Genomic DNA, 100,834 nt, shown 5'->3' with positions numbered 1-100,834 from the left:
GATTACCCCGTTATTCGGCGCCCTAGGTAAATCTATGCAAAACGAGAATTCCTCTGCCGATCGGCAGAAATTTACCTAGGGAGCCAACAACCACCGCCACTAAGTCGAGATCTGATGCCGCTCGAGCTCGCGCCAGCGAGAGGTTGATCTTGAGTTTACTAGATTAATCTAGTATTTTTACTAGACGCACCTAGCAAACTTGACCGCCCATGCCCATGCCCGTGCCAATGCCCATGCCAACCAACTACCAAAGATCCTTTGTTACTAACCTCTCGGGCCGTCTCAACGAGGCCGTACCGTTAATGCAGGTTGTGGTTGGCCCGCGGCAGGTGGGAAAAACGACGGGCATACAACAACTTATCGATCAGCAAACGACCCCAGCGCACTATGCAAGTGCCGATGATTTAATCGCAGGCGACGCCCAGTGGCTGCGCGAACAATGGCAGCACGCACGGCTCCTTGGCCCCAACGCGCTGCTCGCTATCGATGAGATCCAGAAAATCCCCAACTGGCCCGAGACCGTAAAAGCGCTCTGGGACGCCGAGGCCCGCCGTGCACCCGAGGAGCGCCTGCGGGTGGTCCTCCTTGGCTCAAGCGCAGTGCAGATTCAGGATGGCGTGACAGAAAGCCTTGCCGGGCGCTTTGAGTTAACGCGCCTCGGTCATTGGCGTTTTTGCGAGCTAAAGGCCGCCTTCGGCTATGACCTCGAGCGCTATCTTGCCTATGGGGGCTACCCGGGCGCCGTGGCCTTCGAGGGAAATCACGATCGCTGGTATGCGTATCTAAAAGACGCCATTGTAGAGACGGTGATTGGCAGGGATATTCTGCAGTTTCAGCGCGTCGGTAAGCCAGCGCTTTTTCGTCAGGCCTTTGAGATCCTCTGCCACTACCCCGCCCAAGAAATCAGCTACACCACGCTCCTTGGCCAGCTTCAGGACAGCGGCAATACCGACCTCATCAAACACTACATTTCCCTCTACGAGAGTGCGTTTATGTTTCATGCACTGGCCAAGTACTCAGCCAAGGCTTGGCGGAGCCGTAGTTCTAGTCCAAAAATGCTGCCCGCCTGCCCCGCGCTCTACACCATGCATCAAAGCCGCCAGATACTGGACGACCCCGAGCAGCGCGGCCGAGTCTTCGAGCTTGCCGTGGGCGCTGAGCTCGCTCAGCTGCCCGGCGCTCTTTACTATTGGCGCGAGGGCAAGGCCGAGGTGGATTTCGTCTATGCTCATCGCGACGCGCTTTACGCCATTGAGGTCAAATCTGGGCGGCGAAAATCCCGAAAGGGCCTCACCGCTTTTCTTGAACAAACCCCGAGCGCCATCCCCGTTATTCTCACCCCAGAGCATTTCAGCGTGTTCTCGGCTGACCCGGTGGCTTTTCTCGAGCGCATTGGTGGTTAGCAAGCGGGGGGGGGGGATTACCCCGTTATTCGGCGCCCTAGGTAAATCTATGCAAAACGAGAATTCCTCTGCCGATCGGCAGAAATTTACCTAGGGGGCCAAAAGTAATCCCGCCCCACCCTCGGGAACTTGGCAATGCACCAACATAAAGTTGAGTTTATCCCATCAATTCCGGCTTATTTGCCTTCAGCCAGTCAATAACTTTTTTTTGAAGGTAAGCGGCATGCTCGACCGCTTCAGCCGCAAGCTCATCTGTAACTGAGTCACCTGAGTAATCGATCAAGTTGCGCTGCTTGCGCAGGCTTTCAAAAAGAACCATCTTTTCGCTATCTAAGCCAATCGTCTGTGGCAATAACTGGATGAGCGTTCGGTGATGGCCCGACACACTAGTCAATGTCCGGTATCCATTGGCCTGCAATGCCGCATTGGCGAGCTGCATGGTCGCCTTATAAGCCATGTCAAAGCTGCCTTCGGATGTTATGCCACTGAGTCGCGCATTCGCCAAACTGCCATCGGCGGCAGAAAGTAAGCGAGTGGTTGTGTCTTTATCAGGGTCGATTCGATCCAGTGTGCGATTAACAAGGTTCTCTAATGTCATTGAGCCTCCTTGCCCAACTCGTCCAGTTTTGCGGCGCCGCCGAGGAGGAAAATTTTTGGACGTGACACGACATTCTCCAAAAATGCATCGCCTTTACCCAGCGAACCTCTCCAAGCGCTCGGCGTGTAGAGCTTTGGATTCACATCCCGGCCAAGCCCTTGCTCCAAGGGCGGCAACAACCGGGCGATGTCTTCAAACCGCAATGAGCCGATAATCATCAGGTCAACATCGCTGGCAACTGTTGCTCGATCCGAAGCCAGCGATCCAAAGATAAAGGCACACTGAATGCGGTCCTGTAGTGGCGCCAGCGCATGTCGCACAACATCGGCCAAGCCAAAGGTCTTGCGGGCGATGCTCGCGAGCTCCTCAAAAATCGGGCAAGTACGATTAGCTTGGAAGACCAACTGATTACCAACCTGCTCCCGGCTGAGAAAACCAAGGTCGGCCAAGGCATTCAACTCTTTTCCGACAGGCGGTGCCGAAAAGCCGGTCAAGCGGGCGACTTCTCTGACGTGATATCGCTGCTCTGGGTGTAGAAGCAGAAGTGCGAGGATTGCCTGTCGACAGCGCGGGAATAGTTGCATCTGGGTCATGGCCGCTTATCGTAACTGATTTTGTTACGATTGTAACAATATTTATTACGATTTAGCTAGGCGAGTGATGGGCCGATACAGTGACCAGCCGCCGCCCTTTAAAGGACGCATGCTCCCATTGAGTGTGCGATGAAGCAACGGACTTTCATAGGTTGACTGTGCATTTGGATTTTGTACGTCAATTGCCATGCGAATGGTTTTACTCAGAATTGATTTGTTATGGCTTTCCCGCGAAAATGTACGAAGTTTCCGTACGTTTGAGGTAAGCCATATGGACTCTGTTAGTGTAAACCGGTTCAGAGATAACCTAAAAGCCTTTGTAGAACAAGCAGTTAGCAATCATACCCCGCTGAAAGTAACTCGGCGCTCCGGCGAAGCGTTCGTGGTGATGAGCGCCGACGACTGGGAGCGGGAGCAAGAAACTCTGTATGTGCTTCAAAATAGCAGTCTGATGCGTCAATTGGCAGAGTCTGCCGCAACCCATACCCAGGGCGCCGGATATATCCCCAAGGAAGGGGAAATCAATGAGATCACTCGTCTTTGAAGGCAGCACTTGGGCGACTTTTGAGCAGCTTCGTGAAAAGGACAGGAAGCTGCATCAAGCTCTGTGCAGGCTGCTGAAAGAAATGCTCCGCGCCGACCCGGCAACAGGACTTGGGAAGCCCGAGCAACTAAAGCATAGCCTTTCAGGCTTTTGGTCCCGGCGAATATCCCAAAAAGACCGTGTGATTTATAAGTTTGACGATCACTATGTCTACATTTTTGCCATTGGGGGCCATTACGATCAAAGGCCATAACGTCCGCATACCTGCCAGCGAGGCCTGCCTGCTGCGCCTGAATCTATCCTCGCGTAAAAAGATGTTTAAAGATTCAACCACTGATCAGCTCTCTGAGTGATTCTGTTTCGGCGGTATCGATCATTTTTTTGGGTGGGGGGTTACCCCGTTATTCGGCGCCCTAGGTAAATCTATGCAAAACGAGAATTCCTCTGCCGATCGGCATAAATTTACCTAGGGCGCCAAAAGTAATACCACCCCACCCTCGGGAACGCGCCAGGGCTATGCAACGTGGTTGTCTTGCTTAGCGCTGTGCTTTAGCAAACTTTCTGCAGGAATTGAAAATGTCTCGTGCAGATCCTAGACGCTGAGCCCCTTCAGAGGAGTTAGTCTGGGCAGACATCAGGCCTTCAATCTCTTTTAAAAGTGATTCTGGCGCGCCCTTGAAACCACAAGGGGTTTTTTGTACGAAACCTGTGTTGCACGCTCTGCGATCTGCGTGATGCTGCCATCGACCACTTCACCACGCCGTACCTGCCTAATGAGCTCTACTTATCGCCTTGGTTATAAATGGGGGGATTACCATGCCACTTGTTATGGGGTGAAACATCCTGCATCCTTTACTTATATCTATCTCCGCGGGGTGTCAAATGACTGCGCTCGAACTCGAAACCCTCAGAAATGCCGCCATGACGCTCTCCGAAAAGGAGCGCGCCGCTTTAGCAAAAGATCTGGTGGCAAGCCTGGATGGCCCTGAAGATGAAGGTGTTGCAGAAGCGTGGGACCGTGAGATTCGCCGAAGAATCCAACAGATTGATTCAGGAGAAGTAGAGCTGCTCGACGCAAAGGAAGTTCTGTCCCGCGCCAGAGATCGAATTAGAGGCTGATAACTTTGATCGCGGATCATTAATCATGTCTAGTTATCCGCATAAAAAGCGGATTTTTCAACATGATTTTCTACACGCGTTTGCGGCGTGGGCAGAAAATAAATGCGTCCCCTTTTCAGCCGATCAAATCTAATCAAGAAATGGCTTCGAGCCCTTTTTTCTGAACCACGGTCAGTAGCCGAAGCGCAGGTCCACCCGGCTTTTTAACTCCACGCTCCCAGTCCGAAACAAGGTTTTTGGATACATTCAAATAGCGGGCAAATACCGGCTGCGAGATATGCTCGCGCACACGAATTGCCTTAATTTCATCCGGAGCAAAAACGTGCACGGGAGTCAGGCACGCATCGTCAAATTCACGCATCGTTTGCTTGTCGACCGCGCCGATGTCATGCAAGGCCTCCATCGTTTCGTGGATGGCGGCAAAGGCATCGCTGCGATATTTTTTAGCCATCTTTTTTCACCTCTTCAAATTGCCCGTTTTCAATCAACTGACGAATCTGGTCGTCTGATAATGCCAGTATCGCCTTGGCAGCCTTTTTGAACTGCTCTTGTTCATCCTCCCGGAGGTTGCCGAGATCACTCTTGGCCTTGCTCTCACCCGGGCGCGCCAATAGTGTTACCCAAGTGTTTTCATGGAAGAATACTGGGGGTACCAGTCTAGATCACTTGGTACTTAGTCGATGGCGCGACCACGCCAAAGATTCAACCGCTGGTCGGTTCTTAGAGTGAGTCTGCGTTGCCGGTATCGATCATTTTTTTGGGGGGGGGTTACCCCGTTATTCGGCGCCCTAGGTAAATCTATGCAAAACGAGAATTCCTCGGCCGATCGGCATAAATTTACCTAGGGGGCCAAAAGTAATACCACCCCACCCTCGGGAACTCGGCAATCACCGCAAAATCGGCAACCGCCTGGTGGGAGCGCAGCGAGGCGGCATTGTGGCGGCTGATGGTGGAGCGGGTTCGAAACCTAAATGACACGCTCAGCCGCAGACACACAATCAGCCTCGGCAAACCCTCACGCCTCTGGCGCCGGCTCCACCCCAACCTCCCGCTTCACCTTCGGCGCTGGGGGCACCCAGGCTTTGAGGTGCTGGCCGACCTGTTCGTAGAAGGTGGGGACGAGGGTCTCCAGTAGCTCAACGAATTTCTGTTTACCGACGAAGGCCCGGGGGTTGTCGTTGAGAGCAATGGGATCAGCCGAGCCGCTAAACCGCCTTGAATTCCAGCTTTTGCTTCAAGTCGTTGAATTGGGAAAACGGGATGATGCCTTCGTGCTGGAGGCGTCCCGCCACAATCCCCGAGTGCAATGACAGCTTCTCGGCGAAGGCAACGATCTCGCTGCGTGTTTTTAAGGCACTCAGCTCAGCGGCATGCTCTTGCGGAATCAAATAATCCGCGGCCCACTGGTTCGCCTCATGTTCCTCGTCACCCACTGATCGTCCGGAATTGGGGTCATCGAGATAGATCGATTCCTTTGCGCCGCGATCTTTTCCGTGTAACAGGATATGGGCGGCCTCATGAAAAAAAGTAAACCAGAATTTGTCGTTGGTTTTTCCACGCAGAGATAGCTGGATCAGGGGCTTGGTGGGGGCTAACCAACGCGCGACGCCGCTTACATGGCTACGCGGCACGGCTGGCACAAACACCAGATGCACACCTGCCTCCCCCAATAGCCGTCTCATCTCGCCGGAGAATTCATCGGGCGGCGAGCGAGTCAGCCCTCGCACCTCAGTTAGTGCCTTCTCGAACCGGCGGGCATTGTATTTGGGAAGATCCCCAAGCTTCTCGGCGTCATGCTCTCCCATGCGAAGCCAGGCAGAGACGGCTCCGATGGGGTATTCCACCCGCTGGCTTCTACGAAACGAGAGTTCCAGGTTCCCATACTGGCTACCCCATTCATCCGGCGTTGCCACTCGAAAAAACCGAAGCAGTTCATCAACAACCGCAGGCTTATTATTTTGTGTGAGCCGGCACTTTTTGAGTATGTCGTGATCCATCAGGAACTTCACAGGAAATTGGTCGAGCCAGCCCATCCATTCATTACAACGATTTTGCGCCTCGATACGGGCCTTGTGCTGCTGATAATTTGCTTCCAAATTTAGCCAGAACTCAACGCTACCACCCAACACGCGCTCAAGGCGTTGCGCTGCGTCGCGCGTAATCGTCGCATCGCCGTTAATGAGCAGGCTAAGGTGCTTTTCCGAGTAGCCAAGTCTTCCGGCCAGATCCCGCTGCTTCCAACCGGCCTCCTCCATAATCTCCGCAATGGTATCGCCCGGCAGAGCTACCCAATCTGGCTCAAGCGGTTTTGCCTCATTAATCATGGTAGTCACCTATCAATATGATCCTGATCTCTGTAACGCGAGCCCAATCAATCCCGCCATCCTCTTTGGTTGGGCAGATCTCGTGGGCAGGCTCGAACAAAGGCCGTCTGCCGCCGTCAAGGTCCACCGAATATTGGCCTGCGCGATCGCCTGTCAATGGATGTGGGTCGCCCGTAAGCAGATCGGTCACCGACACAGCGGCCTCAAGTTCACCTCGTCGGACTGCGAGCTTCTTCGTGCCCGCCTTCCCAAGATCTTTCATCGCTTGCGTCCTCTCTTCGAGAAGTTTGCGCAGCTTCCGGGTCTTGAAGTGAACCTTCACAAGAACAGAATTCTATAATTTTTAACCGAATAGGTAAAGTTTTTTATCGAAACAGCCTGCGCAGGCTGTTGCTTACTTAGTGACAGCTTCGTACTAGGCGGAATGGGCCATTGAAACCCTCGGTCAGCTCAAAGCTCGGGATTCCAAGAATCCCGTACCCGACTATCAGGTTACCGCTCAAGTCGCTCGACGCCGGTGATGGCGGGCATGTCCACAACCCCGGCAACGTCGCAAAGATCACGCCAGAACTCCTTCGCCACCCGGTTCAGGTCTTCCTGATCCACCAGCGTGTAGCGGGGGAAGCGCAGCGGAGTGCGCACTTTGCCTGGCGGGTTCGGCAAAGCACCGGGCATCTTGACGTCAAGGTGCAGATCAACCGCTGCCGGATTCACTTCCGACGTGCTGGAGCCGATGGTTGCAAATTCAACGTCAATCATCAGCTCTGCCCGCCCGGCACCCGCTGTTTCGCGAAGCATCGTCGCCAGCTCGACGGCGCCCAAGTAATCGCCAAGCAGGGGCCATGCGGAAACCACCGATTCGGAAGCTGCAGGAATTCTGACCACGTCAACGGTACCGCCCTCAAAGGTCGCGAACTGCGCCCGCCCAACGGTCGGGGACTCAACGGCCGCTATCATTCCCCGCAAACACGGCCGCCAGCCGCGAGATAGCGCTCGGTGGAATACTGTGTAAACTTCTGTCGGGGGAAGCGGCTCAGCGTGAATGCGCCAGCGTAGACCATTCGGGATCGGTTGCGCTGTCGAAACCGCTCTCAACTCTGGCACCCGATAAACAGCCCGGGCAGGCGTCACGGTGATGCGGTATCCCGCCGGCACCAGGCCATCATGCATGGGTAGCTCCCAGAACGCGGCACGACGCGCTTCAAGGCGCTGCTCGGCATCGTCCGCACGGCGGCGGGTTTCCAGCGTGTGTAGCTGGATATCACGCATATCCAAAGGCTTAGCTTCCTCGCCCCGCCGGACGGTCACGCGGAAACGCTGCTTGTCCTTCACGCCGTGGGGCGCTTCTGGGGAAGCAGGCACCCGAGCCACAATCACGCCGCCAATCTCATTATACGGCACCGCCGCTACTTCGAGCCCGACCGGGTAAGGGTCGATGATCGATGTGAAAGACCGGTGCAGGCTATTAGCCACTTTCTCCGCGTCCGGAATCGGCTCCACCCCAGTCGCTTGATTACCTTCTTCCTTAATGCCCAAGACCAGCACGCCACCATCCGCATTGGCGAATGCTACGACCTCGCTGGCCAAGTCCGAGGTCGCCTTTTGCCACGTATCGGCCTTCCCTGGTGGTTGCTCCTTGAACTCCGTGTATTGGTCTTCGGAGTCACCACGATGCACCAGCGCGTCGATGTCAGCCGGACCCAGCTCTGAAAGCGGCTTATTGAACAGCTCGTGCATGGTCAAATTTCCAGCTTGATACTGTAAGAGAAACGGCAAACGCAGCAGCTTGCCCACTCCCGATGTTTTTTCTTGCCGTTGAAAATTGATCCTTATGAGCCGTCATTTAGGCTGAAGTTTACGATTTATTTCTTCAATTATGCCGACTATTGTCTCGGGGTTATTTGGATATTTTTCGTCAAAAAAAGTAGGAACGATGTTTTTTAACAAGTCGTTTTTCCCAAAAATTTCCTCTATTAATCCCTTAAGAGATTCTACGTCGAGAGGTGCTTTTGTATCTTTATCTATAGCATGACCAGAGCACTTATTTCTAAACCTTAGCAAAGCTCTAACTCGATCGTTCGTAAAATATTTATTCAGACGCCCCCGCTCGGCTTCAGGAAGTATTCCTCCGTACCGGCATTTAACCTCATACAACTTGCAATGCGAAAGAATAACCTGCTCTATCAGGAGAGAAAATTGTATCCTCCAAAAGTCATGGCGTTGATCTACTGAGAGTGAGTGCAAAGGCTTTGTCTTTTTCAAATGAACCGCGATTGATATCAAGCTATGCAATGCCAAATAATTATCTTTCAGTCGACCCAAGCAAAGAAGAAGATCGCTTTTTTCCTCAATCTTTTTTTCCGATGACATATTACTATTTGACTCGAGCCATGAGCGCCCCCTTGAACCTTACATTACGCCTCGGCCAATTAGCGCGAGCAAAAAGCTTTCCATAACTACGCCTTCATCCACCTCTGATACCACATCTGAAACATCAGCAGTTTCCAGATCAACGGCGTGTAGTGGACGCGGTTCTGCCGAAAATCTTCAACGAGTTGAACAACAGCCCCGACGTTAAACAGGCCCGACTCGGCTAGGCACTCGGCGCTCAGGTGCTCATCAAGCAGATCGGAGAGATCCTCGCGCAGCCAGCGCAAAACGGGAATTGTAAAACCGCGTTTTGGACCCGCCATGATTTTTTCAGGCACGTACTGGTGCACATAATCCTTCAGGATCCGCTTCTGTCGACCACCATCGTATTTGTAGGAGATTGGCAGCCTTGCTGCGAATTCCGCGAGTCGATGATCAAGCAGCGGTTCACGCCCTTCGAGCGAGGCCGACATGGTCGCACGATCGACTTTTACCAAGATGTCATCGACTAGGTAGTTCGCATAATCCCAGGCGGCAGCCTCATCGAGCACATCGGTGCTGCGTGTCGTGCACAGACCATGCACCCGCTCGGCATCACAAAAGCCCATAAACAAGGCGCGGCGATAGTCCCTAGGGAGTTGGCGGGCAACCACATGAAGGCGCGCCGCCATCGTTCGATCATCCTCATGGAGCGCTGCCCCCAGCCCCTGCAACATCTGACGCTGCCGGATTTTGGTGGCCGGGAGAACACTAGCCGATGCCCTTAAAACGGCCGCGATAGGTCGCCGAGTTACAGATGGCAGTCTGCGCAGCTTCGCAATACGTCGACCCAGCTGCGCATAGCTCGTGTATCCATAAAATGTCTCGTCTCCGCCATCCGCAGACAGCGCAACCTTGACGTGCCCGGCCGCAAAGCGAGAAACGAGCGTAGTTGGTATCGCTGAGCTATCGGCAAAGGGCTCGTCATAGGTCTCCGGCAGATCAGGGATGATGGCTCGCGCATCGTGTTCGGTGCAGGTATACGCGTAATGCTCGGCGCCTAGATGCGCAGCAATCTGCTGGGCTTGCGGTAATTCGTTGTTGCCCGTCTCAAACCCAATTGTGAATGCCTTGATTGGGTGACTGGATGACTGCGCCAGACTTGCCAGCACGGCTGTGCTGTCATAGCCGCCACTGAGGAATAGGCCGACCGGCACATCAGCAACCATCCGATAACGACACGCTGAATCCAATAGTCCGCCGAGTTGCTCCAGCGCCCCTGGATAATCGATTGTTGACTGCTGCGCTTGATACTGAGCCTCAACCGACCAATAGCATTGTACTTCCCGAGACCCGGTCACGAGATCGATCGTCTCGTATGTGCCTGGCTGTAGCTTTTTGGCATCCCGGAAAATACATTGCCCCGAGGGGACATAGCCATAATCAAAGTAACGGGAGAAAGCGTCCTCGTCGATTTGCTTCTCAAAACCAGGATGAACATGGAGCGCTTTTAATTCCGATCCGAATATACAAAGGCCATTCTTTTGGTAGATGTAAATTGGTTTGACACCAGCGCGATCTCGGAAGAAGTGAATCTTTGCTGCATGCGTATCGACAACCACAAAAGCAAACATGCCGATCAGCCGCTTCACGCATGCTGGCCCCCACTGCGCAAAGGCGTGAAGCAGCACCTCAGTATCGGAATGCGTCTGAAACACATGGCCTAAAGCGGTGAGGGCGTCGCGTACCTCGGCATAATTATAAATCTCGCCGTTGTAAACGATCTGAAAACCGCCATAAGACATGGGCTGCGCTGATTCTGGGCGAATATCGATGATACTGAGGCGGCGGTGGCCCAACCCAATGCGGGCATTACCGACATCCCCCACCCAGACGCCTGAATCATCGGGGCCCCGATGCGTGAGCGTGTTGGCCATCACCGCGGCCAACGACTCATCACCGTGACCAGAAAAATCAATAAAACCTGCGAGTCCACACATCGCGTTAAGCGTCCATTATTTCGCCGAGCTCATCGGTGCTCATGAATTCCACCTGTGGCCAGCGCGTCTGCACCTCTTCAATAAAACGTGTCAGCACTAGCAGGCCCCGATCGCGGTTCTCGAAGTCAAGATTACCGATGTAATTCAGGCGATGACTGGAGACGATCGCTGGCGTGCGTGCCGCGAATGCGGCAGCCACCGCTTCGATCGCCTGAGTAAGGCAGGCAGATTCACTGCCTAGAGACAGGGATGGTTCCAAATCAACATTTCGCACGATGTAGCGCTGCCCATGAGCATTGCGCTCGCCCGTATAGTGGCGCCGGCGGAGGATGGGGAGTTGGGGATCATCATTAGGCACTCGTTGGACTCGGGTGCCTTGGAGGTAGTGAATGCCGGCTTTCGCCATCGCTGGCTCGAGTGCCGGGTGCCAGGTGTAGCAAGGCGCGATGAATGAGCGAGACGGCTTTCCCCAGAAGGCCTCGAACATGGCTTGAGCTTCATCGACACTACGGGCTAAGTCATGAAATGCCGGTTGCGGTGGCGCATAACCGAGTGCATCGAGGCAGTCTCGATGCCCACTGGTCTGGCCACCGGGGTGCACAGCGAACATGCGCTCCTCGAAGGCATCCTTAAATGAGGGAACATCGGCGCGCAGTGCCTCGAGCCACCGCGCCGCTCACCGTGGCTATCGGCAATGCAAGGGATCAGCCGAGCCGGCTCGCCCTTAAAACCATAAGGGGTTTTTTCAATGTGATTAGATACGCTCATGGGAACTCCTACTCCTTGGATGTCGTGTCCGAAACCTGTAGTGCACGCTCTGCAATCTGCGTGATGCTGCCATCGATCACTTCACCACGCCGTACCTGACCCACACGCTCGACTATTAGGGCCTTGATTTGGGCTAGTGCCTTACGCTGCTGCTTGGTCATGTCGATACCTGCCTAATGAGCTCTACTTATCGCCTTGGTTATAAATGGGGGGATACCCTCCTGTACTAATGGACTCGCTTCCAGTTTGAATAATCTGTCCCCCTGTAACCACAGCGGAGACATTCTGCGTAGCCGTAGATGTCAATCTCGGTTCCACCCTTGCTATTCGGCGTATCTGCTATTTTAGCAAGTCGCTCGCAATTGCAATTGCCACGGCACAGCATCTCCACGAGCCTATTCCTGGGAATACCTAAAGCGTACTTAGGAAGCTTTCTTCGTGACATGCGTAACAGCTCTTAATATGCTATTTAAACTATTAACCAAAACTGGACAGGAAACTTTAGTCAATTACGACGACGCCTGCCCGACCCCTCACAACCCCAACACCGGCCTCTCCCGCCCCACCCTCGGGAACTCGATCAGCAGGTAGTCATTCGGCAGCTCGGCAATCACCGTAAAGTCGGCGACCGCTTGGTGGGAGCGCAGCGAAGCGGCATTGTGGCGGCTGATGGTGGAGCGGGTGCGCAGGCCTGCCAGCGAGGCCTGCCAATAGAGGTACGCCACGATAAAGCGCCCAATCCCCTTGCCGGTATGCGCGGGCCCGACCAGCAAACCGATGAACGCGCTGCCCGTGGGCGCCAACTTCAGCAAAGGCATCGACTCCCCTCAAGATACCACCACAACCTTACCCTCAGGATCCTTCTCCCGCACACGCGCAACCAAAGACTCACGGCATATCCAAACGCGTTTTGCCGCCAGCTGCATCATCGGCCAATCGCTCAAAGAATCTGACCAAGCCTCGACATACTGGGCCGTAGCCCGTTGCTGATCAGCCCAGGCGTGAATAAACGGCACCTTGGCGGTGCCATAGCAGCCCTGCCCCTCAAGCTCTCCAGTGAACCGCCCCTGATGCGATCTGAAGCGAGTGCCAAGCACCTGCACGGGAAGATGGCTGATGGCATGCCGAACGGCGTCCTCCGCTGAGGCGGTTACCACCACGATAGTTTGCCCGGCAGCGTGTCGGTCCTTGACAAGCTCGAGCAACGTTTCCCGAATCAAAGGTGACACCACTGCCCTGTATCGCTGCAAAGCCGGCTCTGCCTGAGCATCGCTTAATCCGGCAAGCAGAAGCCCCACGCATCGATCTTTGGCCGTTTGCACCTGCTGCTCACGCCCACCCAAAGCCAACCTGATTAGCGGAGCCAAAACAAGAAATACCCGCCAAGGCCGTTGCCTGAGCAATGAAAAGACCAAAATCCGCGTGGTGTCGCGACGCGTCATGGTTCCATCAAAGTCGAGCAAAAGGACTTCCACTAGCCAATCATCCCTTTCTCAACAGGATTCAGACTGCGCCCCTTGACCACATTTTCGATGTAGACGCCGAGTTCGCCGAAAAACACCAAAGGATCATCCCAGAAGAAATCATCTAGGGCGTCGGCATTGGCCTGAAATAATGTGGTGTAGGCCGAACGGAGATCTCCAGAAACGAGCTGCCGAGCACCAACGGTCAAATCGCCCAAAAGCCAGCGACTTCGCCACGGGTGACGGACCACCGATTGCGCTTGATAGGCCCGTGCCGCCTCTTCACCCTCAGTCGCACAAAGCCAAGCCAAGTAGGGAAATTCAACCCCCGCACTGATGGGCAAAGCGATCGAGCCCCACATGCGCGGATTGACTTCAACAAACCAGAATCGTCCCGTGTCGGGGCAAACCTTCCACTCGCTCATGGCCAAGCCATGCCAGCCAATTTCATCGAAAATTCGTAAGGCTGCCGGCTCAATCATCGAGTTCATTACAGTCTCGCGAAGGGTGCTCGTACCGCCTGTCGCGATCTTCTCGCGCACTCTGCGATGGGTGAAAGAGGCCACTCGGCGTCCATGCCAGTAGAGCACCGAACACCCCCAGCCCTCTCCCGAAACATATTCCTCAACCTGCGGAAGACGATCCGGAGGCAAATCAAAATCTCGGATCAACTTGCGAACAGTATCCGCCGCCTCGATTGGCGACTGGGCATAAAAGACGCCCTTGGCACTGTTACCCGTACGCAGTTTGATCACGCAACGCTGCCAACCCAGCTCACTCAGCGTATCGGCTAATTCATTAACATCCGCATATTCAACACGAAGGGGCACAGGAACGCCGCAAGACTTTGCAAATTTATAGCTTCGAGCCTTGTCATTGAACAGGGCGCAATGCGCCGCATCTGGCAGCAGCGCATCTTGCCCCGGCGCTAACTGATCGCGATGCCGAGACAAAATCTCGGTTTCATTGTGAGAGGGCAGCACCAATCCAATGGATTGCGCACGACAGATAGAAGCCACATCCTCAACAAAACCCGCTTCATCTGTGTAGTGGGATCTATATCTTGAAAATCGCGATTTCCGCCGTGATGCTTGACACATACCCAAGCCACGAGAATCCGCAACATTCACTGGGATGCCATGGTTGGTGAGATTACCCAGGGCTGCGTAGGACGAACGGACCCAGGCATCAGTAATTAGTGTCGTGGTTAGCATCTGGATTATTGAGTGGCCTTACACCGAAACGCCATTTTTCCTGTTGTTCATAACCAAATTATTTATCAATCCATCATGCTTGGCCGCATGCAGACAAAACACATTCATCCTAAGCTGGGATGCACATTTCAACTCACGCATATGATCGTCAAACATCCGGTAATTCTGATTGACCAGGAAATCAAAACTCTCTTCCCTATTTGCCTGAACTTCAACCATCATCGCTGGTGAATATCTTTGAATCGTTTTCGCCGCTCCTTGCAGCACACCCCATTCATATCCTTCGACATCGACTTTTATAAAAGCAGGCCGACTCGTAAAATCAATTGAATCAACCGACTTAACCTGAACTTTGCGTTCCTTAACATCAACCTCTATATGAGCTTTGCTCTTGTTAGCCTTTAAACCCGAAAAATCTTTCACAAGACTATTATTCTGACCGGTCAGATTCTCTTCACAGAATGCCGCCTCACCATCACGCTCACCAACCGCTGCCTCAATCAATTCAACGGATGACAACATTCCTACTCCGCATTGAGAAATATTCTTCTTTATATATTTTAGGTTATTAGCACCAGGCTCAAAAACGATTACCCCCCCCCGAGGGCCTACGATATACGAATAAAAAATAGAGAAATACCCAATATGACCACCCACCTCAACTACTAAATCACCAGGCTTTATGATTTCCTTCATTAAGCATAGAGTCGATTTTTCTCTACTTTTCCCGTGGTACCAATACCCCTTATGCCGATAAGAAGTGAGAAAAACAGGGGCACCGGGGACCCAGTGGTGCATGATTGCAATATCCCTTGAAAATGCTTTTAAAAGCGGCATGACCAAACGACGAAGCCAATCTCAACGATGTAATTTCCCTAGCATTATTGATGCATCCAATACATAGTAATTCTCTTCTGTTTTTTACTACCGATTACTCTTTTCTGGCTACTGCGAAATAACCACCAGGAATTCGATCTTTTTGGCTCGAGAAATTAAACCAAAAATCGAGCCATTTGATCGGGTACAGTATCAGCGAGAAAAACGCTTTAGCCGGGATATAGAGGAAATCTATCGGACCAGAAATCAATATCGCAAAAAACTCCACGCTTATTCTGTAGTAACCGGTAGCGCTACCCACAGTTATATCCATTTGCTTTATCGAGAATCCAGCTCTTGTGAGAAATTCCTCAACACCTTCTTTTGTGAAGCGAATAAAGTCAGTAGGGCCTGGGTGATAACCAATTATGAATGGAACCTGAAAGTATATTACCCCCCCCTCCGTAGAACTCTAAAACATTCGTTAATGGCTTTATCAGGGTTCTGAATATGCTCGAAAGCTTCTTGGGTGATGATAAGATCTGCAGTTTCATCATCTAAGGGAATATTTTCCGCAGAGCCAACATAATCAACTGAAGGCCCCGCAACAATATCTAGATTCTTTACATTAGCGGCGATTCGGCCTTGACCTGACCCGATATTTAGAATGAATGAATCTTCTTTTTGGCTCTGCAAGGCATTATGCAGTGCTCTACGAACACTTGCTGATCGATTGTGGTCCGCATAGACCAGAGACACATAGAGACGTCTTAACTTAGAAATCATCATCATTTTCCTTCAATGTCGGGTATGTGCTGTTTTAATCGTCAGCAGGCCTGAGCTGAAATTGATCGATCACCTTTGAGGCATGAAGCTGCGCGAGCGCAGCACGGCCGTGAGATCGGCTCGGCCATACCCATGGGGATGAAAGTACGCCAAGTGTGACTCGGGCATGGCCTCGATAAACCTCTGCAGCGCGTCGAGGTCGTCAAGACCCAATGACCGCATGACTGCGCGCTGGCCTGCCGCTTCGCCCTGAATGGACGCTTCCGCCAAGGCCTCCGCACGCCGACGCGAGAACCGTAATACGGTCACCACTCGCCCGGCATAGGCAATCACAGGGAATATGCCGGGCAGGTGGGTTTTTATGAGATAGGCGAGGCGTTCGATCATGGGACTAATGCGTATGCTTGCGGCCGTTGTTGAGGTTTAGCGCGGCTGGCGGTGACTTCGAATGCGAGGCAACGGCGGTTTCACCCTCGCAAGCAAGTCAACGACCACTGTGGCGACGTCCTAGGGAGCCACCGCCGGCCCAACGGCCTGTGCTATCAACCGATAACGAGTGTCGTCTAGCATGGTTTCGCCCCTTACCGTTGCCCCAAGGTAGAGAATAGGACTAGGCTAAGCGAGGCGAAAGCACTAATCCGCAGAGTCGCCGCTAGCCACGTCCGGTTCTAGTCTGCCTGCACGCTCTAGAATGGCTAGCACCGATGCTCTATCGTCGTATAGATCTTCGAGGATACGCTGCGCGTAATGGTGAGCTGACTTAACATCGGGCTCCGGTATCTCACGCCATTCATCGTGAAGAACATCGTTTCCAAGCACCCGTATTTTTTCATGCGCAGCTTTCTGCCTTGAGGCTGTAATGATCCCATCACCTGCAGCGGCATCAATCTTGTCCGGCAGGTTTTTAAATCCTTTACCGTCGTAGCCATTGATCCTCATGGTTTTCTCCAGCACGGAGCGGAATAGACCCGCGGCGGCGCGATAACAGCCGTACCCTAAACAGGATTCGGCTTCCCGAAACTCCTTCAACAAAGCCTCGGGAAAAGATGCTGGCAAAGGTAGTTTTTCCCCAGACTCCGGCGTGAATGCCAGTAGCGAAGGGTGAGGGCCTGGATAGATTCCCCGAGGTCCAACATCAATAACACCAAGCGCACCGCTCCCACATCCCGCGCAGCGAAATAATCGATGGGAGATGACCGAAAGCTCGCCCCTCGGGCTCTGGACATGTCTAGCAACTGCACCGTACTCGACCCCTTCCCTGTTAGTCCATTCGAAGGACGACACAGCACCTTGGCACATTGGACATTTGGCGGTGACTGTTCCTTGTTCAGGGTTAAGTTGAGCCATCAGATTTCCCCCAAATTAAGCGCAGATCTTATCTTCAGACTGGTGTCGCAAGCATTAACCAACAGCTGTCTCCAACCACTCCACAAACCGCTCCCCCAATAAATCCCGATCAAACTCCCGCTTGGCGAGGGCCGAGGCATTCACGCCCATCTCCTGTAGGCGCCCGCGATTATCAGCCGCCGCTTCCAGAGCATCAGCAAACGCCGCAGGGTCATCCGGGGGCATGGCAAAACCACAGTCGTTGTCTTGGATTAGGCCGGCCAGCCAGCCGGGGTAGTTGTTGAGTACGGGTAGGCCGGTGGCGATGTAGTCGAAGAATTTGTTGGGCGAGGTGCCATAGTAGAAGGCGGGCACGTTGGCGAGGATTTGCATGCCGATATCCGCGGAGGCCAGCAAGCCTTTGAGGTGTTGTTTCGGGACGGGGTCGTGGAAGATGACTTTATCGAGGCCCTCTTGCGCGGCGCGCTGCTGCAGGTCTGGCTTTTTCATGCCATCACCGATAAGCAGGAGTTTAATGTCGGTGCGATTGCGGCGCTTGAGTTCTGCCGCGGCGTCCAGCACCGCATCCAGCCCGTTGGCCAGTCCATGCGCGCCGGTGAATACGGCGAGCAGGTCATCTGGGGCCACTTCATCAGGGCTCCAAGGGTCAACGTTATTCTGTAAAAATTCGATGTCACACCCGTTTGGGATTAACGTAATGCGATAGTGCGGAATACCGCGCGCAGCGATGCCGTCAACGATGCCTGGGGATAGGCCAATCAGACGGTCTGCCGAGCGGTAGCTGATCCACTCCAACAGGCCCATAGCCCAAAGTACTAACGGGTTAGTAATCACGCCCATGGCTTTAGGGAGCTCGGGCCAGAGGTCGCGCACTTCAAAAACAAAAGGCTTTCGACGCAGCCATTTGGCGAATATGCCGGGAATGCCGGCGGTTAACGGGGTTGTTGTGGCAAACACCACATCATAATCCCGGCGCAGCGCGATCCAGACGGATTTCAGGGCAAAGCGCAGGAAAGTTGCCGTTCGCCGCAAGAAGGAATGACGGTTCGAGTACGGCAGCTCCAGCTCGATAACGTAGATGCCGTCAACCACGCCCTCGCGGCGGCCGTGAATAAAATCACCCGTAACACCGGTATCGGCAGAGTGACTGCCTGAACCACATACCATCGTGACCTCATGCCCAGCTAAAATCAGCCGCTGCGCCATTTCATAAGAGCGAGTGCCGCCTGCGCCGCGCGGGGTTTTGAAGTATTGGTGGAAATACAGAACTTTCATATCACTGAAGGGCTGAAGCTGCGGCCAACAGGGTTTTAATGGTCCCCGGACCAGTCACTTCAACCTCGAGCACCGGGATGGGATTTTTATGGAGGTAATAACGCGATTCCCAGCCTTCTAACAACGCCATTCGCTCGATGGGCATGTCCGCGGTGATCCGTAAAAGGTATTCACTAGACTGCACTCCGTCTGTCATCAGCACCCAGTCGCCAGGAATCAAACGCCAGCGCAGCACGGCCTTTTCTCCAAACCCCGAGACTGCATCCCGAACGATTAAGCCCTCTTCGCCCAGCGAGACTTGCCGAAAATGCCTGGCGCTCTGCCAGTCGGTATAGGCCGCTTGGGCTGTCTGCGCCTCAGCGCCATCTAGGGCGCAATTCACTGCATCTGCCTTTAACCAGGCCCCGCGCAGAAATCGGCCGAGCACTGGCATTGGATCACGTCCGTCAAACTCAACCGTGTTGTGTGCTGCGGAGCCGGCAAAGTAGCGCCGCCAATGGTCTTCGGCGTTGTAGCTGTAGGAGCCACCATCGCGCAGCACGTTTCTCCCGTCATGCCAAAGGTCGACATGCAAGGCATCACAGTGACTGGGCCGAAATCGGTAGCGCGGATAGCGAAAGACTGCTCGCCATGGGCCGCTGCGCAACACCGCGTATCCACCGTCATCCAGTTGCACCGGGCCTGCGGGCGGAGACGGCTGCTCGCGCTCGGCCACGCCCAGCCACGCTAAGTGGTTCTGGTGCAATCCGGCCACTTCATAACCCCGCTCGTTGGCAAACAAGGCCAACGCAATTTGCACCGAGGGCCGATAGTCCCGGTAATCTGCATCGGTCAGCGGTAGTAGATTGGCGCCATCATTAGCGCCTAAGTTGGGGGCGTCGCCAGTATCTGGGTTGACCATGGCGTACAACCACCGCGCAGCCTTTACCGCACGCGCACGGTAGTCACTAGAAAATACCGGCAAGTCCAGCCACCGGCGCCAGCATTCCACTAGGCTCAAGGTATCGAGCATGAGCCGGTGATAATTGACTGAGTACTGGCTGAATGTACCGTCCTTGCCAACCAAGCGCTGAACGCGTTCCTCCAGATACCGACGCCCGACCGCCGCATGGCCGGCACCATCAGGCAGCCCATGCTGCGCCAGCCAATGCCCGCCGATATACAGCGCGGCTGCCTCGGAAGTGCCATGATTGTTGTCTTGCGCGCGAGCGTAGGCGAGGGTTGGGCGAATGCGCGCGAGGTGCGCTTCAACCAGCGCCAGCAGTGATGACAAGGACGACCGCTCCTGCCCGAGCAGCCGCGCTGCCACCGCCAGATGCATCACACGAATCGAGGCCTCTTGCGCGCATTTCCAGTTTGGGCCCTGATAGCAGGGGTTTTGCCCACACCAATCGGTTATCCACTGGTTGAGTCGATCCAGCGCACCGGCCTCGCCCGCAGCCGCCTGCTGGGCAAAGGCCAATACCCAATCAAACCGTGAGGCCTCCCAAACGGTCTTAATATCGCCAATGCCCGTATCAAAATCAGATAGCTGCCACCATGGGACATCCACGTTAGCCATACGCGCATCATTAAACGGATTGCGATGCCAGTCTGGCGCGGCGCCTGTTGCCTCTAAACTCGGCTCATACCAGCCGAAATACCGTGCATTTTCACGCCAATGAGCAGGCGGTGACAGCGCAGAAACCGCTGCTTTTGGTGGTGTAAAAAAAGGCCCCGGCTTGAGTACACGCCGCACCCGCTGCACAGGATGCACGCCAAGACGCAACCGCAATCGGTACCAGGCCACATCCCATACGTTGCGTAAGCCTAGGCGCCACAAGGTTTGCAAATAAAGTACTTTGCGGGGGCGCAAGTTCTTTTAGCCTAGCAACGTTTCCAAATGCCGCACGATCCGCTCGGCCGCCTTGCCATCCCAAAGTGGCGGCACGCTGCCGGTGTGCCACTTGCCGGCAAACAAACGATCTAGTGCTGGCGCAATGGCGGCGGGGTCGATGCCCAACAAGGCATTGGTGCCCTGCTCCACGGTCTCCGGGCGCTCGGTGGTGTCGCGCAGAGTCATGCAGGGGACGCCAAGAACGGTGGCTTCTTCGGTGATGCCGCCTGAGTCGGTAATCACCGCCTTGGCATGGCGGATCAGGTGAATGAACTCGAGATAGGGTTGTGGGTCTACGCGGTGCAGGTTAGCCGGTAGGTTACCAATGGCGTCAAGGTTGTGGGCGGTGCGCGGATGGACGGGAAAGATCACCGGCACCCCGTAGGCGTTGTCGCAGATGGCATGTACCAGCTCACCTAGACGCGCCGGGTCATCGACATTCGTCGGGCGATGCAGGGTCACTGCTAAGTATTCGCCATCCGCCAGGCCCAACTCAGTGTAAAACGACGCGAGGCGAAGCCGATCCAGGTTCGCAAGCAGGGTGTCGATCATGGTGTTGCCCACAAAAAAGATACGCTCATCGCCCACGCCCGCGGCGCGCAGGTGGGCATTGGCATGCTCGCTGGTAGTGAAGAAGTAATTGGTGATGGCGTCTGTCACCAGCCGATTGATCTCTTCGGGCATGGTCCAATCGCCTGAGCGGATCCCGCCCTCAACATGGGCCACCGGCACGCCGAGCTTTTGGGCGGCGATGGCACAGGCCATGGTGGAGGTCACATCACCGACCACCAGACACAGATCTGAGCGCTGCTCCAGCAGCAGTGCCTCGTAGCGCGTTATAATCGATGCGGTCTGCTCAGCCTGGGTACCGGAGCCGACCTCCAAATTCACATCCGGCTCAGGAATGCCAAGCTGCTCGAAAAAGGCGCCTGATAGCCGAGGATCATAATGCTGGCCGGTGTGGATTAGGCGGTAGTCCAGCGCGCTACCGGACTTTTGGCGTGCCTCAATCGCCCGAATGATCGGCGCGACCTTCATGAAGTTCGGACGCGCGCCGGCGATGATGTCGATGGTTTTCATTGGGCCAACTCGATGCTGACGCGGCTGACTTCAAAAATCTCCTCAACAGGAATGGGAGCGAGCCCACCAGACCGAACAGCCTCTAAAAAAGCCGCCGCACAGGCTTTCTGGCCCTTATCCTGCCGCCACAGGTTCATTTTCTTGAAGCCAGGCCAGCCAAAGCCGGTGAGCCTGCGGTAGTTATCCAACTGCAGCACGCGGCCTTGAGCAAACACCTCCAACCGTTCCTTGGGAAAGGCCTTGGCACCGTTGGCAAAGTAGTGAATGGTGCCGATAGAGCCATCGGCGAATTCTAAGTTGATCGTGACCGTATCCTGGGTTGCAGCATTCATTGCTGCGCGCCCCCACGCCACGATGGGGCTTGCCGCCAAAAAGCGCAGCAAGTCGATGAAATGACAACCCTCACCCACAATTCGGCCGCCACCCACCTCAAGATCCTGCGTCCAGTGATCAGCAGGGATAGCCCCCGCATTCACGGTCATAACGAAGGACTTGGGCCCGGTCACGCCGCCCAGCAAGCTTTTGATCTTAACCACCTGCGACGCAAAGCGGCGGTTAAACCCAACCATCAGCACATGCCGGCCATCTGTCTCCTGCTCAGCCCAAGCGGCCTCAATCTCCGCCAGTTCATCCAGCGTCAAACACAGCGGCTTTTCGCAGAACACATGCTTGCCCGCCGTCAGCGCCTGCATCACAAACCGGGCGTGGCTGTTGTGGCGCGTAGTAATGACCACGGCATCTGTGGTCTTGTCAGTAAACAACTGGTCGCTATCCGTGGTGGTCTCGGCGAAGCCATACTTGCGCCCCGCATGCACGCCACTGACCCCGCCGCTAGAGGCTACGCTATGTAAGCGCGCCCCCGCCGCCTTAAATGCAGGAATCAGCACCGCGGTTGCATAGTTACCCGCACCAATGAAACTCACCCGCGGCACAGGCCCCGACGCACTTTGGGAGTTGCTGATCGAAGCTTCCTCACCCGCAGACGTGTGATGCAAAGAAACCGTGCGATCGGTTGCCGTTAGTTCGACACCGGGATAACGCAATAAAATGCCTAACGAGGGTTCTGACCCCGCCACCACCTCATAGGCCTTCGGCGCGTCATCGATGTCAAAGCGATGGGAGATCAGCGGCGCCACATCCAGCCGCCCATCGGCCATCATGTCTAACACGGCTTCAAAGTTGCGCTGCTCGGTCCAGCGCACAAACCCCACCGGGTAATCAAAGCCTTTTTCTTCGTAGGCCGGGTCATAGCGCCCCGGGCCATAGGAACACGACACCTGAAAGCTCAGTTCCTTTTCATAGAAATCAGCCCGGGATAGTTCCAAGCCGGTCACCCCTACCAGCACAATGCGGCCCCGCTTACGACACATCTGCGCGGCTTGGTGCACGGGTTCGTTGCTCTTGGTGGCAGCGGTAATCAATACGGCATCCACACCCCGCCCGCGCGAGAACGCCATGGCAGCGGCCACCGGATCCTGCCCAGCCGATAGATCCACCACCCCCGCACCAAACTGCCGCGCCAAGGCAAGTTTCTCGACATCAAAATCCACACCGAGCACCCTGCAGCCTTGCGCACGGAGCAGTTGCACGGTCATCAAGCCAATCAAGCCCAGACCGGTGACGACTACCGTCTCACCCAGCGTGGGCTGCGCGAGACGGATGCCTTGCAGGCCGATGGCACCTAATACCGTGAAAGCGGCGGCTTCATCCGACACATCATCCGGAACCGACGCACATAGGTTCACCGGCACACTGACCACTTCAGCATGTCTGCCGTTACTGATCACCCGCTGGCCCAATTTATAGCCGGTCACACCCGCACCCACCGCTACCACGCGCCCGACATTGCAGTAACCCAAGGGCAGTGGCTGATCGAGCTTGTTGAACACGGCCTCGAGCGTCGGCTGCAGCCCATCGGTACGGATCTTGTCCAGCACCATCTTGACCTTATCCGGCTGCTGACGGGCTTTCTCCAACCACCCCGCTTTGCCAAACTCAACGAGCATGCGCTCAGTGCCGGTAGAGACCAGGGTTTGGGAGGTTTGGATCAACAAGGATCCACTCGAGACGCGAGGGACGGGGACCTCGGCGACTTCAGTGGCGCCGGTTTTAAGGGATTGGAGGATTTGTTTCAAAAAAAGACTCTCTTTGACTAATTGCCCTAGAAAGGCGCGGGCTTTTGAGATGTGTCAAGTATCGATGCTGACTTTTAAGGGAATTTTTCCAGCAGATGTCCGGAACGGTTTCTCAACACCGACGACCTCTATGTCAAGATTAAGATCTTCGAGATCCATATAATCCCGAAGACGATGATTGTTGATTTGTGAATCTGAAAGACTGCCCCGCATTGCCACGAACACCGTCAGTTCACCCGCTATTTTCTGCCGAACCTGCACATGAGTTGCGAAATCGAAAACCTTGTGATGCCGCCCGAAAATAAGACCCGTGAGAGAAATCCTATGTCCTGACTTGTCTGTTATGAAATCCCCAACCCGACCCTCTTTAATCCTAAAAGATCTCAACAAACCTTCCTCGTGATCGACTGGCTCAATCAAATCTCCGGTGTCATAACGAATAAAAGGACAGGCATAATTTCCATAACTGGTTGCAATAAGCCGCCAGGAGCTCAAGGCGTCATCCCATATGGCCTCTGCGAATCCATAAGTATGAAAGGGGTAGTAACTATATGGTTCATCGCGCTCCCAAGCCAAGACGCAACGCTCAGTGTGGCCATACCAAGAGACCGAGCCGACTTGGAAGATGTCCTCGATTGTTTGACGATAAAGAGGCGCTGGATACTCTGAACCCAAGAAGGCACCTTTTAAATCCCCCCTAAGCCTTCCAAGTAAGTCTGGGGCAAATTCTGCGAGCTGCAGACCAAACTCAGCGACAGCGCTAGGGTAACCATGCAGATAGGCGAGCCTTTTGTCCACAATCCATTTGCGTAAACCATCACAAACTTCATCAAAAGGTGCATAGATATTCACCACCAGCGAATGCCGTAGGCCATCGTAAGCAACAGGGTTAGTGCCCAGGTTTCGGCCCGAAATTACTAGCTTGAGATCATGAGCCCTGTAACCCAGCTTCTCCCAAACCCGATGCATATGCGCCCATTCATTCGGAATCAGCTTTGGGGTGATGTAGAAGCCAAGGGGGTTGCCACTGGTGCCCCCGGTGTTGGCGAGATACCGCCCTATAGCGGCCCGCGAACGGTCGCTAAGTGCCGTCTCACGAAGCATTTCCTTCGAAATGATTGGAAGCTTTTTGAGGTCTTCAAACCCATGGATATCCTCTAACTGGACATTCGCAGAAGCCCAAAGCTCCTTGTAAATTGGTATTGTGGCGGCAAGCACAAGACTAGTTTTCACTTTTTCAAAGATAAATCGCTTCTGCTGCTCCAGAGTTTTCTCTTCAAATATCCTTAGATCCCTCCTTTTTTGCGAATAACCAATTCCGATTCCTGGCCTCAAATCATACCGCCAATAGGCAAGTGCCTTACCAATCGGGTATGGTATTTCCTGCAGATTTTTCTTTATAAAAGGAAGGATTCCAGACACTACTATTAACCGTTTGGGCTTTTCGATTTCAGCCCTAATTTTGTTGATAAGCGAATGAGAAATTGTCGAAACGCCACCCAATTATCAAAAAATAAGTTCTTTAGTGAACTATCAGCAGACCGATAAATTGGTAGCGCTTTTCTCTTTACGCGATTTGCTTTAAACCAAGTCAAGTACTCCGTCGAAGACATGCCTTCAAACTCAGGCTTTAGCGAGAACCCGGGCGCATCAACCTCCTCCGCGAAGCAATATCTGATTGTGTCTGGCAGTTCAAACCTTACCTTGTGCACGATATTGCCCGCCGGACTGATCTCTAGGGCAATCTGCTCGAAGCTCTTTTCTGGGAACCGCAATTGGCCATCAAGGAATCGTCCATATGAAAAGGCCCAATTACCAAGACTGTAAGCAATTGTGTGCCCTCGATAGCATTCCACTGGTCCGACAACATGAGGATGGTGACCTATGATCGCGTGGACGCCCATGTCGATGAGCTCCATTGCTAGAGCACGATGGCCGGGCTGAGGGTACGGCTCAAACTCATAGTTCCAGTGAAATACGGCGATGAGTTTCTTTTGCGGATGCTGCTTCAGCGCCTTGTTTACCTGCTTGCGAACCGCATTACCTTCAAAGCGATTGACTCCGGGTTGCTCTGATGAAGCAGGTAGACACTGAATGACAGGCCAACCAAATCCAAGGCAGACGAAGTCTCCCTCAATAACAATGGACTCAGCATCAATTTGCGAACATCCGGCACCGCAGAATTGTAATTTCTTCTCAGCGAGATGCGTTTGAGTGATCGATATTCCATCTGGGATATCCGTAATGTGATTATTTCCAAGAAAAACTGGTCCCAATGTGAAATTTTTGAAGGAATCGAGGCTATTCACAGAATTACAAAGCCCACGGGCAGGGAGTTCATCTTGAGGTGATATTGCACCCTCAAGGTTCAGGCAAATTGGTTTGACCTGAAAATTATCTGGGAAACCAACATGCCTAAATCGATCGCCTGGGGCGATGGCGACATCTCCAATAAAAATCATTTACGGTCCCCTATGCGCCAGAAGCTGATTAAAGAGACGCCTGTTGCTATCAACAATCAACGTATCGGAAAGCTTCCGCCTTGCATAATCGGCTGTGGACTGGCGTAACGTCAGGTAGTCCGCACGTTCCATGGAGTTAACTCGAGTAATTGCATCCAAAAAACGATACTTCTTGTCCAAAGGCAAATCCCACCCCGCCCCATATCTCTCAAGATCACGCCATGGTGTCTGATCTGAAATTAATACGGGGGTGCCCTGAGTCAGCGCTTCGGCAATTGCATGCCCATAGTTCTCACCGCGAGTGGGGAGCACAAACAGATCGTAATTGGCGATCACTCTGCTTACCTTGCTGTGCGGAATCACCCCTTCGTAATTGACTTCTACGGATGCGGGTAGCTGCGCGATCAGAGTTTTGCAGTAACCCCAATGGTCCTCATCATCAACTACCCCATAAATATCTAACACAACGTCAAAATTGACTTCTTTCAGCACCCCCAACAAGAAATCCAAATTCTTCTTAGGCGAGATGCGCGACAGGAACACAAGCCTTAACGGTCCATCACCACGCGGCTTGTGCAACGCTGCCCCAAGTCCTGCTGGCTCGATAGCCGGCGGCAAATTCGGGGCAACAGAGATTTCCTCTGCCGGGACATCAAGTTCACGCTGTATATCGCTCACCTCAAACTCGCTAGAGGCTTGCCAATGCAAACCGCTATACAACCCCATCATTCTGGTGACGCGCATATACAGGCGTTTTTTCCGGGCTTTGAGGGCGATCGCACCCTGTGAAAACTCGCCACGCGGCGCAATCACACAAGGATTTCGCGGTGCGATGCCAAGACGGCGCGCCAGTAACGGCAAACCGGTGAAACCGAACGCGAAAAAACTGTTGAGATACAGAGCGTTGTGCGGCGTTTCACGAAGGAGTTTGGCAATACCGCGAAGATTGAGCGTTTTACCAGAGGCATAGAAAACCTGAGCCTTACCGACTGTGTTCCAGGCATCAATCTCGACACTGGAATACGGCTTAGTGTCTAAGGCATCCCGATCGCGCGTCACGATGCGGATGTCGAACTCATCGCCCAGATGATCAACGAAGTTGGCAATCGTCCGCACCGGTCCGCCGGAGCGATAGCCGGGGAGGTAGTAGGCCACGAAACAGAGGATAATCGGACGGCCATCTGTGGCCACCGTGCCACTGCGAGGCGTCTCAGCGCCTGCATCCGCGGGATAATTCACCATGAGACTGTGTTGGCCTCCCATGGAGGCATTGGACGATCACCGTCCCCTTGCGAGTGCCGATGTATCCTTAGTAGATAGTCAGCGCCGGCATCCGCCCCAAGGCATTGAGCCCATGTGGACAGGCGCGATCGTTCGCTCGCCGATAACCGGCCTCGTGCTGCCACCTGTTCAAGCTCACCTCGGAGGGCATCAACGTCCCCAGATGGGAATACACCGCCGATGCCGGCCGCCCGGGCTACGCCTGCACTTCCGCAAGCATCGCTGCGAACAGCGGGCGTGTCGGCCATAAACGCTCCCGGTACCTCGGCTTTCAAGTGCACTGGTCGGTGAGGATACGACACGGTCTGCGTTTGCACAGTGGCAGAGATTATGAACCGCTGCTTCAGGCGTTACCCTCGACCGTCGGCGTTGGCTTGACTCAACAACCGACGGCGTTCCAACCCGGCTGACGCTCCAAAAAGCGTGAATAGCGCGATCATGTGGAGATAGTTAGAGAAAACGTGATGCGTCAACGCCCATAGACTGAGTGCCAACGGAAACACCGCAGCAGCGATATGCCATTCCCAATTCCGTCCATTTGGCCCACCAGAACGTATGTACGCTCTCAATGCGCGGGACACGATCAAAAGCAGCCCAACCGCAAACGCTGCGACGCCGAGTATTCCGACCTCCCCTTGAATACTCAGCCACGAGTTCTCGCCACCCCCGCCGAAGCGGCCCATATAGGAATAGTAAATTTCACCACCAAACGGCTCGGCACCAAGGGAGAAGAACCCCAATCCTTCACCCAACAAAGGGTACGTCATGAATCCCGTACTCCAACCCGCCCCCTGCTCCGCTACACGCTCGAAGCCTCCCAGAAACCCACTGACCACTCGATCGACCACAGCCTCCAGAACGCGCGCGTTCGCCGCGGCAACCACACCAAATATCGCTGTCAGAAGGGTTCCTAGTCTCAGTGCTAGCCGCCCCCGTTTTTGAAGGAGCACTATCCCGAGGACCGCCAGAATGAGCAGCACAAAGGCCGCACGTTGTCCGGACAGTAGCACCGCAAAAAGCGCACAACCTGCCAGTAACAACACACCCAGATTATGACGGCGTCGGCTCAGTATAGGTAAGACAAAGATCAGCGCCAAGAAGAAGGTAAACTGCCCAAACCTGCCGGTGTGCATAAATATAGACGTCGGGCGGAAAAGCCAATCGAGCCCACCATATGGATCACCGCGCCCCCCACGCGGCAGACCTTCGATCTGATTAATCGGCGCGCTAACCCCAGCTTCTATCTGATAGACCGCCACCACGGTGATGATGACGAGCCATACCGATAACACGGCCCTCAACCGGCGCGAAGTATCAGGCACTCTGGAAAATGCCACCTCCGCTATGGCATAGACGGCTATCCCTAGCACCAGCGGCCTTAAGCCGACTGCCACAAGGATAATCGGATGACCTGACCCAAGGTGGCTCGCCACACCAAAGAAAACATAAATACCAAACGCGATAATAATGCGCTTATCCAACCGTATGCCGTACCCGACAATCACAACCAGAGCGGCCGTCAAGACGAACATGTCTGCGAGACCATAAGCAAGATCTGACCAGCCGAGAAACCGGCGAAGCACCTCTGCAATGAGGTGGGCGCTGATCGCCGAACTCAGCGCAAGGTTAGGTAGTGGACGTTTAAGCAATGAAGTAAATCTCTGATTACTCAATCCTAGACCTCATAGCCGTACCGCTGTTGGACTCCGCGAGTGACGCGGGCTTTAACACCGCATCGAACTGATCCTGCGTCGTCCAACCTGCGGGCTCGGCGTTGTTCTCCGCCACCAAATAGCGCTTGGCCGGTGCCGCTTTAGTCCACTGATAGTTGGCGAAAGTTGAAACGCTTTCTTCCTTGGCCGAGTCCGCTACTGTCCGGTTGTGCTGCGGAAGCAGCTTACACAGAACTGCTCGCTTGCGCTCCGTTGAGTACCCATTTAAAAACTCACCGAGCCTCTGCGTACGGATTTCAAGAACCATACATCCACCCCACGGGCAATTGGGAGGATGGTGGGCCGCATAGCGAAGGGCCAAAACCAAGCTGACCGACACCGAAAGGGCGTCTAAACATCTTCTGGAGCGCACAATGCGCTATATTTTTTCATATATTTTTCTGCTATTACATCTATCGAGAATGTATCGCGACCTCGGTTGTAAAGGTAGGTGCTGTACTTTTTCCTGAGATCCGGATTATTTGCAAGGAGCTGTATTTTTTCTGCCAAACAGGCCGGGTCGGAAGGCTGGCATAAAAACTGCTCACCATACGGCCCCACTAGCTTTTTAGCCGCGCCTACATCCGTAGCTATAACCGGTAAGCCGATCGAAACGGCTTCTAAGATCACATTTGACATACCCTCTTTCAGCGAGGGGAGCACAAGAACATCACTCTGTTTCATCTGTTCAAGCGGTATCGGGTGATAGCCCCCAAAGCTAACGCACTCGGATAAGCGAAGTTTGCGCGCCAACGATATAAGCTGAGATCTTAAAGGGCCGTCTCCCACAACATAAAGCGAAAACTCCACTCCAGAACCACGTAGCAATGCACAGGCGCGAAGAAGCTGGTCACACGCTTTTACAGAAACCAGTCGCCCCACAAACAATAAGCGAATATGGCGTCTGGAAATTAGTTCCAGAGCCTCCCCTATTTGAACTCCATTTTCTACATAGAAGACTTTTCTATCCGAAACGCCCCTATGCTGTAGCTTATTCTTAGTATCCTCCTCCAGCACTACGAAAAGATCAGTTATTAAAAACAACCCGCTCCAGACAAATCGCGAAAGCCGGTTGGTGGTGTCTAGCAGATGCTGATTTGGAAATTTGAAGACAACACGGTACCGAAGAAGAAAACCGCAAAGAACTACTAATTTACCTATATTACTAGGCGTATGAACATGCAATATGGAAAACGATTTCCGATTCCGCAATAAAACAATGGCAATCTTGATTGCGGCCATCCATCCTTTTTTCACTCGCTCAACGAATACACCTTCATGAAAATTTGACGCATAGGCGTTGTGTGCGTAAGACAAAGCCTTTACACGCACATTTTTACCCAATAGTGTCTTCGCTAGCAAGTGCGCCTGCTTCTCTTTACCTCCGATTACAGGCGGCGGGTAGGCAGCTTCAAACATTAAGATTGAGGGCTGATTCAACTTGGCCAAGACTTTAGATTTCCTTCAATATTTTATATTCACCACCGCTCGCTCATGGTTTCTATTTTCTTACTAATCGAATACTCAAGAAAACCTCATGCTGACCTATTGATCAAGCAATTTACCCAAATCTCCTGGAAGATTATGGGGACTTAAGTCTTCTTATCTGGGCAAGCTTACGGCTAAAGGGATTGACTTTATATATAATTTTCTGAATCACCCATATCGGATCTTTAAAAAGACACAAAGCCCACCGGTAAAAGAACCAGGAGCTATAAAATTTTTCTTTTTTTATTAGTCGGCTCCAAAAATGGGGGTTTGAATTGATTATTTTACTAATTTTTACGGCACTTCTCGCCTCAAGGAAGCCTTTTCTTACAAACATATCGACCTCCCGAACTAACTCTGACTGAAAGTCTTCCCGAGCGCATGCCATTTCGTAGTCAACATTCCTGGAAACGCTTGATTCAGTAACACGCATCGCTACTAGTTTCTTTGGGATATAGTAAACGTCACCTAAAATAGATGCGCGTAGAGGCAAAATTCGATCTTCCGTATGGTAGAACTCGGGAAAATCATGAGGTTCATGGAAGCACATCTTCCGATAAGAATACGTTGCCCCTGACCCAACGCCTCCGCCTCGAAAGGCAATTGTTTTTTTACGGATTTTTTTTAAAAAGTTTGCATGCCAAAATTTTTTTAACTCGGACTGATATCCATTTCCAAAGAGGACTGCGTCGCTAAAAACAGCATAAGCCGAACTCTTGGCCTCATATAGCTCTACATGTGCGGTCACCCTGTGGTGCATTGATATGTCATCGCCGGCCGCCATCACAATAATGTCGCCACGTGCAACGCTAGCTAACTCACGAACATGGCCACCAATATTTAGATTCCATGGATTCCTCCTCAACCGAACGACATGCGGCCCCTCATACGCCGCCGCCATCTCCTGCATGATCTCGTAGGTCCGGTCGGTGGAGCAGTCGTCCGAGAGGATGATCTCTAGCGGCTCGTAGGTCTGGGAGAAGGCGCCCTCGACGGCCTCGCGGATATATTGCTCCTGGTTGTAGGCGAAGAGAGCGAACGTAACGAGCGGGCGGTCGGTGGTCTCGGTCATTGGCGCGTTCCGATCGGCTGGAGGCGGGTGCGAGCGTCTGCGAGGTGTGTGTCCAGACGATCCGCTATATGGGCGGGCAAGCGTAGTTGCCGTGCGTCGCCAGGGCGCAGGCGGATACGGTCGAGTGTTGCAGCCGCGTAACGGTGCAGGGTTGTCCCCCTCAGGCCCATCCGATCGAGCAGCGAGCGGATTGGCCGTATCCCGCCGATCGATTTCAGTGAGACGGGCGGCAGGGTGCGTTTGTCTGGGCCGTTTTTAGCCCCGGCGTTGGCGCGGCCCAGTGTGAGGATCGCATCGGTGGGCGCGTCATGACCGAGCAAGCGGGACAGCGGGACTTGGCCTGCCGTGAGGTCGTGGAACTCGATCCCGCGGATATCGCGGAAGCCCGCTTGAATGAGGCTCTCATAGACGAAGGTGTAGTTGTAGCACCTCGCGCGTGGCCCGTGGCAGAAGCGCGCGAAGCTCAGTTTCTCAGTCAGCGGAAGGCCGTTGAAAAGTTCTTGATAGGGCGACGGTAAGCCTTCCGTCGGATCGCGCAGTGTCACAAGGACGACCGTCGGGATATCTGCGAGGACCGTCGCGAGCCGCCGCAGCTTCTCCGGGAAGGGGCAGCCCCGCTGTTCAACGAGGAACGTCTCTTTGGACAGGATCACGCCCCCCAAGACGTTCGACACATCGTCAAGGGCTGCGCGCACGTCGGGGTCATCGGCGGCAAGGCGCTCACAGCTCGCCTTATGCAGCGTCTGCGCGAGACTCCCGACATTGTGGTCGCGGGGCTGAAAGGTGCCACCGTAATGCAGTCCCCGCAGATTGGTTTCCTGAAGCGCGATCTGCAGCGATGTCGTCGCGGTCTTCGGCGGCCCGATGTGAAGATAGAGCTTTCCTGTGGTCACGCTATCGCTCCCCGCACTTGTTGGGCCGCCTCTGGGGAAAGATGCGGCCCCATTGGCAAGCTCAGGACCTCGCCTGCAAGCTTTTGCGCCAGGGGAAGGGCCTCAGGCGCAAGATGGAGATCGGCGTAGGCCGCCTGCATATGAGGCGGAATCGGGTAATGGATCAGCGTACCGACATCCTTCTCGGTGAGACGAGCCTGCAGGGCGTCGCGCTCGGGGCTACGCACCACATAGAGGTGCCAGACCGGCTCCGCCCACTCGGGCACCTGCGGCAAGGTCAGGCCGGTGTCGGCCAGTGAATCCATGTAGGCAGAAGCAAGGAGGCGACGACGCTCGGTCCAGTCGTTGAGATGCGCGAGCTTAACGCGCAGGATGGCCGCTTGCAGCGGATCAAGCCGGGAGTTCACGCCCCGTTCAACATTCACGTATTTGCGATCGGAGCCGTAATTTCCGAGCCGGCGAACGCGCGCAGCGATCTCTGGGTCGTCGGTGGTCACCGCGCCCGCGTCGCCCATCGCACCGAGGTTCTTGCCCGGGTAGAAGCTCCAGCAGACTGCATCGCCATGCGCCCCGATCCGCCGGCCCTTGTAACGCGCTCCGTGCGCCTGTGCCGCGTCCTCTACCACGCGCAAACCGTGCTTGCGCGCGACGGCTAGGATGGGATCCAGATCCGCTGGCTGCCCATAGAGATGCACGGGCATGATCACGCGCGTGGCGGGAGTAATCGCCTGCTCAATACGCGCCGGGTCGATGTTGTAGGTGCGCGCATCCGGCTCAACCGGCACGGGCGTCGCGCGGCACTGGCTGACGGCAAGCCAGGTGGCGATATAGGTATTGCTGGGCACAATCACCTCGTCGCCCGGCCCCACTCCCAGCGCGCGCAGCGCCAGATGCAGGGCATCCAAGCCATTGGCAACACCCACCGCATGCTTCGCCTCGCAATAAGCAACCCACTCGGCCTCGAAGGCCTCCACCTCCTCGCCCAAGATATAGCAGCCGCTATTCAGCACACGACCAGCGGCATCATCAATCTCGGGTTTGAGTTCGAGATAAGCAGCACGGAGATCGAGGAAAGGAATCATGAGTTTTTAGCTAAAGTTTAGAAACGAAGTTCAGAAACTCGGAATACTGCCGCTGTTTACTAAAATTTCGAAGCACTCGCGCCCTTGCCGTCTCAGCGAACGCTAACGCTTGATCAGGTTCGTAGATAAAGGATTTCATGATCCGGGATATATCGTCCACTGATGAGAACGACAAGTAATCCAAACCTTCTTCCAAACCCTCCGGATACACTCCCTTCGGCGAAATCAGCGGTGTCCCATTACCTATGGTTTCAAATACGCGCATGTTGCTATGAAATCTGATATTGAGATCCCCAAAGGTATTGAGGACGGCTTTGGTGTCGCGGATTGCTTCGTACAATCCGATGCCGTAAACGGACCCCGAAATCAGTGACCTGAGCTTCTTGTCCGGCCATTTGACAAGGAAAGGCAGCTCAATGCCCATTCGAGCAAGCCTCCCTCCGGGTCTATGATATTGCTTTGACACCCCAGCATAGCATTTGAAGTCATACCCATCGGATGCCGCGGCCTCCATTACGGCCCTTGCGAGCGCAGCGCGCCCGCCAAAAAGCGCGCCAAGTTGGCCATAGAGAATCAGGTCGTCCCGCCGGCTAGAAAAAGGGCGGAGTGTTCGTCTACCCCAATCAGAATCTATGCCCGGCTGAAGTTCGAGGGCATTATGACCGCGCCTTTTCCAGCTTTCCACGAAAGGCCGATGAAGCGAGACATATCCATCATAGGCCGGGTCAATGGGCGGGTCGGCTTCCTTGATGAATCCGTTCCAGGCAAGGATGAGGCCAGAAAAGCGGGATCGCAGCATAGCGGCAAACGAGGGCGACACAAAGCATGAGAAGTCATAGACTACGTCCGGCTGAATGTGGGCGATTTGTGCCAGCCGGATCTCGTCAAGGTTAGTAGTAGTGAGGCCGTGCTCTCGCGCCCAGGTATGTTGTAGGCGTTCATAGTTCCACACAGTAAAGAAGACGCGGTCGTCCGGTCTATCGGGTGGTGGCATCAGACGGTACACGGATGCATAGCCGTCGCGCAGAACCGCATCGTGGATTTCCTCAAAAGTAGAGTGATTCCCGATGCCCCAGCGGTTTTCAAACTGTGGAATATGAGGCGGATATTTGTGAATACATTGATATACCCTCACCGCCGGTGTATCCCTCTTACCGCCCGAGCGGTTTTATATGCAAACTGCCGTAACCCCCTTTTTGGTTCCTTCTTTCGACGCTTTCCCATTTCCTCCGACGTATTGCTTGGATTGTCAAACTCCGCAACCGCTGCGGCTAGGTCTCCTTCAGCACCTATCTCACTCCAAAACGAGGGGAAGTCATCCTGTGCCCGCTCAATCCAGAACTCCATCTTTCTCTCACGAGCTTCAAGAAACAATTTTATATTTTGATCTATTGTCTCAATATAATCTATGCATAAATCTAGCTCTTCATCTTCATTCAGCATAAGGATCCCGTTTCGGTAGGCGCGTGTAATTGATCCATCCCACCAATATCGCTTAGAGAAACTCTTAGCGACGGCCACTGGGTCCCGTCGAAGATGTACGAAAAATGAATCACGGTTGTAATTTCGATATAGCCAACCTAGCAGCCACGATAAGCGATTGTCAGCTTCGATATGGTGTAGGGGATAGTTGAACCGCTCTGCCCCAATCAGACGAGTCCTAGTCTCGTGGCCCGCTGAGTAGTTTTTTATATGGCGACAGGCTCGGATAAAGTTCTCGCTACCGCATCGTCCAGTACACAAAATGAAGATATTATTATATTTAGTCATCTACCGATATCCCGCTGAAATCTTCATAACTCCAAATGTAGTCTCGCTAATCGTAGCGCTGCGACGCGAGAACGATACAGACGTCGCCTTGACTGAATGTGTCGCTTCGTTATCCAGTTCGGACGATTAGTTTAAATTGCACCTAAATGCTGAAATACAGATATCAAGATCTTTTTCATCCCACTGCTTTTCGTCGGGAACAACGAACAAAGCTTGCCTCCCCAAGATTTCAACAGGAAGGAGAAATCGTTCGACGAATTTGTACTGCGGCCGATGTACGTAATCATCGAAAATTACTTTTGTTCCTGCTTCAGCATAGCGCAACACTGAAAGAAAACAGCACACGCGGAACCGCCCGTCTATGAGAACCAGGTCGGGTTTTTCTTTATGGCTCCATATCCAGTCTGTGTACTCCTTATAGGCATCAATTCGAGCTGCCCCTACAGGAATACCCCAAGCTATAACCTTACCAACATCAACCGACCGTGAATGGAGGCGGCTCGAGTCCTCAAAGCCACGAACCGCTTTCTCTAACCATTCCGTATCTGAATCGATACAATATACATTCGCCCTTGAGAACTTTAATGCGAATTGAGTCGACGCACCTGTACCATATTCACCGTAAACAGAGGAGTTTTGGATCAAGGCTTCGAAAAAATTTGGTTCATTGTCAAACAGATCCAGAGGGGGGGGATTTGATTTTTTTTGCGTCAACACGTTTTTTTTAAAAGGCTCCAAGAAGATTGGTGGCATGAATAACTTTGCAGCATTTTTTAATTTCAAGTTCGAGGCCCCTCTTTTGTCGCCTTTAAGAACGCGTCGTAATTCCTAATATAATCGGCCTCATGGTAAGGCTGCGAAGCAAGCACCATACAAACAGCGCCTTGACTGAAGGCATCTATTTCGCGCCAGATGAGGCGGTCGACATAGAGCCCGGTGCGTGGATCACGCAGCCAATGCTCACGGCGCTCGCGCCCGTCGTCAACGGTGATCCGGAAGCTGCCCGAGAGGGCAAAGATGACCTGCTCGAGGTCATAGTGCGCGTGCCCGCCGCGCTCTGAGTCAACCGGGACATTGTAAAGGTAATACACGCGACGAATCTGAAACGGCACATGATTGCCACCCTCGACGAAGGTCAGATCGCCCCGAGGATCACTGATCGCAGGCAGATCAATTAACTTGCAGTCTTCAATCGGCATGAAGTTTTTCTGGATATGGGAACCTATTAACCCGAGACAGAAACGTCATCGGGGAGAAACTTGCGATAACGCTTCCTTGACGATTGAATCGCCTCGAACGCCAACGTGTAAAAATAGTCGAGATCGGTCTCTGCGATACGCTGCGCCCCAAAACGCTCATGGAACTGCCACACAGACTGGTTAGCCTTGCGGACATCAAAATGAGCGGCAGTGAAGCCAAGATGATCGGTTCCATACGCGTAGACCATCAGCGCGGATTCAATCGCCGCTTGGACTGGGGCATGTTCCACAAGAACCCATGAACCCCAGCAAAAACTGCTGTCTCTGGCGTCGTACAAGCGAACGGTCCCGATGGATACCTGCTGGTACTCAATGATGAAGTAGGCTTGACCGTCTGCGTTGTTATATTCCTGCAGCCAAAGCCGCTGTTCAGTCAGATCTGGTGGGGTGGCACTGAGGTATCGCGACTTCTGTTCATCCGTGCGAAGAGACAGGATAAACGGAGCGTCTTCCACCGAAATGTCCCGGAATGAGAGCGTCTTACCCCGAACCTCCTTTGCTTTGTGAATGCGCGGCGACCTGTGTCTGGTCATCGGCCACCGTCCGCCGCACTATGCGCGCTGGATTGCCAACCACGGTCACACCGTTCGGCACGCAGCAAGTGACCACCGCACCTGCTCCTACCATCGCGCCCTCGCCGATCGTAAGCCCTGGCAGGATCACTGCCCCCCCCCCGATCGATGCGCGGGCTTTAACGCGCACCCCGAGGAAGCGCTCCGGGTACTGCTGACTGCGCGGATACCTGTCGTTGGTGAACGTGACGTTTGGCCCGATGAAAACGTCATCTTCAAGGCGGACACCGTCCCAGAGCTGGACGCCGGACTTTACCGTCACGCGGTCACCGACTACGACATCGCCTTCAATAAACACCTGCTCGCAGATATTGCAGTCGGCACCGATACGACTCCCACCAAGGATATGAGTAAAACCCCACACCCGGGTGTTCGCGCCGATCGTGGCGTCGGGCTCCACCCGTGCGTATTCGTCGATGAAGGCGGTTGGATCAATCATCGTTCAATGGGTATCCAGCGCGAGATCGGAGAGATACTGGCCGTAAGTCGTCTTCTCGAGCCTGCTGGCTCTCTCAGCCACAGCCGCCCGGCTTAGCCATTCGTTATGCAGTGCGATTTCTTCAAGACAGGCGATCTTGTAGCCCTGCCTCAGCTCAATGGTTTCGACGAAAGATGCCGCAGCCAGCAGCGATTCATGCGTCCCGGTGTCCAGCCAGGCAAAACCGCGACCCAGTGGTTCGGCGTTGAGGCATTGATCGTCCAGATACGCCTGCATGAGGCTGGTGATTTCAAGCTCGCCGCGATCGGAGGGCTCGACCTGCTTCGCCAGTTCCAATACCCGGTTATCGTAGAAGTAGAGTCCAGTAATGGCGTAATGACTGCGGGGCCTGAGGGGCTTTTCTTCGATAGACTTCACGCGCCTCTGCGCATCGAACTCCACCACGCCAAAGCGCTCCGGATCCTTCACCTGATACGCAAAGACCGTCGCCCCATGCTCTTGCTGGGCAGCGCGCCGGAGCATCGGCGTGAATCCCTGCCCGTAGAAGATGTTATCGCCAAGAACCAGGCAGACCCGATCATTGCCGATGAACTCCTCGCCAATAATGAAAGCCTGCGCCAGCCCGTCCGGGCTGGGCTGTACGGCATACTGCAACCGGATCCCGAACTGACTGCCATCCCCCAGAAGGTTCTGATACTGCGCCTGATCCTGCGGTGTAGTGATGATCAGGATATCCCGAATGCTTGCGAGCATGAGCACACTGATCGGGTAGTAGATCATTGGCTTGTCGTAGATCGGCAGGAGCTGCTTGGCGACACCCAGCGTGACCGGATGCAGGCGCGTGCCAGCGCCGCCGGCAAGGACAATGCCTTTGATACCCCGACTTTCGATCATTTTAGTTCGCGTCAAAGCGCCTGCGACGCCACCAGCCGCCCAAATTTCGAATCTTCCCGATCCCGCAGTCGCGCAAACGGGCCATCTTCCACCAGGCGCCCCTGGTCAAACACGTACACATGGTCAACATTGCGGATGGTTGAGAGGCGGTGGGCGATGATGACCACCGTGATCTCGCCCTTGAGCGCATCGATGCTTTGCTGGATGTGGCGTTCGGAGTCGGTATCTAGCGCGCTGGTGGCTTCATCGAGGATGAGCAGGTTGGGCTTGCGGAATAGCTCTCGGGCAATAAACAGTCGCTGGCGCTGCCCGCCCGATAGCCGAATGCCGCGGTCACCCACCACGGTGTGATAGCCCGCGGGCAGGGTCTCGATGTGGTGGTGGATGTGGGCGCGCTTGGCGGCCTCGCGAATGCGGGCCATGAGCGCCTCGTCTTTGGCCGGGTTGCCCGCCCACATGCAGATGTTATTGGCAATGGTGTCATCAAAGACCACGGTTTCTTGGCTCACGTAGCCGATTTGTGCGCGCCAGCTATTCAATGTGATTTCGTCACCCGGCACGCCATCAATCAGCACACGGCCGGATTGAGGCTTAAGCATCAGGGTGAGCAGGTCGACTAGGGTCGATTTACCCGCGCCCGATTCACCCACAAAGGCCACGGAGGTGCGGGCGGGGATGGTGAGCGATACCTGAACAATTACATCACCCACGGCTTTATCGTAGGCAAAAGACACATTCTCTAGGGTAATGCCTAGGCTAAGCGCCGCTGCAGGGGTATCGGCATCGGGCTCTGCCTGCTCAGCCTGGTCAGCAAACTCTTGATGCACCAGCTCCACGGCACCAATGTTGTTTAGCGTGTTTTGCCAAGCGCCTTGAGTCATAAAAATCGAGTTCATGGCCCGGTAAAACAGCACAATGGAAACCATAATGGGCGCAAGCGACTGGCCTAAAAACACCACCTGCACCAGCACAATCACCATAATAAACACCACAATGACCGGCTCACGCACCGAGGTGGTAAATGCCTGCGCAATGCCTCGGCGAATTTCATAACCGGTAAGCCGGCCCACCGAGCTCATCACCGTTTTGCGCAACGGTGCGGTTTGCCCCGTGGCCACCAGATACTTAAAGCCCTGCAAAAACTGAATCAGCAGCTTGGTGAGATGCCCCTCTTCAGCCGCTGCCCGGCGCGACTGCGCGCGCACAAAGATGTTTAACGCCCGAAATAGCAACAGCAGCACCACACCCAGCACAATGGCCATCACCCCAAAGCGCCAAGCCACCAAAAACGCAAACGCGGTATAAATCAGCGCATCCACAACTTTGGCCACGAGGTTTGTGAGCTGCTGAAAAGACTGCAGCATCAGCCGAATCTGCTGATTAATCACATTGGTAAAATGCCCCGTGCTTTGAGACACATAATGCCGGTAGCGCATGTGGCTATATCGATCAAACAATCGCCCGCGCAGCTCTCGCAGCAACAACCCTTGCAAATAGGCCCGGTAACCATTGGCAAGAAACAACAATGCGCCCTTGGCAATAAACGCCGCGGTAATCAGTACTAGCAGCCACGTGGTCGACTCACCCAGCCCCACCGCCGAGAGCATAGACTGCACAAACGCCGCCACGCCCGTGGGCTCAGCACCGCCGCCATCCAGCCCGCCGAGCAGCGGCAACAGCATCAATATGCCCACCCCCTCAGCCACCACCGCAAACAGCGCCAGGCCAAAGATCAAATACATCCGCGCCCCCAGATACGTCTGGAACACACGCAGGTAGTGGGGAATGTCGAATAGGGGGTTACGGGTCATAGTAAGTGGGGGCGGAATTATTTATGCATGCCTAATGGCGGTTTTGGTGCGCCTACGGCGCTGGATTGCTCACTTCGTTCGCAATGACGGCGATGAAGTCATCGCGAGGTTTCGCAGAAACCGTGGCGATCCACTCAAACTTCAAATTCGATTCGGGGCAGTCCAGATTGGCGAATGATGGATTGCAGGGTGCCAATTTTGATTTCGGTGTGATTGGGTACTGGAACGGTCACTGTGGTGTGGTCGAGACGCAGTTGCATCACAATATGGCTACCACGCTGCCGAACTTCAACGAAACCATTTCGCGTAAGGATTGCGCAGACTTGCTTACCAGAGAAAACGCCGAGTTTACCCAACTGCAACCTCAAGTCGCGTGATGTAAACCTCGTCATGCAGGCGTTGTTGAATTTCCGCAGCAGATGCAGTTTCGAAAAACAATTCCACTGCCTCGCGCAGATTGGCCGAGGCTTCATTCACCGATGCGCCTTGGCTGGCTACATCGACGTCTGGGCACAAAGCAACATATCCGTCGCCTTCGCGCTCGATAATTGCGGTCAGTTGTCTATTCATAGCGGTGATGCCTCTGATTTAATCCTGATTGTAATGTAGCGCTTTTAATGATTTGCCGCCATCGCCCGAAACCGCTCATTGGCTTGCGTCAGTTTGTTGAAGGTCCCCTGCGCTCTCAACTCGCTCTTATCCAGCAGTTGGTTAACTACCGAAAGGATGGGTTTGCCCAGATCGGCGCTGTGGCGGCTGAGAAACCAGCTGTAGGGCTGGTGCAGATAGCCTTCCAGCAGGCGCTTGCCGATGCTGTATTCGCGCATCAGGGTAAAACGCAGTTGCGCTCGTGCTTGGTCAGCAGATCGAGAAGCTTTTTGGTCATAAATGGGGACGGATTTATTTGATGCGGCGCGGCAAAGAAAATAGATCTGTCCCCTTTTGGAACTAGGCGGCGAGTTGTGGCCGTGACGCATTCAACGCTAAGACCGCGTGTGCGGTTTCTTTCAGGCTCGCATGCAAGTCGTAACCGCCGCGTTGCTCGAGCCAGTCAATCACTTCGGCGAGATGCCAAATGGCAACACTGCCTTCATGCACGGGCAAGGGAAAACTATGCGGATGTGCCAGCATCAATTTACGCACCGCCTGGCGGCTGACGCCGATGATATCTGCGATGTCGGTGAGGCCGACAAAGTCTGGCGAAGCTTCAACCAGTCGCGCACTCGGCATGGCCTTTTGAATGTCTTGAATGGCGCTTTGCACGGCGGCTTTAGCGCTGGCGGCGTCGCGCGTGAATTCAAGCGCAAGGCGCCCGGGGCGGCCACTACCGATCAGCGCGTCATCACAACCTGCTTCGGCTAATTGTTCAATCAAGGCGTCGATGTCCTGCGTATCGGCACTGAGTTGATAGTTCAATCTGAAGTGATATTCCATCCTTCAATCCTCCGGCTGCCGCTTTTGATACAAGCAGTTGTCAACAACCCGGCGCAATGCGCGTGCGTGGTTAAATGTCGCCGACCTCGTCTTCCATCGACCGGCCATGGGTGGCTGCACGAACGCGCAAACGCTGCTTTAGTTGATCGTGGAGATTGCGAATGGTCATAAATGGGGGACGGGCTTATTTAATGCGGCACAGTGGGGAAAATAAATCTGTCCCCTTTTTAGAGGCGCCACTCTTCGACGGCTAGACCCGGGACTCGATGGAATTCACGCGCGTTGTTTGTCACAACCACCGTATCTTCTGACAGTGCGTGTGCTGCGATCATCAGATCCATATTGCCGATCGGTTGCCCTTGCTTCTCCAGCATGTAGCGCACCCTAGCGTGATGATGGGAAGCCTCAACAGGCCAAGGCCGCACTTCAAAGCCCGCGAGCCAGGCCTCAATAGCTGTTTGGAATCGAGGAGACCTGAGTTTTTCTGCTCCAAAGCGCAGTTCGGCCGCCACAATCGCAGAAATCCAAATTTTATTCGCGGATAACGCCGAGAATCGTTCAATCACGCTATCGGGACGCCTTCGCAGGATGTAACTGCAGATGTTGGTGTCCAGCGTCCGCAGCATGCCCTAGGACCAGTCTCGCTCCTGAGGCGGCTGATCGTCGCGTTCGACAAGAAAATCGTCGGGGAAGGCTTCGGTGTCTGCGTAAAATGCGCGAAGCCATTCACCCAGGTTCTGTGGGGTCTGCGTTTGCGGCTTGATCAGGTAAGCATCACCCACCTGCTCGATCAGCACTTCGCTGGCATCGATGCGCAACTTGGCGGGCCAGCGGATGGCTTGGCTGCGCCCACTCATGAATAGTTTGGCCGACATCGACATGGCTCTAGGCTCCCAGCACATTTTTGAATATTACATTGTAATATGACATGGTTGTCAAGCCCTTCATGGAACAGTGCCTCTGCCCTCGACCGAAGCCCGCAACTGCGCAATCTCCTGCTCTAGCGCTTCGTATTCCGCCTCTTTGCGGCGCAGAAATCGCCAAGTCAGGCGCGTTTTTTCTTCGATGCCCTTTGGCGTGAGCAGGTAGGCGTAGCGCAGCTTGCGATTGCTCTGCTGAAAATTCTGCAGCTTAATCAGGCCCTTCGCCCCCAGCGCCCGCAAACAATAATTGGCCTTGCCCAGGCTTACACCCAGCTCCCGCGCCAGCGCGCGCTGACTCATATTCGGATCCTCATGCAGCACGTTAAGCGCACGCCATTGCAGCTCTTCATGCCAACGGGCTTGGGTGTCTTTGAAGGGTTCCATATTGGGCTTTAGGCGGGGCTGGGCGGGCTTTGGCGGGCTTTGGGCACGCTACCGCCGGGAAAGCAGCCGCCTGTCGGGCAGTTAGCTACTCTCGTCAGTTCATACCTTGAACTACGAGACTAACTGGAATTAGGGAGTTTGTGGTCAAATCGGCGCAAGAGAATACATTGAAATTCAATGACATATGTTGGTGGGATTTGGGGCGGGGAGTAAGCCGATTCATTGCTGCCACCAACCGCTAAAGTTGATGTCGTGGAGGCGGCGGGCGCCGACTGACAGAAGTGGGATGATCAGCAACAGGCTGAACCACCAGAATTCGGCCCGCGTGGCGGTTCCCGAGAACTGGAAGCTGCGTTCAGGTTAGGCGCTGGAGGTGCGGAGTTCTGTGATGCAGTTAGCAGGTGGTGGTGTGGTTGGAAGGTGGTGGTGCGGTTGCACCGCGAATAAGGCGGAGTGGGTTACCGTTATTTCGCGCTGTAGGGAAATTTATGCGAAATGAGAATCGCTCTGCCGATCGGCAGAAATTTACCTAGGGGGCTAACAGGCATTATCCATCCCCCCCCCTCCTTTCTTCCTCCGGCGGGCGCGGAGCTAGAGGAGTGGGTACTACTATTCGTGCCCTAGGGAAATCTATGCGAAACGAGAATCCCACTGCCAGAAGGCTCACATGGCTGCAGGCCGTGTCAACGAGACCGCACCCGTTAAAATAACCTCAAGCAAGAGGCACAAGTTGCGTATGATTACGCTCGGTTAAAGCAAACTTCAAAAGCATGTCATCAGAAAAAATCAAACCGTCTGATGCGGGGGCGTGGCTGGCCAGTTTAGTTGCACAGCCGCCGCGAGCCGCACGCTTTATCGTTACCGTCTACGGAGATGCGGTTGTACCCCGCAGGGGTATTTTGTGGATGGGCACTTTAATTGAGATCGCTAATGCGGCGGGGTTGAGCGAGTCGCTCGTTCGTACCGCTGTCTCGCGGTTGGTGGCGGCAGGCCAGCTGATTGGTGAGCGGGTGGGCCGGCGCAGTTATTATCGGCTGACCGACCCCGCCCGGGTGGAATTTTCTGCTGCTGAATCTGTTTTGTTTTCAGGGCAGCCTGATGCCAAAGGCTGGGTGTTTTTTATGCCGGAGAACTCCAATCAACTTATGCCTGATGATTTTGCATTGATTGCTAAGGGGGTATATCTGGGGCCGGATAAGACCGGTCAGCGTTTTCCGCCCGGCTTGGTATTTCATAGCAGCACTGTTGAGGGGGCGGCAATGCTGCCGGGTTATGTCAGTCAGTATTGGGATCTGGCTAGCGTATCTGCTGCGTATGCGCGCGTGATTGATCGATTTGCCCCGCTGGCTGACATGATGGCCGCGGGCGTGAGCCTATCGCCGGAAGACAGCCTTATCGCACGCCTGCTGCTGGTAGACGATTTTCGAGCGGCTGTTTTGCAGGACCCACGCTTGCCGCCGAATGCCCTGCCAGCGGATTGGCCGCGCCAAGAGGCGACGGCACTATTTGCCTCACTCTATTTATCACTAACGCCACAAGCTGATTCACATATCGGAGCGATTTTTCGCGATGCCTCCGGTGTGCTGCCCGCATCGACGCCGCAAACGGTTCACCGCTTAGCCGCCCTAAAAGCATCACTAAAATAATAAGAAAAAATTTTGCGTGTGATGTTTTCTCGTGTATAACGAAATTTGTAACGGTCTAGAAGTGGAGAGCAGTGTAATGACGGATGCGTTCATCTGCGATGCGGTACGCACACCAATCGGGCGATACGGCGGGGCCCTTGCCTCGGTTCGCGCCGATGATTTAGGCGCGTTGCCGCTAAAGGCATTGATGGAGCGCAATCCGCAATTGGATTGGTCTAAAGTAGACGATCTGATTTATGGCTGCGCCAACCAGGCCGGCGAAGATAACCGAAATGTAGGCCGTATGGCGGTGCTACTGGCCGGAATGCCCACTATGGTGCCGGCAACAACAATTAATCGTCTTTGTGGCTCGGGCATGGATGCCGTTGGCATGGCGGCGCGTGCGATTAAGGCTGGAGACTGCGAACTGGTCATTGCCGGCGGTGTGGAGAGCATGAGCCGCGCGCCCTTTGTTATGCCCAAGGCAGAAAGCCCATATTCCCGGGCCAACGCTGTTTACGACACAACCATCGGCTGGCGTTTTCCCAACCCAAAACTACGCGAAGTTTACGGAACGCATTCGATGCCGGAAACGGCCGACAATGTGGCCGAAGATTATGACATTTCGCGTACTGACCAAGACGCATTTGCCGCCCGCAGCCAAGCCCGATGGGCCGCCGCACAACAGGCAGGCATCTTTAGTCAAGAAATCGTTCCCGTGCAGGTTCCGCAGCGCAAGGGCGACCCGCTGATCGTCGACACTGATGAGCATCCACGCCCCGGCACCACGGCCGAAAAACTCGCAGGTTTAAAAGGCGTCAACGGCCCTGATCTGACAGTCACGGCCGGCAATGCATCTGGTGTGAATGATGGGGCAGCCGCCCTGATTGTTGCCTCTGAGGCCGCTGCGCGTGCACAGGGGCTTACGCCGAAAGGCCGAGTAGTGGCCATGGCCGCCGCCGGCGTTGCACCACGAATTATGGGCGTCGGTCCAGCGCCCGCCGTGCGCAAGGTGCTAGAGCGCGCCGGCATGACGCTTGATCAGATGAACCTGATTGAACTGAATGAGGCATTTGCCGCTCAGGCCTTGGCCGTGCTGCGTGAGTTGGGCTTGCCTGACGATGCTGACCATGTAAACCCAAACGGTGGCGCCATTGCCATGGGGCACCCCTTGGGTATGAGCGGTGCACGATTGGTGACCACTGCGTTGTATCAGCTCCATCGGTCCGGTGGACGCTATGCGCTTTGCACCATGTGCATTGGGGTAGGCCAAGGAATTGCCATTATTATCGAACGCGTTTGAAGAGGAGATAACTAAGATGTATGCACAAATGATAAAAACAGACGCCAGTGACATCAAAAAACATCACGAACTAACCGCAGAAGAGCGCGCTTTTCAGGAGCGTGTGGATCGTGGGGAAAAAATTGAGCCTAAGGCATGGATGCCGGAGGGGTATCGCAAAACGCTGATCCGCCAAATCGGCCAGCACGCGCATTCCGAAATTGTCGGCCAACTGCCCGAGGGCAATTGGATTACGCGCGCACCCACGCTGGAGCGCAAGGCAATTCTGCTGGCAAAAGTACAGGATGAGGCCGGACATGGCCTGTATCTTTACTGCGCAGCCGAAACGCTGGGCGTGAGCCGTGACGAGCTGCTAGAAAAACTGCACAACGGCAAGATGAAATATTCATCGATCTTTAATTATCCAACACTTAACTGGGCCGATATGGGTGCCGTTGGCTGGCTGGTGGACGGTGCCGCGATCATGAATCAGGTGCCGCTGCAGCGCACCAGCTATGGCCCTTACAGCCGCGCGATGATTCGTATCTGTAAGGAAGAAAGTTTTCACCAGCGGCAGGGCTACGACATCATGATGAAGATGGCCCAAGGCACGCCCGAGCAAAAGGCGATGGCGCAGGATGCGCTGAACCGGTTCTGGTATCCGTCGCTCATGATGTTTGGCCCGTCAGACGCCGACTCAATCCATTCCGTCCAGTCGATGGCCTGGAAGATCAAGATGAACACCAATGACGAGTTGCGTCAGAAGTTCGTCGATCAAACGGTGCCGCAGGCCGACTATCTGGGCCTGACCATTCCTGACCCCGATCTGAAATGGAACGAGGAGAAAGGTTGTTACGACTTCTCGCAGCCAGACTGGTCGGAGTTCTTCGAGGTGATCGCGGGCAACGGCCCGTGTAACAAAGAGCGTTTGGGCGCGCGGGTCAAGGCATGGGAAGACGGTGCCTGGTTCCGGGATGCCCTAACTGCTCACGCCGAGAAGGCTGAGGCACGCCGCCGGGGCGAAACCGCCGCCGCGTAATGAGCCGTTGATAAATTCAGCTTTGCGACTTGCTCGCAAGGGAGGAGACTTATGTCTAGCGAATGGCCCCTTTGGGAAATTTTTATTCGTGGTCAGCACGGCCTTAATCATCGCCATGTTGGGAGCCTACATGCGCCCGATGCCGAAATGGCGATTAAAAACGCGCGCGATGTCTACACCCGTCGGAATGAGGGTGTGTCTATCTGGGTGGTGAAATCCGGCGAGATCACGGCGTCCAGCCCGTCTGATAAAGGGCCGCTGTTCGAGCCGTCAAACTCGAAGGTTTATCGGCATCCGACTTTCTACGATATTCCTGATGAAGTGGGGCATATGTGATGTCGTCGCTACCTAATATGAACCCCCCAAACATAGACACGCAGGCCGCGCTATTCGAGTTCCTGCTGCAGATGGGTGACAACACGCTGATCCTCGGCCATCGGGTTTCAGAATGGTGCGGTCACGCGCCTGTGCTGGAGGAAGACATCGCGCTGGCGAATACCGCGCTTGACCTGATCGGTCAGACGCAGCTTTGGCTGGGCCTTGCCGGTGAGATCGAGGGGCAGGGGCAGACTGCTGATAATCTTGCCTACCTGCGTGATGCCGCCCAGTTCCGCAATGTATTGCTGGTCGAGCGTCCAAATGGCGATTTTGGTAATACGATCATGCGCCAACTTCTATTCGACGCTTGGCACCATGAGATGCTAAAGGCGCTGCAAAACTCAGCAGAACCGCGCGTGGCCGAAATCGCCGCAAAGGCGTTAAAGGAAGTGTTCTATCAGTTTGAACGCTCGGCCGATCTCGTCATTCGAATGGGTGATGGTACGGAAGAAAGCCATCAGCGCATGCAGGCATCGCTCGATGACAACTGGCCCTATACGGGTGAGTTGTTCGTGGCGAGTGTGAGTGATATGGCTTTAGCCGAAGCGGGTATTGCCCCGGCTGCCGATAGCCTGAAAGCGGGCTGGGATGCGAGCGTGAATGACATTCTGGAACAGGCCACTCTCAAGCGCCCCGAGAGCGGCTATATGCATCAGGGCGGCAAGCGAGGCATTCATACCGAGCACCTCGGATTTATTCTAGCCGACATGCAGTTCCTACAGCGGGCCTATCCTGGCGCCACCTGGTAAGGAGGAAAGCTGATGCACGCAACAACTCTGCCCTCAACCGAGCAGGTCTGGCACTGGTTGTCTGAAGTGCCAGATCCGGAAATACCGGTTATCAGCCTGACTGATCTAGGCATCATTCGCGGTATTAGCTGGGATGACGACACGCTGGTTGTTACGGTCACCCCTACCTATTCGGGCTGCCCTGCAACCACGGTGATCAACTTCGACATCGAGAAAAAACTCCGCGATGAGGGGATCGAGAAACTGCGGTTGCAACGGCAACTCTCGCCGCCCTGGACAACGGATTGGATTAGCGCTGAGGGTCGGGAAAAGTTGCGCGATTACGGTATTGCCCCGCCAATCGATGGCACGGCTGCCAGCGGACGCCTGAAGTCTCGAGTAGAAAGAATGGCGGGCACATCCAAGTTGGCCATCGCCTGCCCCCATTGTGACTCATGCAATACCGAGCTGGTCAGCCAATTCGGCTCTACCCCCTGCAAGGCATCCTACCGCTGCAAGGACTGCCTCGAACCCTTTGACTATTTCAAATGCATCTGAGGATGCGGAGGTAACGCAGCATGGCACGTTTTCATCCTCTCGAAGTTACCGATGTCCGCCGCGAGACCCGCGATGCGGTTGTGGTTACCTTAAAGCCGCGCGCTGAAGACGCGGAGGCCTTCGATTTCACCCAGGGCCAGTACCTGACTTTTCGCCGCGATTTTGATGGCCAAGAACTGCGCCGATCCTATTCAATCTGTGCAGGCAAAGACGAGGGCGTACTGCGCGTTGGCATTAAGCGTGTTGATGGCGGCGCGTTTTCGACCTGGGCGAATGAGGAACTCAACCCCGGTGCAGTGTTGGATGCGATGCCGCCGATGGGCAAATTCTACACCTCGATTGAACCCGATGCAGACAAGCATTATCTCGGCTTTGCCGGCGGATCGGGCATCACACCGGTTTTGTCGATCATTAAAACCGTGCTAGCGCGAGAGCCAAAATCAAAATTCACCCTCGTCTATGCTAATCGACAAATCAATTCGATCATGTTCCGCGAAGAGCTGGAGGATTTGAAGAATCTGTATCTCGGGCGTTTCTCGGTGATTCATGTTCTTGAAACCGAGGGGCAGGAGATCGACCTGTTCACCGGCCGCATCGATGATGAAAAAATGAAGGGGCTGTTCGAGCGCTGGATCGATGCCGGATCGATCGACACCGCCTTTATTTGTGGCCCCGAACCGATGATGCTAACCATCGCCGCCTCGCTGCGAGACCATGGGCTCAGCGATGATCAGATTAAGTTTGAGCTGTTTGCGTCGGGCCAGCCGGGCCGCGCTAAGGCCCGGCCCGTCAGCAAGCAGACCCATGACACGGCCGAAACAACCGAGGCAACGGTAATGCTGGATGGCACAAGCCGTACTTTCCAGATGGAATCGCGCGATATGAGCGTCTTGGATGCCGCGCTCGCCAATGATCTGGACGCGCCCTACTCGTGCAAGGCTGGCGTGTGCTCTACCTGCCGCTGCAAGGTCTTGGAGGGCGAGGTCGAAATGGCAGTTAACCATGCGCTTGAAGATTATGAAGTACGCGCGGGCTATGCACTGAGCTGCCAGGCCATCCCGCTAACTGACAAAGTGGTTATCAGCTACGACGAATAATCAGCGGCGAAGGGAAAAGCCATGTCTGACACTATGAATATCGAAGATTATCTGGAGCAAGGGGGCGTACTGACCTCGCCGATGAATGTGCCGGCCCGCTACCGAGGTGAGTTACTACGGCTGATGGGATCGTTTGTTGACAGTGAGCTGGCCGGATCGGCTGGGTTTGCGGCCTCGATCAACTTTGCGCCAGGCATTAAGGAGCGCATCGCCGCCAGCCGGATCACGCTAGAAAAGGCTGATCATGCCGAGCGCGTGCTTAATGTGATGGGCAGTTTTGGCACCGACACGGCGCGCTATCAAAACCAGCATAACTGGGCCGCACGGGCCGAGCGTGATGCCGATATTGGCACCATTCGAACCGGTGGCGACATGCGCCTGTCCGTTTTTCACTATCCCATTACGGGCTGGGCGGATGCAGTGGTGATGAATGTGCTGATGGGCTTGGCCACCGGTGTGCAGATTACCGAATTGACGCGGCTTTCCTATGCGCCGCTTGCCGAGGTTTTTCGCGAAATTGCCCCGCGTGAAGCTCGCCATGCCGAGCTGGGGCTAGAGGGGCTGGAGCGTATCATGGCCAACAACGAGCAGCGTGAAGAGGCGCTAGAGTCCATCGCTTACTGGCGCCCTCGCGTTGCGGCAACTTTCGGCCATGCCGGATCACAGCGTTTTGAGACGCAAAAACGCCTCGGACTGCGGCATACCCCAAATGAGGATCTGCTGGCCGAATGGAATAACCAGCTCGACACAAGGCTTTCAACACTATGATGATATCGACCGGAGCGCCCCGCAAACTAGAAAGTTATGTTTGCGGGGAATGGACGCGTGGAACCGGAGACGGGGTCCCCCTGCTGAATGCCGCCACCGGCACCCCGGTTGCCTTGGTCGACTCAACCGGTATTGATTTTCGAGGGGCTTTAGCATGGGGCCGCGACCGTGGCGGTCGGGCCCTGCGTGCCATGTCGTTCCATGAGCGTGCGCTGATGCTCAAGGCAATGGGGCTGGCCCTGATGGAGATGAAAGAAGAGTTCTACGCCGAAAGCCTTGCCACCGGAGCCACGCGCGCTGATGCTTGGGTCGACATTGAGGGCGGCATCGGCACCTTGTTGGCCTTTGCCTCCAAGGCACGCCGTGAGTTACCCAACACCCGCGTTTTGGTGGATGGTGATGTCGAGCCGTTGTCAAAAGACGGCAGCTTCATCGGGCAGCATATCTTTACCCCACTGCAGGGCATTGCCATTCATATTAACGCGTTCAACTTTCCCTGCTGGGGCATGCTGGAGAAGATCGGGCCAAACCTGCTGGCCGGGGTGCCCTTTATTGTTAAACCTGCCTCACAGACGGCCTATCTGACCGAGTTGATGTGCCGCCGGATGATCGACTCCGGCATTTTGCCTGACGGCGCAATTCAACTAATCAGCGGCTCGGCGGGCGACATGCTCGACCATGTAACCGGCCAAGATGCTGTTACCTTTACCGGTTCGGCTTCAACAGGGCAAAAGCTGAAAACTCATCCGGCGGTTATCGAAAATGCAACACGCTTCACGATGGAGGCCGATAGCCTGAATGCTTCGGTGCTCGGCCCCGATGCCGCACCGGGCAGTGAGGAGTTTGATCTATTTGTTAAGGAAGTCGCACGCGAGATGACCGTCAAGGCGGGGCAGAAATGCACGGCAATTCGCCGCGTCATTGCGCCTCGCCAGCATGTCGATGCTTTAATTGCGGCGCTGTCTGCGCAGCTGGATAAAGCCACACTAGGTAACCCGGCTGATGAAGGCGTGCGCATGGGCCCCTTGGCTAGCCTGGATCAGCGCGATGAAGTGCGTGCACGCATTGCCGAATTACAGGCCGATGCCGAGATTGTGGCCGGTAATCCTGACGATGTGCGCATTGTATCGGGCGATGCCGAAAAAGGCGCTTTCCTCAACCCGGTGCTCATGCTCTGTAACTCGCCTTTCGCCGCGCAGGCTGTTCACGATGTCGAGGCCTTTGGCCCCGTCTCGACCCTTATGCCTTATGACACAATGGACGAGGCGGTTGAGCTTGCCCGGCGTGGCAAGGGGTCGCTATGCGCTTCGGTCTTCACAGATGACCCGTCGGTAGCCGAAGAGATGGTAATCGGCATGGCGCCGTTCCATGGCCGCGTGCTAATTGGTAATCGCCGCTCGGCAAAAACCTCAACCGGTCATGGTTCACCCCTAGCGCCGCTGGTGCATGGCGGGCCGGGCCGCGCCGGCGGGGGCGAGGAAATGGGCGGCATGCGTGGCGTTAAGCATTACATGCAGCGCACCGCTGTTCAGGGCGCGCCTCGCCTGCTCTCGGCGGTAACCGGCCGCTGGATCGAAGGCGCTGACTCGCAGCAAGGCACTCACCCATTCCGCAAATCGCTATCCGAGCTGCAGATTGGCGATCAGCTAGTCACAGCCAGTCGCCAGATAACGCAGGCTGATGTTGAGCATTTTGCCGAGTTCACTGGCGATACTTTTTATGCCCATATGGATAGCGCGGCGGCGTCGGCCAACCCCTTCTTTGATGATCGGGTAGCCCATGGCTACTTGGTTGCCTCTTTTGCCGCTGGTCTTTTTGTAGACCCGGCGCCCGGTCCGGTACTAGCCAATTACGGCGTCGATAACATGCGCTTTCTTACCCCGGTCTATTTCGGAGATACGCTACAAGTGCGCCTGACCTGCAAGGAGATTAACCCGCGCGCCACTGCCGACTATGGCGAGGTACGCTGGGATTGTCAGGTCACCAACCAAGACCATGCCGTGGTGGCGCAATATGATGTATTAACCATGGTGGCCAAAACTTGGGCTGAGACATGAGTCGTATTTACGCCTGGGATGGGATCGTGCCGGTTGTCGACCCAAGCGCTTTTGTACACCCGGAGGCCGTCATCATCGGCGATGTCATCGTCGGCCCAATGTGCTATGTCGGGCCGTGTGCAGTGCTGCGTGGCGATTTTGGCCGCATCATTCTTAAGGCAGGATCCAACGTGCAGGAGACCTGCGTTATACACTCCTTCCCCGAAAAGGATGTAATCATCGAGGAGGAGGGGCATATCGGCCATGGTGCCGTTCTGCATGGCTGTCATATCGGGCGTAACGCTATGATCGGCATGAATGCGGTGGTCATGGACGAGGCGGTGGTGGGTAACAACACGCTTGTCGGCGCCATGGCCTTTGTGAAGGCAGGCGCGCAAATCCCGCCCAACAGCATGGCGGTTGGTTCCCCGGCTAAGGTTGTGCGTGAGTTGACTGAAGACGAGATTGACTGGAAGCGCCGGGGCACCGGGATCTATCAGCAGCTAGCCAAAGAGTCTGGCGATAAACTACGCCCCGCTTCGCCGCTAAGCGCGCCTGAGGAAAATCGCCGTCGCGTTACGGCACCCGTCTACGACCCGCTGATCCTAGAGCGCACCCAACTCAGCGAATAGCGCTAACGCCGTCGAGCATCAGCGTGGTTACCATATCTGCGTACTCTTGACGGCTCAGCGGGCCAGAGTCTCTGAACCACATATAAAGCCAGTTCATAATGCCGAACAAGGACATGGTCACTGGCGTTAATAAAGGACGTTGCTTGCTATCCAGATCTGGGTTCAGATCACGCAGAATCGTCGCAAACCGACGCACAATCTGCCGCTCGATTGTGGTGAGCGCAGTCTTTTGATCGTTGTTCAAGCTTGATAAGGCATTTAACTGCATCGTGTGCTCAACATCGCTGCCCTGATAGCACTCCAGCACCGTGGCAATGAGCCGCGCCAACCGCTGCCGGGGCGGAAGGGCTGGATCGTCTGCCGCGACAATCGCCGCGTCTAGCTCTTCCAGATGCGTGTAGATAATGGCAAAGATCAACGCGTCTTTGCTGGGGTAATAGTGATAAAGCAGGGCTTTCGAGACATTTGCCTGACTCGCGATGAGCGACATAGAGGCCTTGCTCATACCCTGTTCGGCAAATACCGCAGCCGCGCTGTGCAGTATGCTTCGCTGCTTGTCTTCGAAATCGTCTGCTCTTACTCGCGCCATTATCTCTCAGTAACCAGTTAGTTAATTTGCTGGACGGTTGTCCACTACGCGCTGGGCCTTGCCTGCCGAGCGGGCAATAGCCTCGGGGTCCTGTACATCAATCCGTGCCGTAACCCCGACGACGGATTTAATGTGATGCGCGAGTTCCTTCGCTGACGCGGCGCGCGCCCCCTCGTCTGCCTGGGTGGGGGCACATTCAACGTGAACCGTCATGTTATCCATGCGCCCGTCTCGACCCAGCTCAATCTGAAAATGCGGCGTCAGCCCCTTGCATTTCAATATCTGCTCTTCGATTTGGGTTGGAAAGACATTCACTCCGCGCAGGATAATCATATCATCGCTGCGGCCGGTGATCTTCTCCATACGCCGCATTGTGCGGGCCGTACCTGGTAACAGACGGGTCAGATCGCGCGTGCGATAGCGCACCATCGGCAACCCTTCCTTAGTCAAGGTGGTGAAAACCAGCTCGCCCATCTCGCCATCGGGGAGAACTTCGCCCGTATTCGGGTCGATAATCTCAGGGTAGAAGTGGTCTTCCCAGATATGCAGGCCATCCTTGGTCTCAACACATTCCTGAGCAACGCCAGGGCCCATCACCTCAGACAGGCCGTAGATGTCGACGGCTTGCATGTTAAAGGCGTCTTCGATTTCCCGGCGCATCGCATTGGTCCAGGGTTCGGCGCCGAAAATGCCAACCTCAAGGGAAGATTCCCGTGGGTCGAGACCCTGACGGTGGAATTCGTCGAGGATCGAGAGCAGATAAGACGGCGTGACCATAATGATTCGCGGCTTAAAATCGTTAATCAGTGTCACCTGCCGCTCGGTCATTCCGCCTGAAATCGGAACGACAGTACAGCCCAGACGCTCGGCTCCGTAATGGGCGCCAAGCCCGCCGGTGAATAAACCGTAGCCATACGCGTTGTGCAGTATATCGCCGGGGCGCCCGCCAGCGGCACGAATTGAGCGTGCAATTAGGTTTGACCAGTGGTCAATATCATCGGCGGTATAGCCCACCACGGTTGGCTTGCCGGTGGTGCCAGATGACCCGTGGATGCGGACAAGTTTTGCCTGCGGCACCGCAAACATCCCGAATGGATAAGTGTCGCGCAAATCCTGCTTGGTTGTGAACGGAAATTTTGCGATATCTGCCAGCGTTTTCAGATCATCGGGATGGACATCATGCTCGATGAACCGCTTGCGATAGAAGGGCGAGTTCTCGAACGCGTGCTTAAGCGACCGCCTCATGCGGTGGAATTGTAACGCCTCAATTTCTTCTCGAGAGGCAATTTCGATCGGATCCAGATCCTGCTCGCGGGGTTTAAAGTCTTGCATTCTGTCCTCCTCCGAAAATAGCTGCACCGGTTATTTGTTTATTCAGGTATACGGGTGCTGGCGATCATGCGTGAATGACCGCGAAACTCGGCCACAGCCACGCCTTCTTGGTTGGTAACACGGATGTCGTAAATGCCGGATCGGCCGCGTCGTGAAACCTCAGTCGCGACGGCAGAAAGCTGGTCGCCAATATTGACCGGGTGCACAAAAGAGATCGAGCAATGCTGCGCGACTTCAACGGCATTGTAGCTGTTGCAGGCAAAGGCAAAGGCGCTGTCGGCCAGCGTAAAAATGTAGCCGCCATGGCAGGTGCCGTGCCCGTTCGACATGGCCTGAGTGACGGTCATAGACAGGGTTGCCTCGCCCGGGCCGACGTGATCCAGCTTCATGCCAAGGGCCTGGCTGGCCCCGTCGTCTCGCCACATGGCTTCCGCCGAGGCTTCGGCAAGTTCCTGTGGGGTCATCTCTGATACTTTTTTCATTGGCCTTTAAACTCCGGTGCGCGCTTTTCAAGGAAGGCAGCCACCCCTTCGGCATAATCGGCGCTGCGGCCGGCCATGCGCTGAAGATCGCGCTCCATATCAAGCTGCTCGTCTAGGCTATGCGTTGCAGCGGCCTGAATCAGGCGCTTAGTCAGGCCGAGCCCCAGCGTCGGCCCGGCAGCAAGGCGTGTGGCAAGGGCGGTTGCTTCTTCCATTAACGTATCATCGGGCAGCGCCTTCCAAATCATGCCCCATTCTGCCGCGGTTTGAGCACTGATCGGCTCGGCTGTCAGCGCAAGCGCTTTGGCCCGGGGCTCGCCCAGAATGCGTGCCAGGTTCCAGCTGCCGCCGGCATCGGGGATCAGGCCAATCTTAGAAAATGCCTGTATAAATCGTGCCGACTCGGCAGCTAAAACGATATCGCAGGCCAGCGCAATATTTGCGCCGGCGCCCGCGGCCACACCGTTAACCGCACAGATCACCGGCTTTTCAAGCGTGCGGATTAATCGCAGCGTGGGGTTGTAGAAGGTGTCCAGCGTATGGCCGAGATCAGGCGTCGGCCCGCCCTTGCGTGGGTCGCGATCGCCCAGATCCTGCCCGGCAGAAAAGCCCCGCCCAGCACCAGTTAGTAAAACAGCCCGAATCTCTGCATCTTCGTGCGCGCGCTCGACTTGGCTGCGCAGGGCAAGGTGCATTTCTTCATTAAAAGAGTTCAACTTATCCGGCCGGTTTAGCGTGAGGCGCAACACGCCCTGCTGTACCTCGTCCAGTACTGCTTTATCTCCGGTCATCCCAAATTCCTCCTCGTGCGGTTTTTTTTGACATTGCAAAAAAAATCTTGCATAAACCGACCGTTCGGTCAATCATAACCCAAACTAGGCAGGAGGGGTAGCTCTATGACGGTGCTTTTCGATACCCATCGTGGATTGCTCGAGGAGGCGCTGCGCGCTTTAGAGACACGCGGGTTCTGGACGCCGTTTCCCGAAGTCCCAAGCGGTAAGATTTACGGCGAGTCAGCGCGTGACGAGGGTCAGACGGCCTTCGATTCATCTATCGGCAACCCCTTCGAGCTTCCCGAGCACCCGGGTGCAAATTCCGTTGGCGCAGAGGCTTCGCCCTGGGGCTTTGATCTTGGAATCACCTATCCGGCAGCTGATGTCTCAGACCTGGTCGCAGCTTCGCAGGCCGCGGCGCCGGCTTGGGTAGAAGCGGGTCCAAAGGCGTGGGTAGGCGTGTGCCTCGAAATCCTAACGCGTTTGAACCGCATGAGTTTTCAGATGGGCCATGCCGTCATGCACACGTCCGGACAGGCATTTCCGATGGCCTTTCAGGCTGGCGGACCGCATGCACAAGATCGTGGGCTTGAGGCCGTTGCCATGGCCTGGTCCGAAATGGTCCGCGTGCCGGAGACAGCGATCTGGGAAAAGCCGCAGGGCAAGGGGTCGCCCCTTGTCCTTGAGAAGCACTGGCAGATCATGCCGCGCGGCCTTTCGCTGATTATCGGATGCAATACGTTTCCCAACTGGAATAGCTATCCGGGTCTCTTTGCAAGCCTTGCCACCGGCAACACGTTAATTGTGAAGCCACACCCCTCAGCGATTCTGCCACTAGCCCTAACGGTTCGCGTTGCGCGCGAGGTGCTAACCGAGGCAGGCTATCCTGCCGACACAGTGCTGTTGGCCCCGGATGCAACCGGCGCCGAAATCACGCAGAACCTGGTTCGCGACCCGGCCGTGCGCATCATTGATTACACCGGTTCAAATGTCTTCGGCGAATGGGTTCGGAGCCATGCTGGAGCGGATACACAGGTCTACACCGAAGAGACCGGCGTTAATAGTATCGTGATCGCCGCCACAGATGACTTTGCCGGCATGTGTGCAAATATCGCCTTTTCATTATCGCTTTACTCAGGGCAAATGTGCACCGCGCCGCAGAATATCTTTATTCCACGCGCCGGGATCGACACAGACGAGGGGCAGAAAAGTTTTGATGAGGTTGCGCAAGGCATCTCGGCTGCGGTCGACGCGCTGTTATCAGACCCAATGCGCGCCTCGGGTGTCTGCGGAACACTGGCTAACCCGGCAACGGCCGAGCGCGTGGCAAATGCCCATGCCCTTGGGCGGGTGATTCGCGAGAGCCATGCGCTGGATGAGGGGCGCAGTGCCAGCCCTCTGATTCTGGCGGTTGAAGCTGGCGAAACAGACGCCTTCGAAAATGAGTGTTTCGGCCCAATCTCGTTCATTGTTGCGGTCGACGATGCCAAGGCCGGTGTGGCTGTCGCCGCTGATCTCGCGCAGCACAAGGGCGCAATCACCGCAGCGCTGTATGACACTGATGAGGACCGAATATCGGATGCAGCCGCCGCCTTCGCGCGCGCTGGGGTGAACCTATCGATTAACCTGACCGGCAATATTTATGTAAATCAAAGCGCCGCTTTTAGTGACTTTCATGTTACGGGCGCAAACCCGGCCGGCAATGCCAGCCTGACAGATGCGGCCTTTGTTGCAAACCGTTTTCGGGTTGTGATGTGGCGTCGCCCACGCGCGGCTTGAAATTCGCTTGAATTGATATAAAAGCAATAGAGAGAGAGGAGAAAACCATGATAAACAAAACCCTGACAACCAAGGCCTTAACCGGCATCCTAGCCCTTGGGCTAGCCGGCACAACTATGGCCGAAATTCGTATCGGCTCCACGCTGTCTGAAACCGGACCCGCCTCGTTCCTCGGCGATCCAGAGGCCAAAACCCTACGCATGCTGGTAGACGAGGTTAATGCCGCTGGCGGCATTAATGGCGAGCAGATTGATCTGATCATGTATGACGATGCTGGCGACCCAAACCGAGCACGAACCTTTGCCACCCGCCTGATTGAGGACGACGAGGTTGTCGCGATTATTGGCGGTACCACCACCGGCACCACTCTAGCGATTATGCCGATGGTTGATGAGGCCGAGATCCCGTTTATTTCAATGGCCGGTGCGATTCAGATTATCGACCCGGTGCAGCCCTTTACCTTTAAAACGCCACATACCGATCGCATGGCTTGCGCTCGCATCTTTGATGACATGCAGGCTCGTGGCATCACAACGATCGGCATGATTTCGGGTACGGGCGGATTTGGCTCGTCGATGCGCGATCAGTGCCTAGACATCGTGGGCGACTACGGAATCGAGGTGGTTGCGGATGAGCGTTATGGAGGGCAGGACGCGGATATGACGCCACAGCTGACAAACATTCGTGGTAAAGACGGCATTCAAGCCATTCTGAACCCAGGGTTTGGTCAGGGGCCGGCTATCGTGACCCGCAACTACTCACAGCTGGGTATCGATCTGCCACTCTATCAGTCGCATGGCGTTGCCTCGCAGGGCTTTATCGATCTAGCCGGACCTGAAGCCGCCGAGGGTGTCCGCCTGCCGGGCACGGCTCTGCTGGTGGGTGATCAGCTAGACGATAATGATCCACAAAAGTCCGTTGTTTTGGACTACTCAGCAGCCTATGAGGCCGAGTACGGCATGCCGGTAACGACGTTCGGGGGCTATGCCCACGATGCCTTCCGCCTGCTCGTTGACGCTATCGAGCGTGCTGGTTCGACCGAATCGCAGGACATTCGCGATGCGATTGAAGCCACTGACGGGCTAGTTGGTACCACCGGTATCTACACCATGTCGCCAGAGGATCACCTCGGCCTCGATATCAGTGCGTTTCGGATGCTGGAAATCCGCGATGGCGGATGGATGCTAGCCGACTGATGCTTGTCGGCCGGGTGCACATTGCACCCGGCCCTTCCCGGAGCTGCTCCGGGTTGTTTCTTTGCGGAGTAGACCAACATGCCTGAGCTCATGCAATTTCTTTTTTCTGGCGTGACCGTCGGCGCAGTGTATGCGCTTGTCGCGTTAGGATTTACGATTATCTATAACGCTTCTGATGTCGTGAATTTCGCGCAGGGCGAATTTGCGATGCTGGGCGGAATGATTGCCGTTTTTGCCGTTTCGGCTGGTATGCCCCTACCACTAGCGGCAGTGGTGGCCATCATCGTGACTGGGTTGATCGGTATCGGCCTCAACAAACTGGCTATCGAACCTGCGCGGGGCGCACCGGTGGTTTCGCTCATCATTATTACGATCGGAGCGGCCATTTTCATTAAGGGCGCGACCAAGCTGATCTTCGATAAGCAGCTACACCGCTTACCGGCCTTTTCCGGAGACACCCCAATTCAGCTCATGGGGGCAACGATCCTGCCACAGAGCCTTTGGGTGATTGCCGGGGCAATCGGTGTATTCATCGGCCTGTGGCTGTTCTTTACGCGCACCCTGATCGGGCGTGCGGTATTAGCAACCTCAAACAATCGTCTAGCGGCGCAATTGGTGGGTATCAACATCAAGTGGGTGATGACGTTGGCCTTCAGTCTGTCTGCTGCCATCGGGGCTTTGGCAGGCGTTCTGATTACGCCGATCACGCTCACTAGCTATGACGTGGGTATCGCGCTGGCGCTGAAAGGCTTTGCCGCTGCGATGCTGGGCGGCATGGGCAACCCTAAGGGCGCGTTGGTTGGCGGTATTGTTTTAGGCCTACTCGAAGCAATGACCGCCGGCTACATCAGCTCTCAATATAAAGATGCGGCCGCATTTATCGTAATCCTCATGGTGCTGTTTTTCATGCCGCAGGGTCTTTTCGGTCTCAAATCAACGGATAGGGTGTAATCATGCGGATCAGTTCTAAACAGATCACCCTCCTGGTGCTACTGGCTCTGATCGCGGTGGCGCCCTTCTTCTTTCCTTCATCTTTTTACTACCGCGTCGGCGCGCTGGTTTTCATTAATGGGCTTGCGGTGGTGGGCATCGTGATTCTGACAGGCTATGCCGGTCAGATCAGCCTAGGGCACGCAGGTTTTGCCGGTATAGGCGCTTATGCCTGTGCGCTTGCGCCAGCGCATCTGGGCATCCATGTCGGCCTTGCCGCCATCCTCGGCGCTCTGATCTCGGCAGTTATCGCCTATTTGGTGGGGCGCCCGATTCTGCGTTTGCACGGGTATTATCTAGGTGTGGCGAGTTTGGGCTTTGGCATTCTAGTGGCGATGGTCCTGTCGAATGAAGGCCAGTTGACAGGCGGCCCCGACGGAATCGCGGTTAATGATTTGGGCCTTCGTAGCGTACTAAACGATATGGGGCTCAGCCTGACTAACTCTGAGTTTTGGTATGCCTTCAGCGGACTTACCCTGGTTGTAGGGGCATGGCTTGCGTTGAACCTGTACAACAGCCCTACCGGGCGCGCCTGGCGGGCCCTGCACGGCTCTGAGGTGGCAGCACGAACAGTAGGCGTCGACGTGGCGCGCCTGAAATTGCAGGCCTTTGTGATATCGGCTGTCTATGCCTCTATCGCGGGGTCTCTGCTGGCGCTGCAAAACCGCTTTATCACACCCGAAGTCGCAGGCTTCATGCACTCGATCGAGATGGTTACCATGGCCGTGCTTGGCGGCGTCGGATCTGTGCTCGGAGCCATCTTCGGCGCAATAATCTTAACGGTGCTGCCGCAGGCACTCACCGTCTTTGCCGAACACGAAATGATGGTGCTCGGCCTAGTGATGATGCTGGTGATGATCTTCATGCGCGAAGGCGTTGTTCCAACGCTTCTGCGCTTTTTTCGGGGGAGAGGAGAATGAGTCTTCTGTCAATCGAAGGGCTGAGCATCGAGTTTGGTGGCGTGCGTGCCGTCCACGATGTCAGCTTCAATCTGAAAGCGGGTGAGATCGTTTCGGTCATTGGGCCCAACGGGGCTGGCAAAACGACGCTATTTAATATGATTTCGGGCATCTATTTGCCCGGAAGCGGCAAGGTCATGCTCGATGGTGAAGATGTGACCGGTGTAGCCCCGCATCTGTTGGCCCGACGCGGCTTATCACGAACCTTTCAAAATCTGCAGATCTTTCAGCAGATGACCGTACTGGAAAACGCGATCGCCGGTTATCACTTGAAGGAAGGCGGGCATGTGCTGGCCGACATGTTGAACTTGCCCTCCTCCCGTAAGCGGGCTAAAGCCGCAACTGAGGGGGCGCATGCCTTGCTGGAGCGCGTTGGCTTATCGCGCGCTGCTGAGCAGGAGGCTGGCAATCTGTCTTACGGCGCACTCAAACGGCTAGAGATTGCCCGCGCATTGGCGCTGAGCCCGCGTGTTCTGCTGCTAGATGAACCCGCGGCAGGCTGTAATGCCGTGGAGACCGAGGAGATCGATAACCTGATCGCCGAGGTGGCAAGAGAGGGTGTCGCCATCCTTTTGGTAGAACATGACATGAAGCTAGTCATGCGGATCTCAAATCACCTCGTCGTGCTGGATCACGGCGAAAAAATTGCAGAGGGCGATCCGGCCACGGTCAGCCAAAATCCGGATGTTATCGCCGCTTATCTGGGAACCCAGGCCGAGGAGGAGGCGAGCCATGCTCACAGTTGAGGGACTCCGCTCGCGCTACGGGCGGATCGAGGTACTACACGGGATCGATCTGACCGTTACCTCAGGGGAGATCGTTACCGTAGTAGGAGCGAACGGCGCGGGTAAGACCACGCTTTTACGTTGCCTGTCTGGCGTGCAGCCAGTCACCGCTGGGTCGATCACATTTCGTGGTGAGGCTTTTACTTCGGTACCCGCGCATCGACGGTTAAAGCTAGGCCTTGCGCAGGCACCCGAGGGGCGGCAGATTTTCACCAATCTATCGGTTGAGGAAAACCTGCGCCTCGGGGCATTTTTATTTAACGACGAGCGCGTGCATCGTGACATGGAAAATGCGTTTAACATGTTCCCGATCCTTAAAGAAAAGCGCAATCAGGTGGCCGGCGGGCTTTCTGGCGGCCAGCAGCAGATGTTGGCCATTGCCCGGGCACTGATGGGTCGGCCTGCGTGTTTATTACTTGACGAGCCCAGCATGGGCCTTGCGCCGCTGCTGGTGCAGCAGATTTTCGATGTCATTCAGGGGTTGAAAGCACTCGACGTCACTGTTTTGCTGGTTGAACAAAACGCCTTTGGTGCGTTGTCAATCGCCGACCGGGGATACGTGATGGAAACGGGTCAGATCGTCATGGGAGGCCCGGCGGAAGATCTGATAGCCGATCCGCGCATTCGCGAAGCTTATCTAGGAATCTGACCATGCTTGTATCGATCGCTCATGAAGGCAACATTGCCGTCGTTACCATTGACAACTCGCCCGTCAATGCACTGAGCCAGGCCGTGCGCTACGGCCTCTGCGAGGCCATTGATGCGCTGGATGCCGATCCGAATGTTCAGGCGGTAGTGCTGATCTGCGCCGGGCGCACCTTCATCGCGGGCGCCGATGTGAACGAATTCGGGAAACCGCCTACACCGCCGTATCTGCCCGATGTCGTCTCACGCATCGAAACGGCGGCCAAGCCCTGGGTTGCCGCAATCCACGGCTCCGCTTTAGGCGGCGGCTTTGAAGTAGCGCTCGGCTGCCGCTTCCGTGTGGCGATGCCCGATGCGTCGGTTGGATTGCCGGAGGTAACCCTAGGAATCGTGCCCGGCGCCGGGGGCACGGTGCGCTTGCCCCGTTTGACGTCTGCGGAGCAGGCGGTGGCAATGGTCACATCCGGCAGGCCCATCAAGGCCCCGCGTGCACAGAGCCTGGGGGTGATCGATGCGGTGGTTAATGGCGATGATCTGCGGGCCGGCGCCGTGGCCTTCGCGGCCGAGGCTCTCACACGCCCGCTGCCTGAGCCGATTTGTAACCGGACTCCGGCGACCGTGTCTGATGAGTTTTGGTCTGAGCAGCAAGCCGCCGTGGCCAAATCAGCTAAGGGGGCGGCAGCACCGCTGCGGGCGCTGGCCTGTTTAAAACAGGCGGTCACAACAGATTTTGCCAGTGCGCTGGCGTTTGAGCGCGAGACCTTTTTACAGCTGCGCGGATCAGATGAGGCCACGGCCTTACGCCACGTGTTTTTTGCCGAACGCGCCGCTACGCGCCCGCCATCCATTAAAGGCGTAACGCCTCGGCCCATTGCAAAGGCTGCCGTGATCGGTGGCGGCATTATGGGCGCGGGTATCGCTGCAGCACTGCGAAATGCCGGTATGCCGGTGGTAATGGTTGAACGAGACGATGAAACCCTTGCTCTGGGTCTCAATAAACTGGGCGGGATTTTTGACGGCGCGGTCAAGCGTAACCGCCTAACGCCCGAGCAACGGGAAGAGCGCATGGCCGGTGTTACCGGAACCACAAATTATGCGGATTTAGCCGATGTGGATCTGGTGATAGAAGCTGTGTTTGAGGAGCTCTCCGTCAAGCAGGCCGTCTTTGAGCAGTTGGGTGCCGTGTGTCGTTCTGACGCTGTGCTGGCAACTAATACCTCCTATCTCGACCCGCGCGATATTGTTGTCGGTCTGCCCCATCCAGAACGGTTTATCGGCCTGCATTTCTTTAGCCCCGCCCATGTAATGAAGCTACTGGAAGTGGTGCCGACCCCTAACACTGCGCCCGAGGTGCTGGCAACGGGATTTGCCCTGGCCAAGCGGCTAGGCAAAATGCCCGTACAGGCGGGGATCTGCGATGGATTTATCGGCAACCGCATCCTGAAACGCTACCGCGCTGCCGCTGAGGATTTGGTTCGGAACGGCGTTGCAATTGCTGAGATAGATGCCGCGATGCGCGACTTCGGCATGGCGATGGGCCCTTTTGAGGCGCAGGACTTGGGCGGCTTAGACATCGCCTTTTTGCAGCGCGAGGGCGCGCGATCGCGCGGCGAGGATGTCGCGCCCACACTCGGTGACATTCTGGTTCGCGCTGGCCGCAAGGGACAAAAATCAGGCGGCGGGTGGTACGACTATGCTGCCGGCGACCGCAAGCCAAAGCCATCTGCGGCGGTCGAAGAACTGCTAGCTGGAGAAATCCACGCCGGATCCGGATCGCAAATAACCCGAGACGCGATTGCTCAGCGCTTGCTAGCCGAAATGGCTGAGGAGGGCGCCCTAATCCTCTCGGAAGGTATCGCAGCCCAGCCTGCCGACATTGATCTAGTCAAAATCCATGGCTATGGCTTCCCCCGCTGGCGCGGCGGCCCGATGTTCCATGCGATACAGCGGGGCGCAGAAGCCCTGGAGCAGGACCTCGGGCGGGCGCTATCGCCGGCGTTGAGTAAGGTTCTCGGTACTGCGGCCTAGCGGAGTGGGTTACCGTTATTTCGCCCCCTAGGTAAATCTATGCGAAACGAGAATCGCTCTGCCGATCGGCAGAAATTTACCTAGGGGACCAGAGGGCGTTACCCCATCGCTGCCTGCCCCCCCCTTCCTTCTTCCGGCGGGCGCGCGAACGGCGCCATTGCGATGGCCGCTACGCTACGAAAAACTCCGCATCAATTCGTCCGCAATTTCTTCGAGCTTGGCGGCGCCCGTGTCTTGGGTGCCGGAGGGGCCGAGGTATTCGAGGTAGAGCTTGAGCTTGGGCTCGGTGCCGCTGGGGCGCACGCTGACGTGGTAGGTGGCGGAGGTGTCAGGGTCGGCCAGGTCAAGCTGGATGAGGTTGGTGGTGGGCAGGGGGATAGGTTCGATGACTTGGCCATCGGGGCGGCGGCGTTCGGCGGCGGCGTAGTCGTGCAGCGCGGTCAGCGTGAGGCCGGCCAGGGCGCGGGGAGGGTTGCTGCGCAGGTCGTCGAGCTGGGTTTGCATGCGCTCGGTGGCGCCCGCGCCGCTCAGGCTGACACTCACCTGTTGGGTGATAGACAGGCCGTAACGCAGGTAGAGCGCCTGGAGGCGGTCGTAGAGGGTGTCGCCTTTGCTGTGGGTGTCTCGGATGAGGCGCACGAGCGCCACGATGGTGGCGATGCCGTCTTTGTCGTGCACGGCGCGCAGGGGGCAGAAGCCGATGGCGTCTTCGTAGGCAAACACAAAGCGCTCGCCGCGCGCTTCGCGTTGCAGGGCGCGGTGCCAGAGCCATTTAAAGCCGGTGAGGGTTTGTTCATGCCCTACGCCATAGGCCTCGGCAATGCGCGCAAGCAGCCGCGAGCTGACCACGGTGTTGAGAACGAAAAGCCGGTCGGGGGAAATTGTGGGTGTCTGGGATGGAGACGTGGGTGTCTCGGATGTGGCTTCGGCGGATGTGGCTTCGGCCAGTAAAAAGTCCGCCAGGAGCAGGCCGGTTTGGTCGCCCATTAGGGTCAGCCATTCGCCATTGGGCTGGGGGATGGCAACGGCAACGCGGTCGCCATCGGGGTCGTTGGCGAGCACGAGGTCAGCACCAATGGCTTTGGCTTTTTCGAGGGCTAAGTCAATCGCCCCGGGCTCTTCAGGGTTAGGAAAGCGCACGGTGGGGAAGTCGCCATCGGGCTGGGCTTGGGCCTCGATGGTGTGGACCTCGATGCTGTGGGTGTCTGCGTTGAGCGCTTTGAGCGCGCGCAGGGCGAGTTCGCCGGCCACGCCGTGCATGGCGGTGTAGACGATTTTTGTGGGTGTCTCGGATGGCGCCTGGCCCTCGGATGGCGTCGGAGCAGCCGCAGCTGGCGCAGCCGGGGCGCCGGCCAGGATCGCTTCGAGGTAGCGGGCTTTGAGGGCCTCGCCGTGAATGTGGGTGTCTTGGATGACATCCGGGCTGTCAGAAGTGTGGGTGTCTGGGATTTCCTCCGCCGGGATTTGGGTGCTGAGCGGCAGGGCTTTGAGGGCCTCGGCGATGCGGTGGTCGATGGGGGGCACAATTTGGACGCCGTCGGACCAGTAGAGTTTGTAGCCCAGGTATTCGGGCGGGTTGTGGCTGGCGGTCAAGACGATGGCGGCCGCGGCGTCTAGGTCAAGCGCGGCAAAGGCGACCAGCGGGGTGGGCGCGTAGTCATCGAAGACATGCACGGTCACGCCAGCGGCTTTGATCACGGCGGCGGCGGCCTCGGCCAGGGCTTTAGAGCCATGGCGGGCGTCGTAGCCAATGACCACGCCGCGCTGGCCGGCGTCGGGCACTTCGGCTCGTAGGACATCCACCATCACGGCGGTCACGCGCTGCACGAGCAGGGCGTTCATGTTGGCGGGCCCAGGGCCGGCGAGACCACGCAAACCGGCGGTGCCAAACTCCAGCGGCGCTTCGAAGCAGGCGCGGAGTTGCTTGAGAGTGTGGCCTAAAGTGTGGGTGTCTCGTTTGGCCTCCGCCGCCTCCGCGGCATCGATCAGGGCGCCGAGGGCGTCGCGAGTAACCGGATCGGGGTCGGCGCTTTGCCAGGCGCGGGCTTGATCAAGCAGGTGTTTATCGTCCATGAGGTGTATTCTCTCGATCATGAAAACGTTGTACTACGATGGGTCGTGTGGGATGTGCCGGCGTGAAATCAACCACTTGCGGCCGCGGCTGGCGCCCAAGGCCGAGCTGGTGGATATCAGTGCGCCTGATTTTGAGGCGCCGGCGGGCTACACGCGGGCGGCTATGGAAGAGCGCATCCACTTCTTTGACGGTCAGCAGATGCAAATCGGCTTTGCCGCCACGCTGGGCTATTGGCGGCTGGCCGGTTTCGGCTGGGTGACGGCGGTGCTCGGGCTGCCGGGGCTGTTTCATATTGGAGATTTCCTCTACAACCGCTGGGCGGCGTGGCGCATTCAGCGCCTACGCTGCTCTGTGCCGCGCTAACGCAGCCAGCGCGGCCTCATAATCCGGCTCTTGGCGAATCTCGGGAACGAGCTCGGTGTAGATCACTTTATTGTGGGTGTCTAGGATGACGATCGCTCGCGCGGTAATGCCGGCCATGGGGCCGTCTACCTGCAGTACGCCGTAGTCTTTGGCGAAGTGGCGGTTGCGCATCATCGAGAGCGACTCCACGTTATTAATGCCCTCGGTCTCGCAAAAACGCGACATCGCAAACGGCAAGTCTGCCGAAATATTTAGCACCACCGTGTTCTCTAGCGCCGTTGCCTGTTCGTTAAATTTGCGCAGAGACATCGCGCAAGTGGGGGTATCTAGGCTCGGCACGATGCTCAGTACTTTGTATTTGCCCTCGTAGGCGGCCAGCGACACATCGCTTAAGTCGGCGCGGGTTAGCACAAAGTCAGGCGCTTGGCTGCCAACGGCGGGCAGCTCGCCATTGAGGTGAACGAGCTCGCCGCGGCGGGTAACGGTGGTGGGTGATTTATTCATGGGTGTCTCGGATTCCTTGTAGTCTTCGTTCAGTCTTCGTTGGCTATCGCATCGGCGTAGTCGGCGGCATCGAGGAGCTCTTCTTGGGCGCCGGGGTTGGCGAGTTTCATGGTAAAAATCCAGCCTTCGCCGTAGGGGTCTGAGTTGATGAGCTCGGGCTCGTCGCTTAGGCGCTCGTTAACGCTGGTGATTTCGCCATCAAGCGGGGCGTAGATGTCGGAGGCGGCCTTCACCGACTCAACCACCGCGCAGGCGGCGCCCGCTTCGATGATGCCCTCGGTGGCGGGCAGTTCTACAAACACCAAATCGCCTAGTTCGGCTTGGGCATGATCGGTGATGCCCACGGTGATGTGGCCGTCGCCCTCGTCGCGCACCCATTCGTGGGTGTCTGCGTATTTGAGATCGGTGGGCATTTCGCTCATGCCTGTCCTCCTGTTGTCGCTTGTTTGAGTAAGAGCCGCCGGGCTGGTGGGAATAGGTCGAGTAGGGTCAGGCCGACATTTCGGACAGCCACCAATGGCAGAAACTGGTTAGAAAATATCCGAACTAGTCCGTCGGTGAAAGTGAACGTGCGCCGATAATCTGCGCGGCGCTCCTTTTCGTACTCGGCCAGGCGCTGGGGATTGTAGGGGTCGGGTGTGGGTGTCTTGGTTGTGGTTGTGGTTGTGGGTGTCTCGGTAATGCTAGCGAGGGACTCCGCCAGGGTTTTTGCCAGGGCGTCGACGTCGCGCAATGCGAGGTTTAAACCTTGGCCTGCCACTGGGTGCAGCGCATGGGCGGCGTTGCCGAGGATGACGGCGCGATCGGTCACAAACTGATCAGCCGTTACCGCAATCAGCGGGTAAACCTGGCGCTCACTCACCTCAAGCAGGCGGCCCAAGCGCCAGCCAAAGGCGGTTTGCAGTGCGGCGAGGAATTCGGTGGGTGTCCACTGAGTGGCCGCTTCCTCGGCCTTTTCAGGCGGCAGCGTCCACACCAACGATACCGCGCCATCTGCCGCCGGCAGCATCGCCAGCGGCCCATCAGGCGTGAAGCGCTCATAAGCCGTGCCGCGATGCGGCCGGCTCGTGCGCACATTGGCGATGACTGCGCTTTGGTTGTAGTGGCGCTCGGTGAGCCCAATACCCAGACACCCACGTGTTTTTGAACGCATGCCATCGGCCACAAGCAGCAACCGCGCCGTTAGCGTCTGCTCGCCAGCGGGCGAGGAAAGGCGGAGGCGGTAGCCGGAAGTGTGGGTGTCTTGGATGGCGTTTTCGTTGACTGAGGTGTGGGTGTCTTGGATGGGCTGAAGCTCTGCAATTTCTGCCGGGCGGAAAACGGTGGCTGTCCTTTCCATCGCCGGGCCCAGCACCGCACCGAGATGACGGTTGGAGACTACGTGCCCTAGGGCAGGCAGGCCTTCCTGCTCGGCGTTAAGGCGCGTGAAGCCGCCGTGGCCGCGGTCGGAAACGTGGATGTCCAAGATGAGCGCCGCGCCCGCTTCGATTTGTGACCACAGGCCTAAGCCCTCAAAGAACCGGCGCGAACTGGGGGCGAGGGCCGTTTGGCGGTCGTCGAAACTTGGGTGTCTGGTTTGCGCTTTGGCATCAGCTGGCTCGGTGGCTTCGATTACGGCCACTGAAAAGTGGCTGTCCCCGTAACCCTCGTTAGCAATCGCGGCCGCCAGGCTTGCGCCAACAAGACCGCCACCAACGATGACGATGTCAAATTCGGTGGGCGAAAGTGTGGGTGTCCGGGATTCATCAACTGAGGATTTCATTTCTACCTCCTCGCCATCGCAGCTTCGATGTCGGCGACGGTTTTGGGGGTGGCGGCGGTGAGGTTGTCGTGGCCGGTGCGGGTGACGATGCAGTTGTCTTCGATGCGCACGCCGATGCCGTGCCAGCGGGCATCACAGGGGCTGCCGGGCGGGATGTAGAGGCCAGGCTCAATGGTAAGCGCCATGCCGGGTTCAAGCTCGCGCCATTCACCGTCAACTTTGTAGTCACCGACATCGTGGACATCCATACCTAACCAGTGCCCGGTGCGGTGCATGAAGTAACGGCGGTAGTCGCCGGATTCTAAAACGGCCTCGACGGGGCCGCCGAACAGGCCAAGGTCGACGAGGCCTTCGGCTAGCACGGCCGTGGCGGCTTCGTGGGCGGCATTCCAATGGACGCCAGGACGCACGGCGTCGAGCGCGGCGGTTTGAGCGGCCAAAACAAGCTCATAAATGGCGCGCTGCTCCGCAGTAAATTGGCCGTTCACCGGCCAGGTGCGGGTGATATCTGCCGCGTAGCCGTTAAGCTCGATGCCGGCGTCAATCAAGACCAAGTCGCCATCATTCAACGGCGCACGGTTGGCGATGTAATGCAGTACGCAGGCGTTTGCCCCACCGCCAACGATGCTCGGATAAGCCGGCTCGCCCCCGTGGCGGCGAAAATCGTAGAGCAGTTCGGCCTCAATTTCGTATTCAAAAAGGCCCGGGCGTAAAACCTCCAGCACTCGCGAATGTGCAGCGGCCGTCACCTGCGCGGCTTCGCGCATCACAGCGATTTCTTCACGCGATTTGATCAGCCGCATTTCATGCAAAATATGCTCAAGCGAGACGTATTCCAGCGGCGCCTTCACCCCGGCGCGCGCACGCTGACGTAGGGCGTTGACCCAGCCAATAAGCCGTTGATCAAAGTCTGGGTTGGCGCCCATCGGGCAGTAGACTTTGTCGCGCCCTTCCATCAGGCCGGGCAAAATCTCGTCGATGTCGCTAATCGGAAACGCATCATCCGCGCCGTATTCGCTCACCGCATCGTCTTGGCCAATGGTTCGCCCTTCCCAAGCTTCCCGAGTGGGGTCGCGCTCACGGCAGAATAAAATGAACTCGCCCGCCTCGCGCTCGGGCACGATCACCGCCACGGCATCGGGCTCGGGAAAGCCGGTCAGGTAGAGGAAGTCGCTATCTTGGCGATACGGATGGTGGACGTCTCGATTGCGCGGGCGCTCTGGCGAAGCCGGTAAAACGGCGATGCCGCTTGCGCCGATTTCACGCATGAGTTGCTCACGCCGCGCCGCGTGCATGTCCGATATGCCGGTCATGCCGAGCCCTTGGTGTTGGAGGGCAGTGCCGTGTGCTCACGCAGTAATAAGGTGGCCGCGCGCAGGTACTCGACAAGCTCGGTGTAGGCGATCTCGCTATCTTCATCGGCGGGTGTGTCGGGGTCGAGCTGAGCGATTTGGCCGATATCGCTGATCGCCTCATTGGCCTCACGTGGCAGGCCCTCGACTTGGGCACCAACCTGATCATCGACTTGGCCACCGTCTTGCCCACCGGCCTGGCCGTTCGCAAGGCCGAGGCCGAACAAAAACCCCTCGCACCAGCGGGCCAGAGCGGTGGCGCGCTCATTAAGCTCCGCTTCATCGTCGGGAAGTAGCGGTGCGAATTCGAGAATATCGTTTTCAAGACGATCGTGGGTGTCTTGGTAAAGGCCTGCCAGCGTCTCAAGCGCTTCGCGGGCCGGCTCGCCTTTGGGGGACAGCCCCTCGAGCACCTGGGCAATCCACTGCGCCATATCGGGCGGGGTGGGGGCACAAAAAAGGCCGCAGAGCATGCCCTGCGCCTCGGCGGCCGTCACCGTGGCATCGATGTTTGCCAGGGCGCGGGCGACTTCGTCATGGAGTTCACTACCGTTCATCGTTAATATTCTACCATTCGTGGTATTCTCGGGGTGAGTTCATGGAGAGCGCCCAAGTGACTGATTCCGTTAACGAACAGATTGCGAAGCTAGAATCACAGGTGGATGTCTTGTTAAAGCATTGCGCCCGGCTGCGGGAGGAAAACCGCGTGCTGCTGGAGTCGCAGACGTCTTTAAATGCGGAACGCGCCGCGTTGATTGAGAAAAACGACGTGGCTCGCGCTCGCATTGAGGCGATGATCGGGCGGCTTAAGGCCCTGGAGCAGAACGCGTGAGTGAGCCGATCAAAGTCAATATCCTAGATCGTGATTTTATGGTGGCAGCGCCCGAAGAGGCGCATGAAAGCCTGCATGAATCAGCGCGTTTGTTAGATGCGCGCATGCGTGAGATTCGCAGCGCAGGTAAGATCGTGGGGATTGATCGCATCGCGATTATGGCGGCGCTCAACATCACCCATGAGATGTTGCAGGCCCAAGGCCAAGCAGCGGTTGCCGATGATGCCGACGAGCGGTTGCGTGCGCTGAATGAGCGGATTGGAAGTTTTCTGGACGAAGACCCCTCTTAGGGTGCATCCTGAGTGTGACCCTGCGGCGTTCGATGCCGGGCATTCAGCATTCTTGAGCCTACAAGCAGACGCCTCAGGAGATGGTTTGTGGTGATGACTGGTGTGCACGTCCGCTCTGCCAAAAGCTTAGCGGAAAGCCTAAAGCGTTACTCGCTATCTCCGACCTGAACCTCAGGGTTCAAGGGCGTTGCCCGAACGGCGTCGTGGGGTCCTTCATTCATGCCAACATCTAATGTTTCTAGTAAAAAAGCCTTACGCAGCGCACTGCGCCAAGCACGGCGTGCAATACCGCCGGCGCGCGCGCAAGCCGCCGCAAAGGCTGTCGCCGAGCGCGTATGTCGGCATAAAGCGTGGCGACGCGCCCGGCATGTGGCCATTTATCTCTCAGGCGATGGCGAACTCGATACGACACCGCTAATTGATGCTGCTCGTCAGGCCGGCAAGACCGTTTATCTGCCCGTTATTCGTCCGCCCCGAGGGCGTGCAGGGCGTCGAGCAGCCATCACTCGGGGGGTTTTGGTGTTTCGGCAACAGGGCACGGTGCTCAGGCGCGGCGCGCTATGGGTGCTGGAGCCGGTGCGCGGACAAACGCCGGTTCGCCCGTTGGCGCAGATTGATCTGATGGTGATGCCGCTGGTCGGCTTTGATGGTGCCGGTTATCGGCTAGGTATGGGCGGTGGATTTTATGACCGCACACTGGCGGGTCGCGGTCGCTTTCGCCGGCCTTATCGCATGGGCGTGGCGCATGCCTGCCAACGCGTGGCAGCTCTTCCTCACGACCCTTGGGATCAACGGTTAGATACCTGTGTCACAGATATTGCGACGGTTTGTTGGTAAACTAGGCCTTGTATTTGTGGTTAAACAGGTGATGGACGGATGGCCTACTGGTTAATGAAGTCGGAGCCGGATGTCTATGGCATTGACGATCTGGCCGCAGAACCCGATGGTACGGAACACTGGGATGGGATTCGCAATTATCAGGTGCGAAACATGTTCCGCGATCAGTTTGCCGTGGGTGATCAAGCCTTCTTTTATCACTCCAACACCAAAGTGCCTGGCATTGTCGGGGTGATGGAGGTGGTCAGCACCGCCTACCCCGATCACACGGCATTTGATCCCAAAAGTGGTTATTACGACCCTAAAAGTGACCCTGAAAATCCCCGCTGGCTGATGTTGGATGTGCGCTACGTGCGTCACACCGAGCGGGTGATTACCCTAGCTGAAATGAAGGCAGATCCAGCGCTATCTGAAATGCCGCTAGTGCGTCGCGGCAATCGGCTGTCTGTCATTCCCGTGAGCGAGGCCGAGTGGGCGCATATCCTTGAATTGGAGAAACGCCATGACTAGACATCACGGAAAATTAATCGCAGCCATCGAAGCAGTGCCGCTGACATTACTTGTTTGCCTCGGTCTGCTTTGGTGGGCAGGCTGGCCAGGCATTGCCTCTGGCGATGGTGGCAAACCACCTCTTTACTCCGTTAGCGTATCTAGTAGCGAGCAGCTTGAGGCGGTATTTGAGGCACGCGAGTACTTCTGGCCGAGTGACGAAGAAGTGCCTCCCATCACCGTTCGATCTTTACCAGCCGATTTGGAATCGATTGATCCAGAGCTTCGTAAGTCATTGTTCTTTAGGGCGATGCTGCCTGTGATTTTGGCAGAAAACACGCGGATTGAAGCGCAACGTCGTCAATTAATGATGGCCCTTGATAACAACATGCCAGAGGGTCGACGGCTTGTCCTAATTAGCCAGCTCGCCGAAGAATATGGTGTTGAGGGAGATCCGCTTGCACCAGAGACGTGGCAGGCGCTGCGGCAGCGCGTCAACTCCGTCCCCGTGGCGCTCGCTTTAGCGCAGGCCGCCAAGGAAAGCGGTTGGGGCACATCGCGATTTGCGCGTGAGGGCAACAACTTTTTTGGACAGTGGACTTGGGATTCCAGCATCGGCATAGCGCCGGAAGATCGCCCCGAAGATGCATCGCATTATGTCCGCGCATTTCAAAGCCCTCGCCAGTCAGTCCGCAGTTATATGCGCAATTTAAACAGCCACGATGCTTATCAGCGCTTTCGTATTTTGCGTGAACAAGCGCATCGACGGGGGGGCGCAATGTCGCCTATGGCAATGGCGGCTGGACTGAATCAGTATTCTGAGCGTGGCTATGACTACGTGCGAGAAATTCGCGACTTAATTATTGCTAATCGGCTCGTTGAACTCACAGCCGAGGTGGCATTAATTGAGCCGTCGGCAAGGCCTAGCCGCCGCGAGCTGGCGCTACGTTAAAGGCTGGCGCCGTGGGCCGTGGTCTGTTAGAGCGGCTTGAAGAGCAGCTTGGAGCCGCGCGAGGGCTCGTATCCGGCTTGACGACTTTCTGGCAGGTCGCTTAATTCGCCAGGTTCAAACCCCTGCTCTCTAAACCAATGCGCGGTACGCGTCGTCAGCACAAATAAGTTTTCGCAGCCTTGCGCTCGGGCCTTTTGCTCCAGCTGCTGCAGAAGTTTTTGTCCTCGTGCGCCGCGCTGATAATCGGGATGCACCGTCAGACAGGCCACTTCGGCAAGCTTGGAATCTGAGACCGGCTGCAGCGCGGCACAGGCCACCACGGTGCCCTCGCGCTCCATCACCATAAACTGATCAAGCTCGCTTTCGATGCGATCACGCGTACGCCGAATAAGCGTGCCGTCCGCCTCAAGCGGCTCAATCAACGCCAAAATCCCGCTAATATCCTCCGCCCTTGCCGCCCTGAGCTGCTCAAACGGTTGCGGCGTAATTAACGTACCGACTCCATCCCGCGTGAATAACTCACCCAGCAGCGCACCATCTTCTGCCCTTGGCACCAAATGCACCCTCGCCACGCCGCCGCGACAAGCCTGGACGGCGCGTTGGATGTGGGTGTCTTGGATGCGCGCCGCCTCCTCCACCGTCAGCTCGCTATGCTCCAGTGCCGGGCCTTCGTGCAAGAACAAGAGTTTGTCGGCCTGGAGGGCACGTGCAACTGAGACAGCCACGTCTTCGGCGTAGAGATTGAATTGCTCGCCGGTTGGTGAGACACCCACAGGACTCACCAACACAACCGCCCCGTCATCCAATCGCCCATGAATTGCCGCGGCATCGATGCGGCGGACCTCGCCGGTGTGAAGGTAGTCAACGCCATCGCAGACACCCAAGGGTCGAGCCGTCACAAAGTTCCCTGAGGCCGCCTGCAAGCGCAGCCCAGCCATCGGCGAGTTCGCCAGGCTCATAGAGAGCAGGGCTTCAAGCTCCAAGCGAACGCTACCAACGGCATCGCAAACGCAGGTTAAAGCGTGGGTGTCTGTTATGCGTAGGCCATTAACATAATCAATCGCCGCGCCACTTGCCGCTAGTCGCTGTTCGATTTGAGGGCGGGCGCCGGGGACGAGTACTAAGCGGACACCCAAGCCACTGAGCAAAGCCAAATCATGCACCAGCCCGCGAGAGGCGGGATCGAGCAGCGCTTCGCCGCCAAAGTGCACCACAAAGGTGCGGCCACGATGAGCATGAATGAACGGTGAGCTGTGGCGAAACCAGCGCACCAGGCGTGCGAGATCTTCCATTACAGATCGCTCCAGCTGCTGCGACGTCGCCAGCGAATACGGGTCATTAAGATGCCAATGAGCATGCCAGCTGCAATTACGGCCGCACCCGCAATGAACCAATCTTGGCGGGAACGATCGGCCATACGGACTACCTCTTGTCGCAAATCCTGCGCCTCACGCTCAAGATCGATGAGGTCTTTGCGCAACGCCTGATTTTCATCAGCAAGCTGCAAGCCCTCGGTCGCTTCTTGTAGCCGAAGCTGCATGCGATGGTTGTCCTGCTCAAGCCCTCGTGCGTGCTCGGTGAGCGCTTCCACCGTGCTTTCCAGCTCTTCTACGGTGGCCATTAGAGATTGATTTTGCTCAGATACCGTGGCCAAACGCTCGCTAGCCCGCTCAAGCCGTGTCACTGCTGCCGGCTGTTCTTGCAGATAAGCGCTACGCACCCATCCTTGCTGATTGCCCGCCTGCACCCGTGTCCACTCTGAGCCGCGCTCAAGGACTTGTAGTTCCGTGCCAGCGCTCAGCATACGTAGAATCCGATAGTCATTGCCCTGGCCAGAGCGAAGGGTAATTTCTAGGTTATCCGTCACATACGCCGCTGTCTGCGCCTGGGCCGTGCCGAAGCCGGCTGCTGCGCCAAGTCCAATCGCAAGTGATAGCACCAAAACCGGAGCCATCTTTGGCATCGTCTTCAATCTCCTAATAAAAACCGCAGTTTAGCCGAAGCGACGAATATGAGACACCCACAGTTTTTTCCATCACAATAATCGTATGCTTACTTATCCAAATATTGATCCCGTTGCGATTTCTCTCGGCCCGCTCGAGATTTATTGGTATGGGCTGATGTATGCAATCGGCTTTGGCCTGGCATGGTGGCTGGGGCGGCTTCGGGCACGTCAGCCTGGCAGTCCGCTGACGCCCGCACGCGTTGATGACCTGCTGCTTTATGGCGCCATCGGCGTCGTGGTTGGCGGGCGCATGGGTTATGCAATTTTCTATTCCGAGACACCCATACTTTCTGACCCCCTCGCGCTGCTACGCATTTGGGAGGGCGGTATGGCATTTCATGGCGGGTTGGTGGGTGTCATCGTTATGGCGTGGGTGTTCGCCCGTCGTCATAAGATTCGTCCTTTAGCGCTCGGGGATTTCATTGCGCCACTCATTCCGCCGGGGCTGGCAGCCGGGCGTTTAGGCAACTTTATTAATGGCGAGCTTTGGGGTGCGCCAACTTCAATGCCCTGGGGAATGGTTTTCCCGCCAATGGGGCCCGATCCGCGGCATGCCTCACAGCTCTATCAAATGGCCCTAGAAGGGCTGCTCCTATTCGCAGTGGTTTGGTGGTTTTCTAGTCGCCCAAGACCCGCGGGCAGCGTAACCGGCCTGTTTTTAGCTGGCTACGGCGTCGCCCGCTTTAGCGTAGAGTTTGTGCGTTTGCCAGACCCTCACATTGGTTATTTAGCGGGAGGCTGGCTAACCATGGGGCAGCTACTTTCGCTACCGATGATTTTAATTGGGGTTGGATTATTGTTCTGGAGCTACAAACGGGGCCACGAAAATCGCTAGGCCCCTAGGCGCGACCAGAAGGCAATACCGGACACCCACAACTAACTGACAAAAAGAGGATACGGCTGACTCATGCAACAGTACCTAGACCTGCTGCGCCATGTTCGCGATCATGGAGTTGAAAAAAGTGACCGTACGGGGACAGGCACCTTGTCCTGCTTTGGCTGGCAGATGCGCTTCGATTTGAATACCGGCTTTCCGGCGGTGACAACTAAAAAGCTGCATTTCCGCTCCATCATCCATGAGCTACTTTGGTTTTTGGCAGGCGAGAGCAATATCCGCTATCTGAAAGAAAATGGCGTCAGCATTTGGGATGAATGGGCCGATGAGAATGGTGAACTCGGCCCTATTTACGGTGTGCAATGGCGCTCTTGGCCTGCACCCAATGGCCAGCGCATCGACCAAATCGCCAAAGTGGTTGAGCAAATCCGTCAAACGCCGAACTCACGACGCCATCTGGTCACCGCCTGGAACCCCGGTGAGGTCGACAAAATGGGGCTGCCGCCCTGCCACATTTTATTCCAATTTTATGTCGCCGAGGGGCGCTTATCCTGTCAGCTTTATCAGCGTAGCGCAGACATATTTTTGGGTGTCCCGTTTAACATTGCCTCTTATGCGCTCCTCACCCACATGGTCGCTCAGGTAACCGGCCTAAAACCCGGCGAGTTCATTCACACCCTGGGCGATGCGCATTTATACCTGAACCATCTTGAACAAGCGGACACCCAACTATCCCGCAGCCCACTGCCTCTGCCACAGCTGCGACTCAACCCAGACACCCACGATTTGTTCGCCTTTCGATACGAAGACATCCACATCGACGGCTATCAATCGCACCCGCACATCCCAGCGCCGGTAGCGGTTTAAGGGTAAGGAGATGAGCATCATGCAAAACCGAGACACCCACATTATTTTGGTCGTGGCGATGGCCGAGAACCGCGTGATCGGGCGCAATAATGACTTGCCCTGGCGCTTGCCCGATGACATGCGACATTTCGTGGCGTTAACGCGGGGGAAGCCGATCGTGATGGGCCGTAAGAACTATGAATCGATCGGCCGGCCACTGCCGAATCGCACCAATATCGTGATGACCCGAGACACCCACTGGACAGCAGAAGGTTGTGTGGCTGTCCACGATGTCGAGGGCGCACTAGCAGCCGCCACGCAAGCAGCGAAGTCGACAGAGAAAAGTGTGGGTGTCTCGGATGAGTTACCCGAGATCGCGATCATCGGCGGCGCTGAGATTTATGCGGCCTTTTTGCCGATAGCAGATCGAATTGAGTTGACGCGGGTGCTCGCCATGGTGGAGGGCGATACGTTTTTTCCGCTATTTGAAGGGCCGGAGTGGGAATTGGCGTCGCAAACGCATCACCCGGCGGATGCCGAGCATGCGTATGACATGAATTTTGAGACATGGAGGCGGCGGCGCCCGCAATAAGCCAACGCCGCTAACAGCGATAATGATCTAGCGCTTCATTGCCTGGAAGAATTCGTCGTTGGTTTTGGTGTCTTTTAGCTTATCCAACAGGAATTCAATGGCGGCAAGCTCGTCCATCGGGTGGAGGAGTTTGCGTAAGATCCAAACTTTTTGCAGATCTTCTTGGCTCATTAGCAGCTCTTCGCGACGCGTGCCGGAGCGGTTGATGTTCATCGCCGGGTAAATCCGCTTTTCTGCAATGCGGCGGTCAAGATGGACTTCCATATTGCCGGTACCCTTGAATTCTTCGTAAATGACATCGTCCATGCGGGAGCCTGTTTCGACGAGCGCCGTGGCGATGATCGTAAGACTTCCACCTTCTTCGATGTTTCGCGCCGCGCCAAAAAAGCGCTTTGGCCGGTGCAGGGCGTTGGCATCCACACCACCGGTGAGAACCTTGCCGGAGCTCGGTACAACCGTGTTGTAGGCCCGCGCCAAACGCGTAATGGAATCGAGCATGATCACCACATCGCGCTTATGCTCAACAAGCCGCTTGGCTTTTTCGATGACCATTTCGGCAACCTGCACATGGCGGTTAGCGGGCTCGTCAAAGGTGGAGGAAACCACTTCGCCGCGAACCGTTCGCTGCATCTCGGTCACCTCTTCTGGCCGCTCATCGATGAGCAGCACGATGACGTATGCTTCGGGGTTGTTCGCCGTGATGGACTGCGCGATGTTCTGCAGCAACATCGTCTTACCTGCTTTAGGCGGCGAGACGATTAACGCCCGCTGTCCCTTACCAATAGGGGCAGACAAATCGATGACCCGCGCAGTCAGGTCTTCAGTTGACCCGTTGCCGCGTTCCAGTACCAGCCTTTCTTTAGGAAATAGCGGCGTGAGGTTTTCAAACAAAACCTTATGCTTGGCGGCTTCGGGCTTTTCGAAGTTGATCTCATCAACTTTAAGCAGCGCAAAGTACCGCTCGCCCTCTTTTGGCGGCCGGATCTTGCCCGAAATGGTGTCGCCGGTCCGCAAACTAAAGCGTCTAATTTGACTGGGGGAGACATAGATGTCGTCTGGCCCTGCCATATAAGAGCTGGTTGCGGAACGCAAAAAGCCAAAGCCGTCTTGCAAGATTTCTAGGACGCCGTCACCCCAAATATCTTCGCCTTTTTTGGCGTGAGCTTTTAGTAAAGCAAATATGACATCTTGTTTGCGCGATCGCGCCATGTTCTCGATGCCAAAGGACTGCGCGATTTCGACCAGCTCAGCGGCTGGCTTGTACTTAAGTTCGGTGAGATTCATTTTTTCTTCTGGCCGCCGCAGCGGGCGATAAATTTAAAGATTGCTGTCAATAAATGCCGAAAGCTGGGCTTTCGAGAGTGCACCGACCTTGGTGGCCTCAACTGCACCATTCTTGAACAACATGAGAGTTGGAATGCCCCGAATGCCGTATTTCGGTGGGGTTTCCGGATTTTCATCGATATTCAGCTTTGCCACTTTGAGCTTGCCGCTGTAGGTAGCAGCCATCTCGTCAAGGATTGGGGCGATCATTTTGCAAGGACCACACCATTCAGCCCAATAATCAACTAAAACAGGATGCTCGGATTTCAGTACCTCTGCCTCGAATTCAGCGTCAGAGACGTGGACGATTTGGTCGCTCACGAATAAACCTCCAGGGAATGCAAACAAATGAGGGCTCGGGTGGATAACCGCCCTTTGTGCCCGGCGATAATCTAATTGAGTTAAACAGAAGGGATGCGCTTTTAAGCACGATGGGACGGAGGTTAGCCGGAGCCCGCGAGCGTGTCAACTTTTCCTGACCATGCGATCATATCCAAAAGGAGTGAAGTTATGTCTACGCCCCCCAAGTTAGCCGAAGAAGTCCTCACAATCGCGCGCCAAGCCGGTGATGCGATCTTAGCAATTTACGAGGGCGACTTTGCCGTTGAGACCAAATCCGACCACTCACCACTGACCGCAGCGGATATGGCTGCGCATCGGCTAATTGCCTCTGAATTGGGATCTAAGATCGGATCTAACGGATCTGAGACACCCACAGTTTCCGAGGCAAGCTTGGCCGCCTTGCCGTTACTCTCTGAGGAAGGCGGATTGGCCGATTTCGACGTACGTAAAACCTGGGGCCGCTACTGGTTGGTGGATCCGCTTGATGGCACACGAGAATTTGTTAAGCGCAATGGCGAGTTCACAGTCAATATCGCTCTGATTTCGAATGGCCGTCCGGTTTTGGGCGTGGTGCATGCGCCGGTTTTGCGCCGGAGTTATGTGGGTGTCTTGGATGGAATCTCCGATGGCAAACCCGGGGCCTGGCGCATCGACGAGGTAAGTGGGCAGTCCAGTTACCAAGAAATTCGGACACGCACCGCTAGTGAGGCGGCGCTGACGTTGGCAGTCAGTCGCTCACATGGCAGCCCCGCGGTTCAGGCGCTTTTAGAGCAGCTCCCCGACGTTGATACCACTTCGATGGGCAGCTCGCTAAAGTTCTGCCTCGTTGCCGAGGGTGCAGCCGACGCATACCCGCGCTTCGGGCCAACCTCTGAATGGGATAGCGCTGCTGCTCAGGCCGTATTGGAAGCTGCTGGCGGCGCGGTGCAGCGCATGGATGGATCGCCGCTGACTTATAACCAAAAAGTGTCTGTCCTTAATCCAGACTTTATCGCCATCGGTGATCCAAATTGGCGCTGGGCCAATCTAACCGCCGACTTCCCGATCAATGAACGCTAGCTAGCGCTCGAGAACGTATGTACCGGGCGCTGCGGTAATCGGTGGGTGTCCGGCATCCGGTGCGCCCATCGCCGGCGGTTTAATTCGGGCGCCCGAGCGCTCGGCCAACCACGCCTGCCAGGGTAGCCACCAAGAACCTTTGTGGGTGTCTCGGTTTCGCAAAAACTCCTCGGGCGACTCGCTTTTATCGCTCGGATGGTAGTCATGCATTTGGTAGGTACGGTGTGGGTGTCTCGGATGAGTCACAATACCCGCATTGTGTCCGCCATCGGTGAGCAAAAAGGTGACTGGGGTGCGGGCGTGGCGGACGACTTTGTAGACGGATTCCCAGGGGGCGATGTGATCTTTTTTGGTGGCAACCGTAAAAATGGGGACGTCGATGTCGCCCAAAGCGACGGGGCGGCCGTCAATGTCGTAGCGCGCTTCGATGAGGTCATTTTCTAAGAAAAGCTCGCGAAGGTACTCGCTATGCATGCGGTAAGGCAGGCGCGTGGCATCCATATTCCAAGCCATAAGGTCAAATGGCTCATCGCGCTCACCTAAAAGGTAATGGCGCACCATGCGCGACCACACCAAGTCTTGGCTGCGCAGTAACTGAAAGGCAGCGGCCATTTGGTCACGACTTAAATAACCTCGCGCCCACATCACATCCTCAAGAAAGGCGACCTGAGCATCATCAATAAATAGGTCGAGCTCGCCTAGATCAGTGAAATCGGTCTGCGCGGCCAGTAGGGTCATGCTGGCAAGGCGGTCATCGCCATCGCGTGCCATGGCAGCAACGGCCAAGCTCAGCAGAGTGCCGCCGAGGCAATACCCCACTGCATGCACTTTTTGCTCAGGGACCACGGTATTGACCACTTTGAGGGCATCCATTACCCCCAAACGACGGTAGTCATCCATGCCGTAATCGCGTTCTGCAGGCCCAGGATTTTTCCAAGAAACCACAAAAACCGTATGGCCCTGACTAACGAGGTACTCAATCAGTGAACGCTCTGGTCGCAGATCTAGAATGTAGTACTTCATTATCCAGGCCGGCACGATCAGGACGGGTTCTGGATAAACTGTGTGGGTGTCCGGCGAATACTGAATCAGCTCTATAAGCGCATTGCGATAAATGACCTGGCCGGGGGTAACGGCAAGATCGCGCCCGACCTTGAAGTTTTCGCTTTCGGGAGTGTCGGATTGGCCGAGAAATTTGTGGGTGTCTTCGATGGCGTTCGTCGCGCCGTGCCACAGGTTCCAGCCACCACTTTCAATTGTGGCCTTCAAGACTTCAGGGTTGGTTGGCAAGAAGTTAGACGGCGAAAAAATGTCTAGCCACTGACGAACCATGAAGTTGACGACTTCTTCATGATGCGGCTCAACGCCGGAAACACCTGTTGTGGCCACATGCCACCACTGCTGCTGCAGCAAAAATGTCTGATGGAGCATGGAAAATGGCCATTGCTGCCACTCGGGGGCATCGAAGCGATGGTCCTGAGGCAATGGTTCGATGCAGCGTTGACTGGCTTCACCGGAGGCGCAGCGGCCAAGGTAGGCCGCTAATCGCAGCGACTTGCGCACTCCTTTGCGCATGAGCTCCGCTTGTCGGTTTGGACTGAGACCCAGGTGCATCGACCAGTCGGCAAAGGCAAGGGCCAAAGCCACTGGCGAAATACCGCCCGTGTAGCGCCCTATTTCAGCGCGTAATAGCCGATCAAAGGGGGTGTCTTCGTTAATTTCGTCCTTAAAAGCGTGCTCTAAACGGGTCATACGACCTCCTTTTAGCCTTCGCGCAACAATTGCATAGGTGAACTTCGATAGTAGCGCCTCGCGCCTAGCCCTCCAGCAACCCAAACGGTCAGTAATCCAACACCCGCACCAATCACGAGGGTCATCGGTCGCAGCGGATATTCAAGGCTGAACAAAACCTCTGCCACGACAAGGCCTGCGGTTGTGGCCGCCAGTCCGGCCAATGCGCCAGCAATAGCACCAACAAGCCAGAACTCCCAGCGCGCCATACGCCGGATGCGTGTTCCACTTGCGCCGAGCGCACGAAGCAGTGCACTTTCAAATCGCCGCTCTTCGCCGGTGATCTGTAACGCAGCCAATAGCACGAGGACGCCCGCTAATAACGTTAGTAAGGCCATCAACTCCACAACTCGAGAACCTTGGTCGATGATGGTGCGCACAATCCGAAGCACGCTACTGACATCGATAATGGTCACGCTTGGGTAGTTGCGTACTAGCGTATTCAACAAAGTGCCGCTGTTGTGGGTGTCTGCTAAGTGAAAGCTGGTTAGCCATGTTTGTGGGAACGGGTCAAAGGTGCCCGGTGAACCGAGCACGAAGAAATTGACGTTAAAGCTCTCCCAACGAACATCGCGCAAATTGGTCACTTCAGCGGTTACCTCCGCGCCCCCAGAGCCAAACGTCAACGTATCGCCAAGCTCAATACCCACCTCCTCGGCAAAACCCGTCTCGACAGATAGCTGAGGGCGATCGGAATCTGTGGGGGAATCTGTGGGTGTCTCGGATGAACCCTCGGATGAACCCTCGCCCCACCAGCGGCCGGCAACGACGCGGTTGTCATCGGCAAGTGTGGATGTCCAGGATAGGTTAAAGTCGCGTCGCGTCAGCCGCCGCGCCTGAGCGCTGTCGAAGTCATCGGCGGCGACCGACTCGCCGTTCATCGCAAGCAGGCGCGCGCGAACCATGGGATAAAAGACCGTGGAGATGTCCGCATCAGCCAGCGTTTGGCGCACGCCATCAACCTGCTCAGGCTGGATGTTAATTAGAAATTGGTTGGGCGCATCAGGCGGTATTTCGGCCTGCCAGGCCGTTAATAAATCGTTGCGCACAACAGCCAGCAAGAAAAGGCTCATCAGCCCGACACCGATTGCCACAATCTGAATGATGGCTGTCATCGGACGTCGCGTTAACCCCGTTAACCACAGCAGCCGGCCGGTGCCACCGCGGCGTGTTAGTGCTCTTACGCCAAAAACGACACCACTGGCCACGGCGGTCAGAACCAATAGTGTGACACCCACAGCGCCAAACACCGTGATGGCAACCAGCGGATCGCGCGCCTGCCAGCCCATTAGACCCAGAATGACAACGGCGGCAACAGCCAAAGGCAAACCCGCTCTAAGCAGGTTGTCACCCAAATCGCGGCGTAGCACGCGCATTGGAGGCACGTCTCGCAGACGTGAGAGAGTTGGCAGCGCAAAACCCAACAGGGCAACGCCCGCGGTCACCCAACCCGTGGCGAGTGGCCGCCAGCTCGGCGGTGGCAGGCGGGCACCGAGTAAGTCTGCAACCAGCGCTAACATCGCTACATGCAGCCCAAAGCCAATCGCAGCGCCGAATGCGCCAGCAAAGACACCCAACCAAAGCAGCTTGCCCACGAACAAACCTAAGATTCGCTGGCGACTTGCACCAATGGCTCGCATGACGGCCACGCTGGTGATTTGTCGCTCGGCGTAATGTCGCACGGTTAGTAAGACAGCCACACCAGCAACGATAACTGTCAGCAATGCCGCTAGCCCCAAAAAGCGCTTTGCTTGCTCGACAACCTCTGCAGCACCCTGGCGCTCATCGGTGGGTGTCTCAATTTCGATGTCATTCCCAAACTCCGCCACCAGCGCGCTCGTCAGGCCATCGAGGGCTTCGAGGGGACCAGCAAGGAGGAGTTTGTGGCGGACGCGGCTGCCCGGGCCAAGCAATTCGGTGGCCTCAAGGTCGGTTTGGTTAAACATGACGCGGGGGGCGAGGCTGGCAAAGCCATCGCCACGATCCGGCTCGAGGCTAATCACCGCCGCAACTTCGAATTCCAAGGCACCCAGGGAGATTGATTCGCCAACCGAGACACCCAAGAGTCCGAGCAAGCGAGATTCAACCCAGGCGGTCCCGGATTCGGGTATCGAATCTGGAATGATCTCTGGGTGTCCGGGTTCCGGCTTAATGCGCAGTTCGCCGCGCAAGGGGTAGGTCGAGTTCACCGCCTTGGCGGACACCAACCGGTTTTCGTCGCCCGCCAGTACTACCGTGGGGAATACCGCGATTTGGGCGGTACGCAAACCCGCTGTTTGGGCGCGTTCCACCCAGTCCGCGGGAATTGGCTGGGAGTACTCAACGGCTCGATCGGCCGCCAGCAGGTCTGCAGCGCGCAGCTCGGTGGCCGCGGAGACTCGCTCAGCAAGCCAGGCCACACCGGTGACGGCCGCCACGGCAATCACCACCGCCATCGCCAATAAGCGCAGCTCGCCACCGCGCCAATCGCGATACAGTAAACGCAGGGCCAACATTAGACGGCCTCCTCACGCAAAACGCCGTCGCGCAAATAACGAACGTGCTGACAGCGATCGGCCACTGATTGATCGTGGGTGACCAGGATGAGGGTTGTGCCATGTTGGCGGTTAAGATCGAACAGCAAATCAATGACTTGCTCGCCGGTTTTATGATCCAAGTTGCCAGTGGGCTCATCAGCAAACAACACGGCAGGGGCGGCAATAAAGGCCCGCGCCAGCGCCACGCGCTGCTGCTCACCGCCAGATAGCTGAGAGGGATAGTGGCGAACGCGCGCCGCCAGCCCCACCCGCTCGAGTGTTTCGCGAGCACGCGCGGCAGCCTGCGGCTGGCCCGCCAGCTCTAATGGCAACATGACGTTTTCTAAGGCAGTCAGCCCCGAGAGTAGGTGAAATGCCTGAAACACAAAGCCTACGCGGCCTTGGCGGCGGGCCGCGCGCTCGTCCTCATTCAGCGCGGTCAGATCTTCGCCCGACAGCAAAACCCGCCCTGCACTGGGCAAATCCAGCCCAGCCAACAAGCCAAGCAAGGTGGATTTGCCAGATCCAGATGTCCCCAAAATCGCCCATGAGTCCCCGGCATCAATGCTAAGATCAAGGTTTTCAAACAGGCTAATTGGGCCTTCGGCAGCGTCAAAGCGCATGCCCAGACCCTCGGCCTGCAAAATGGGCTGGCTATTGTTGGACTCTGGCATGCGATTAATCCTCTCAAATTTACGACGTCTACTACTTGTTGTTGGCCCGACCCTTGGGCTGCCCCTTGTTCTGAGCCTTGGGCTGATCATGGTTATACCCCCCGGGCTTGTCGCTCATGCCAGCACGGCTGACACCAGCACCCCCGAAGATGGCCCACGCGTAATGGTGCTGGGCGACAGCATTAGCGCGGCTTACAACATGCCCACCGAGGCAGGCTGGGTTGCGTTGCTCGACGATCGCCTTGCGTCTGTGGCAAACGGCGAGGCCATCAACGCCAGCATTAGCGGTGACACCACCGCCAGCGGCCGCACCCGCTTACCGGCCGCGATCGAGCGCCATCAGCCCGATATCGTCATCATCGCGCTCGGCGGCAACGATGGCCTTCGCGGCATTTCGTTATCCGAGTTGCGCAACAATCTGACCAGCATGATCGAAACCATCCGCGCAAGCGGCGCCGAACCGCTGCTCGCCGGCGTTCGCCTTCCCTCTAACTATGGCAGCGCCTTTGTTGATCGGTTCCTTGGCATCTTTGCCGAAGTGGCAGATGCCACCAATGCCGCCTTTGTTCCGATGATCCTTGCTGGCGTGGCCGAAGACCCCTCACTCATGCAAGACGACGGCATCCATCCCAACACCACCGCGCAACCCATTATTCTTGAGACAATCTGGAGCGTTCTAGCGCCGCTGGTGCATTCAGCCCCGCTAACGCCGGCGGCAGACTCACCGTCATCGTAATGGGTAAGTGATCGGAGATGGCGGTATCAACCACCTCCGCCGTCTCTACGGTCAGGCTGGGCGAGACCAAAATGTGATCAATATTGCGCGCTGGTCGCCAACTCGGATAGGTCAACATATCGTGCAGCGGCTCGCGTAAATCGGTTCGGGCACAGAGATGTTTGAGTTCGGGGCTGCGCGAGTGACAATTCAAATCGCCCATCACAATGACATGCTCAGCATCGATGATGTGCTCAGCGATATAGTCCAGCTGATCCAGCCGCGCGCGCTGACTTAAGGCAAGATGCAATAAGACAAGGACAAGCTCGTCTTCAGGGGGGCCAAAACGCAGCATTAACGCGCCACGTCCGGGAATGCGACCCGGCAGTCGATGCTCAACCACCTCGCGCGCTTTGATACGACTTAAAAAACCGTTGCTATGCTGTGCAAATCGCCCCAGCGGTCGGTTGGTTTGCGAATACCAATGCGGAAACTCCGCGGTACGGGCTAAAAACGCGGTTTGATCAACAAAACCACTGCGCAAGCTGCCGGCATCGAGTTCTTGTAAACCCACTAAATCGAATTGGCTGACCAAATCGGCGATGCGCCGCAAATTAGGCAGACGCCCAGCATCAGGAAAAACATGCCGCCAGCCACGCGTAAAGTACTGATGAAAATAGCGGGTATCGATACCCGCTTGAATGTTGTAACTCATCAGCCGCAGCCGCTCGGGCAGCGGTGGGGCGATCATTCGCTCTCCCGACTCACCAGCGACTCAGCCACCTCGAGCATACCGGCTTGCCCTCCCGCGGCGCGCACATCAATCAGATACTTGCCCGCCACCGCCACAGCCGGCGTGCCCGGCACACCATATTCGCCCACCAAACGGTTTGCCTGGTTAATTTGTGAGGTGACGCTGAACGAATTCATCGCATCAACCACATCCTGCTCGCTGACATCCGCAACACTCGCATAAAACTCGGCGACCGCCTCGGCATCAGAAAACTGACGGCCCTGCTGGTGGATGGCTTGGAACATTAAAGTGTGGGTGTCTTGGATGATCCCCAGCGCATCAGCAGCAAAATACGCCCGCGCCAAAACTTCCCAAGAATTACGGCCAAAGGTGACCGGGGTATGCACAACGGTGATTTGATCACCCATGCGCTCGGTCCATGCCCGAATCTGAGGCTCGAAATCGGCGCAATGTGGACAGGCATAGGAGAAGAACTCCCGCACTTCCACGCCATCGCCATCCGTCATCAATGGGGCGTCAAGGGTGCGATAGGCCTGCTCTTGGGCAACGGCGGTTGCCGAGGCGGTTATCAAGGCGATTGCCGAGAGGGCCATTACCGAGACACCCACAAAAAAACCTACAAAAAAAACACCGCTCAATCGGCGTCGTATCAAATTCATTGCTTAAAGCTCCCCGTACGAGTGGAGGCCGGATAGGAACATATTGACCCCTAAGAAGGCGAACGTCGTCACAAACAGCCCGACGATGGCCCACCAGGCCATGACCTTGCCACGCAGGCCTTTGGTAAAGCGCAAATGCAACCATGCCGCGTAGTTGAGCCATACAATGAGCGCCCAACTCTCTTTAGGATCCCAAGACCAGTAAGCGCCCCAGGCCTCCGCGGCCCACAACGCCCCGAGCACGGTTGCGACGGTGAAAAAGGCAAAACCCAGCGCAATGGCCCGGTAGCTGACATCGTCAATTTGCTTGAGGGTGGGCAGGCGCGCGGCCCATGGGCTGTCGTCTGCCACTCTAGCTCGGATTAAATACGCAACGCCCAGCATAGCGGCAATCGCAAAACAGCCATAGCCGACGAAATTGGTCGGAACATGGATTTTCATCCAATAGCTATTGAGCGCCGGCACCAGAGGTTCGATTTGATAGGCGCCACGGTCAAAGTGATACCACAACAAAAAGCCGACCGACGCAGAAATGATGAGCAGCACCCAAAAGCCCATCGTGCGCGTGCGATGCACGCCTTCGTAGTAAAGGTAAATAAGCGAGGTCATCACGGCGAACAGCACAAACACCTCGTAGAGGTTGCTTACCGGGATGTAGCCGATGCCACCCTCGTACAAATGGGTTTCATGCCAGCGCACCAACAAGCCAACCAGACCTGCGCCCGCCCCCGTCCAAGTCATTGCTGTGCCCACTTTGGAGGCAAACGCATTGCCGGTCAGCAGGCCGGCTCCATAGGCCACGGTGGCGGCAGGAAAGAGTGCGCTCATCCACATAATCGCCGACTGGCTCGATCCTAAATAGCGCAGGAAAAAATCCGCTTCGGCCGCCGCCAGCTCGGGATACCGCGAAATAGCAAAAAGGCTGACTAGGCAGACGGCACTCATGTATATCTTTGAGGCGGTCCAGTACCAACCCATCCACATCATCGTTATCCCGGTCATGATTGTGATGCCGACTTCGTAGTAATTCATCGCATCCCACAACACCGTCAAAGTCAGCACCGTGGCGACAACCATGATGGCTGCCCATAACCAGTCCTTCCAACTCAGGCGCTGAAGGTAAGACGGCTGCCGCATATCGCGGATAATTTGATCGCGAGAAACTGCCATGATGCTAATCCTTACTCGTTTGACTCACGGGGCCAAGATGTTGATCTACCGACCGTGTGAGTGATGCAAATTCTTCTTCAAACTGCTCGGGGCGACGCTGATTGACGCCACCCATCAAAACGTCTGTTGTCCCATCTGCCTTGGGAGTAATCATGGCCCAAACGCGACGATGTGACACGTAAAACAACAGGAAAATTCCAATAATTAACAGGGCCGAGCCGGTGTACACAATGCCTTTACCGGGCGAGCGGGTAATCATTAGGCCGGTTGCCTGTCGGTATTCAAAATGATCGAGCTGCAGAATAAGAGGCGCCCCGTACTCGGCCACACCAGACACCGCGTTCATCGCATCTTCAAAAAAGCGCCGGTCTGTATCTTCGATTTGCAAAGAGGCCGGTGTAACGCCACGACGATCGGCCAGCATCTCAAGGTAAATCTCAAATAGTGTCCGCTGCAGAACCGCTTGTGAGAACTCGCGCAACATCGGCGCATTCGCCGCCCCCTCGACGCGCGACTCTAAGTGCGCCTCAACCGCACCAAATCCGCCATTTAAGAGGTAGCGGATCATCTCATCAGCGGTGCGCGCTACTTGGCTCACAAGCTGTGGATTAGCGACGCCCATTTGCGTTAGCAAGGTATCTGCCGCCCGCTGCGAGGCCGCATCAACCCGATTGCGATCGTGTAAGGCCTGATGAAACTCCATAAAAAAGTCCATCGATGAGCGATCATCAACCGGGATGTGTAAATACCGAAACGGCTCGCCCTGATCTAGGCGCATGCCGTGCAGGTAATACCACTGGTCTTCTACCCGGACGGGCGCCATGTAGGTGTGGTAATAGCGCGCTTGGCCGGCCTCGTCACGCAATGTGTAGTTGAACGACGGGCCACTGTTCATAAATTCGTTGCGTGCACCGGTTCGGGTGACTGCGCGTGCGTCTGGCTGAATGTTTAACAATTGAAAATCGTCGAGCTCGAGCGTGCGTTCAACCGCACCCAGTTCAAGCTGCAAGTCCTCGAAAATACGCCCGGTGATGGGCACCTCAGTGCCTGTCCCATCAAGCAGACGGCCGGTGATTTCCATGCGCGTACCACCATCGCCAAAGCTGGCTTGATAAATCGTGTGGCCGCGATGCGTCAGCGGATGATTAACAGAAATCGTCTGACGGATGGGCTCATCTAGCTCTGGATCATGGAGCACAAGGTCGCTTTCGTAGGAGCTCGGCATACCGTTGGGGTAATGCTCGATGCGAAATTGCTCAACAAAAATCTCAAAGGGCAGCTCTTGGACCAAATACCCATCGCGCAGCTGCAAAAACACCACGCCGCTATTAGACCCTTCAGGAATGTTGACACTGCCTTGGAAAGCGCCTGTTTCTGGGGCTATCCAGCTTTCGCTTGGCACCCGAGACAGCGGCAGGTTTTCACGTTCAATGCGGACATCGCCCCGCATTTCCATTAGCTTGAGTGGCAAATTGCCATCTACCAGCCCACCGATCGCAATCACAACAACTGCCACATGGGTGAGGATGTAGCCCAAACGCATCGAGCGCCCCTGCATCCCACCAATAATGAGGCTATCGCCGCGCTGCTCGGTGCGAACCCGATAGCCATGACCCTGTAATGCGCCCATCGCAACGGCTGCTGCCGTGTCGGTATCTGCCTGAGCTTGCCAACGCTGGTGCTGACTTAAGGCTAGCAACGACTGCTCTCGAACGTGGGTACGATAGCGCGTGACTTCTCGCCACATTGCCGGCATGTGCCGTGATACACAAACGCCCGTAGAGAGAATCAGAAACCCGAGAATAAAAAGAAACCACGCCGCCGAATACACATCGTAGAGATTGAGCAGGCGGAAAACTTCAAACCAAAACGGCCCAAATTGAACGAGGTAGTCAATGTACGGCTGGTTCTGTGGCAGCACGGTGCCGATGACCGAGGCAATCGCGACGACGACCAACAGGCTAATGGCCAAATTCATCGAGCCAAGGAACTGCAACCAAATCGCACTAAGCCGTTTTTTACGACGGCTCTGTGCTTTAGCTGTGATCGACGCTGCGGTCTGAACCATGAGTGGCGGCCAGTTAGGTTACTTGATTACTGAATTCACCATAGTTGACCACAGCAAATCCGAAAAATTCTTGGCCTACATCAACCGGCGCTTACTCCGCGCCGGCTAGGTCGCGCGGATACAAGCCTCGTAAATAACTGGCAAGCGCTTGGATTTCTTCATCAGACAACTCTGCCGCGATTTCCGCCATGACAGACGCTTGCCCATAGCCAGCGCGCTCTCCACTGCGATAAAGCATCAACTGATCCATCGTGTAGGTCACTTTTTGACCGCTCAACCGCGGGTAACCGCTACCAGGGATGCCGGATCCTCCGGGGCCATGGCAGGCAACGCAAGCCGGCACGCCCCGCTCGGTAATGCCACCCATGTAGATATTACGGCCCAATTCGACCAGTTCTTCGTTTGCCTCGCCCACTTCCGGCTCAAGGCCTGCATAGTAAACGGCAAGATCCGCCATTGTTTGCTCATCTAATCCAGCGGCTTGCCCTAGCATTAGCGCATTGTTGCGCTCCCCGCTTTTATAGAAGGTAAGCTGCTCGTAGATATAGTCGGCATGTTGCCCAGCCAGGTTTGGCCATTCGTCATTGGAACTATTGCCAACAGGGCCATGACAGGCAATACAGGTGGCGGCAGCCTGTTCACCACGCGTAGGGTCTGCGTTTTCGAGCTGCGCAGCCACAGGGCCTGCGGTTAACAGAAGGGCGATGAGCGCAATCAGCGGCTTGAAGGTCATGATGGTCTTTACTCTCGAGTACAATCGCTGGAATTTATACCAATGGGCCCGCCGGGGGTCAATCGACTTAACGAACTTCTAGAGGATAACACTTTGTCCATTGACTATCGCCAAGCCCAGTTTTTGCTTTCTGCAGCTGAAATTGAGCAGCTTCCGCCAGACACGGGCCGCGAGGTTGCCTTTGCCGGTCGCTCCAACGCCGGCAAATCCAGCGCGCTCAACTGCATCACCGGCCAACGCCAGCTCGCCCGCGTCAGCAAAACGCCCGGCCGCACCCAGCAAATTAATGTTTTTCCTCTGCCGGAGAACGTGGGTGTCTCGGATAGACGCCTCATCGATTTGCCAGGATATGGTTACGCAAAGGCCCCCGCCAGCTTGCGAGCGCATTGGCAAAAAGTTCTACCGCAGTATTTAGAGTCGCGTCAGTCTTTGCAGGGTTTGGTTTTAATTATGGATGTCCGGCATCCGCTGGGGCCGCTCGATCAACAAATGCTGGAGTGGTGTGCGGCGGCAGACTTGGGTGTCCATGTTCTTTTGAGCAAAGCAGATAAGCTGCGACGCGGACCTGCCGGCAACGTGCTACAACACGTTCGCCCCGCCGTGAGTAAAATTTGTAACAAGGCGTCGATACAGCTTTTCTCGGCCGCCAATGGAGATGGGATTGATGCGGCGCGCCAACAATTAGACGTTTGGTTGGAATAATCGGTTGGGATAATCGGTTGGGATAATCGAGGCGTAAGAAATAAAAAACCCTGGGCAGCCTTGGGGTCGGCTACCCAGGGAGCTAGATTCGGCCTTGGGGGCAGGGCCGAACCCATTGGCCCGCTAGAAAGGGAGGGAATAGCGGGCCGCGCCGGGCATTGGCGCACTTACTATGACAACACTAAAGACAAAAGAGTTCACCCCTTTTCGTATAATTTTTAGTGAGCGGAGGCTTGATGCGCGGAATCTTAATGGGCGGCGTCCCAATTCTCCCCCATACCCACTTCAACCTCCAAGGGGACATCAAGGGTTGCCGCGTCTGTCATAAATGTCTGGATGCGCTCGGCGACTGCGGATGCGTGGGTGTCTTGGATTTCAAGAACGAGCTCATCATGCACCTGCATGACCATACGAGTTTCTGGTGATTCCGTTCGAATCCACTCATCGACTGCAATCATCGCGCGCTTGATGATATCGGCCGCGGTACCCTGCATCGGCGCATTGATGGCTGTCCGCTCTGCGTATTGCCGCCGCTGGTTATTACGGCTATGAATCTCGGGCAGATACAACCGCCGACCATAAACCGTCTCTACAAACCCTTGTTCATGCGCTAATTTTCGGGTTTTTTCCATAAAATCTTTGACACCGGGATAACGCTCAAAATACCGATCTACATAGGCTTGAGCCTCGCCACGCTCAATTCCCAATTGTCGGGCCAGACCCCAGGCCGACATTCCATAAATCAGCCCAAAATTAATTGCCTTAGCAGCGCGACGCTGATCAGCCGTAACGGCATCTGGTGTGCTACCGAAAACTTCTGCGGCAGTGGCGGCATGGATGTCTTGGTTTTGCGCAAAAGCGCTTTTCAGACTCTCATCGCCAGAAAGATGCGCCATGATGCGCAGTTCGACCTGCGAGTAATCGGCGGCTAATAGCAGACACCCATCGTTTGGGATGAATGCACGCCGTATCCGTCGACCCTCAGCACTTCGAATGGGGATGTTCTGAAGGTTTGGGTCGGAAGATGATAAGCGCCCCGTAGCGGCGACGGCCTGGTGATAGGAGGTGTGTACCCGTCCTGTTTTTGGGTTAATCAGGGTAGGCAGCTTCTCGGTATAAGTAGAACGCAGCTTGGAGACGCTTCGGTAATCAAGAATTAGCCGAGGTAAATCATGACCTTGCGCTGCCAGTTCTTCTAAAACGGATTCGGCCGTGGAAGGGGCTCCTTTGGGTGTCTTGGATAGGACTGGCAAGCCTTGTCGCTCATACAGAATTTCTTGGATTTGCTTGGGCGAGCCCAAATTAAATGGCCCACCAGCCATATCGTGAGCCGCTTGCTCGATCTCCTGCATTCTTTCTGCAAGCTCGCGACTTTGGACACCCAATAGTTCCGGGTCTACACGAACGCCGATGCGCTCTATGCGTGAGAGGACCGGTAGTAATGGGATCTCGATTTCCTGGTAAACCTTGCAGGGCTGGGGCTCGGACTGCAGCCGGGGCCATAAGTGCTCATGAAGCCTTAAAGTGATGTCGGCGTCTTCCGCGGCATATTCCACTGCTTGGGGCAAAGCAACCTGATCGAATGTAATTTGCTTAGCACCCTTGCCAGCTACGTCTTCGTAGCTTATTGGCTGATAATTTAGATATTTATTAGCCAGCGAATTCATGTCATGGCGGCTTGCCGTCGAGTCTAAGCAGTACGAAGCCAGCATCGTGTCATGGGCAACACCCCGAAGGCTGATGGTGTGGTTAGCCAAGACACTCATATCGTATTTCAGATTTTGCCCGACCTTCTTTTGGTTGGGATCTTCGAGTAGCGGTCTTAAGCGCTCAAGCGTTGTTTCTCGATCGAGTTGATCAGGTTGATCCGGACCGCGATGTGCAAGCGGAAGGTAGGCGGCTTCGCCGGGATTGACTGCAAACGAGACACCCACAATCTTTGCATCCATGTAATTCAAACTGTCTGTTTCTAAATCAAAAGCAAAGTATTCCGCAGCCTCCAATCGCTGTATCCACTCCTCCAGCTCCGCCTCTGTTTGGATACAGGTGTAATCACCACGTTGCGTAGTCGGTGTATCGCCCGCGGAATTGTGGGTGTCTGCGTTATGCCCCTCACTATTGCGCAGCTCGCGCAGCCAGCTGTTAAAACCAAGGTGCTGGTAGAGGTCGATGAGAGTGTGGGTGTCCGGGTTGCGCAGAATCAGCTCGTTCGGCTGTAAAGGCAGATCCAGCGAACAGTGGATGGTGGCAAGCTCACGCGAGAGGTCAAGCTCATCAATGTGGGATCGAAGGTTTTCGCCGACTTTGCCGCCAATAGCGGCGGCATTTTGCTTGATGCCGTCCAATGAACCATATTCATTCAGCCACTTAGCGGCGGTTTTAGGGCCAACCTTTGGCACCCCAGGAATATTGTCAGACGTATCGCCCACCAACGCGAGGTAGTCGATTATTCGCTCCGGCGGTACACCAAACTTGGCAATCACGCCCTCGCGATCAAGTCGCGTATTCGACATCGTATTCAACAAGGTGACAAAAGGCCCGACGAGCTGAGCCATATCCTTATCACCCGTGGAAATGATGACAGGCATATCCGCTTGGGTAGCTTGGACAGCCAAAGTACCGATCACGTCATCTGCCTCTACACCGGTGATTTCAATCAGTGGGAATCCCAGCGCTTCTACTAATTTTTTTAAAGGCTCGCGCTGCTGGGCGAGATCACTCGGCATCGATGGGCGATTAGCCTTGTATTCGGCATAAAGATCATCACGAAATGTGCGGCCTGGCGCATCGAAAACCACTGCAATTCGATCGGATTGGTGATCTTCAAGTAATCGGCGCAACATACTAACGACACCGTAGATCGCCCCCGTGGGCTCTCCGGTCGCATTGGTTAATGGGGGCAGGGCATGATAGGCCCGATAGAGATAGGACGAACCATCTACTAAAATTAAAGGCTTGGCCGAGTCAGTCATGAAATCCCCCTTAGTATGGTTGGTGCATGATAACCGGCGTTGGAAACTTAGAGAAAACTAAGAGGAAACTAAGACACCCATGGATTGTTGGATCAGAAAATGAATAAAACCAAGCTTTCATCGAGAGATGCTGATAAGTCGCTACTTACGCGTGAGTCTTGGAAGGTTTTTCAGATCATGGCGGAGTTTGTAGAGGGCTTCGAGCGACTGGCGCCCCTTAGGCCGTCTGTGAGTGTCTTTGGTTCGGCAAGAACGCCGCCCGACGATCCGTGCTATCAGGCAGCTGAAGAAACCTCGCGTCTGTTGTCCGACGCGGGGTTCGCCGTTGTGAGTGGCGGCGGGCCAGGCATTATGGAGGCGGCTAACAAAGGGGCAAGTGCGGGCAAATCGCCGAGTATTGGATTAAATATTGCTCTACCGCATGAGCAAGAACCAAATGAGTATCAAGACATCTCCCTGAAATTTCAGCACTTCTTTTCACGCAAGGTGATGTTTGTGAAGTATGCATCGGCCTATGTTGTCTTCCCAGGTGGCTTTGGCACCCTCGATGAGCTTGCAGAGATTTTAGCGCTGATCCAAACCGGTAAGTCGCGCAAAATCCCGGTCATTTTGTATGGACATGATTACTGGCGAGGGCTTGTGGATTGGTTGCAGCAAAAGATGGCTGCAGAGGGCCATATTAAGCCGTCCGATCTGTCGCTATTTGAAGTGCTTGATGAGCCACAGGCCATCGTTAATGCGATTTTTGATCACTACGAAAATCGCACCGTGGAGCCATCTGACGAAGAGCAGGAAATCCTCCTCGACTTATAATCGCCTAAAACATTAATCGCTTAAAGATGGGTCGCTTAAATACGCTCGAGTTTGGCGTAGGCGGCAACGAGCCATTTCGCGCCGGCATCATCAAAGTTGACTTGAATGCGCGCACTCGGCCCGCTGCCCTCACAATCTAATACGATACCTTCACCAAACCGGCTGTGCTGCACACGCTCACCAAGGCTAAATTCATTGGCCTCGCTTGCCCATGAATTTGCCATTGCCGAGGCGCCATTAGACACTGAAAAACGCGCTCTAACCTCTTCGATTAATTCAGGAGGTAGCTCGCGGATAAAACGAGACGGTATCCCTAAATCGTCACGACCATGCAGTCGACGTCGCTCCGCATGGGTCAAAATGAGCTGTTGCCGAGCCCGGGTGATGCCTACATAGGCGAGGCGACGTTCTTCTTCCAGGCGGCCCGGCTCTTCGGTGGACATTCGATGCGGGAACAGTCCTTCCTCCAACCCAACAATAAAAACAATAGGAAATTCAAGGCCTTTAGCCGAATGTAAGGTCATTAGCTGAACACAATCTTCCCACTCGCCGGCTTGTCCTTCGCCTGCCTCCAGCGCGGCATGCGATAAAAAGGCGGTGACGACGTCCATCCCTTCTTCAATCGTGGCATCTTGCTCAAAACTTCGCGCCGCGGTGATCAGTTCATCGAGGTTTTCGAGCCGGTCTTGCGCGCGTTCCGACTGATCTTTGGCCACATGTCCACGCAGTCCCGACTTCTGCAGCATTACCTCAAGCTGGTCAGGTAACGGTGCCGCTTCAATTTCAGCCGCTAGCTGCTCGATCAAATCGATAAAGCCACGCAAAGCGTTTGCGGCACGTGCTGGAAGCACTCCTGCTTGCTGCACCAAGCGCTGAGCAGCGGCCCATAGGCTGATCTCCTCGTTTCGCGCGGTCAGGCGAAGTGCCTCGATGGTCCGAGTGCCGATACCACGTGTCGGTGTGTTGATGATTCGCTCAAGTGCGGCGCTGTCGTCCCGATTTGAGATGAGGCGCAAGTAGGCTAATGCGTCCTTGATTTCAGCACGCTCGAAAAACCGCAAACCACCGTAAACCCGATAAGGAATTCGCCGAGCCAGCAAGGCTTCTTCAAATGTTCTTGACTGCGCATTGGAGCGGTAAAGGATCGCAAAATCACTGCGCGCGAGGCCCTGGTCCTCGGTCATTCGCAGCAATCGCTCAATCACAAATCGTGCTTCATCCTGCTCGTTAAACGCGGCGTAAACCGCGATTGGTTCGCCTTCGGCACCGTCTGTCCATAGTTTTTTACCCAGACGATCTGAGTTGCGCGAAATAAGTGCGTTTGCTGCCTCTAAGATATTGGATGTAGAGCGATAATTTTGCTCCAACCGCAAAACTTGTGTGTTGGCGTAGTCCTCGCGAAACCGTTGAAGGTTTTCAACGCGAGCACCGCGCCAGCCATAAATCGACTGATCATCATCGCCAACGATAAAGACATCTGCTTCAGGGCCCGCCAACAGCTTAAGCCATTGATATTGAATACCATTCGTATCCTGAAATTCATCAACTAGAACATGACGAAAGCGCCGTCGATAGTGGCTCAACAGCTCTAAGTGATTCTGCAATGTTTCTACGGTTCGCAGCATAAGCTCAGCAAAATCAACAACGCCTGCTATCTGGCAAGCCGATTCATAGGCTTTGTAAACCTGGGCCATCGGCCCCATGTAAGGGTCGCTAATATCTAAATCGTCCGGTCGCTCCCCCGCATCTTTCCTTGCGTTTATAAATCCTTGTAACTGCCTGACTGGCCATCGGTTTTCATCAACTTTCAGATCGCGCATCACGCGCTTTACCAGTCGCCGCTGATCTTCGCTATCAAGAATCTGAAAACTTTGCGGGAGCCCAGCCTCTTGCCAATGCATCCGCAGCAGCCGATGGCTAAGCCCATGGAAGGTGCCAACCCACATGCCAGAACTAGACAAATCGAGGAGGTGCTCAATTCGACCGCGCATTTCCGCCGCCGCTTTATTAGTAAAGGTGACCGCCAGCAGATTGAACGGCGTTGCCCCCTCCACACGCACCAGCCATGCTGCGCGATGCGTTAATACACGCGTTTTTCCACTGCCGGCTCCAGCTAGCACTAATGCCCTGCCGAGCGGGGCGGTCACAGCCTCACGTTGTGCGGCATTCAGCGGGTCGATAAGGTCAGATACATCCATCTAGGCAGTATATCAGTGAGCCCGGGCGCAGGTCCCGGGCACTGACGAACGGTTGGGGAGTCGGATCTGACGTCGGATCCGAGATGAGACGTCGGATCCGAGACACCCACTGTTTTATAAGGGCGCTAAGGCGTCAGGCAGTCAGCCAAACTCGTGCCCATCTCCTCGATCAGTGTGGGATAAAAATCAGGGCCCAACGGGATAGCTGAACCAAGCGGATCTATGACACCCATAGATGCAGCTGTCCCGTCTAGCACCGTTTCAACCATCGATTGGTTGAATTGGGGCTCTGCAAAAACACAAACAGCACCGCGCTCCGCGACAGTCTGCCGAATCTCCGCGATTCTTGCGGCGCCTGGCTCTCGTGCGTCACTCAGCGCGATTGACCCTGCCATATTCAAACCAAAGCGATATTCGAAATACTGATATGCGTCGTGGAAAACGATAAATGGCCGATCAGCAACGGGTGCCAGCGAGGCGTGGATGTCCGTGATTAGAGTATCTAACCGTGCCTGTCCTTGTTTAGCATTTTCTCGATACACCGCTGCATTCGCTGGATCAGCCGCAGCCAATATCTCGGCAATCAGACCAAGCCACACTTGTGCGTTTACCGGATCGAGCCATGCATGAGGATCCAGGCCGTCGTGGGCGTGTTCGTCATGACCGTGCTCACTGTGGGTGTCTTGGTTGTCGTCGTGTTCGTGGCCATGATCGCTGTGGGTGTCTTGGATATCATGATCATCGCCGTCGTCACGAAAGTTATGCAGTGTCAGGCCGTCGGCTCTAAGCAAACTCACGACTTGGGCTTCGCTTGAAAGATTGGCAAGCGCACGGTCCAGCCACGGGGTTAATTCGGAACCCACCCAAAAAACAATGTCAGCCTGTTCGAGGGCTGCGGCTTCAGACGGGCGAAGTGAATAACCGTGAGGAGATGCCCCAGGCCGAATCACATTGCTCGGCTCCGCTACACCCTGCATAACTTCTGCGACCAATGCATGCACTGGTGGGATGTCAGTAACCACATTGGGTGCTGCCTTACCCGTAATAGGTGCGAGTAGGCATCCAAACAGACTTGCGTAGATTAATTGGCTGATCCGCTTCATTATTTAAAGCCTCTGCTAGAGAATATAATGATTTGTAGGGCTTGCCATGATGGGCAAGCAGAGTTGAAATGTTATATCATAACGATTTCTCTCGGCAACCTATTTAATCGGGGAGCACCAACACTGTGAGCGGTCCATTAATTGAGGCAAAAGATGTATCGGTCAAGATAGGCGATCGCCGCATTCTTGATCACATCGAATTGGCAATCAATGCTAAGGAAATTGTCACCGTCGTTGGACCCAATGGATCTGGTAAATCGACACTTTTAAGAACACTTATCGGCGCAATCAAGCCAGATAAGGGCCAAATAAAGCGCCAGCATGGGCTAACGATTGGTTATGTTCCACAGAAGTTGCACATAGACCCAACACTGCCAATGACCGTTCGTCGATTCCTAAACTTGCCGCGTGCACACGATCAATCAACGATCGATTTAGCGCTCCAGCGTGCAGGAATACCAGGACGAGCAAACGACGCCATGACCGCACTATCAGGTGGGCAGTTTCAGCGAGCATTGATGGCGCGGGCATTACTCGATACACCTGACTTGCTGATGCTCGATGAGGCCGCGCAGGGTCTCGACCAAACCGGTGTGGCCGATTTTTACAAACAGATTGAAGATATCCGTAATCAACTCGGAT

At 55.7% G+C, this 100,834-nt stretch carries 107 protein-coding genes and 1 other RNA gene (1 of these 108 cut by a window edge); 36 read left to right on the top strand and 72 right to left on the bottom strand.

All coding sequences use genetic code 11. The annotated features are described in order from the left end of the window. Nucleotides 1-209: 209 nt before the first annotated feature. Nucleotides 210-1,403 (top strand): ATP-binding protein, encoded by a 1,194-nt coding sequence (locus tag GH984_RS07460; RefSeq protein ID WP_153719569.1) that lies wholly within the window; start codon nt 210-212, stop codon nt 1,401-1,403. 157 nt (nt 1,404-1,560) lie between these two features. On the opposite strand, the gene GH984_RS07455 is transcribed toward GH984_RS07460, so the two are convergent. Then, complete coding sequence (locus GH984_RS07455; protein WP_153719568.1) at nt 1,561-2,001, bottom strand: DNA-binding protein; 441 nt, start codon at nt 1,999-2,001, stop codon at nt 1,561-1,563. Next, nucleotides 1,998-2,594: a nucleotidyltransferase domain-containing protein gene (locus tag GH984_RS07450; RefSeq protein WP_153719567.1), complete on the bottom strand. Its 597-nt coding sequence runs from the start codon at nt 2,592-2,594 to the stop codon at nt 1,998-2,000. Before GH984_RS07450 ends, GH984_RS07455 begins: the two co-directional genes overlap by 4 nt. A gap of 271 nt (nt 2,595-2,865) precedes the next feature. Between GH984_RS07450 and GH984_RS07445 the strand changes: the two genes are divergently transcribed. From GH984_RS07445 to GH984_RS07435, 3 genes are all read left to right on the top strand, one after another. Beyond that, entirely contained in the window at nt 2,866-3,138 is a 273-nt protein-coding gene (locus GH984_RS07445) for a type II toxin-antitoxin system Phd/YefM family antitoxin (RefSeq protein WP_153719604.1), read from the top strand. Next, nucleotides 3,119-3,391 (top strand): Txe/YoeB family addiction module toxin, encoded by a 273-nt coding sequence (locus GH984_RS07440; RefSeq protein WP_153719566.1) that lies wholly within the window; start codon nt 3,119-3,121, stop codon nt 3,389-3,391. Before GH984_RS07445 ends, GH984_RS07440 begins: the two co-directional genes overlap by 20 nt. A 629-nt stretch (nt 3,392-4,020) precedes the next feature. Continuing rightward, nucleotides 4,021-4,257 (top strand): addiction module protein, encoded by a 237-nt coding sequence (locus GH984_RS07435; RefSeq protein WP_153719565.1) that lies wholly within the window; start codon nt 4,021-4,023, stop codon nt 4,255-4,257. A 133-nt stretch (nt 4,258-4,390) separates the two neighbouring features. Here GH984_RS07435 and GH984_RS07430 read toward each other — a convergent pair whose 3' ends face one another. The 45 genes from GH984_RS07430 to GH984_RS11085 all read right to left on the bottom strand — a co-directional run bounded on the left by GH984_RS07430 (nt 4,391) and on the right by GH984_RS11085 (nt 43,463). Further along, nucleotides 4,391-4,708: a helix-turn-helix domain-containing protein gene (locus tag GH984_RS07430; protein WP_153719564.1), complete on the bottom strand. Its 318-nt coding sequence runs from the start codon at nt 4,706-4,708 to the stop codon at nt 4,391-4,393. After that, nucleotides 4,701-4,868 carry a type II toxin-antitoxin system RelE/ParE family toxin gene (locus tag GH984_RS07425; RefSeq protein WP_172973201.1) on the bottom strand — a complete coding sequence of 56 codons (168 nt, stop codon included), beginning with the start codon at nt 4,866-4,868 and terminating at the stop codon, nt 4,701-4,703. Before GH984_RS07425 ends, GH984_RS07430 begins: the two co-directional genes overlap by 8 nt. Before the next feature lie 594 nt (nt 4,869-5,462). Further along, complete coding sequence (locus tag GH984_RS07420; protein ID WP_153719562.1) at nt 5,463-6,581, bottom strand: helix-turn-helix domain-containing protein; 1,119 nt, start codon at nt 6,579-6,581, stop codon at nt 5,463-5,465. A 492-nt stretch (nt 6,582-7,073) separates the two neighbouring features. Beyond that, complete coding sequence (locus GH984_RS07410) at nt 7,074-8,375, bottom strand: AlbA family DNA-binding domain-containing protein (protein WP_369691990.1); 1,302 nt, start codon at nt 8,373-8,375, stop codon at nt 7,074-7,076. Between the two features lie 45 nt (nt 8,376-8,420). Further along, nucleotides 8,421-8,951: a hypothetical protein gene (locus GH984_RS07405; RefSeq protein WP_153719560.1), complete on the bottom strand. Its 531-nt coding sequence runs from the start codon at nt 8,949-8,951 to the stop codon at nt 8,421-8,423. A gap of 86 nt (nt 8,952-9,037) precedes the next feature. Then, complete coding sequence (asnB, locus tag GH984_RS07400) at nt 9,038-10,930, bottom strand: asparagine synthase (glutamine-hydrolyzing) (protein ID WP_153719559.1); 1,893 nt, start codon at nt 10,928-10,930, stop codon at nt 9,038-9,040. 4 nt (nt 10,931-10,934) lie between these two features. Then, a complete protein-coding gene (locus tag GH984_RS07395; protein ID WP_153719558.1) occupies nt 10,935-11,540 on the bottom strand; it encodes a hypothetical protein in 606 nt (201 codons plus the stop codon). Nucleotides 11,541-11,706: 166 nt separating this feature from the next. Beyond that, complete coding sequence (locus tag GH984_RS07390; RefSeq protein ID WP_153719557.1) at nt 11,707-11,859, bottom strand: hypothetical protein; 153 nt, start codon at nt 11,857-11,859, stop codon at nt 11,707-11,709. A 372-nt stretch (nt 11,860-12,231) separates the two neighbouring features. Beyond that, nucleotides 12,232-12,516 (bottom strand): GNAT family N-acetyltransferase, encoded by a 285-nt coding sequence (locus GH984_RS07385; RefSeq protein ID WP_253939160.1) that lies wholly within the window; start codon nt 12,514-12,516, stop codon nt 12,232-12,234. A 9-nt stretch (nt 12,517-12,525) separates the two neighbouring features. After that, nucleotides 12,526-13,173: an HAD-IB family phosphatase gene (locus GH984_RS07380; protein ID WP_369691989.1), complete on the bottom strand. Its 648-nt coding sequence runs from the start codon at nt 13,171-13,173 to the stop codon at nt 12,526-12,528. Next, nucleotides 13,173-14,261 (bottom strand): carboxylate--amine ligase, encoded by a 1,089-nt coding sequence (locus GH984_RS07375; RefSeq protein WP_172973200.1) that lies wholly within the window; start codon nt 14,259-14,261, stop codon nt 13,173-13,175. The genes GH984_RS07380 and GH984_RS07375 overlap by 1 nt, the downstream gene beginning before the upstream one ends. 132 nt (nt 14,262-14,393) lie before the next feature. After that, nucleotides 14,394-15,212, bottom strand: coding sequence for an FkbM family methyltransferase (locus GH984_RS07370; protein WP_153719555.1), 819 nt, complete (start codon nt 15,210-15,212; stop codon nt 14,394-14,396). Nucleotides 15,213-15,641: 429 nt separating this feature from the next. Then, a complete protein-coding gene (locus GH984_RS07365; RefSeq protein ID WP_153719554.1) occupies nt 15,642-15,983 on the bottom strand; it encodes a class I SAM-dependent methyltransferase in 342 nt (113 codons plus the stop codon). 63 nt (nt 15,984-16,046) lie between these two features. Then, nucleotides 16,047-16,364, bottom strand: coding sequence for a hypothetical protein (locus GH984_RS07360; protein WP_153719553.1), 318 nt, complete (start codon nt 16,362-16,364; stop codon nt 16,047-16,049). Between the two features lie 246 nt (nt 16,365-16,610). After that, nucleotides 16,611-17,033: a DUF4145 domain-containing protein gene (locus tag GH984_RS10820; protein ID WP_216643638.1), complete on the bottom strand. Its 423-nt coding sequence runs from the start codon at nt 17,031-17,033 to the stop codon at nt 16,611-16,613. A 345-nt stretch (nt 17,034-17,378) separates the two neighbouring features. Beyond that, entirely contained in the window at nt 17,379-18,599 is a 1,221-nt protein-coding gene (locus GH984_RS07350; RefSeq protein ID WP_153719551.1) for a glycosyltransferase family 4 protein, read from the bottom strand. Between the two features lies 1 nt (nt 18,600). Next, a complete protein-coding gene (locus tag GH984_RS07345) occupies nt 18,601-20,454 on the bottom strand; it encodes a heparinase II/III family protein (protein ID WP_153719550.1) in 1,854 nt (617 codons plus the stop codon). A 6-nt stretch (nt 20,455-20,460) separates the two neighbouring features. Beyond that, nucleotides 20,461-21,555, bottom strand: coding sequence for a non-hydrolyzing UDP-N-acetylglucosamine 2-epimerase (gene wecB, locus GH984_RS07340; RefSeq protein ID WP_153719549.1), 1,095 nt, complete (start codon nt 21,553-21,555; stop codon nt 20,461-20,463). Continuing rightward, entirely contained in the window at nt 21,552-23,690 is a 2,139-nt protein-coding gene (locus tag GH984_RS07335; RefSeq protein WP_153719548.1) for a bi-domain-containing oxidoreductase, read from the bottom strand. The genes wecB and GH984_RS07335 overlap by 4 nt, the downstream gene beginning before the upstream one ends. A 54-nt stretch (nt 23,691-23,744) precedes the next feature. After that, on the bottom strand, nt 23,745-25,112 hold the full coding sequence (locus GH984_RS07330) for a phenylacetate--CoA ligase family protein (protein WP_172973199.1): 1,368 nt from the start codon (nt 25,110-25,112) through the stop codon (nt 23,745-23,747). 5 nt (nt 25,113-25,117) lie between these two features. Next, nucleotides 25,118-26,152: a CapA family protein gene (locus GH984_RS07325; RefSeq protein WP_153719546.1), complete on the bottom strand. Its 1,035-nt coding sequence runs from the start codon at nt 26,150-26,152 to the stop codon at nt 25,118-25,120. After that, entirely contained in the window at nt 26,153-27,394 is a 1,242-nt protein-coding gene (locus tag GH984_RS07320; protein WP_172973198.1) for a glycosyltransferase, read from the bottom strand. A gap of 389 nt (nt 27,395-27,783) precedes the next feature. Further along, entirely contained in the window at nt 27,784-29,106 is a 1,323-nt protein-coding gene (locus tag GH984_RS07315; RefSeq protein WP_172973197.1) for an O-antigen ligase family protein, read from the bottom strand. Further along, the gene (locus tag GH984_RS07310) at nt 29,099-29,413 is read right to left on the bottom strand and encodes a hypothetical protein (protein ID WP_153719543.1); all 315 of its coding nucleotides are present in this window, start codon (nt 29,411-29,413) and stop codon (nt 29,099-29,101) included. The genes GH984_RS07315 and GH984_RS07310 overlap by 8 nt, the downstream gene beginning before the upstream one ends. Before the next feature lie 83 nt (nt 29,414-29,496). Continuing rightward, entirely contained in the window at nt 29,497-30,594 is a 1,098-nt protein-coding gene (locus GH984_RS07305) for a glycosyltransferase family 4 protein (RefSeq protein ID WP_153719542.1), read from the bottom strand. A 133-nt stretch (nt 30,595-30,727) separates the two neighbouring features. Then, the gene (locus GH984_RS07300) at nt 30,728-31,705 is read right to left on the bottom strand and encodes a glycosyltransferase (RefSeq protein ID WP_153719541.1); all 978 of its coding nucleotides are present in this window, start codon (nt 31,703-31,705) and stop codon (nt 30,728-30,730) included. Beyond that, nucleotides 31,702-32,598, bottom strand: a complete 897-nt coding sequence (locus GH984_RS07295) for a hypothetical protein (RefSeq protein WP_153719540.1) — start codon at nt 32,596-32,598, stop codon at nt 31,702-31,704. Before GH984_RS07295 ends, GH984_RS07300 begins: the two co-directional genes overlap by 4 nt. Further along, entirely contained in the window at nt 32,595-33,680 is a 1,086-nt protein-coding gene (locus GH984_RS07290) for a DegT/DnrJ/EryC1/StrS family aminotransferase (protein ID WP_153719539.1), read from the bottom strand. Before GH984_RS07290 ends, GH984_RS07295 begins: the two co-directional genes overlap by 4 nt. A gap of 10 nt (nt 33,681-33,690) precedes the next feature. Next, nucleotides 33,691-34,815, bottom strand: coding sequence for a glycosyltransferase family protein (locus GH984_RS11090; RefSeq protein WP_153719538.1), 1,125 nt, complete (start codon nt 34,813-34,815; stop codon nt 33,691-33,693). Then, nucleotides 34,812-35,123: a hypothetical protein gene (locus tag GH984_RS10815; protein ID WP_216643637.1), complete on the bottom strand. Its 312-nt coding sequence runs from the start codon at nt 35,121-35,123 to the stop codon at nt 34,812-34,814. Before GH984_RS10815 ends, GH984_RS11090 begins: the two co-directional genes overlap by 4 nt. A gap of 453 nt (nt 35,124-35,576) precedes the next feature. Then, complete coding sequence (locus GH984_RS07275) at nt 35,577-36,233, bottom strand: hypothetical protein (protein WP_153719537.1); 657 nt, start codon at nt 36,231-36,233, stop codon at nt 35,577-35,579. Then, nucleotides 36,230-36,649: a sugar 3,4-ketoisomerase gene (locus GH984_RS07270; RefSeq protein WP_153719536.1), complete on the bottom strand. Its 420-nt coding sequence runs from the start codon at nt 36,647-36,649 to the stop codon at nt 36,230-36,232. The genes GH984_RS07275 and GH984_RS07270 overlap by 4 nt, the downstream gene beginning before the upstream one ends. 26 nt (nt 36,650-36,675) lie before the next feature. Then, complete coding sequence (locus GH984_RS07265) at nt 36,676-37,242, bottom strand: GNAT family N-acetyltransferase (protein WP_153719535.1); 567 nt, start codon at nt 37,240-37,242, stop codon at nt 36,676-36,678. Next, nucleotides 37,190-37,720, bottom strand: a complete 531-nt coding sequence (locus GH984_RS10990; protein WP_153719534.1) for an acyltransferase — start codon at nt 37,718-37,720, stop codon at nt 37,190-37,192. The genes GH984_RS07265 and GH984_RS10990 overlap by 53 nt, the downstream gene beginning before the upstream one ends. Nucleotides 37,721-37,723: 3 nt before the next feature. Then, complete coding sequence (gene rfbA / locus GH984_RS07255) at nt 37,724-38,614, bottom strand: glucose-1-phosphate thymidylyltransferase RfbA (protein WP_153719533.1); 891 nt, start codon at nt 38,612-38,614, stop codon at nt 37,724-37,726. A gap of 11 nt (nt 38,615-38,625) precedes the next feature. Then, a complete protein-coding gene (locus tag GH984_RS07250; RefSeq protein WP_153719532.1) occupies nt 38,626-40,425 on the bottom strand; it encodes an ABC transporter ATP-binding protein in 1,800 nt (599 codons plus the stop codon). 134 nt (nt 40,426-40,559) lie between these two features. Then, a complete protein-coding gene (locus GH984_RS07245; RefSeq protein WP_253939158.1) occupies nt 40,560-40,817 on the bottom strand; it encodes a type II toxin-antitoxin system HicA family toxin in 258 nt (85 codons plus the stop codon). Beyond that, the gene (locus GH984_RS07240; RefSeq protein ID WP_153719530.1) at nt 40,774-40,995 is read right to left on the bottom strand and encodes a type II toxin-antitoxin system HicB family antitoxin; all 222 of its coding nucleotides are present in this window, start codon (nt 40,993-40,995) and stop codon (nt 40,774-40,776) included. The genes GH984_RS07245 and GH984_RS07240 overlap by 44 nt, the downstream gene beginning before the upstream one ends. Nucleotides 40,996-41,039: 44 nt before the next feature. Then, nucleotides 41,040-41,402 (bottom strand): hypothetical protein, encoded by a 363-nt coding sequence (locus tag GH984_RS07235; RefSeq protein ID WP_153719529.1) that lies wholly within the window; start codon nt 41,400-41,402, stop codon nt 41,040-41,042. Continuing rightward, a complete protein-coding gene (locus tag GH984_RS07230; protein ID WP_153719528.1) occupies nt 41,374-41,859 on the bottom strand; it encodes a helix-turn-helix transcriptional regulator in 486 nt (161 codons plus the stop codon). Before GH984_RS07230 ends, GH984_RS07235 begins: the two co-directional genes overlap by 29 nt. 70 nt (nt 41,860-41,929) lie before the next feature. Next, nucleotides 41,930-42,028, bottom strand: coding sequence for a FitA-like ribbon-helix-helix domain-containing protein (locus GH984_RS11140; protein ID WP_439959284.1), 99 nt, complete (start codon nt 42,026-42,028; stop codon nt 41,930-41,932). A 58-nt stretch (nt 42,029-42,086) separates the two neighbouring features. Next, nucleotides 42,087-42,485, bottom strand: a complete 399-nt coding sequence (locus GH984_RS07220; protein WP_153719527.1) for a type II toxin-antitoxin system VapC family toxin — start codon at nt 42,483-42,485, stop codon at nt 42,087-42,089. 3 nt (nt 42,486-42,488) lie between these two features. Further along, a complete protein-coding gene (locus tag GH984_RS07215; protein ID WP_216643636.1) occupies nt 42,489-42,734 on the bottom strand; it encodes an antitoxin in 246 nt (81 codons plus the stop codon). Nucleotides 42,735-42,803: 69 nt separating this feature from the next. Beyond that, nucleotides 42,804-43,166: a MarR family EPS-associated transcriptional regulator gene (locus GH984_RS07210; protein WP_153719526.1), complete on the bottom strand. Its 363-nt coding sequence runs from the start codon at nt 43,164-43,166 to the stop codon at nt 42,804-42,806. A gap of 219 nt (nt 43,167-43,385) precedes the next feature. After that, nucleotides 43,386-43,463, bottom strand: a complete 78-nt coding sequence (locus GH984_RS11085; protein WP_369691993.1) for a DUF805 domain-containing protein — start codon at nt 43,461-43,463, stop codon at nt 43,386-43,388. Between the two features lie 473 nt (nt 43,464-43,936). Here GH984_RS11085 and GH984_RS07200 point away from each other — a divergent pair, with 473 nt between their 5' ends. The 10 genes from GH984_RS07200 to GH984_RS07155 all read left to right on the top strand — a co-directional run bounded on the left by GH984_RS07200 (nt 43,937) and on the right by GH984_RS07155 (nt 53,309). Next, the gene (locus GH984_RS07200; protein ID WP_153719525.1) at nt 43,937-44,812 is read left to right on the top strand and encodes a PaaX family transcriptional regulator C-terminal domain-containing protein; all 876 of its coding nucleotides are present in this window, start codon (nt 43,937-43,939) and stop codon (nt 44,810-44,812) included. Nucleotides 44,813-44,888: 76 nt separating this feature from the next. Continuing rightward, entirely contained in the window at nt 44,889-46,094 is a 1,206-nt protein-coding gene (gene pcaF / locus GH984_RS07195; protein WP_153719524.1) for a 3-oxoadipyl-CoA thiolase, read from the top strand. A gap of 16 nt (nt 46,095-46,110) precedes the next feature. Continuing rightward, on the top strand, nt 46,111-47,112 hold the full coding sequence (gene paaA, locus GH984_RS07190; RefSeq protein WP_153719523.1) for a 1,2-phenylacetyl-CoA epoxidase subunit PaaA: 1,002 nt from the start codon (nt 46,111-46,113) through the stop codon (nt 47,110-47,112). 51 nt (nt 47,113-47,163) lie between these two features. Continuing rightward, nucleotides 47,164-47,448 (top strand): 1,2-phenylacetyl-CoA epoxidase subunit PaaB, encoded by a 285-nt coding sequence (gene paaB, locus GH984_RS07185; RefSeq protein ID WP_153719522.1) that lies wholly within the window; start codon nt 47,164-47,166, stop codon nt 47,446-47,448. 17 nt (nt 47,449-47,465) lie between these two features. Continuing rightward, complete coding sequence (paaC, locus tag GH984_RS07180; RefSeq protein ID WP_216643635.1) at nt 47,466-48,239, top strand: 1,2-phenylacetyl-CoA epoxidase subunit PaaC; 774 nt, start codon at nt 47,466-47,468, stop codon at nt 48,237-48,239. A 12-nt stretch (nt 48,240-48,251) separates the two neighbouring features. After that, nucleotides 48,252-48,776 carry a 1,2-phenylacetyl-CoA epoxidase subunit PaaD gene (paaD, locus tag GH984_RS07175; protein ID WP_153719520.1) on the top strand — a complete coding sequence of 175 codons (525 nt, stop codon included), beginning with the start codon at nt 48,252-48,254 and terminating at the stop codon, nt 48,774-48,776. A gap of 20 nt (nt 48,777-48,796) precedes the next feature. Beyond that, the gene (gene paaE / locus GH984_RS07170) at nt 48,797-49,873 is read left to right on the top strand and encodes a 1,2-phenylacetyl-CoA epoxidase subunit PaaE (protein WP_153719519.1); all 1,077 of its coding nucleotides are present in this window, start codon (nt 48,797-48,799) and stop codon (nt 49,871-49,873) included. A gap of 21 nt (nt 49,874-49,894) precedes the next feature. Further along, a complete protein-coding gene (locus GH984_RS07165) occupies nt 49,895-50,641 on the top strand; it encodes a Phenylacetic acid catabolic protein (protein WP_153719518.1) in 747 nt (248 codons plus the stop codon). After that, on the top strand, nt 50,638-52,698 hold the full coding sequence (paaZ, locus tag GH984_RS07160; RefSeq protein WP_153719517.1) for a phenylacetic acid degradation bifunctional protein PaaZ: 2,061 nt from the start codon (nt 50,638-50,640) through the stop codon (nt 52,696-52,698). The genes GH984_RS07165 and paaZ overlap by 4 nt, the downstream gene beginning before the upstream one ends. Beyond that, complete coding sequence (locus GH984_RS07155) at nt 52,695-53,309, top strand: acyltransferase (protein ID WP_153719516.1); 615 nt, start codon at nt 52,695-52,697, stop codon at nt 53,307-53,309. Before paaZ ends, GH984_RS07155 begins: the two co-directional genes overlap by 4 nt. Here the strand turns inward: GH984_RS07155 and GH984_RS07150 are convergent. From GH984_RS07150 to paaG, 4 genes are read right to left on the bottom strand one after another with little or no spacing between them, the layout of a single operon-like run. Then, on the bottom strand, nt 53,299-53,898 hold the full coding sequence (locus tag GH984_RS07150) for a TetR/AcrR family transcriptional regulator (protein ID WP_153719515.1): 600 nt from the start codon (nt 53,896-53,898) through the stop codon (nt 53,299-53,301). The genes GH984_RS07155 and GH984_RS07150 overlap by 11 nt on opposite strands. A 21-nt stretch (nt 53,899-53,919) precedes the next feature. After that, nucleotides 53,920-55,230, bottom strand: a complete 1,311-nt coding sequence (gene paaK, locus GH984_RS07145) for a phenylacetate--CoA ligase PaaK (RefSeq protein WP_153719514.1) — start codon at nt 55,228-55,230, stop codon at nt 53,920-53,922. A gap of 38 nt (nt 55,231-55,268) precedes the next feature. Beyond that, nucleotides 55,269-55,712, bottom strand: a complete 444-nt coding sequence (gene paaI / locus GH984_RS07140) for a hydroxyphenylacetyl-CoA thioesterase PaaI (RefSeq protein WP_153719513.1) — start codon at nt 55,710-55,712, stop codon at nt 55,269-55,271. Next, nucleotides 55,709-56,503, bottom strand: coding sequence for a 2-(1,2-epoxy-1,2-dihydrophenyl)acetyl-CoA isomerase PaaG (gene paaG / locus GH984_RS07135; protein ID WP_153719512.1), 795 nt, complete (start codon nt 56,501-56,503; stop codon nt 55,709-55,711). Before paaG ends, paaI begins: the two co-directional genes overlap by 4 nt. 105 nt (nt 56,504-56,608) lie before the next feature. Here paaG and paaN point away from each other — a divergent pair, with 105 nt between their 5' ends. From paaN to GH984_RS07100, 7 genes are all read left to right on the top strand, one after another. Continuing rightward, the gene (gene paaN / locus GH984_RS07130; RefSeq protein WP_153719511.1) at nt 56,609-58,264 is read left to right on the top strand and encodes a phenylacetic acid degradation protein PaaN; all 1,656 of its coding nucleotides are present in this window, start codon (nt 56,609-56,611) and stop codon (nt 58,262-58,264) included. A gap of 47 nt (nt 58,265-58,311) precedes the next feature. Further along, nucleotides 58,312-59,460, top strand: coding sequence for an ABC transporter substrate-binding protein (locus GH984_RS07125; protein ID WP_153719510.1), 1,149 nt, complete (start codon nt 58,312-58,314; stop codon nt 59,458-59,460). A 78-nt stretch (nt 59,461-59,538) separates the two neighbouring features. Then, a complete protein-coding gene (locus tag GH984_RS07120; protein WP_153719509.1) occupies nt 59,539-60,411 on the top strand; it encodes a branched-chain amino acid ABC transporter permease in 873 nt (290 codons plus the stop codon). A 2-nt stretch (nt 60,412-60,413) separates the two neighbouring features. Further along, nucleotides 60,414-61,370 (top strand): branched-chain amino acid ABC transporter permease, encoded by a 957-nt coding sequence (locus GH984_RS07115; RefSeq protein WP_153719508.1) that lies wholly within the window; start codon nt 60,414-60,416, stop codon nt 61,368-61,370. Further along, nucleotides 61,367-62,155: an ABC transporter ATP-binding protein gene (locus GH984_RS07110; RefSeq protein ID WP_153719507.1), complete on the top strand. Its 789-nt coding sequence runs from the start codon at nt 61,367-61,369 to the stop codon at nt 62,153-62,155. Before GH984_RS07115 ends, GH984_RS07110 begins: the two co-directional genes overlap by 4 nt. Further along, on the top strand, nt 62,142-62,843 hold the full coding sequence (locus GH984_RS07105) for an ABC transporter ATP-binding protein (RefSeq protein WP_153719506.1): 702 nt from the start codon (nt 62,142-62,144) through the stop codon (nt 62,841-62,843). Before GH984_RS07110 ends, GH984_RS07105 begins: the two co-directional genes overlap by 14 nt. 2 nt (nt 62,844-62,845) lie before the next feature. Further along, entirely contained in the window at nt 62,846-64,867 is a 2,022-nt protein-coding gene (locus GH984_RS07100) for a 3-hydroxyacyl-CoA dehydrogenase NAD-binding domain-containing protein (protein WP_153719505.1), read from the top strand. Between the two features lie 174 nt (nt 64,868-65,041). Here GH984_RS07100 and GH984_RS07095 read toward each other — a convergent pair whose 3' ends face one another. Further along, nucleotides 65,042-66,961: a phospho-sugar mutase gene (locus GH984_RS07095; RefSeq protein WP_153719504.1), complete on the bottom strand. Its 1,920-nt coding sequence runs from the start codon at nt 66,959-66,961 to the stop codon at nt 65,042-65,044. On the opposite strand from GH984_RS07095, the gene GH984_RS07090 reads away from it, so the two are divergent. Further along, entirely contained in the window at nt 66,960-67,304 is a 345-nt protein-coding gene (locus GH984_RS07090) for a thiol-disulfide oxidoreductase DCC family protein (RefSeq protein WP_253939157.1), read from the top strand. The two genes, GH984_RS07095 and GH984_RS07090, sit on opposite strands and share 2 nt — an antisense overlap. Here the strand turns inward: GH984_RS07090 and tpx are convergent. Genes tpx through GH984_RS07065 form a run of 5 tightly spaced genes read right to left on the bottom strand, consistent with a single transcriptional unit; the run spans nt 67,281 to nt 71,479 of the window. After that, complete coding sequence (tpx, locus tag GH984_RS07085; RefSeq protein WP_153719502.1) at nt 67,281-67,808, bottom strand: thiol peroxidase; 528 nt, start codon at nt 67,806-67,808, stop codon at nt 67,281-67,283. The two genes, GH984_RS07090 and tpx, sit on opposite strands and share 24 nt — an antisense overlap. A 29-nt stretch (nt 67,809-67,837) precedes the next feature. Beyond that, nucleotides 67,838-68,230, bottom strand: a complete 393-nt coding sequence (gene gcvH / locus GH984_RS07080; protein ID WP_153719501.1) for a glycine cleavage system protein GcvH — start codon at nt 68,228-68,230, stop codon at nt 67,838-67,840. Continuing rightward, nucleotides 68,227-69,570, bottom strand: a complete 1,344-nt coding sequence (gene ubiH / locus GH984_RS07075) for a 2-octaprenyl-6-methoxyphenyl hydroxylase (RefSeq protein WP_153719500.1) — start codon at nt 69,568-69,570, stop codon at nt 68,227-68,229. Before ubiH ends, gcvH begins: the two co-directional genes overlap by 4 nt. A 2-nt stretch (nt 69,571-69,572) precedes the next feature. Next, nucleotides 69,573-70,883 (bottom strand): aminopeptidase P N-terminal domain-containing protein, encoded by a 1,311-nt coding sequence (locus tag GH984_RS07070; RefSeq protein ID WP_153719499.1) that lies wholly within the window; start codon nt 70,881-70,883, stop codon nt 69,573-69,575. Next, on the bottom strand, nt 70,880-71,479 hold the full coding sequence (locus GH984_RS07065; protein WP_153719498.1) for a UPF0149 family protein: 600 nt from the start codon (nt 71,477-71,479) through the stop codon (nt 70,880-70,882). Before GH984_RS07065 ends, GH984_RS07070 begins: the two co-directional genes overlap by 4 nt. Nucleotides 71,480-71,535: 56 nt before the next feature. Between GH984_RS07065 and GH984_RS07060 the strand changes: the two genes are divergently transcribed. The 6 genes from GH984_RS07060 (at nt 71,536) to GH984_RS07035 (ending at nt 74,322) form a co-directional block, all read left to right on the top strand. Next, on the top strand, nt 71,536-71,754 hold the full coding sequence (locus GH984_RS07060) for a TIGR02449 family protein (RefSeq protein ID WP_369691987.1): 219 nt from the start codon (nt 71,536-71,538) through the stop codon (nt 71,752-71,754). Next, on the top strand, nt 71,751-72,044 hold the full coding sequence (locus tag GH984_RS07055) for a cell division protein ZapA (RefSeq protein ID WP_369691986.1): 294 nt from the start codon (nt 71,751-71,753) through the stop codon (nt 72,042-72,044). The genes GH984_RS07060 and GH984_RS07055 overlap by 4 nt, the downstream gene beginning before the upstream one ends. 14 nt (nt 72,045-72,058) lie before the next feature. Then, nucleotides 72,059-72,258: non-coding RNA, 6S RNA (ssrS, locus tag GH984_RS07050), on the top strand. 5 nt (nt 72,259-72,263) lie between these two features. After that, the gene (locus tag GH984_RS07045) at nt 72,264-72,881 is read left to right on the top strand and encodes a 5-formyltetrahydrofolate cyclo-ligase (RefSeq protein ID WP_153719496.1); all 618 of its coding nucleotides are present in this window, start codon (nt 72,264-72,266) and stop codon (nt 72,879-72,881) included. A gap of 39 nt (nt 72,882-72,920) precedes the next feature. Then, on the top strand, nt 72,921-73,391 hold the full coding sequence (locus GH984_RS07040) for an EVE domain-containing protein (RefSeq protein WP_153719495.1): 471 nt from the start codon (nt 72,921-72,923) through the stop codon (nt 73,389-73,391). After that, entirely contained in the window at nt 73,384-74,322 is a 939-nt protein-coding gene (locus tag GH984_RS07035) for a glucosaminidase domain-containing protein (RefSeq protein WP_153719494.1), read from the top strand. Before GH984_RS07040 ends, GH984_RS07035 begins: the two co-directional genes overlap by 8 nt. 26 nt (nt 74,323-74,348) lie before the next feature. On the opposite strand, the gene argA is transcribed toward GH984_RS07035, so the two are convergent. After that, nucleotides 74,349-75,614 carry an amino-acid N-acetyltransferase gene (gene argA / locus GH984_RS07030; RefSeq protein WP_153719493.1) on the bottom strand — a complete coding sequence of 422 codons (1,266 nt, stop codon included), beginning with the start codon at nt 75,612-75,614 and terminating at the stop codon, nt 74,349-74,351. Beyond that, on the bottom strand, nt 75,614-76,285 hold the full coding sequence (locus GH984_RS07025) for a TIGR04211 family SH3 domain-containing protein (protein ID WP_153719492.1): 672 nt from the start codon (nt 76,283-76,285) through the stop codon (nt 75,614-75,616). Before GH984_RS07025 ends, argA begins: the two co-directional genes overlap by 1 nt. Nucleotides 76,286-76,370: 85 nt before the next feature. Here GH984_RS07025 and lgt point away from each other — a divergent pair, with 85 nt between their 5' ends. From lgt to GH984_RS07010, 3 genes are all read left to right on the top strand, one after another. Continuing rightward, nucleotides 76,371-77,162, top strand: coding sequence for a prolipoprotein diacylglyceryl transferase (gene lgt / locus GH984_RS07020; RefSeq protein ID WP_153719491.1), 792 nt, complete (start codon nt 76,371-76,373; stop codon nt 77,160-77,162). Between the two features lie 72 nt (nt 77,163-77,234). Beyond that, entirely contained in the window at nt 77,235-78,029 is a 795-nt protein-coding gene (locus GH984_RS07015) for a thymidylate synthase (RefSeq protein WP_153719490.1), read from the top strand. Between the two features lie 10 nt (nt 78,030-78,039). Then, the gene (locus tag GH984_RS07010; RefSeq protein ID WP_253939156.1) at nt 78,040-78,600 is read left to right on the top strand and encodes a dihydrofolate reductase; all 561 of its coding nucleotides are present in this window, start codon (nt 78,040-78,042) and stop codon (nt 78,598-78,600) included. 27 nt (nt 78,601-78,627) lie between these two features. On the opposite strand, the gene rho is transcribed toward GH984_RS07010, so the two are convergent. Together rho and trxA are read right to left on the bottom strand one after the other, a co-directional pair. Further along, a complete protein-coding gene (gene rho / locus GH984_RS07005; protein ID WP_153719488.1) occupies nt 78,628-79,884 on the bottom strand; it encodes a transcription termination factor Rho in 1,257 nt (418 codons plus the stop codon). A gap of 33 nt (nt 79,885-79,917) precedes the next feature. Then, nucleotides 79,918-80,244 (bottom strand): thioredoxin TrxA, encoded by a 327-nt coding sequence (trxA, locus tag GH984_RS07000; RefSeq protein WP_369691985.1) that lies wholly within the window; start codon nt 80,242-80,244, stop codon nt 79,918-79,920. A gap of 189 nt (nt 80,245-80,433) precedes the next feature. Between trxA and cysQ the strand changes: the two genes are divergently transcribed. Beyond that, on the top strand, nt 80,434-81,324 hold the full coding sequence (gene cysQ / locus GH984_RS06995) for a 3'(2'),5'-bisphosphate nucleotidase CysQ (protein WP_153719486.1): 891 nt from the start codon (nt 80,434-80,436) through the stop codon (nt 81,322-81,324). Here the strand turns inward: cysQ and GH984_RS06990 are convergent, their stop codons facing one another. From GH984_RS06990 to GH984_RS06980, 3 genes are read right to left on the bottom strand one after another with little or no spacing between them, the layout of a single operon-like run. Then, a complete protein-coding gene (locus GH984_RS06990; RefSeq protein WP_153719485.1) occupies nt 81,325-83,076 on the bottom strand; it encodes a PHA/PHB synthase family protein in 1,752 nt (583 codons plus the stop codon). An 11-nt stretch (nt 83,077-83,087) separates the two neighbouring features. After that, nucleotides 83,088-85,610 (bottom strand): ABC transporter permease, encoded by a 2,523-nt coding sequence (locus tag GH984_RS06985; RefSeq protein WP_153719484.1) that lies wholly within the window; start codon nt 85,608-85,610, stop codon nt 83,088-83,090. Next, nucleotides 85,610-86,305 (bottom strand): ABC transporter ATP-binding protein, encoded by a 696-nt coding sequence (locus GH984_RS06980; RefSeq protein WP_153719483.1) that lies wholly within the window; start codon nt 86,303-86,305, stop codon nt 85,610-85,612. Before GH984_RS06980 ends, GH984_RS06985 begins: the two co-directional genes overlap by 1 nt. Here GH984_RS06980 and GH984_RS06975 point away from each other — a divergent pair. Continuing rightward, nucleotides 86,304-87,041 (top strand): arylesterase, encoded by a 738-nt coding sequence (locus GH984_RS06975; protein ID WP_253939155.1) that lies wholly within the window; start codon nt 86,304-86,306, stop codon nt 87,039-87,041. The genes GH984_RS06980 and GH984_RS06975 overlap by 2 nt on opposite strands. On the opposite strand, the gene GH984_RS06970 is transcribed toward GH984_RS06975, so the two are convergent. The 5 genes from GH984_RS06970 to GH984_RS06950 form a co-directional block, all read right to left on the bottom strand. Continuing rightward, complete coding sequence (locus GH984_RS06970; protein ID WP_253939154.1) at nt 86,956-87,771, bottom strand: endonuclease/exonuclease/phosphatase family protein; 816 nt, start codon at nt 87,769-87,771, stop codon at nt 86,956-86,958. The genes GH984_RS06975 and GH984_RS06970 overlap by 86 nt on opposite strands. Continuing rightward, the gene (locus tag GH984_RS06965; protein WP_253939153.1) at nt 87,768-88,433 is read right to left on the bottom strand and encodes a thiol:disulfide interchange protein DsbA/DsbL; all 666 of its coding nucleotides are present in this window, start codon (nt 88,431-88,433) and stop codon (nt 87,768-87,770) included. The genes GH984_RS06970 and GH984_RS06965 overlap by 4 nt, the downstream gene beginning before the upstream one ends. A 3-nt stretch (nt 88,434-88,436) precedes the next feature. Next, nucleotides 88,437-89,603 (bottom strand): c-type cytochrome biogenesis protein CcsB, encoded by a 1,167-nt coding sequence (gene ccsB / locus GH984_RS06960; protein WP_153719482.1) that lies wholly within the window; start codon nt 89,601-89,603, stop codon nt 88,437-88,439. Between the two features lie 4 nt (nt 89,604-89,607). Then, nucleotides 89,608-91,671 (bottom strand): cytochrome c biogenesis protein ResB, encoded by a 2,064-nt coding sequence (locus tag GH984_RS06955; protein ID WP_153719481.1) that lies wholly within the window; start codon nt 91,669-91,671, stop codon nt 89,608-89,610. 91 nt (nt 91,672-91,762) lie between these two features. Beyond that, a complete protein-coding gene (locus tag GH984_RS06950) occupies nt 91,763-92,404 on the bottom strand; it encodes a c-type cytochrome (protein WP_153719480.1) in 642 nt (213 codons plus the stop codon). 42 nt (nt 92,405-92,446) lie between these two features. Here GH984_RS06950 and yihA point away from each other — a divergent pair, with 42 nt between their 5' ends. Further along, nucleotides 92,447-93,106: a ribosome biogenesis GTP-binding protein YihA/YsxC gene (gene yihA, locus GH984_RS06945; RefSeq protein ID WP_253939152.1), complete on the top strand. Its 660-nt coding sequence runs from the start codon at nt 92,447-92,449 to the stop codon at nt 93,104-93,106. Between the two features lie 248 nt (nt 93,107-93,354). On the opposite strand, the gene polA is transcribed toward yihA, so the two are convergent. Then, nucleotides 93,355-96,078: a DNA polymerase I gene (polA, locus tag GH984_RS06940; protein WP_153719479.1), complete on the bottom strand. Its 2,724-nt coding sequence runs from the start codon at nt 96,076-96,078 to the stop codon at nt 93,355-93,357. 99 nt (nt 96,079-96,177) lie between these two features. On the opposite strand from polA, the gene GH984_RS06935 reads away from it, so the two are divergent. Further along, a complete protein-coding gene (locus GH984_RS06935) occupies nt 96,178-96,891 on the top strand; it encodes an LOG family protein (RefSeq protein ID WP_153719478.1) in 714 nt (237 codons plus the stop codon). Nucleotides 96,892-96,926: 35 nt separating this feature from the next. On the opposite strand, the gene uvrD is transcribed toward GH984_RS06935, so the two are convergent. Further along, nucleotides 96,927-99,089 (bottom strand): DNA helicase II, encoded by a 2,163-nt coding sequence (gene uvrD / locus GH984_RS06930; RefSeq protein ID WP_153719477.1) that lies wholly within the window; start codon nt 99,087-99,089, stop codon nt 96,927-96,929. A gap of 125 nt (nt 99,090-99,214) precedes the next feature. After that, nucleotides 99,215-100,192 (bottom strand): zinc ABC transporter substrate-binding protein, encoded by a 978-nt coding sequence (locus GH984_RS06925; RefSeq protein WP_153719476.1) that lies wholly within the window; start codon nt 100,190-100,192, stop codon nt 99,215-99,217. A gap of 125 nt (nt 100,193-100,317) precedes the next feature. Here GH984_RS06925 and GH984_RS06920 point away from each other — a divergent pair, with 125 nt between their 5' ends. Next, nucleotides 100,318-100,834, top strand: the 5' portion of a protein-coding gene (locus GH984_RS06920) for an ATP-binding cassette domain-containing protein (RefSeq protein WP_369691984.1). Its footprint extends 245 nt past the window's final position; the window shows 517 of its 762 coding nt (coding positions 1-517); its start codon is at nt 100,318-100,320; its stop codon lies beyond the right edge, outside the window.

It is taken from the genome of Spiribacter salilacus (assembly GCF_009649225.1).
GTDB classification, from domain to species: domain Bacteria; phylum Pseudomonadota; class Gammaproteobacteria; order Nitrococcales; family Nitrococcaceae; genus Spiribacter; species Spiribacter salilacus.
The sequence above is the reverse complement of the archived record's forward strand: the minus strand, read 5'-3'. Positions and strand labels throughout refer to the sequence as shown.

What these genes read in the sequence shown, in the direction of transcription:
- GH984_RS07460 (WP_153719569.1), top strand. Translation starts at nt 210, where the DNA reads ATGCCCATGCCCGTGCCAATGCCCATGCCAACCAACTACCAAAGATCC.
- GH984_RS07455 (WP_153719568.1), bottom strand. Translation starts at nt 2,001, where the DNA reads ATGACATTAGAGAACCTTGTTAATCGCACACTGGATCGAATCGACCCT.
- GH984_RS07450 (WP_153719567.1), bottom strand. Translation starts at nt 2,594, where the DNA reads ATGACCCAGATGCAACTATTCCCGCGCTGTCGACAGGCAATCCTCGCA.
- GH984_RS07445 (WP_153719604.1), top strand. Translation starts at nt 2,866, where the DNA reads ATGGACTCTGTTAGTGTAAACCGGTTCAGAGATAACCTAAAAGCCTTT.
- GH984_RS07440 (WP_153719566.1), top strand. Translation starts at nt 3,119, where the DNA reads ATGAGATCACTCGTCTTTGAAGGCAGCACTTGGGCGACTTTTGAGCAG.
- GH984_RS07435 (WP_153719565.1), top strand. Translation starts at nt 4,021, where the DNA reads ATGACTGCGCTCGAACTCGAAACCCTCAGAAATGCCGCCATGACGCTC.
- GH984_RS07430 (WP_153719564.1), bottom strand. Translation starts at nt 4,708, where the DNA reads ATGGCTAAAAAATATCGCAGCGATGCCTTTGCCGCCATCCACGAAACG.
- GH984_RS07420 (WP_153719562.1), bottom strand. Translation starts at nt 6,581, where the DNA reads ATGATTAATGAGGCAAAACCGCTTGAGCCAGATTGGGTAGCTCTGCCG.
- GH984_RS07405 (WP_153719560.1), bottom strand. Translation starts at nt 8,951, where the DNA reads ATGTCATCGGAAAAAAAGATTGAGGAAAAAAGCGATCTTCTTCTTTGC.
- asnB (WP_153719559.1), bottom strand. Translation starts at nt 10,930, where the DNA reads ATGTGTGGACTCGCAGGTTTTATTGATTTTTCTGGTCACGGTGATGAG.
- GH984_RS07395 (WP_153719558.1), bottom strand. Translation starts at nt 11,540, where the DNA reads ATGTTCGCTGTGCACCCCGGTGGCCAGACCAGTGGGCATCGAGACTGC.
- GH984_RS07390 (WP_153719557.1), bottom strand. Translation starts at nt 11,859, where the DNA reads ATGACCAAGCAGCAGCGTAAGGCACTAGCCCAAATCAAGGCCCTAATA.
- GH984_RS07385 (WP_253939160.1), bottom strand. Translation starts at nt 12,516, where the DNA reads ATGCCTTTGCTGAAGTTGGCGCCCACGGGCAGCGCGTTCATCGGTTTG.
- GH984_RS07375 (WP_172973200.1), bottom strand. Translation starts at nt 14,261, where the DNA reads ATGTGTCAAGCATCACGGCGGAAATCGCGATTTTCAAGATATAGATCC.
- GH984_RS07370 (WP_153719555.1), bottom strand. Translation starts at nt 15,212, where the DNA reads ATGCCGCTTTTAAAAGCATTTTCAAGGGATATTGCAATCATGCACCAC.
- GH984_RS07365 (WP_153719554.1), bottom strand. Translation starts at nt 15,983, where the DNA reads ATGATGATGATTTCTAAGTTAAGACGTCTCTATGTGTCTCTGGTCTAT.
- GH984_RS07360 (WP_153719553.1), bottom strand. Translation starts at nt 16,364, where the DNA reads ATGATCGAACGCCTCGCCTATCTCATAAAAACCCACCTGCCCGGCATA.
- GH984_RS07350 (WP_153719551.1), bottom strand. Translation starts at nt 18,599, where the DNA reads ATGAAAGTTCTGTATTTCCACCAATACTTCAAAACCCCGCGCGGCGCA.
- wecB (WP_153719549.1), bottom strand. Translation starts at nt 21,555, where the DNA reads ATGAAAACCATCGACATCATCGCCGGCGCGCGTCCGAACTTCATGAAG.
- GH984_RS07325 (WP_153719546.1), bottom strand. Translation starts at nt 26,152, where the DNA reads ATGATTTTTATTGGAGATGTCGCCATCGCCCCAGGCGATCGATTTAGG.
- GH984_RS07320 (WP_172973198.1), bottom strand. Translation starts at nt 27,394, where the DNA reads ATGGTGAATTATCCCGCGGATGCAGGCGCTGAGACGCCTCGCAGTGGC.
- GH984_RS07310 (WP_153719543.1), bottom strand. Translation starts at nt 29,413, where the DNA reads ATGGTTCTTGAAATCCGTACGCAGAGGCTCGGTGAGTTTTTAAATGGG.
- GH984_RS07300 (WP_153719541.1), bottom strand. Translation starts at nt 31,705, where the DNA reads ATGACCGAGACCACCGACCGCCCGCTCGTTACGTTCGCTCTCTTCGCC.
- GH984_RS07290 (WP_153719539.1), bottom strand. Translation starts at nt 33,680, where the DNA reads ATGATTCCTTTCCTCGATCTCCGTGCTGCTTATCTCGAACTCAAACCC.
- GH984_RS10815 (WP_216643637.1), bottom strand. Translation starts at nt 35,123, where the DNA reads ATGCTGAATGAAGATGAAGAGCTAGATTTATGCATAGATTATATTGAG.
- GH984_RS07270 (WP_153719536.1), bottom strand. Translation starts at nt 36,649, where the DNA reads ATGCCGATTGAAGACTGCAAGTTAATTGATCTGCCTGCGATCAGTGAT.
- GH984_RS07265 (WP_153719535.1), bottom strand. Translation starts at nt 37,242, where the DNA reads ATGACCAGACACAGGTCGCCGCGCATTCACAAAGCAAAGGAGGTTCGG.
- GH984_RS10990 (WP_153719534.1), bottom strand. Translation starts at nt 37,720, where the DNA reads ATGATTGATCCAACCGCCTTCATCGACGAATACGCACGGGTGGAGCCC.
- rfbA (WP_153719533.1), bottom strand. Translation starts at nt 38,614, where the DNA reads ATGATCGAAAGTCGGGGTATCAAAGGCATTGTCCTTGCCGGCGGCGCT.
- GH984_RS07250 (WP_153719532.1), bottom strand. Translation starts at nt 40,425, where the DNA reads ATGACCCGTAACCCCCTATTCGACATTCCCCACTACCTGCGTGTGTTC.
- GH984_RS07245 (WP_253939158.1), bottom strand. Translation starts at nt 40,817, where the DNA reads ATGACGAGGTTTACATCACGCGACTTGAGGTTGCAGTTGGGTAAACTC.
- GH984_RS07240 (WP_153719530.1), bottom strand. Translation starts at nt 40,995, where the DNA reads ATGAATAGACAACTGACCGCAATTATCGAGCGCGAAGGCGACGGATAT.
- GH984_RS07235 (WP_153719529.1), bottom strand. Translation starts at nt 41,402, where the DNA reads ATGCGTCACGGCCACAACTCGCCGCCTAGTTCCAAAAGGGGACAGATC.
- GH984_RS07230 (WP_153719528.1), bottom strand. Translation starts at nt 41,859, where the DNA reads ATGGAATATCACTTCAGATTGAACTATCAACTCAGTGCCGATACGCAG.
- GH984_RS11140 (WP_439959284.1), bottom strand. Translation starts at nt 42,028, where the DNA reads ATGACCATTCGCAATCTCCACGATCAACTAAAGCAGCGTTTGCGCGTT.
- GH984_RS07220 (WP_153719527.1), bottom strand. Translation starts at nt 42,485, where the DNA reads ATGCTGCGGACGCTGGACACCAACATCTGCAGTTACATCCTGCGAAGG.
- GH984_RS07215 (WP_216643636.1), bottom strand. Translation starts at nt 42,734, where the DNA reads ATGTCGGCCAAACTATTCATGAGTGGGCGCAGCCAAGCCATCCGCTGG.
- GH984_RS07210 (WP_153719526.1), bottom strand. Translation starts at nt 43,166, where the DNA reads ATGGAACCCTTCAAAGACACCCAAGCCCGTTGGCATGAAGAGCTGCAA.
- GH984_RS07200 (WP_153719525.1), top strand. Translation starts at nt 43,937, where the DNA reads ATGTCATCAGAAAAAATCAAACCGTCTGATGCGGGGGCGTGGCTGGCC.
- pcaF (WP_153719524.1), top strand. Translation starts at nt 44,889, where the DNA reads ATGACGGATGCGTTCATCTGCGATGCGGTACGCACACCAATCGGGCGA.
- paaA (WP_153719523.1), top strand. Translation starts at nt 46,111, where the DNA reads ATGTATGCACAAATGATAAAAACAGACGCCAGTGACATCAAAAAACAT.
- paaB (WP_153719522.1), top strand. Translation starts at nt 47,164, where the DNA reads ATGTCTAGCGAATGGCCCCTTTGGGAAATTTTTATTCGTGGTCAGCAC.
- paaC (WP_216643635.1), top strand. Translation starts at nt 47,466, where the DNA reads ATGAACCCCCCAAACATAGACACGCAGGCCGCGCTATTCGAGTTCCTG.
- paaD (WP_153719520.1), top strand. Translation starts at nt 48,252, where the DNA reads ATGCACGCAACAACTCTGCCCTCAACCGAGCAGGTCTGGCACTGGTTG.
- paaE (WP_153719519.1), top strand. Translation starts at nt 48,797, where the DNA reads ATGGCACGTTTTCATCCTCTCGAAGTTACCGATGTCCGCCGCGAGACC.
- GH984_RS07165 (WP_153719518.1), top strand. Translation starts at nt 49,895, where the DNA reads ATGTCTGACACTATGAATATCGAAGATTATCTGGAGCAAGGGGGCGTA.
- paaZ (WP_153719517.1), top strand. Translation starts at nt 50,638, where the DNA reads ATGATGATATCGACCGGAGCGCCCCGCAAACTAGAAAGTTATGTTTGC.
- GH984_RS07155 (WP_153719516.1), top strand. Translation starts at nt 52,695, where the DNA reads ATGAGTCGTATTTACGCCTGGGATGGGATCGTGCCGGTTGTCGACCCA.
- GH984_RS07150 (WP_153719515.1), bottom strand. Translation starts at nt 53,898, where the DNA reads ATGGCGCGAGTAAGAGCAGACGATTTCGAAGACAAGCAGCGAAGCATA.
- paaK (WP_153719514.1), bottom strand. Translation starts at nt 55,230, where the DNA reads ATGCAAGACTTTAAACCCCGCGAGCAGGATCTGGATCCGATCGAAATT.
- paaI (WP_153719513.1), bottom strand. Translation starts at nt 55,712, where the DNA reads ATGAAAAAAGTATCAGAGATGACCCCACAGGAACTTGCCGAAGCCTCG.
- paaG (WP_153719512.1), bottom strand. Translation starts at nt 56,503, where the DNA reads ATGACCGGAGATAAAGCAGTACTGGACGAGGTACAGCAGGGCGTGTTG.
- paaN (WP_153719511.1), top strand. Translation starts at nt 56,609, where the DNA reads ATGACGGTGCTTTTCGATACCCATCGTGGATTGCTCGAGGAGGCGCTG.
- GH984_RS07125 (WP_153719510.1), top strand. Translation starts at nt 58,312, where the DNA reads ATGATAAACAAAACCCTGACAACCAAGGCCTTAACCGGCATCCTAGCC.
- GH984_RS07120 (WP_153719509.1), top strand. Translation starts at nt 59,539, where the DNA reads ATGCCTGAGCTCATGCAATTTCTTTTTTCTGGCGTGACCGTCGGCGCA.
- GH984_RS07115 (WP_153719508.1), top strand. Translation starts at nt 60,414, where the DNA reads ATGCGGATCAGTTCTAAACAGATCACCCTCCTGGTGCTACTGGCTCTG.
- GH984_RS07110 (WP_153719507.1), top strand. Translation starts at nt 61,367, where the DNA reads ATGAGTCTTCTGTCAATCGAAGGGCTGAGCATCGAGTTTGGTGGCGTG.
- GH984_RS07105 (WP_153719506.1), top strand. Translation starts at nt 62,142, where the DNA reads ATGCTCACAGTTGAGGGACTCCGCTCGCGCTACGGGCGGATCGAGGTA.
- GH984_RS07100 (WP_153719505.1), top strand. Translation starts at nt 62,846, where the DNA reads ATGCTTGTATCGATCGCTCATGAAGGCAACATTGCCGTCGTTACCATT.
- GH984_RS07090 (WP_253939157.1), top strand. Translation starts at nt 66,960, where the DNA reads ATGAAAACGTTGTACTACGATGGGTCGTGTGGGATGTGCCGGCGTGAA.
- GH984_RS07095 (WP_153719504.1), bottom strand. Translation starts at nt 66,961, where the DNA reads ATGATCGAGAGAATACACCTCATGGACGATAAACACCTGCTTGATCAA.
- tpx (WP_153719502.1), bottom strand. Translation starts at nt 67,808, where the DNA reads ATGAATAAATCACCCACCACCGTTACCCGCCGCGGCGAGCTCGTTCAC.
- gcvH (WP_153719501.1), bottom strand. Translation starts at nt 68,230, where the DNA reads ATGAGCGAAATGCCCACCGATCTCAAATACGCAGACACCCACGAATGG.
- ubiH (WP_153719500.1), bottom strand. Translation starts at nt 69,570, where the DNA reads ATGAAATCCTCAGTTGATGAATCCCGGACACCCACACTTTCGCCCACC.
- GH984_RS07070 (WP_153719499.1), bottom strand. Translation starts at nt 70,883, where the DNA reads ATGACCGGCATATCGGACATGCACGCGGCGCGGCGTGAGCAACTCATG.
- GH984_RS07065 (WP_153719498.1), bottom strand. Translation starts at nt 71,479, where the DNA reads ATGAACGGTAGTGAACTCCATGACGAAGTCGCCCGCGCCCTGGCAAAC.
- GH984_RS07045 (WP_153719496.1), top strand. Translation starts at nt 72,264, where the DNA reads ATGCCAACATCTAATGTTTCTAGTAAAAAAGCCTTACGCAGCGCACTG.
- GH984_RS07040 (WP_153719495.1), top strand. Translation starts at nt 72,921, where the DNA reads ATGGCCTACTGGTTAATGAAGTCGGAGCCGGATGTCTATGGCATTGAC.
- GH984_RS07035 (WP_153719494.1), top strand. Translation starts at nt 73,384, where the DNA reads ATGACTAGACATCACGGAAAATTAATCGCAGCCATCGAAGCAGTGCCG.
- argA (WP_153719493.1), bottom strand. Translation starts at nt 75,614, where the DNA reads ATGGAAGATCTCGCACGCCTGGTGCGCTGGTTTCGCCACAGCTCACCG.
- GH984_RS07025 (WP_153719492.1), bottom strand. Translation starts at nt 76,285, where the DNA reads ATGCCAAAGATGGCTCCGGTTTTGGTGCTATCACTTGCGATTGGACTT.
- lgt (WP_153719491.1), top strand. Translation starts at nt 76,371, where the DNA reads ATGCTTACTTATCCAAATATTGATCCCGTTGCGATTTCTCTCGGCCCG.
- GH984_RS07015 (WP_153719490.1), top strand. Translation starts at nt 77,235, where the DNA reads ATGCAACAGTACCTAGACCTGCTGCGCCATGTTCGCGATCATGGAGTT.
- GH984_RS07010 (WP_253939156.1), top strand. Translation starts at nt 78,040, where the DNA reads ATGAGCATCATGCAAAACCGAGACACCCACATTATTTTGGTCGTGGCG.
- rho (WP_153719488.1), bottom strand. Translation starts at nt 79,884, where the DNA reads ATGAATCTCACCGAACTTAAGTACAAGCCAGCCGCTGAGCTGGTCGAA.
- cysQ (WP_153719486.1), top strand. Translation starts at nt 80,434, where the DNA reads ATGTCTACGCCCCCCAAGTTAGCCGAAGAAGTCCTCACAATCGCGCGC.
- GH984_RS06990 (WP_153719485.1), bottom strand. Translation starts at nt 83,076, where the DNA reads ATGACCCGTTTAGAGCACGCTTTTAAGGACGAAATTAACGAAGACACC.
- GH984_RS06985 (WP_153719484.1), bottom strand. Translation starts at nt 85,610, where the DNA reads ATGTTGGCCCTGCGTTTACTGTATCGCGATTGGCGCGGTGGCGAGCTG.
- GH984_RS06975 (WP_253939155.1), top strand. Translation starts at nt 86,304, where the DNA reads ATGCGATTAATCCTCTCAAATTTACGACGTCTACTACTTGTTGTTGGC.
- GH984_RS06980 (WP_153719483.1), bottom strand. Translation starts at nt 86,305, where the DNA reads ATGCCAGAGTCCAACAATAGCCAGCCCATTTTGCAGGCCGAGGGTCTG.
- GH984_RS06970 (WP_253939154.1), bottom strand. Translation starts at nt 87,771, where the DNA reads ATGATCGCCCCACCGCTGCCCGAGCGGCTGCGGCTGATGAGTTACAAC.
- GH984_RS06965 (WP_253939153.1), bottom strand. Translation starts at nt 88,433, where the DNA reads ATGAATTTGATACGACGCCGATTGAGCGGTGTTTTTTTTGTAGGTTTT.
- ccsB (WP_153719482.1), bottom strand. Translation starts at nt 89,603, where the DNA reads ATGGCAGTTTCTCGCGATCAAATTATCCGCGATATGCGGCAGCCGTCT.
- GH984_RS06955 (WP_153719481.1), bottom strand. Translation starts at nt 91,671, where the DNA reads ATGGTTCAGACCGCAGCGTCGATCACAGCTAAAGCACAGAGCCGTCGT.
- GH984_RS06950 (WP_153719480.1), bottom strand. Translation starts at nt 92,404, where the DNA reads ATGACCTTCAAGCCGCTGATTGCGCTCATCGCCCTTCTGTTAACCGCA.
- yihA (WP_253939152.1), top strand. Translation starts at nt 92,447, where the DNA reads ATGGGCCCGCCGGGGGTCAATCGACTTAACGAACTTCTAGAGGATAAC.
- polA (WP_153719479.1), bottom strand. Translation starts at nt 96,078, where the DNA reads ATGACTGACTCGGCCAAGCCTTTAATTTTAGTAGATGGTTCGTCCTAT.
- GH984_RS06935 (WP_153719478.1), top strand. Translation starts at nt 96,178, where the DNA reads ATGAATAAAACCAAGCTTTCATCGAGAGATGCTGATAAGTCGCTACTT.
- uvrD (WP_153719477.1), bottom strand. Translation starts at nt 99,089, where the DNA reads ATGGATGTATCTGACCTTATCGACCCGCTGAATGCCGCACAACGTGAG.
- GH984_RS06925 (WP_153719476.1), bottom strand. Translation starts at nt 100,192, where the DNA reads ATGAAGCGGATCAGCCAATTAATCTACGCAAGTCTGTTTGGATGCCTA.